The sequence below is a fragment of the Salinivibrio sp. IB574 genome, assembly GCF_001996205.1.
Classification (GTDB): Bacteria; Pseudomonadota; Gammaproteobacteria; order Enterobacterales; family Vibrionaceae; genus Salinivibrio; species Salinivibrio proteolyticus.
In genome coordinates, this window is the sequence record NZ_MUFN01000002.1 from 115,343 (window position 1) to 230,685 (window position 115,343).

Genomic DNA, 115,343 nt, shown 5'->3' on the forward strand with positions numbered 1-115,343 from the left:
ATTTGCTCCGATGAAGAAGTGGTTATCCAGCACAACTGGCACGAGCTGCGTTTGTTCATGTGGGATTATATGGGGATTGTTCGCTCCACCAAGCGTCTGGAGCGCGCACTGCGTCGTATTGAACTGCTCAAGCAAGAAACTCACGAGTACTACGCCAATTTCCGCGTGTCGAATAACTTGCTAGAGCTGCGCAACTTGTTACAAGTGGCGGAACTGATGGTGCGATGTGCCATGCAGCGTAAGGAGAGCCGAGGGCTGCACTACACAATTGATTATCCAGAGCAATTACCCGACTCTGGGCCAACCATTTTGGTGCCCGATCAACCTTGCTAACCATGTGACGGTAATAATAAAGGCCAGCAAACGCTGGCCTTTTCTCATTGAACGAAACAGCACTCAATCTACTGCATTGTTTGCTCAGCTTTTAAACTGGCTCACTGCGCGCTCTAGGTTCGCCGCCTCTTCCGCCACCTGATGGGCTGCATCACGGTTTTGCTGGGCGCGATCGGTACTGGTTTGAGCAATATCCTGAATGGTATGCACGTTTTGGTTCACTTCTTTGGCAACCGAACTTTGCTCTTCAATGGCGGTCGCGATCTGGGTGCTCATGTCCATGATATGTTGCATATCAGCCATGATTTGCGCCAACTCTTGGGAAGCCGCCTCCACTTTAGACACCGACGTTTGCCCATCTTCGCGGCTTTGCTCCATACGCTCCGCGACCGACTGGGTTTGATCCTGCAATGAGCCAATAATACCGGCGATTTCATCGGTCGATTCTCGCGTACGGGTCGCCAGCTGACGTACCTCATCGGCAACCACCGCAAAACCACGCCCTTGTTCACCGGCTCGAGCCGCTTCAATCGCCGCGTTCAGGGCCAGCAAGTTCGTTTGCTCGGAAATGTCTTTGATGACATCAAGCACAGATCCAATTGTCTCGGACAGTTTACTCAGCTCCAACACTTCGTTGCTGGTATTACTGAGCGTTTCAGACAAAGTCATGATCATGGTGCGGGTATCATCCACCACTTGCTGGCCATTTTGCGCGCGTCCCAAACTGGTACGGGCGTTTTCGGCGGCTTGATCGGTATTACTGGCAATATCACGAATGGTGCTTTCCATCTCGTTCATCGCGGTTGCTGCGTGGGTAGTTTCATCTAACTGGGTGGTCAGTGCAGAGCTGGTTTGATGACTACGCGATTCGACTTGCTCGGCACTTTGATGCAGCGCTTGCACCGCAGAGCGTACATCCGTCACCATGGTTTGGATGCCAGCCAGCATCTGATTAACATCTTTGGCCATCGCCGCAATTTCATCACGACCCGCCTCATCGGCCCGCAACGTCAAATCTTTTTGTTGCGTGATCTGGCTCATTTTCTCACTAAAGCTATAAATGCGGCGTTGAATCCCTCGATTCATCCACAAAGAGACCACCGTCATTACCAGCGCCAAGAGAATAACAATCGACGCAGTCAGTACCATGGTTTCTCTTTGCGCCTTGGTAATGGCGCTTTGATATGACTCACTTAGGGTTTCAAACATCTCTTCAACTTGGTGGGTCTTGCCACGGATATTGCCCAGCAGGCCTTGGTCATGCGCCAATCCCAGTTGCTCTTTTTGCGTTACCACCGCCTTTACCGTCGTGTGGTGCGCTTGGAATAACGCTAACAAATCGCCTTTTAGGTAGGCAGTCAGCTCGTTCATTTGCCGTTGATATTGCTCGATGTGACTTATATTGCTGCTATTAACGAACAGCTTCGCCTCCGCCACCAACAGTCGGGCGCTGCTTTCCAGCACAATATCGTTTTGGGTCGCCGCAACCAGCTTCTCACTGGCTTGTTGCATATCACCACGCAAACCTTGTCCGGCCTCTAGGCCGAGACGTTGATAGCCCGCGCCAAGGTCACGAAACCCCTGCGCGTAGCCTTGCATCGCTGTCGACACTTGACCAATAATTTGCGTATCGAGGCCAAGCGCTTGGCTTTCCGTGCGCAATTCACCGAGCAGGCTATTGAAGGCATCAACATTATTATCAAATCGGGAGAGATATTTGGGATCCATGCGAGCAAGAAAATCTTTTTCATTACGTCGCAAATTAAGCAGAATCACTTCAAGGTCAGACACTGTGGTTAACTGACGGTGCATGTTGCCAAGCTTGCTCTCCGCTTTCCATGCCACACCCGCCACGGCCAACAGGGCTACCACCGACATCGCGGTTAGCAGCAATAGTTTTTGCTTTATATTCATAGTCACCCTACAACCAAACTCAGAGTTTCAATAGCCCTACACATTGTGTGCACCTTTTACTATCGGCCAAGTTGGGTAAAAGTAAAGCGACGTAAACACCTCGTCACAATAATGTCACAAACTATCCCCAGTCGCCGTACAGCAGTGACGATAAATTAGACGAAAGTGATAGTCTGGCATCCCGCCTCGCCACAAAAAGATCCGCGACTCCTCTTGTGTATTCTCGAGGACAACCAACCAAGGCGTCGCCCAGACACAGGACATTTTCCCTTTCGGTTGGGTATTCATCTGAACATAAAAATGGCGATCAATGGATAAGGTGCCTTGGCTAGCCAGTAACTGGTGGTAGAACCTTCGACCATCGCGGATTAGGTAAATAATCGCAAGGGCGCGGGCACTCAAAGGAAGGGCAAGGTGAAAAGTGATCAGCCATGCCGCTATCACGCCGAACAGGATCAGGCTAATAGCGACATAGCGAGGACAGCGGAGCTGACTATGTACGAAGCTTGCTTCGGTTATGGGCAACGATCTTATCAACGATAGATTTCATCTTAGGATCGTCAGGTTTACCATGCCCCATCAGCCACGCAAACAAATCAGGGTCGTCACTTTCTAAAAATGCGATGAAGTCTTGCTTGTCACTGTCACTCAAGGTGTCATAGCAAGCTTCAAAGAAAGGCATAATAATTACATCAAGCTCCAACATGCCACGGCGGCATGCCCAACGGATCCGTGGTTTATCGTCGGTATTTACCATGTTTACCTCAATCACTGATGTCAGTAGATGCATAGTATCAGCGCCAACGGAGGGCGACTACTTTTCCTCTCAACTCGGCGATGAAGATGAGAGCTATCCCCTGATGTTTATCGATTCAACGTCGCTTGCCATCAATACCCTTACAATACAAAGGCTGACAAGCTGACAACGCACGATTAGTATACGTGTCATACTCTGTGTTTTTCTCAACTGCGAGCGTGATTTCTATGAGCGAATGGTATCAAACAGTCGCCTTTACCCCAGCCGAGCGCAATGCAAATAGCCCACTGCCTGATTTGGCCTTAGTCGCATTAGATAACTGGTCATTGACGCAAGTGAGCGGCGACGACACTCAAAGCTATCTGCAAGGACAATTGACCTGCGATCTGAGCCAACTCGACAAACATCAATCGACCCTCGCGGCTCATTGCGATCCCAAAGGCAAAGTATGGTCGGTATTACGGCTTTTCCATCACGGCGACGGTCTGGCCATGGTGCAACCAATGTCGATTGCACAAACGCAACTCACTGAGATAAAAAAATACGCCATCTTCTCGAAAATCGACTTTCAGCCTAGTGAAGATGTATTGCTCGGCGTCGTCGGCCAACAGGCGGAACAAGTGATCGGGAAACATTTCGGCGCTCAAGGTGACGTGCGCCACAGCGAACACGGCACAGCGGTGAGGATCGAGCCAACCCGCTGGTTGCTTGCCATCAGTCCTTCTGCGGCGGACCAACTGGTTGCAGCCTATCAGGAAAGTGCCTTATTGGCTGACAGCACGCTATGGGAGCAATGCGACGTCGATGCTGCCTTGCCGCGCATTGAAGATGCCACCAAAAGCGAGTTTATTCCGCAATCCCTCAATCTGCAGGTACTGGATGCGATCAGCTTTACCAAAGGCTGTTATACCGGTCAGGAAACGGTCGCACGCGCGAAATACCGTGGCATCAATAAACGCGCCATGTATAAATTGGTAGGACAGGCCGATAAGGCCCCTAAGCCGGGAGATAAAGTAGAACGAGCGGTAGGAGATAATTGGCGAGCGGGCGGCACCGTCATTGCTGGCGCTACCTACTCAGATGGTCATGCAGCCGCCTTAGTGGTTTTACCCAATAACTTGGACGACGACACCGCCTTTCGATTCGCGGATGCGCCCGACGCCATTTGGCAGCGCGTCGCACTCCCGTATTCACTCGAAGAGGAAAAATAACCCTTGGTCGCTTCTTCTGCCTCTATGCCACTGCAAACCGCCGTCACTGCCACGCTTGATATGGCAGGGGTGACCTATGAGGTTTTATGGCAATCGCAAGCTACCCAATCCATCACTGACACAGCGGCAGCGCGCGGGATCTTACCGGCGCGTATGCTAAAAACGCTGCTTTTACGTGATATGGGTAACCAGTACGCATTAGCCTGTGTGCCCGGTGATTGTCAGGTCGACCCACGGCGCGTGCGCGAGCAGTTAGCATGTCGGCGAATGACACTGGCCGACGCAGACAAGGTGCGAGCAATGACAGGTTATACGCTTGGCACGGTCGCTCCCTTAGGATTACCTCGGCCACTGCCAATTGTGTTTGAAGAGCGTATTTTCGACCACGATAGTGTCACGATCAGCAGTGGCGATCCGCATGCTGGGCTGTGGGTGAAAGTGACCGACCTAGTGGCACTTTGCCAACCTCTGCGCGCCGCCATTTGTCGCGACGATAACCCCTAGGAGTCAAGGCTAAGGATGGCGCAAAAACAGTGGCGTAAATACGACCTTAACCTGCTCGTAACCTTTATCACCTTAATGGAAACGCGCAGCGTCACCCGCGCGGCTGAGCGTTTGGCCTTAGGGCAATCGGCCATGAGCCATAGCCTGTCGCGTTTGCGTGTGATGCTCGATGACCCCTTATTTGAGCGCCGCAGCCATCAAATGGTGCCCACTGCCCGCGCGATAGATATCGCACCTAAGATTCAGGCATTACTCGATACGCTCTCCAGCGAGGTGTTGGTGCCACCTCACTTTGAGCCGCAACACTACGATGGACAGGTGCGCATCGGGCTCACGGATTATGCGGAGCTGATTTTTGCCCCCGCCTTATTTGATAGCTTTACGACTCATCTGCCTCACGCACAATTAAGCCTTCGCCCTGTCGACAAAAAAAGCTGTCAACAGGCGCTTGAGGATGATGAGGTCGATGTCGTGATTGGCGTGCTTCCAGAGGGGATGGAAAACATGGCCAGTCAGCACTTGTATCACGAACAGCACGTCTGTCTGTTTGACCCCAAAAGCACAGGGCTGCAAGCCCCCATTAGTTTGGCCGATTTTGTCGCAACGCCACACGCGCTGGTTTCCACCCAAGGTCAGTTAACGAGCCCTATCGACCAAACCCTGACCAAGTTAGGCTATCACCGTCACGTGGTGATGGGATCGCAGCGATTTCTCACCGTGAGGCAATTGCTAAAACAGCGCCAATTACTTTGCACTGTCCCGGAACTGATGGCACGTATCGATAATTTCGATGATACCGACACCCTTGCTCTGAGTGCACCTCCCATTGATGTGCCAGGGTTTGACATCCATCTGGCATGGCGACAGCAAGTCAGTGCCCACCCACGTACTCAGTGGCTCATTGCCCATATCACCGAGACCGTTTTAACCCGAGTCGATGCCCTAAAAGCCGACCCAAGCTACGATGGAAAGGAGTAAGCGATGCCGTTTTTACCTTTAACCGATGTGAACATCAATGACGTTGCTGAACTGGTCCGTGAGACATTTACTCACAGCGAAGGGCCGGATGAGGGGAACTTGATTGGCCAACTGATTCATCAGCTGCACGACACCACACCAGAGGGTGAATGGCTTGGTTTTGTCGCGGTCGATAACTCAGTGCTGGCTGGGGCAGTGTTTTTTTCTCGGTTAAGCTATCCAACCATGCCCGAGGCGGCACTGCTTTCGCCGATGGCGGTCCACCCAAGCTATCAAAAACAGGGGCTTGGGCAGTCATTAATTCAGCATGGTCTTACCGCATTAAAAATGCAGGGCTATCAGTTGGTGATGACCTATGGCGACCCAGCGTTTTATGGCCGCGTGGGATTCACGCCCATTTCTCCAGAGAATATTCAACCACCGCATCATTTGAGCTATCCACATGGGTGGCTGGGGCAATCATTAACCGATGCACCATTAACAGCACTGAGAGGAAAACCCAGTTGCGTACCCGCATTTAACTGCGCTGATTTGTGGTAAAGATCCCAAACTGAGGATGTACACTAACGCTGTCATCCCCTCGCCATAAACCCTTTGCACAATCTGCGCCGTTGTATGTCGATATTTCTCGACATCACAACTATGGTTACCACCTAGAATAGGGTTACCACGTCAGAGCCACCATGCAAAGTGGTCAGGATTCAAGGTTTATTTCATTATCCAAGAAGGGTTTATGCGCGTTTTTAATCGCTATGTGCCAAGGTTGGTCGCAAAACATGTGGCGCGACTTTTTTCAGGTCGACTTTATATTGCCGGACGAGGACGCTTTGATTTCGAAAACGGTTGGCTAAAAGCGCCTCAAGACGCCACCATCACGCACTATCAAACCGTCAAAGAAGTTAATGCGGTGATACGAGAGACCTATCAGCAAGCGATGTGTGATGAGACTCAACCTCACACGGTCAATACACGCCGCTGATTCACGTTCAGGACGAGCTTAAATCAACAGGCCCCGCCAAAAAGCAGGGCCTGACGATGACGCAAAGACAGCCAACCTTATTCGTCGTAGTCTTCTTCCCCTAGGGTTTCTTCGTAGCTTTGCGCATCCAAGAGATCATCAATTTCAGACTCATCGGTGGCGCGAATTTGGAATAACCAGCCATCACCATAAGGGTCGCTGTTCACCAATTCCGGAGAACCGTCCAGCTCTTCATTCACCGCAACCACTTCCCCAGAAATAGGCGCATAAATATCAGAGGCGGCTTTGACAGACTCTGCCACGGCACAATCGTCTCCCGCATCAAAACTGTCGCCCTCGTCGGGCAAATCAATAAATACCATATCCCCTAACAGGGCTTGCGCATGATCCGAGATACCAATGGTAAACAAGCCATCGCCTTCTGGGCGCACCCACTCATGCGTTGAAGTAAATTTTAATTCTGATGGGATATCACTCATAGTTTTGTTCCTTGTTGCACCCAGTGACACATCGTCGTTTCAACAGACTTCGTGGTTCACTAATACTTGGTTGATTAACTACACAACAACTAGCACACAGATATCGATTCGCCAATAATCTCAGCTAGACGATTCAGAAAATGTTGCACAGGCGAGCTTGGGTAGCTCGCCACTTAGCCCTAGCGCCCGTTTAATAAATGGCAGTTTAGCGCCCGGCAAATGATTCACAGCCTGCATGCCGACACCACGGATCAATTTTTTGATCGGATGAGCGCCGTCAAACAAACTTCTAAAGCCTTGCATGGCGGCGATCATTTGCGCCGCTTCTGCTTTTCGCCAGCGTTCATAATTGCGCAGTGACGCATGCAGGCCAATGTCTTTTTCTTGCTCAGCAAGGTGTATGAGTGTTTCGGCAAGCGCTGCGGCATCTAGTAACCCTAAATTCACCCCTTGGCCGGCCAGTGGATGAATGGTGTGCGCCGCATCCCCCACCAAGGCCACACGGTCAGCGGCAAATTGCTGTGCATAACGCATGGTTAATGGATAACTGGCACGTGGTCCCACAGCTTCGCAAAGCCCCAGAGTCACATCAAATTGTGCCGTTAAGGTCTGATTAAATGCCGCGTCGTCCATATCCATATAGTGCTGCGCCAAGCACGGCGACACCGACCATACAATCGAGCAAAGGTGCGGRTCACTAAGCGGTAAAAAAGCGAGTGGGCCATCCGGCGTGAAAATTTGCCGTGCAACTCCCTGATGAGCAACCTCAGTGCGAACCGTCGCAACAACCGCGTGATGCCCGTAGTCGCGTTGCACCAAAGGTAAACTGGCTTGGCCTCGCACCCAAGAGCGCGCACCATCTGCCCCCACCACCAATTTAGCGGTCACGCCGCCACCAGAGGCAAGCTGTAGCCAGGTTTCTCGCTCACCCATCATCATCGATTGACACTGCTCAGGCATCAGCAGCGTCACATTACTTTGCTGTTTGATTTTATCGAGGAGCGCCAACTGAATGACACGGTTTTCAACAATATGGCCCAGATCACGCTGGCCCAGACTTTGTGCATCAAACGCTATCTCGGCAAAACTGTCTTGCTCCCAAACGTGCATGGCTTGATAACTTGCCATGCGGCGAGATTCAATGCCCGACCAAGCCCCCACGCCGCGCAATATGCGTTCACTGGCGCGGCTTAGAGCTGACACACGGTTATCCGGGATGGTATCCAAGCTGGGCTCAGGGGTTTTCCCTTCAATAACCACCACACGTAAAGCGCTGTGCTCCAACGCTGCCGCCAAGGTGAGCCCCACCATGCCGCCGCCAATGATGGCAATATCTGCATTGATCATCTTCATGTGCGCGCTACCCATCCTATGGTGCGTTGAATAAGAGGTTGTTTAAGACTCGGTAGAGCTGACATCAACCCCAGCCCGAGATTACGAGTGGCCGATAACACCGCATTTTGGTTAGAGAACAGGTGCACTAATCCGGATGTGGTGGCGATGGTAGTCTCTCGGTCCGCTTCTCTACGTTGCGCGTAGCGAGTTAAGACTGGCATTGCCCCCAGATCCTCGCCGTGTGCTGACGCTGCCGTCAGAACCTCGGCTAGCGTGATCACATCTCGTAGACCGAGATTAAACCCTTGCCCCGCGATCGGATGGAGGCTTTGTGCCGCATTGCCGACCACCGCCACACGGTGGCTGACTGGACTCACCACTTGATTAAGCACCAGCGGATAGGCATGCCGAGTGCCAACATGAAGGAGTTTACCCAAGCGCCATCCAAAGGCAGTCTGCAAACCGTCCAAGAAGGTCGCCTCGCCGCACGAGAGCCAATGGTCGACCTCATCCGGTGACACACACCAGACCACTGAGCACCGCCCCTGCGACATCGGCAGTAGCGCCACCGGCCCTGTGCGAGTAAAGCGTTCAAATGCCACCCCTTGATGCGGCAGCGCGGTACTCACGTTGGCAATGATCGCCACCTGATGGAAATCGTGCTGCTGACGCGCGATCTTCAGCTGTTGACAGCATGGCGAGCGTCCGCCATCGGCAGCCACCAGCAATTTTGCCTGCAAGGTCTCTCCTTGCTTGAGCTCAACGGTTACCGACGCTTGCTCTCTATGGATATGTTCGACGTAATCGGGACAATAAAGATCAATAGCGCTGCGATGACTGAGCTGCTGATGAAAGACACGGCCAGCATCCGCAAGCTCAATCACTTGCCCCAAATAAGGAACACCTTGAGCGTTCGCATCAATCTGTGTCTGCCCCGCATGGCCGCGGTCCGAGACATGGATATGCTGAATCGGGGTGCCAAATGGGGCTAACGCCGACCATAAACCCAGCGATTCCAATGCAGCACAGCTTCCCTGTGCCAAAGCAATACTGCGTGCATCATACCCAGGGTGATTGGCATGATCGGGCAACATCGCCTCAACCACGGCAATACGCAGCTGACCGCCACTTAATGTATCCAGCGCAAGTGCGGCCGTGGCACCGGCCATCGCGCCACCGGCAATGATTATATCGTAGGCTTTCATCCCACCTGTCCCTAATCCCATACTGTATGGGGTCATCGCATGTCAGCGATGTTGATTCATTGATTAATGGAGTGTCTTTGGAGTCTCATCCGCATCCGGACGCGCACCCAATTCAGCATGCACTACCATGCAGCACACACGAACATGCTCGCAAACTTGCTCAAGCAGCTCCGCTTGTTCTTGCATATCACCGTCTTCGTCAATGCCAAGCTGGGCAATGGCTTTAAGGTCGCTCAGCGCCTCGGTGACGTCATTGGAGAGTTGACGGCCTTGTTTACCGATCAGCCCCACCCCTGCTAAAAACGCATTGATCCATTCGACAAGGGCTTCTGCTCGAGCGACTACGCCAACCTGCTCGTCGTCAGGGACATAGATATCGAGATCTAAGTCGTCCCCGGTCAATTGTGTTTTCAGCTGGTGATAGCTTTGCATGGCGAGGGTTTTCGCCTCAGTCGGCCATCCCATACCTTGGTTGGTATAGTCGTAAAGCATGGTGAGCCAGCCCCCATCTTCCAGCGCCATACCCCCACTTAACATACCGGCAATTAAGCCATGCATTTCGGCGGGTGTGACGGCAAGGCTATCTGCCGATAAAGTCGTCGCGGCTTGCGCATAAAGAGGTAAACGGGTATCAGTCACAATCTTGCCCTTGGTCGTGCATGTTATAAAACCCACAGTCTACCATTTCACACCGCGTGGCTGAATCGCTCCCGTATCAAAAGCACGCAAACACGCTTTGATACCTCTTCCGATACGAAGGCACGGATAAAATCGTTTCATCGTGCCTGCAGTGTAAATCGACGCGCTACGCAACGGGCATGACAAAGATCAATTCATACTCGGCTTGGCAACTGGCCATAATAAACTGCGGCTTAGCTCTCACCTGCCAACCTGTCAGGGCATGCATCACCCGTTTCCATGTCTAAATTGACAGCAGATACACAGCTTAAGTATTTCAAAGTGGTGTATCACTAAAAATAATTGCTAGAATAGCGGGCATTGTTACTGTGTCGTTGGCCCAAGAAGAAGAGGCCGCACGAGGAGCCAGCCAACCATTATGAGCACACAACCGGTTGAAATTAAGATCCTTGATCGCTTTGTTCGGGTCAATTGTCCACCAGGACAAGAACAAGCGCTTAAAGAAGCAGCAAGTGAGTTCGATCAACGGTTGCAACAACTGGCTGAGCGCACTAAAGTAACCAACACAGAGCAGTTAATTGCCATTGCTGCTTTGAATGTTTGCCACGAGCTAAATGAAGCTAAGCAATCATTGGTCGACGTCCAAGATCAGGTTAAGCAACGGAGCGCCCTGATGGCGTCAAAGTTGGACACAGCAATGGCCACGCAAGGACCGCGTAAGTAACCCGAATTCCCTGGGGTGTTTGTCAGCGGATCTACGTCCCTGAGCCGATAAGCAAACCTAAGGGTGTGTTGTTACAAGCTACTGAGCAAGCTCGGCACGTACCGAGAAGCCTACGGTTTGTACTGCCCGCCCGCCTTGAACCAGCGGGTTCAAGGGCCTTCGATCCCGACGGCATCCCGGGGCCCTCTTCCAGACAGGCTAGCATCAAGGACAGTTATGCAGCCCAGACAGCAAATACGTCAACAAGTCCGACACGCCCGCCGGCAACTGAGCGCTGAACAGCAAGAGCGCGCCGCCCATGCGGTCATGACACGCTTTATGGCCTTGCCGTCTGTGATCGCCTCTCAGCATATTGCCTTATATTTATCGTTTGATGGTGAGCTTGATACCGCGCCGTTGATTAATGCCTGCTGGCAGGCCGGAAAGTCTGTCTATCTCCCTGTTGTCCATCCATTCAGTCTGGGCCACTTACTGTTTTTACATTACACCCCGACCACCCCGATGCAGTCGAACCGCTACGGGATCGCTGAGCCCAAACTGGATATTCGCTATCTCTTACCCACCCATCAATTGGAGGTGATTGCCACACCCTTGGTTGCCTTTGACGATCGCGGTCAACGGCTGGGCATGGGCGGTGGCTACTATGATCGTACCTTGGCGCTCTGTGCACACCCAAGTGCTACGGCGGTCGGCCTTGCTCATGACTGTCAGCATTGGGGCCAATTACCCACCGAGCAATGGGACATGCCCCTTCCCCACATATTAACGCCCAGTCACCATTGGCACTGGTCAGCCACGAATTCGCGACCTCTATCCTGACGGCGTCGACGCGCTTCGCTATAATCGCCGCCAACCCCCCCATTAGGAGTGATCATGAACCAAGACGATAAAAAAAGAGCTGCGGGCGAAGCGGCGGTGGAATATGTCAAACCCGGCAGCATTGTTGGCGTAGGGACAGGCTCGACCGTCAACTACTTCATCGATGCCCTTGAGCCGATTAAATCGCAAATTAAAGGCGCTGTTTCCAGTTCAGAAGCATCCACCGAGCGTTTGAAAGCACTAGGCATTGAGGTGTTTGATGCGAACGACGTCGCAAGTCTTGATGTATACGTGGATGGCGCAGATGAAATCAACGCGCGCAAGCATATGATTAAAGGCGGAGGCGCGGCCCTCACCCGTGAAAAGATTGTCGCGGCGATCGCAGACAAATTCATCTGCATTATCGATGACACCAAACACGTTGATGTTCTTGGCGAGTTTCCGCTTCCTGTGGAAGTGATCCCGATGGCACGCTCTTATGTGGCTCGCGAGTTGGTCAAACTCGGGGGCGATCCTTGCTATCGTCAAGGGGTAGTGACCGATAACGGCAACGTGATCTTGGATGTGCACAATATGAAAATCCAAGATCCAAAAGCGCTCGAAGATACCATTAACGGTATCGCAGGTGTAGTGACTGTCGGCTTATTCGCCAACCGTGGTGCCGATGTCGTCTTGACCGGCACCGAAAACGGCGTGCAAAAAATTGCAGACTAAACGCATAACCCACCATGCATAGTCGGTGAGAAACGTATTATCTCCCGCAAAAACCAAACGTTTGCGCTTAGTGTAATCAATAAGTTAAAAGCTGTCACACTATTCACTGGACAAGAATAAGATCAAAATTCTGCTCCTCGAAGGCGTCCACCCCACGGCGTTAGAGGCCTTCAAGCAAGCTGGTTATACCAATATTGAGTATCACAAAGGCTCCCTCACCGGTGAGGCGCTGGAAGAAGCGATTCAAGATGCTCACTTTGTCGGCTTGCGTTCACGTACCCAGCTGACTGAATCGGTTTTCGCAAAGGCGAAAAAATTGGTCGCAGTCGGCTGCTTTTGTATCGGAACTAACCAAGTTGATCTCGACGCAGCTGCTCAACGTGGTATCCCGGTTTTTAATGCCCCCTTCTCAAATACCCGCAGCGTCGCCGAATTAGTGCTTGGGGAGATCCTGCTGCTGCTGCGTGGTATTCCGGAAAAGAATGCCAAAGCACATCGTGGCGAATGGCAGAAATCCGCCGAACGCTCGTTTGAAGCACGCGGAAAAGTATTAGGGATTATCGGTTATGGCCACATCGGGACGCAGCTGAGTATTTTGGCAGAGAACCTTGGCATGAACGTTTGTTATTACGATATCGATAACAAGCTCTCACTCGGAAATGCCGTGCAAGTCAACTCGCTGACCGAATTATTAAACCGTAGTGATGTGATTTCATTGCACGTTCCAGAAACCGATAGTACTCAAAACATGATCGGCAGTGAAGAATTCGCCCGCATGAAGCCCGGTGCTATCTTTATTAATGCCTCACGCGGTACAGTGGTGGACATTGATGCCCTATGTGGCGCGCTCGAGAGCAACCATTTGTCCGGAGCGGCGATTGATGTATTCCCTGTTGAGCCTAAAACCAATAATGATCCCTTCAGCTCACCGCTGCAGGCCTTTGATAATGCGCTGCTCACCCCACACATTGGTGGCTCGACACAAGAAGCGCAGGAAAACATTGGCCTTGAGGTGGCAGGCAAGTTGATCAAGTACTCTGATAACGGCTCGACACTCTCTTGTGTCAACTTCCCAGAGGTGTCACTGCCAGAGCATCAAGGGCGTTCTCGTTTACTCCACATTCACGCGAACCGTCCCGGTGTGTTGACCAAAATCAACACCACCTTTGCCGATGAAGGCATCAACATCGCCGCACAATATCTGCAAACTTCAGCAAAAATTGGCTATGTGGTCATTGATGTCGAAACCGAACAGGCTGATAAAGCACTGAAAAAGCTGAAAGCGATTGAAGGCACGATTCGCGCCCGCATTCTTCACTAACTGAAAGCGATAAAAAAAGCCCCATTGGGGCTTTTTTTCATTGAAACACAGAGCCGCATCGGCTGATACTTGTCGTAACCTTATTGCCTGTGCGTTACTGTTCTTCACGCAAAAAGACCAACTCATTCCCTTTGGAATGTGCCTCGCTAAAATAGTAGCCGCCAACATCAAATGTCTTGATAGCTTCAATGGATGTCGCACGCTGATCAATCAAATAGCGCGCCATCATGCCACGGGCTTTTTTGGCGTAAAAACTGATCACCTTGTATTGACCGTTTTTACAGTCTTTAAAGACAGGGGTCACAATATCGCCGTCGAGTTTTTTCTTGTTTACCGCTTTGAAATACTCATTGGAGGCCAAGTTCACCAGTAATCGATCACCTTGCTCTGCCAAGGTGCGATTCAATGTCTCAGTGATGATATCACCCCAAAACTGATACAAGTTATCACCGCGCGATGTCGCCAGCTTGGTACCCATTTCAAGGCGATAAGGTTGCATCAAATCCAATGGCCGCAATAGGCCATACAGCCCCGACAGCATTCGGAAATGTGCCTGCGCCCAATCAAAGTCCTCTTCAGACATTGAAGTGGCATCCAGACCCGTATAAACATCCCCTTTAAACGCCAGTACCGCAGGGCGTGCATTATCAGTGGTAAAGGTTGGAGACCATTCGGCAAAACGGACCGCATTCAGACTGGCAATTTTATCACTCACCTTCATTAACGCACCGATATCGGCGGGCGTTAATTGGCGACATACCTCGATCAATGCTTGAGAGTGCTCAGTCAGCATGGGTTGGGTATGACGTTGCGTCGGCAATGGTGACTCATAATCCAATGTTTTTGCGGGGGAGACCACAATCAGCATCTTGCTAACCCTTATGTTATCTGTCTGTTGCCAAGACTATCATTCCAGCATAAAAAAGCCACCGCATCACGGTCACTGCTTGGGCAAAGGCCAAGCCTTTTCGTCCAATTGGCTGTGAAGTTCAGGGAAACGGCGACTATCAAACACAGGCACTCGCCCTAACGAACGTTGGGTGTGGTAATCAGCGGCCAAGCGCTTAACAATGCCAGACAGCAATAAGATAGCAATCATGTTCACCAAGGCCATCATGCCCATTGATGCATCCGCTAGCGTCCACACTAAGGGGAGCTCGGCCAGCGCACCAAACATCACCATGCCCAATACCAATGCTCGAAAATAAGGCAGTGCCGGGCGCAAGCGACCATTGATAAACAACAAATTGGTTTCTGCATACGAGTAATTGGCAATGATGGAGGTAAACGCAAAGAAGAAAATGGCCACCGCCACAAATTGCTCGCCCCAATCGCCGACCTGTGCACTCAAGGCACGCTGTGTCAGTTCCACCCCCGTGACTTCGCCACCGGGAATATACTCCCCCGATAGCAGAATAATCGCGACGGTTGCGGTGCATATCACCAGAGTATCGACAAAGACTCCCAGCATTTGCACATAGCCTTGAGAAACTGGATGAGGCGGATAGGGTGTGGCGGAGGCGGCGGCATTCGGCGCCGAGCCCATGCCCGCCTCATTCGAGAAAAGGCCACGTTTAATCCCCTGAATCATCCCTTGCGCCAAGGTGTAACCCAACGCGCCGGAAGCGGCTTCATGAAGACCAAAAGCACTTTTAACCACCAGCGATATCACGGCGGGCACTTGCTCGAGATGGGTCAACATTACATAACACGCCAGAGATAAATAGAGCAGCGCCATCACAGGGACTAAGACCTCAGCTGTGCGCGCAATTTGACGTAAGCCACCATAAATAATCAACCCACTAACCAGTGCTAGTCCTGCACCGACATAGGCGGGAGGCCAGCCAAAAGCCACTTGGGCAGCCTGTGAAATCGAATTCGCTTGAACTGAGTTAAACACCAAACCAAAGGCAAGGATCAGCAGCAACGAGAACAATATCCCCATCCAGCGCATCCCCAAGCCATGTTCCATGTAGTAAGCCGGGCCGCCTCGGAAGTAGCCATCCGGATCGCGGACTTTATAGACCTGTGCCAAGGTGCTTTCCGCAAAGGCAGTCGCCATTCCCAGAAAGGCCATTAGCCACATCCAAAAAATCGCCCCTGGTCCGCCAAGAGAGAGTGCAACCGCCACACCAGCCATATTGCCTGTCCCGACGCGTGCAGCCAGCCCAGTACACAAGGCTTGAAACGACGAAATTCCCGAACTGTCGCGGCGGCGACTATGACGCATTACAGAAAACATATGGGAGAAGTGACGGAACTGAATGCCACCGAGTTTTAGCGAAAAGAAGACGCCACCGCCGATCAGCACATAAATGAGCACCGAGCCCCATATCAGGTCGTTAATAAAGGTTAAAAGGCTCAAATGACTGTCCCTCGTCGTGTCGTGATTGCTGTCTGCGGCGCAATCTTCGCTTGTCTGACCGGTAAGATCAATTGATGGCCGCTCTTGGCTGTGCTGGTCATCACTGTTTTTAAAAATTCAGTGATTACGTTCTCATAAAAAGTTCATCAATCTGCCACAAATGAGAAATACTTCAATTTTACGGTAGGGCGAGCTGTGGTATTTAAAACCTAACCGCAAGGTGAACAAGGGGTGACTATGGATAACTTTGCCTTTAACGACATGTTCGAGCAAGACAAGCCACAACGCAGCGGACGCGCAAAACCAGTCAAACGTAAATGGAGAGAAATTGAAGCGCTGAAGGACAAACAGCGACTGAGAAAAGAATTGGAAGAAATCGATATGTATGGCGATTTCTCTCAACTGGACCTTGATTAACTCACCGATAAAAGGATGCGAAAAAGGTGCTCACTGAGCACCTTTTTTATTGGTCAGGTTTTATCTGACCAAGACGGCTTTGCCCCTCAATCACTTGGCTTTCTATGCATCATCCAGTGTGGGTTGCCAATCAATGGGCGCTTTACCTTGCTCGCGCAATAATGCGTTAGTTTGTGAGAAATGGCGGCAGCCCAAGAAGCCTCGATGTGCTGACAGTGGAGAGGGATGTGGCGCAGTTAAAACATGATGGCGCGTACGATCAATCGCTTTACCTTTTTTCTGAGCATGCGCGCCCCAAAGCAAGAACACCACACCGTCACCATGCTGATTAACAGCCTCAATCACTCGGTCAGTAAAGGTCTCCCACCCCAGCTTGGCATGAGAGTGCGCCTTTCCTTGTTCCACAGTCAGTACCGTGTTTAACAATAACACGCCCTGCTCTGCCCAGCTTTTCAAGTAGCCATGTGAAGGGATCTGAAATCCCTCGATATCCGTCGCTAGCTCTTTATAAATATTGACCAACGAAGGTGGCGTTTTTACCCCGGGTAATACGGAAAAGCAGAGCCCATGGGCCTGATTGGGCCCATGGTAAGGGTCTTGGCCTAAAATCACGACTTTCACATCACCAAGTTCAGTAAAACGAAAGGCGTTGAATACATCCTCTTTGGGAGGAAAAACCGTGACGCCACTGGCCCGGACCTTTTCCACATAGGCTAGCGTACCGCGAAAATACGCTTGCTCCTTCTCGTTGGCTAGCACCTGCTGCCACGTTTGCGCCTGAGTCATGGTTGCTCCTTATCATCACACTGGCGCCATTTTAACGAGACAAACAGATGAAATCAGTGTGTGGCGCGATCTTTTGTTCTTTCTGTATGAGCATGGTAATGACGCTGGCAGCGCCCTTGTACCGCTCGATTCGGGGTCGGTAAGCTCGCGTGTGAACGTGGCGATAATGTTCTAGTCATGGGTCGCTCCTTATCTGTGCGTGTGCCTAGAACATCATGAAAAATCAATGCCAAGTTTAAATAATCACATATTTCAAACAGTTAAAAAAATCAGGAAAGAATACTCCGCCAGACATGTACCAATATGGTGCAAAACTGCCTACCCATCGATCAATCTCGCCCTTACTTTTGTAGTAAATTTACAACAAATTAGCACTATAAATACGAATGCTTGTCGCTGCGCGTTGTGCTCTTATCATCAAATTGATTTTGTTCACAATAATATTGATATCAAATAACTATCTTCACGATAAAGGCGATTGAATATTGACCTAAATCAAAATAACCCTACAGACAAAAAGGTATATATGAACGTCGAAAGTGATGAAATCTTACATCACTAAAGTCACTATCAGAAAAAGGGGATAGGCCATGATCACCGGCATTCAAGTAACCTCAGCGGCCAATGATGACCTCATCAATTCTATTTGGTTGATTGATAAAGAAACCGACCAAGCACGCTGTGTCTGTGCAAAACAAGGCTTTGAGGCGGATCAAGAAGTCGCGCTGTCTTCTTTGGGTGAGTTTGACTACCGTGAAGTCAATATCGAAACCCAAGCGGTTAATGAAGGGGGTCAACACCTGAACGTTAACGTGCTGAAGCGTGAAACCTTGGAGGATGCAGCCAAGCACCCAGAAAAATACCCGCAACTGACCATCCGTGTCTCGGGCTATGCGGTTCGCTTTAATTCACTGACCCCTGAACAACAGCGTGACGTGATCACCCGTACGTTTACAAGCTCACTGTAAACACACAGGTTATAAAGAAACAGCCCGCTTTGGCGGGCTGTTTTTGGTTAAGCGCTCAAATTAAGCAGGTACGCTCTTAAGACCGAGAAATCGGCCTCTTGCTCACTCGACAATAAATCCATCTGCGCATGTTTTGCCAATGGCCCTGGCAGCGGAATATCCTTGTGTAAAATCGCATCGACCGACTCTTTAAACTTGGCCGGATGCGCGGTACACAAGAAAATCCCCTCTTCTTCCTCGCTAAGCTGTTGCGCTAACAAGCGATAGGCAATGGCTCCATGCGGTTCGCATAAATAGTCTTGCTCAGCAAGCTGCGTCAAACTCTCTGCGGTTTGCGCATCGTCTGCACGTCCTGATGCCAATTCGCTCAGCGCCCACCCTTCACGGCGGAAAAGCTCTTCGATACGCGGCCAGTTGTTCGGCTGACTGACATCCATCGCATTCGATAAAGTTGCGACTGTGGTTTGCGGCTGCCACTGCCCGGAGGCTAAATAGCGTGGCACCGTATCATTGGCATTGGTGGCAGCGATAAAGCGTTTAATCGGCAGCCCCATCGCCTTGGCCAGCAAGCCCGCAGTCAGGTTGCCAAAATTACCACTGGGTACCGCGACAACCACTTGGTCTCGCTTGTGCTGAGGGATCTGCGCAAGCGCTTCAAAATAGTAGCAAATTTGCGCCATCAGCCGGCTGATATTGATTGAGTTTGCCGAGTTTAAGCCAATGGTTTGACGCAGCTCTTGATCATCAAAGGCTTGCTTCACCATCGTCTGGCAGTCGTCAAATGTGCCGTTCACTGCCACGGTGTGAATATTGCCGCCGAGGGTACAAAACAGCTTTTCTTGCAGTGGGCTAATTTTGCCTTTCGGATACAAAATCACCACGTTGATGTTTTCAATGCCATAAAACGCATGAGCAACGGCGGCACCGGTATCGCCTGATGTGGCGGTGAGAATCGTGATCTTGTTGCCGTCTGACACTGCCGCGAGAGATTGCGCCATAAAACGACCACCAAAATCTTTGAAGGCGAGCGTTGGCCCATGGAAAAGTTCTAACGCATGAATGCGCTCAGTAACAGATTTGAGTGGTGCCTGAAAGGTAAACGCCTGCGCCACCAGCTCATGGATTTGGCTTTTTGGCAGTTCGTCGCCAATCAAGGCCGAGAGGATCTCAGTGCTACGCTCTACCAGTGGCATCGACAGCAAGGCATCGATATCCTCAAATTGCGGTATGTGCTCGGGGAAAAATAGCCCTTGTCCACGCCCCAATCCTTGTTTGACCGCTTGCGCGAACGACACGGTTTCACTGTGATCTTTGATGTTGTAAAGCTTCATGCCTGACTTCCTATTTCTTTTGCGCCCTGTCCATCAATGCGACATACATGAACAAAGCCATCATTATTTTGTACGTAGTGCTCGCGCAGCCATTGTGCGAGTCGCTCGGCAACCTGTAAATCATCACAGATGCTAAACAAGGTCGGCCCAGAGCCTGAAATCCCTGTCGCAAGTGCGCCACAGCTGTCCGCATACGCTCGCGCTTCAACAAAGCCCGGCAACAGTTTTTGCCGATAGGGCTCTGCAATCACATCACAAATCAAGCTCGCAGCCAGAGCAGGTTGTTGAGTGTGACACGCGTGAATAAAGCCGCCTAAATATCGCCCGTGGGCAATGACATCTTGACGGCGATACTGTGCGGGCAAGATAGTGCGTGCTTCTGCAGTCGAGACTTTAATCCCGGGGTAAGCCATCACCCAATACCAGTTGTCAAAATGTGGTACGGCTTGGCTGATCACACCTTGGCTTTCCAGCATCAGTTGCAAGCCACCTAAGTAGCAAGGCGCCACGTTGTCATAGTGTAAGCTGCCCGAAATACTTGCTTCCATCTTCCCCATTAGCGCTAGCATGGTGGTTTCATCCAGTGGGTTACCGTGAAAGCGGTTTAACGCATCAAGTGCTGCAACAATCGAACACGCACTGGATCCCAATCCGGAGCCGATGGGCATATTCTTTTCCAGCAACATCGCCACCGGCTTTACCGCGATCCCTTGACCCTGCAGCGCATGTGCATACGCTTGGTAGGCCTGATAGACAATATTGTCCTTTTCATCAGCAGGAAGCTTGTCGGTAAATCGCCCTTCACAGCGCAGCGAAAAGGGGCGGTCGCTGTCCGCCTTCACTTCAACCACATCCCCCAGCAAACTGCCATCGATAGGGCTGACCGCTGCACCTAACACATCAAAACCCACACTCACATTACCAATTGAAGCGGGTGCGTAAACGCGTACTGTCATCACTACACTCCTAGCTTCCAACCCAAGGTGCGCATCAAATCAGCGAACACCCCTGCCGCCGTCACGGCGGTGCCTGCTCCATATCCGCGCAAGACCAATGGAATCGGCTGATAATAGCGGCTGTAAAAGGCGAGTGCATTTTCGCCGTCTTTAATTTTGTGCATCGGATCGTCACTGTCTACGGCTTGAATTTTCACGAAGCATTGACCGTCTTCAATACCGCCGATATAGCGCAGCACCTTGCCCTCTTGAGCCGCTTGCTCTGACCATTGCTTAAAGTAAGCATCCGCCTCCGGCAAGCGTGCCATAAAGGACTCCACATCACCCGATTGATCAAAGCCTGGCGACAACGCGGGCTCAACTTCGACATCTTCCAGCTCTAAATGCATGCCAGCTTCTCGTGCCAAAATTAACAATTTACGCGCCACATCCATGCCAGATAGATCATCACGTGGATCGGGCTCGGTGAAGCCACTGTCACGCGCAACCTTGGTGGCATCACTAAAGCTTACGCCTTCATCTAACTTGCCAAAAATATGTGATAGCGACCCCGACAAGATCCCAGAAAATCGTGATAGCTCGTCCCCCGCAGCAATCAGGTTTTGCAGGTTTTCAATGACGGGCAGGCCAGCCCCCACCGTGGTTTCATACATAAACTTACGATGTGTCGCGCGCGCCGCCTGACGCAGCTGTTGGTAGTAAGCCATGCTACTGGTATTGGCTTTTTTGTTAGGCGTGATCACATGGAAGCCCGCACGTAAGAAGTCCGCATACTGATCCGCGACTTGTTGCTCTGCTGTGCAGTCAATCAACACTGGGTTGATGATATGATTACGCTGCACCAACTGAATCATACCGGCAAGGCTAAACGGTGAAAGGTGATTAGGCAGCTCATCACGCCAGCTATCTAGGTTAATGCCTTGGCTGTTCAGCCACATGCCTTTACTATTTGCCAGTCCACAGACACGCATCACAATGCCTTGCTGCTGCAGCTTCGCTTGTTGACGACGAATTTGCTCAATCAGCTCGCCACCGACACCGCCCACACCGACGATAAACACATCGAGGTGATGTTGGCTGTTAAACAAGTTTTCATGGCAGGCTTTCACCGCTTCCGAGACACGCTCTGAGGGGACAACCGCCGAGATAGCACGCTCTGATGAACCTTGAGCAATGGCGACGATATTGACATTCACTTCCGCTAGCGAGGTGAAAAAGCGCGCCGCAATTCCTTTAGAAGTGCGCATACCATCCCCCACTAAGGAGACAATCGATAGGTGATCGATAAACTCGACAGGCTCAAGCAAACCATCTTTAAGCTCAAGTTCAAAGTGGGTCCGTAACGCCTTCTCAGCTTTCACTTTATCCTGCGCTTGAATACAGAAGCTAATGCTGTACTCCGACGACGATTGGGTGATCAGCACGATGGAAACACCCGCGGATGACATGGCGCCAAACACACGTGAAGCCATACCAACCATTCCCTTCATCCCAGGACCAGAGATATTGACCATACTCAGATCGCTAAGCGTGGTGATCCCTTTAATGGCAAGCTTATCTTCACCAGTATCATCGCCAATCAAGGTACCTGCGCCTTGAGGATTGGCCGTATTTTTAATCAAACAAGGGATATGGAAGCGAGCAATAGGGGCGATGGTTTTAGGGTGGAGCACTTTGGCACCAAAGTACGATAGCTCCATCGCTTCTTGATAACTCAGCGACTTCAGCAAACGCGCGTCTGGCACCAAGCGGGGATCGCAGTTATAGACACCATCGACATCCGTCCAGATTTCGCAGCACTCTGCACGGACACAAGCGGCCAACACCGCAGCGGAATAATCGGAACCATTGCGTCCTAAGGTCACCAGCTCCCCTTGCTCATTGCCGGCCATAAAGCCTGGCATCAAGCCAACATGATTAGCGGGAATGGGAGACTGTTTAAAGCGTTGCGAGGAGGTTTCAATGTCGACTTCAGCACTCAGGTAACTGCCAGAAGCGGCAAAATAACTGACCGGATCAATCTCAAAGACTTGATAGCCACGCGCCACTAACAGTGCTTGCATGGCCGCTACGGACAAACGTTCCCCCTTGCTCACCACGCGCGCATAGGTGCTGTCCGGACAAAGCCCTAGCAGGTTCATACCGTGTACGTATTGGCGTAGTTGTCCGAGACTGCGAGAAAGTTTATCGAACAAAGGTTGGGTATCGAGATTGGGCTGGCGTTCGGCAAGGCCTTGGAACAGCGCGGTGAAAATGGTTTCTAGCTCTTTGAGTGGCAGCTCAGCCTCTCCATGTTTAACCGTATTATCCACCACGGACACCAGAATATTGGTAACACACGCTGGGGCGGACAAAACAGCAGAGACGTCACTCTGACCCTGATTGCTAACAATGATGTCAGCGGCACGACTGAATCGCTCTGCATCAGCAAGCGATGTGCCACCAAATTTTAAAACTCGCATCCGTTTGGGACCTCTCTCTTAAGATAAAAAAAAGCCCGTACCGGTGAGGGTACGGGCTTTTTTTGGAAATTCTGTGCGTATCAGCCCGCACCAACACACATTGTGCCAGTAATAATGGTGGTTGTTGTGGTGGTAAGGGTGCTGATCGTCAGTTGCATGTGTGTTGCGTTTATCGTTTGTTTTGTTGAGTTCTATTTAGGTGTATCGAATCATGCCGCCGAGGTCAACAAAAAAGTGACACTGATTGCTTTTTCGCCAAAACTCTGAGAGGTTGAAGAGAACAAAAACGGCATGGAAGCAGGGAACGCGAATGACACAGGACGCCATGGCGCAATTAGTCGCAAATACGATATTACAAGGCTCGGATGCCATGTATGGTCGCTTCTTAGATGTGACGTCAGGCGCTCAAGAGCGCTTTGAGCAGCAAGATTGGAAAAGCGTGCAGCAAGCACTGAAAACGCGTATTCAATTTTACGATCACCATGTCGGCTTAGTGAGTCAGCAACTGCGCGCTATGCTGGGCAAAGAACACGCCACACGCTCCTTTTTGATGGCAGTGAAAGCAGCCTACATCAAACTCCTTGATGATTACCCGCGCTACGATATCGCTGAGAGTTTTTTCAATTCGGTGTATTGCCGTATTTTCGAACACCGAAATATTCGTCGTGACAAACTGTTTGTACAAAGTTCGCAAGGCGGACGCATTCCCAAGTATCCAACGCCCTTGTTGCGACGCTTTCAATCGCAAGCTGGGATTTATGCCACGCTAGAGCGCATGCTAGACAGCACCCCCTTTACCCTGCCTTGGCGAGATAAAAGTGGCGATCTTAAGCGCATTACGCAAATCCTTCAGCAACGCTTTGGCCCGCAGTTAACCATGAGCTTCACCATTGAAATGGTGCGTCAGCCGTTCTTTCGCAACAAAGGAGCGTACTTAATTGGCCGTCTGGATATGGCGAACCAACGTCGCCCCCTCGTGCTGCCCTTGCTTATCTCAGATGACGGCGAGCTGTATATTGATGCATGTATTACCGATAGCGACGATGTGAGTATCGTATTTGGTTTCGCGCGCTCTTATTTTATGGTGTATGCCCCCGTCCCAGCGGCTTTAGTCGACTTTCTCAATCAATTAATGCCCAATAAAACTCCAGCAGAGCTCTACACCGCGATCGGCTGTCAAAAACATGGTAAAACCGAGCTATACCGCGAATTTCTCTATCATTTGGATAATTCTGATGACTTGTTTGATATCGCGCCGGGGATCAAAGGGATGGTGATGTCGGTGTTCACCCTGCCCTCATACGGCTTTGTGTTTAAGATCATCAAAGACAAATTCGCACCGCAAAAACAAATGACGCACGCCCAAGTGCGCGAGAAATACCGCCTCGTTAAAGAGCACGATCGGGTGGGACGCATGGCCGACACGCAGGAGTATCGGAACTTTATCTTTCCTCGTCACCGTTTCAGCGATGCACTGATTGACGAATTGCTAAACGTGGCGCCTTCATGTGTGTCCGTCACTGACACAGAAGTACGGATCCGCCATTTATATATGGAGCGACGGATGATCCCGCTAAATATTTACCTCGAGCAAGCCAGTCCTGACGCCTTAACCCAAGCGGTGCAAGAGTACGGTGATGCCCTCAAAGAGCTCGCAGCTGCCAATATTTTTGCCGGTGACATGCTGTTTAAAAACTTTGGCGTCAGCCGTCATAATCGGGTGATTTTCTATGATTATGATGAAATCGCCTATCTCACTGAGGTCAATTTCCGTCGTATACCGCCACCGCGTTATCCAGAAGATGAGCTAGCCGCAGAGCCTTGGTACAGCGTGGGAGAAAATGATGTATTTCCCGAAGAGTTTCGTACCTTTTTGTTGGTCAACCCTTCGCTACGTGATGAGTTTGAGCGCCTGCACCCCGAACTTTTTGAGGCCGAATTTTGGCAGCAACTGCAGCATCAGGTTCAAGAGGGCTACTTCCATGATGTGCGCCCCTACAGCGATGCGCTTCAGTTAGTCAAAGCCTAAACACGCTTAACTTGGCGTCAATTTTGCTTGTTGTTTTATCGTCGCCATCACACGCTGGCACCTATCAGGTACGTCAATAGCATGACGTTTTTTTAGACAAAGTTGCGACCGCGCACACTTTTTTGTCTACACTGATCATCAGCGGTGACGAAACCGACAAAAATAACAACGCAAAGGAACCTAGAGTGAAACAATTCGGATTGTTCGCACTCGCCTTGCATATAGTGGCAACCCCTGCATTTGGCGAGCAAATGCTATCGTTCGAGACCGAGACGATAGCAGACTCCAATCGCTTTTTTATCCAGTCGATGCCCTCGGCCGGAGACGGATTTGATAGCTGGACCATAGAGTCAGGCTATCGCTACCCCTTGAGTAATCTCTCCGTTTACCTTGGCACGCAAATGAAAAGCGAAACCCAGACAGCCCCCACGCAACGCGGCTTACTCAGCGGCATCGAGTACCGATTTACCGACAAGTTACATGTTTCAAGCCAACTGAGCCACGGCTACCAACGTGATAAAAGCGTTAACCAATGGGGAGTCAGCAGCCGCTACCAATTAAGTGATTCTTTCGATGTCAATGCCGGGCTAGATGTGGAGTTCGATCCTGAAAAAGACACTGAGTCTATTTACCAACTCGGCGTCGGGTTACGCTTTTAACAACGTGTAACGACGGCGTGAATGCTTAATCCACGTCGCTGACTGTGTTCAAGGGCTGCGCGCAAACCAGCACACCGTTTTTGTCAGCATACAGGTAATCACCTGGGGTCACTAACACGCCTTCCAGCGTTAGCACCACATCTACCTCTCCCCAGTCCCGTTTTTGGGTTTTAATCGGACAGACGCCGAGTGCTTTAATGCCAATAGGCAAGGTGGCGAGAGTTGCCACATCTCTCACTGGCGCGGCAATCACCACCCCTGCCCAACCATTGTCGACCGCACTTTTTCCGATCATATCGCCCAATAGCGCACGATCCATCGCGCCGCCGCCATCAACCACTAAAACCTGACCTTGACCGGGCGTTGCGAGGAGCGCTTTCACTTTGGAGTTATCGTGATAACAGCGGACAGTACGTATCCGTCCTTCAAAGCCGCTCACCGCGCCAAAATCTTGCCACTGAATGGGTAACCAACGCACAGCGTCTGGGTGGTTGTCGCATAAATCAGGTAGTCTATCGTCCATGATGCTCTCCTTAGTCCATTGCTGAGTCTGTCAACTCCAGCAGTGATGAAAACGTCACGCCTAGTGACTGCGGCGTAAAATCTGTCATCAGTGCAGGCAGTAACCATAATGTATCGTCCTCCACCCAATAAATCGCGTTTTGCTGCCATGTTTTCGCCAATGCAATCGCTTCGTCTTGAGTCAGGGCAACGGCAAAGCCCGGCTCAAACCAGCTGCCATCAGGCGCCCCACCATTCATTGCCCAATAGCGAATCCCCGCTTTCTCCATCTCATCCACGAGCTGACGATTACGCAATTGATTCTCTTTCTCAGATAAAGGTTGGCTACGAGGGTTAAATGCGGTAAGAATGGCAAAAGAGCGGACACTGGGTGCTTGGGGTGCCCGAAATGCGATCTGCTGGTAAGTTTTCCACAAATCGCTGGCGTTATTCTGATCACACATTATTTACACCTGTTCGTTACTAACATTATGCTTAATTGCTAATTATGCGCTAGTATTCATAAAGTTAAACGGGAAGTTGACCCTAATCACCAACAAAGATGCTTTTGATTGGGGTCAATAAAGGATGAAAAAAATCATCAACGTTCACCGTAATATATTGTTAGCGCGCTGTTAAATGAATACAATTAGCGGCAATCAATGGATGTAACAGTGATTGCCTCTGAGGCTTACGAGGGCCGATAACGCCCCGCCTCAACTGGAACACACGGTGCGTTGTCTAGCATCGACACACACCTCTCTATGGATGGCGTGCCATATGTTGATTGCGAGGTTCGCGGAAGGCATCCTCTCGCAATTTTGTAAATTTTTTTCATGGGCTAGTGGAACTAGACTGTGAAGCGCAACCGGATTCTATTTAGATATTAGGTATCGCCAATGCAAACCCCGCAAATTCTGATTGTAGAAGATGAACAAGTCACACGTAACACGCTGAAAAGTATCTTTGAAGCGGAAGGTTACAATGTCTTTGAAGCCAGCGATGGCGACGAGATGCATCAAGTCCTATCCAATCATCAAGTGCACTTGGTGATCATGGACATCAACTTGCCCGGTAAAAACGGCTTACTGCTCGCGCGTGAATTGCGCGAACAAGGCGACATGGCATTGATGTTCTTGACGGGCCGTGACAACGAGGTCGACAAAATCCTAGGGCTGGAAATTGGTGCCGATGACTACATTACCAAGCCATTTAACCCTCGTGAACTGACCATTCGTGCACGTAACTTGTTAACCCGTGCGATGAGTAGCGTGAACGGTGGTGAAGAAAAACGCAACGTTGAACAGTATGTGTTTAATGGTTGGGTTCTTGATATCAACAGTCGCTCTTTGATTAACCCTGAAGGCGAGTCGTTCAAATTGCCACGTTCAGAGTTTCGTGCCCTACTTCACTTCTGTGAAAACCCAGGCAAAATCCAGACCCGTGCTGAGCTGTTGAAAAAAATGACAGGTCGCGAGCTAAAGCCGCATGACCGTACTGTGGATGTCACAATTCGTCGTATTCGTAAGCACTTCGAATCACACAGCGACACCCCAGAGATCATTGCCACCATTCATGGTGAAGGCTATCGCTTCTGCGGTGAGCTCGAAGATCAATAAGCTGCACACCCAATATGAATAAGGCGCCTGATGGCGCCTTTTTTGTTTGGCTTGTGGGTTGCGTTTAGGAGGATTGCTCATCTAACCATGCTTTTAACACCGTCAGATCGTGCTGATAGCCTACTTTAATTTCATCAACCCAATCGGCAATATTCTCCCACCACGCAGGTAACTCGGGAGACTGCGCTTTTTGAGCCACTTTTTGCACATGCTTTAAGCCCACTGAGCCTGCCGCACCTTTAATTTTATGCGCTTCCGACACAATGCCATCTTGGTCGCGTGCGGTCATATTCGAGTCAAGAATCGCGATGTATTCCGGCATCAATTGTTCAAACATCTCAATGCTTTTTCGCACAGGCTCGGTGCCAACCAGCTCGACATAGCCGGTGAGCATGTCCATATCCAACAGCTTTTCCGCTTGCTCACTTGCGACTGGCCGTGTCGACGCACTCTCGTCAGTCACCGCTTCTTGTCCCTCCGCCAACGCATAACGCTCAATCACTTGACTAAGTGCTGCGACACTGATCGGCTTGCTGATTGCATCATCCATGCCTTTGTCGATGTACTCTCCTTTGTCTTTGATCACATTGGCGGTTAATGCGACAAGTGGTGGTAAGCTCGACTGTGTTTCGCGTAATGTTGCGGCAATATCAAAGCCGGTCATATCCGGTAATTGAATATCTAACAGCAATAAATCAAACGCTCCGGGCATAAAGGTGTTTAGCGCCGACTGACCATCTCGAGCAACGGTCACCTCATGGCCTAGACTTTCCAATAAATTGGTAGCGACCGTGATGTTTAGCTCAATGTCTTCGACGAGCAAAATTCTCAAGCGGCTATCACTGCGCGTGGGCAGTTGGACCTCATCATCCGCAGGCTCACTCAAAGGCACGGAAACCGTGACGGTAAAGGTACTCCCTTCACCTTCTTCGCTATCGACGGTAATGTCGCCTCCCATCATGCGCGCTAACTGGCGAGACACGGCGAGTCCAATTCCTGTTCCCACAGCATGCAAGTTTTCTTCGCCTTGTTTTACCTGATAGTACATGGCAAAAATTTTATCTTGCTCATCTGCAGGGATCCCGACCCCGCTGTCTTCGACTTCAAAGCAAAGATGCGCGTGGTCATCTTCCACATCTGCACTAACGGTGATGATCACACAGCCTTGCTTGGTGAATTTGACGGCATTCCCGACCAGATTCCACAAAATTTGACGTAATCGTGTCGCATCCACGGCGACAAATTCCGGCAAGTCTGTCACCCGTTCAAGTTCAAACCGCAGCCCTTTTTGCTCCGCCATCAGGCCAGAGATGTTTTCAATCTCAGTAACAAATTCACGCAGATCGATGCTGGTGGGGTACAAGGACAGTCGGTTTCGATCGGATTTATCTAAATCGATAATATCATTGAAAATATTACCCAAGGTGATGGCACTGACGTAAATGGTACGTAAGTAATTGCGTTGATCATCATCCAGCGGCGAGTCCAATAGCATGCGGCTCAATCCGACAATCCCATTCAGCGGTGTGCGCAACTCGTGACTGATGGTGGAGATAAAGGCGGTTTTATCTCGGCTCGCTTTCTCCAATGCATCTTGATAACGCTTACGTTCGGTGATTTCACGGCCAAAGCCAAGCAGTCCCAGATGACGCCCGTCTCGCGCAAAGAAAGGGACTTTGCGCAGTTCAAAATAGGCCTTGCGTCCATCTTGATACTCAAGCCATTGCTCGTAGGTAATGGAGACATTGTTATCAAAGACTTGCTGATCGGTCTCTACCACTTTAGCGGCGATATCCTCGCGATAGACATCCCACGGCGTCAGCCCCTTCAGCGCCTTCTCTTTATAGCCGGTCAACTCTTCCATCGCGCGGTTACAGCCGGAGAACTGCCCCTTGGCATTGCGGTAATAAATCAGATCCGGCGACGCATCAATAAACGAGCGCAGCAATGCGGTTTGCTCGGCTAGCTCTAGCTGAGCTTTTTCCCGCTGATACACCTCGTTTTCTAGATCCTTGATCGCCTCTTGGCGCGCACTCTCAGCTTTTTTACGCTCTTCGATTTCTAAATTCAGTTGCTCAATATTTTCGGTCAACTGCCGGTTAAGACGCATGTCTCGCGCACGCATCTCTTCCAATTTAGACACCAGCTTAGATAAGCGCTGCCGCGATTCTTCCAGCTGATCCACCACCACGGACAAAAAATAAACCGCCCAAGGGGTAATCACCAGGCCGAAGAAAATCGAGCGGATAATGTCGATATTTTGCACCGTGCCTTCCAGCACCAAGGTGATGCCCACTTGCACCACCACGGCCAGTGCCACAAGCGCTAGCGCGAGTAACATGCTGAAGCGGACAATGCCCAGCTTGACAAGCAAATCAACATAATACTGCGCTAATACTTTGAGTTGTTTCATAAAGGCTTACTACACGCCAGTTAAGAGTGGAAGTGTTCAGGCTCAGGGCGCGGCGCATCATTCTCTATAGCGCTAGACCTGGGTCCCATTAAGCTGACTTGATTACGCCCAAGTCGCTTCGCCTGGTACATGGCCAAGTCGGCTTGATGGATAAGCTCCCCATAATCCCCTTCGGGTGAGGGGATCATACACGCAACGCCGAGACTCGCAGTCATCACCGCTGCGACCGGCGAATACTGATGCGCGATTTCACGCTCGGCCAACGCAGCTCTTGCCCGCTCGGCAACTAAGGCGGCCCCATCAAGCTCAGTGTGAGGCAATACAATAGCAAATTCTTCTCCCCCATAACGCGCGACCGCATCAAGTGGTCGATTAATCGCCGATTTAAAAGCGTTCGCCACTTGTTGCAAGGCCCAGTCGCCTTGTTGATGGCCGTAATTATCGTTGTAAAGTTTGAAATGGTCGATGTCACAGAGGATCAAGGCAAGCGGCGTTTGTTCACGGGCGTGTGAGCGCCACAACTTGCGCAGTTGCTCATCAAAGCTGCGCCGATTCGCCACTTGGGTCAAACTATCCACGAAGCTCATTTCTTGGAATGACATGATCGCATCCGCCAGCTGTTGTTGGGTGTGCTTACGTTCGGTGATATCGCGTGCCATCACCAGTACTGCAAAGCTGTCAGTCACCGGATCATCAATACGCGATTTAGTCACTTCAAACCAAGTTTGCTCGCCGCTGGGCCGCCAAATCACATCTTCATAGGTCACGGTTTCCCCAGTATCCAGTACATGCTGATCGCGCTGACGGTGCTGATCAAAAATATCTGCATCGACGACCTCTTGCGCTGGAGAGGTTTCAAGCGCTTCAATGGAGACCCCGAGCGCATCGGCATAGGCTTGATTACAGGCAAGGTGGTAATAGTCCTGATCAAAGATCCCAATCGGATCCACACTGGCATTAAAAATCGCGCTCAATAAATTGCTCCGTTGCTGAAGCGCTTGTTCGGCCGATTGGCGATGATGCACCTCACGTTGCAAACTTTGCTGCATTTGGTGCCAGTCGGTCACATCATGACTGATGCTCAAGGTACCCACCACCTGTTGCTGATCATTTTTAAGCGCGGTGATATTGGTTTCGAGCAAACAGCTTTCGCCGTTTAGTTGCGATGCCCACGTACGTACCGTCTTTGAGCCAGACAAAGGCTGATCGGCATGCCACATAATGCCCTCTTGCTCGCGGCCTCGCCAAAAGCGGTCAAAGGCCGCATTGGTTCCCACCACATTGCCATCGACATCTTGAAAGCAAACCAATTCAGCCAACGAATTAATCACGCTAAGCAAAACACCATGTTCTTGATGCTGTAGCTGCCATTGCGCGTGGCGCGCCAGCGGTGCTAGCGACACCAACCATGCTTTTTTACGCCGACAACGAATGGGTAAGCCCGACAAGCGAACGCCAATGCGTACTCGATTCGCTCCGGGTGCTTTGACCTTAGCTTCGACATTAGAGAAAGGACGTGGCCACTGCTGCGCAACAATAAAGGCACGTACCGCTTGTCGCTGGTGCTCATTGGCCGTTTTAAAGTGGCTTTTGCTGTCCACCAATGAAAATGCCTCCACACAGGCAGCATTGGCATACAAGATGTCACCCTCATCGGCAGTAACAATGGCATGGGGAGTATCGAGATCAGCCATATACACACGCCAATGGGTTAACGCGACGGTTTCTTGTCGCGCACGCCACGCGTAGCCAAGCACCGCACCTAAAACAAGAAATGTAAATAAAATGAAAAATGCCATGCGGCTCCTGTGTGATCACAACCATCCTTGATTCGCGACATCTTTTTCCGTTGCGCCGCTTATGTAACCGCTATTTTGCCACAGATTTCTCAAAATACATGGCTACGTGCCTCACAGGTTTTTACTGTCAGTTGTCATTTTTTTACATCAAATCACAGCGCATCTTGCTATGAAACTGAAGACATAAAACGCACCCTGCTTTATTTCTTTAGTTGGTTAGAATTTATGCTCGAATTTGGCCTTAAATTAATAATTATTTAACAAAATAGCATAAACGCGAATAGCTATTATTCCTGAAAAAACTGACACAAAACCTGAAAATATCAGGTGTTTAATTGACATCACACCAAGCTTCATGGTGCATAAAGGCTGCATAATAAAATTTGACCTTTAACTGCTTTGCCGTTAATTTGAAAGGTCGCTGAATAGCGCTTTCTGGATACGGCAGGCTAGGCATCGCGTTGAAAATCAGTAATTTAATTACTTACAAGCACGCGATTTTCCCGTTAAAAAAACACAACATAACGGGTGAGCTGTCACAGTCCTAGACGCTTTCAGAGTGGTCAGGAGGATCACGACAATAAATGCAATCACTGCGAGTGACGCAGTAGCAAGGGAGAATTGCAATGTCGCTGTACAACCCAATGTTGGAAAAGGATAACTGTGGTTTTGGTTTGATCGCCCATCAAGAAGGTGAGCCCAGCCACAAGTTGGTTCGTACCGCCATTTCCGCACTTGATCGCATGACCCACCGCGGAGGGATTAACTCCGATGGCAAAACCGGGGACGGTTGTGGGTTATTGCTCCAAAAGCCCGACCGTTTCTTTCGCCTTATTGCCGAACAAAACCAATGGAACCTAAGCCGTTTGTATGCGGTGGGAATGCTGTTCCTGAGCACGGATCCGGTGAAGGCGCAGCGCGCCCGCGCGGTGTTTGAACAAGAAATTGCTGCCGAAACACTCTCCGTGGTTGGTTGGCGTACGGTACCAACCAACCCTGACGTGCTGGGTGAAATCGCCAAGCAGTCACTCCCCGTTATCGAACAAGTCTTTATTAACGGCCCAGCCGGTTGGCGCGCACGCGATTTAGAGCGTCGCCTGTATATTGCGCGCCGCCGCGCAGAAAAAGCGTTGGCTGACGACACAGACTTCTACATTACCAGTCTGTCGACCCAAACCATCGTCTACAAAGGCTTGTGTATGCCGGCAGATTTGCCGCGCTTTTACACCGATTTGGCCGATTTACGCCTCGAGTCTTCGATCTGTTTATTCCACCAGCGTTTTAGCACTAACACGCAACCACGCTGGCCGCTCGCTCAACCGTTCCGTTACCTTGCACACAATGGTGAAATCAACACTATTGAAGGTAACCGCCAATGGGCACGCACACGGGCATACAAATTTAACTCGCCCTTATTGCCAGACCTCCATCAGGCCGCGCCTTTTGTCAATGAATCAGGGTCGGATTCTTCGAGCCTCGATAACATGCTTGAAGTATTTTTGTCCGGTGGTATGGATCTCTTCCGCGCCATGCGTCTGCTTGTACCACCCGCTTGGCAAAACCATCCGGATATGGATGATGAGCTGCGTGCATTCTATGACTTTAACTCCATGCACATGGAGCCATGGGATGGTCCTGCCGGTATTGTGATGTCTGACGGCCGTTATGCGGCTTGTAATCTCGACCGCAACGGCTTACGCCCTGCGCGTTATGTGGTCACTAAAGATAAATTCATCACCCTCGCCTCTGAAATTGGCATTTGGGATTACGCGCCTGATGAGGTCGCTGAAAAAGGGCGTGTTGGCCCGGGTGAATTGCTGGTGATCGATACCCGAGAAGGCAAAATTTGGCACTCAGCGGAAATCGATAATGAACTGAAAAGTCGCCACCCCTATCGGGAATGGCTCGATGCTCACGTGCGTCGCCTGACCCCGTTTGAAGAACTTGATGATGATGCCAGCGAAGGCAGCCGGAGCTTGCAAGACACCCAACTGAAGGTTTACCAAAAGCTGTTTGGGATGTCGAACGAGGAAGTCGAGCAAGTCGTCAAGGTGCTCGGGGATATCGGTCAAGAGGCGACCGGTTCGATGGGCGATGATACGCCAATGGCAGTATTATCTTCTCGTCCCCGCTGTGTGAGTGACTACTTCCGTCAGAAGTTTGCTCAGGTTACCAACCCACCCATTGATCCCTTGCGTGAAAACCACGTGATGTCACTGGCCACCTGTATCGGCCGGGAAATGAACGTTTTCTGCGAGACTGATGGCCACGCCGAGCGCGTCGCGTTTAAATCGCCCGTGCTCTTATTCTCAGACATGGTGCAGTTACTCGAGCTCGACGATACCTATTATCGCAACAGCATTCTCGATATTAACTACGATCCGAACGAGAAAGATCTGCAGCAGGCCATCTTAGATCTTTGCGATCAAGCCGAGCGCTGCGTGCGCGATGGCACGGTACTGGTAGTCCTGTCTGATCGTAGTATCAACAAAGACAAACTCCCTATCCCTGCCGCTATGGCGGTCGGGGCGGTGCAAAAGCGTCTGGTCCGCGAAAACTTGCGCTGTGATGCCAACATCATCATTGAAACCGGGAGTGCACGCGATCCGCACCAATTTGCTGTATTACTCGGCTTTGGTGCCACGGCTATCTACCCGTATCTCGCCTACGAAACGCTAGCCAATCAAGTCGACATTGGCGCAATCAAAAAGCCCTATCGCGATGTGATGGTGAATTTTAGAAATGGCATCAACAAGGGCCTGTATAAAATCATGTCGAAAATGGGGATATCGACCATTGCCTCTTACCGCTGTTCGCAGCTGTTTGAAGCGGTCGGCCTACATGACGATGTGGTAGAGCTTTGCTTTAAAGGTGTCGCAAGCCGCATTCAAGGGGCGAGCTTTGATGATTTCCAGCAAGACTTAGTCAACCTTTCTCGTCGTGCTTGGATTAAACGTAAGCCGCTAGAGCATGGTGGGCTACTCAAATACGTCCACGATGGCGAGTATCACGCTTACAACCCAGATGTCGTAAAAAATCTGCAAAGTGCAGTGCGCTCTGGGGAAGCGATGGACTACAAAACCTACGCGAAAACGGTGAATGAACGTCCGGTGGCAACCTTGCGCGACCTAATGCGCTTGAAAAAAGCCGATACACCATTGCCACTTGAACGCATTGAACCCGCCACCGAGCTATTTAAACGCTTTGATTCCGCGGCCATGTCTATTGGTGCTTTGAGCCCTGAAGCGCACGAAGCGTTAGCCATTGCGATGAACCGCCTTGGCGGCCACTCGAACTCCGGTGAAGGGGGGGAAGACCCACGCCGTTTCAATAGCGAGCGTAACTCCAAAATCAAGCAAATTGCATCGGGCCGTTTTGGGGTCACTCCCCACTACCTCACCAATGCCGATGTGCTGCAAATCAAAGTTGCACAAGGGGCGAAACCCGGTGAAGGCGGACAATTGCCCGGCCATAAAGTCACGGCAGAGATCGCCAAATTGCGTTTCTCAGTCCCCGGTGTCACCTTGATTTCGCCACCGCCACACCATGATATCTACTCGATTGAAGACTTGGCGCAGCTGATTTTTGATTTAAAGCAGGTCAACCCAAGCGCATTGGTATCGGTCAAACTGGTCTCCGAACCGGGCGTGGGCACCATTGCCACCGGCGTGGCAAAAGCCTATGCCGACCTGATCACTATTTCAGGGTATGACGGCGGCACAGGGGCAAGCCCTTTGACCTCCGTGAAATACGCCGGTAGCCCTTGGGAATTAGGCCTTGCCGAAACCCAGCAAGCCCTCGTGGAAAATGGCTTACGCCACAAAATTCGCTTACAAGTCGATGGCGGCCTCAAAACTGGCCTCGATATTGTAAAGGCCGCCATTTTAGGTGCAGAGAGCTTCGGCTTTGGCACCGCGCCTATGGTGGCGTTGGGCTGTAAATATTTGCGTATTTGCCACCTGAATAACTGTGCAACCGGTGTGGCGACCCAAGATGACACGCTTCGTCGCGACTACTTTAAAGGCTTACCTGAGCAGGTAATGAACTTCTTTAAAGGCTTAGGCGAAGAAGTCCGCGAGCTACTCGCTGAGCTTGGTGTCGAAAAGCTCACCGATCTCATTGGCCGAACGGACTTGCTGGAAGCGGTTGATGGCTTTACCGCCAAGCAACTAAAGCTCGATTTGAGCCATATTCTAGAGGCGCCCACACCCTGGCCGGGCAAAACCTTATATTGCAGTGAGCCTAATACGCCTTTTGATAATGCACCGCTTAACCAAGCCTTGCTCAGTGAGCTAGGGGAGGCGATTGATGCTAACCGACGAGCCAGCATCTACAAATCGGTACGCAATACCGACCGTTCAGTCGGTGCTAGCCTCTCTGGCGCGATTGCAAAACGCTATGGCAACACAGGCATGGCAGCCAATCCTCTGGATATTCAATTACAAGGCACAGCGGGTCAATCTCTCGGGGTGTGGAATGCGGCAGGGGTTAATATCACCCTTGTCGGCGATGCCAATGACTATGTCGGCAAAGGGATGAGTGGCGGTGAGATCGTGATCCGTCCTCCTGTGGGATCCGCCTTTGCCAGTCATGAGTCCACCATCATGGGCAATACCTGCCTGTATGGTGCCACTGGTGGCAAACTGTTTGCGGCAGGGAAAGCAGGCGAACGGTTCGCCGTGCGTAACTCAGGGGCCCATGCGATCGTCGAAGGCGCAGGAGATAACGCCTGTGAGTATATGACGGGCGGTATCGTCGCGATTTTAGGTCGTACTGGCGTCAACTTTGGCGCTGGAATGACCGGCGGCTTTGCCTATGTGCTCGATGAGGAAGGCGATTTTAACGGCCGCATCAATCCAGAGTTGGTTGAAGCGCTGTCGCTAGAATCACTGGCCATTCATCAAGAGCACTTACGCGGACTGATCGCGCAACATTTAGAGCTGACAGGTTCAGATCGTGCGCAACAACTGCTGGCTGATTTTGACCAATGGGTACACCGTTTCTATTTGGTCAAACCTAAAGCCGCTGATGTCAGCACCTTGTTAGGCCACCAGAGTCGCAGCGCTGCCGAGCTGCGAGTTCAGGCGCAGTAAAGGAGGGATCCATGAGCCAGAACGTATATCAGTTTATCGATGTGCAGCGTATCGACCCGCGAAAAAAGCCGATTGATACCCGCAAAATAGAGTTCGTGGAAATCTACGAGCCGTTCACCGAAAAAGAAGCGTCGGCACAAGCCGATCGCTGCTTAGATTGCGGTAACCCCTATTGTGAGTGGAAATGCCCCGTGCATAACTACATTCCACAATGGCTAAAGCTAGCCAATGAGGGACGCATCTTAGAGGCCGTTGAGCTATCGCACCAAACCAATAGTCTGCCTGAGGTCTGTGGCCGCGTGTGTCCTCAAGACCGGCTTTGCGAAGGTGACTGTACGCTCAATGATGACTTTGGCGCTGTGACCATCGGTAATGTCGAAAAGTACATCACCGATAAAGCGTTTGAAATGGGCTGGAAGCCCGACATGTCACATGTTGAGTGGACAGACAAAAAAGTGGCCGTAATCGGTGCCGGCCCAGCAGGGCTTGCGTGTGCCGATGTGTTGGTACGCAATGGCGTCAAACCCGTGGTGTTTGACCGCTATCCGGAAATTGGTGGCTTGCTCACCTTCGGGATCCCGTCATTCAAACTGGAAAAAGAGGTGATGCGCAACCGCCAACGGATTTTCACCGAAATGGGCGTGGAGTTTCGTCTCAACACCGAAGTCGGTAAAGATGTGGCCATGCAAACCTTGATTGATGAGTTTGATGCGGTCTTCCTCGGTGTCGGGACGTACAAGTACATGCGTGCTGGTCTTGCCAACGAGGACGCACCCGGTGTGTTTGATGCACTGCCATTTTTAGTCTCCAACACCTACAAAGTGATGGAACTGAAGAACGCGCCACCCTTCATCGATATGGCAGGTAAGCGAGTGGTGGTCCTCGGGGGAGGCGATACGGCGATGGACTGTGTCCGTACCTCCATTCGTCAACAAGCCGCCAGTGTGACTTGTGCCTACCGTCGTGACGAAGCGAATATGCCCGGCTCGCGCCGCGAGGTGAAAAACGCGCGTGAGGAAGGTGTGAACTTTATGTTCAACCTTCAACCGCTTGGCATTGAAGTCGACGAAAACGGCAACGTGCGCGGGGTTACCGTGGTAAAAACCCAGCTCGGTGAGCCTGATGCTGCAGGTCGTCGTCGCCCAGAGCCGATTGAGGGCAGTGAGCATGTGCTAGAAGCAGACACCGTGATCATGGCGTTCGGTTTCCAACCTCATGCCATGGAGTGGCTGGAGCCCTATGATGTGGCCCTTGACGAGCGTGGTCGCATCAAAGCACCAGCCAAAGGGGACATCTTATATCAAACCACCAACCCGAAAATTTTTGCCGGTGGTGATGCAGTGCGCGGGTCAGATTTAGTGGTCACCGCCATTGATGAAGGGCGGAAAGCGGCCGAAGGGATCATGGACTACCTCGAAGTCTGATCCTCTCCCACCCCGACTGAATAGAAGTGCCTCAAAGGAGGCACTTTTTTATTGCCTCATGTACACTAACCCCATTCTATGTGCTAACAGGATCATCAAGATGAAAATCGGCATTATTGGCGCTATGGAGCAGGAAATTACCCTGCTGCGTGATAAGCTCGCGAACCTTACCACTCATCACGAAGGAGGTTGCACCTTCTACTCTGGCACACTACAGGGTCGTGATGTGGTATTGCTCCAATCAGGCATTGGTAAAGTATCGGCAGCAGTCGGCACCACCTTGTTACTGTCACAGTTTAAGCCAGATTGCGTGATTAACACCGGATCAGCCGGCGCTTTTGAACCCTCATTAAACCTCGGTGACGTCGTTATTTCCTCGCAAGTGTGTTATCACGACGCGGATGCAACCGCATTTGGCTACCAGATGGGTCAAGTTCCTCAGCAACCGGCTCACTTTGACTCCGACGACGCACTGATGGCACTGGCCGAGAAAGCCATTGATGACGAGACACACGTGGTACGCGGGTTAATCTGCACCGCGGATACCTTTGTGCACACAGATGCACACCGTCAACACATTCGCACCCACTTCCCTAAAGCGGTAGCGGCAGAGATGGAAGCGGCGGCGATTGCACAAGTGTGCGCCCAGTTTAAGATCCCATTTGTGGTCGTGCGCGCCATCTCTGATGTGGTGGCAGAAAAAGAATCACCGATGACGTTTGAAGAGTTTTTGCCGCTGGCTGCGAAAAGCTCGTCCGCCATGGTTGAAAAAATGGTTGCGCTTTTCGACTAACCCTTCGAACGCTTATCATGGATGAACCTTGCCATTATGGATGCACTGCTTAACCCGCAATATTGGCTGACTATGGCCGCCAACCACCTAAGCTTCTGGGCGCTGTGGTTGGCGCTATTAATCCATTGGTTACTCCCCTTATCCGCCAATTATTCTCCGTTTCAGTATTGGCAACAGTACGCGCTCATTTTAGCCGACCAAGTCAACCAACCGACCGATCCGAAACGGCAGAGAAAGCTCGCTGGTGGGCTGGCACTGGCACTCATGTGTGGCACACTGGCGATCTTGCTGATTGCCACCCGAGAGCTGGTCTGGTTTCGCCCTTTATTTGATGCGCTACTGCTGTGGCTTGCCCTCGATTGGCGCAATATTGATACGTTTTCCCAAGCATTTGCAGATGCCATTGAACAACACGATAAAGGGACAGCACGCGCGCTTTTAGCCAACCGCGTCAACCGAGAAACTGAGTCTTTGTCGATTGTCGGTCTGGGTAAGGCAGGCGCAGAAACGATATTGCTTGGCACCGCGCGTCATGGCGCCTGTGTGATTTTTTATTTTGTGCTGTTTGGTGGTGTCGGCGCCCTGCTGTATGCCAGCTTAGTCCGTCTTGCGCGCGTGTGGTCGCCAAGCCGTCTCACCTTCTACCCATTTGGGTTAGCGGTCGCACGCCTTCTCAACGGACTCGATTACGTACCTATGCGTCTATTTGCCATCTTGTTCGCACTGGATCGTTCCCCACTCACGCACCTTAAAACGTGTTGGCAACAGGGAAAGCGCTGGCGCACGCCGGGGCCGGGCTGGCTATTGGCCTGCGCCAGTAGCCGCTTTCAGCTCTCCCTCGGAGGCCCTGCCATTTATCAAGGCACCAAAACATTGCGCACAAAAATCGGCAGTGGCGTGACACCGACCTGCTACCACCTTTTGTTATTACGTCAAAAACTCAGAGTGAGCATGCTCATTTGGATCGCCTTTAGCGCGTTATGCTTGCTCATCGTGTAAGGATAAAAAACATGCTCGGTCTCTCTCCTCGCGGCGTCGGACTTTTGGTTGCCGCTTTTCTCTTTACCACGGCCGCTTATGCACACTCTGCCCCACCTCGTGTGATCAGTCTGGCGCCTCATGCCACTGAGCTCGCTTATGCTGCAGGCCTCGGTGAACAACTCGTCGCCGCCAGTGCGTACAGTGATTACCCCGATGAGGCAAAAACGCTTGAGCGCGTATCGAACTATCGGGGCATCAAACTGGAGCGTATTGTGGCGCTTAAGCCCGACTTAATCTTGGCGTGGCGAGGCGGTAACCCACCTAAACCGCTGGAAACATTGGCGCAACTAGGTATCGAGATCCGCTACCTTGATGTCGAAAAACTCGACGACATCAGCAGCTTTATTCGCGAACTGGGCCGTTATGGCCGCCACCCCGAGATAGCACAGAAAAATGCAGCCGCTTTCGACCAAAAACTGCGTGCACTGCGCACCCGCTATCAAGACGCAACGTCAGTACCTTACTTTTATTTATTAAGTGGTGCGCCACTAATGACAGCCAGTGATCATGCCTGGCCAAGCCAGCTTTTTAGGCTATGTGGCGGCGCAAACATTTTTGCCGATAGCCCCGCGGCTTATCCGCAAGTGAATATGGAGCAAGTGATCACCCGCAAACCGCACACTGTGTTTTATACCGGTGGTGAACTGCCTGCTAGCTGGCAAAGTATGAAAGACTTACTCCCCAGCCTTGCTCAGCACTATGCGTTTCAATTAAACCCAGACTGGCTAACGCGAGCAACGCCCCGAGCATTGCAGGCTGCAACCCAAATCTGTGAAGCACTTGATACGGTGCGCCGCGCAACCTAGGACCCATGATGACCCAAACCATGATTTTGTATTTATTTGATTTATTTGGCACGGCAGTATTTGCCATCTCAGGTGTACTCATGGCTGGCCGTTTACGGATGGACCCTTTTGGCGTCGTGGTCCTTGCCTGCGCCACCGCGATTGGAGGCGGAACAGTACGCGATATGGCGATGGGAGCAACACCCGTTTTTTGGATCAGTGACACACTATATATTTGGGTGATCCTCGCCACCTGTGTTGCCACCATGCTGCTTATTCGCCACCCCCGCCGACTCCCTTGGTACGTACTCCCCTGCGCCGATGCCGTCGGTTTAGCCGTCTTCGTCGGTATCGGTGTCGATAAAGCGTTAAGCTATGGGACTTCTCCGCTGGTCGCGGTGATCATGGGTGTGATTACCGCGTGTGGGGGCGGCATTATTCGTGATGTGTTGGCCAGAGAAGTGCCTATGGTGCTGAGAACCGAGGTCTATGCCACCGCATGTATTGCTGGCGGGATCGTTCATACACTCGCAGTTGAAGTAGGGCCAGATGCCGTCACCGCCTCAATCGCAGGCATGATCACCACCTTGCTGATCCGATTGGCGGCGATTCGCTGGCATTTATCCTTGCCCCCTTTTGCCCTTGATCGCTAAGGATAAAAGATTGGGGGTTGAAAGATCGCACCTCTACCCTAAGGACTGTTAGACAGCCACCAGCAAGGAGCCACAATGTTACGTATTGCGATCATTTATCATTCGGTCAGTGACCATACACACGCACTCGCCACCACGATTGCAGAAGGGATCCAAGCTGGCGATGCCGATCCCCTCGTCTATCGTATTGAGCCTGATGTGATTAAACATGGCCGTTTTATCGACGAAAAGGTCTTTACTCAGCTTAAAGATGTGGATGCGATTATTTTTGGTGCACCCACCTACATGGGCGGGCCAAGCGCACAATTTAAAGCGTTTGCCGATGCATCCAGCCCAACGTGGGAGCAGCAAGATTGGCGTGGTAAGCTAGCTGCCGGGTTTACGGTAGGAAGCCACACGGGAGGAGACCAATCAGCCACCCTCAGCTRCTTCCAAACGTTAGCCAGTCAACACGATATGCTATGGCTTAGCTTAGGTCGTGCCAATATCGGGGTCGAAAACATCAACCCAACCGGCACAACACATGGTGTCACCGCCCATGAAACCGGAGAAGGACTGAGTGAAGCCTGCTTACAAACCGCCTTCTATCTGGGCCAACACATGGTTCGCGCCTTGAAAGGGGTGTGGCACATTTAATCGCGCCTCACACCGAGCATGATGCGCATCAGGATCATGCAGGTATAAAAAAAGCCCTCGCATACATGGCGAGGGCTTGTCGATTCAACGGATAATTAACCTAGCGTCACCCGAGCGAACTTACGTTTACCCACTTGGTAAACGGCTTCGCCTGCCGCAGGCACCAGCTTAGTATCTTCGACTTTTTCGCCGTCAATTTTCACCGCGCCTTGACGTATCATACGCAGCGCATCTGATGTTGAGCTAACCAAGCCGGCATCTTTCAAAAGGTTACCAATCGCAATGCCTTGCTCAAAGCTAAAGCTTGGCATCTCGTCAGGCATCGCCCCTTTTTGGAAACGATTGATAAAGGTCTGCTCGGCCGCATCCGCATCCGCGTCTGAATGGAAACGCGCGATGATCTCTTTCGCTAGCAAGATTTTAATGTCACGTGGGTTTTTGCCCGCTTCGACATCTTTCTTGAACTGAGTCACTTCCTCTAAAGGACGGAATGACAACAGCTCGTAGTAATCCCACATCAAATCGTCAGAGATAGACATGATCTTACCGAACATATCATCCGGACGTTCGCTCACACCGATGTAGTTATGGGCGGACTTGGACATTTTCTTCACGCCATCCAGCCCCACCAACAGCGGCATAGTCATAACAACTTGCGGTTTCTGTCCAGCTTGCTTTTGTAGCTCACGTCCCATCAGCAGGTTAAACTTCTGATCCGTACCGCCCAGTTCTACGTCTGCTTCCAACGCGACAGAGTCATGCCCTTGTAGCAGCGGATAGATAAATTCGTGGATCGCAATGGGTTGGTTGCTGCTGTAACGCTTTTTAAAATCATCACGCTCTAGCATACGGGCCACGGTTGAGCTTGCCGCAAGGCGGATCATGCCATCAGTGCCCAACTCACCAAGCCACGTCGAGTTAAACTCAATGCGGGTTTTGGCCGGATCGAGAATTTTAAACACTTGCTCTTTGTAGGTTTCTGCGTTTTGCAGCACTTGCTCACGCGTCAACGGTGGACGGGTCGTGTTTTTACCACTCGGATCACCGACCATGCCGGTATAGTCTCCGATCAAGAAGATGACTTCATGGCCGAGCTCCTGAAACGCGCGCAGCTTATTTAGGATCACTGTGTGCCCAAGGTGGATATCCGGTGCCGTCGGATCTGCACCCAATTTAATACGCAGAGGACGATCTTCTTTAAGCTTGGCAACCAGCTCGTCTTCAGGGATTACTTCATCAACGCCACGTTTTAGTTCTGCTAGCGCGGCTTCCAGGCTCGCCATAGTCTCTCGCTCCTACAAAATAGGCAAAAATGTGATAAACCGACATACTACTCGAATAGCGACAGTTTTTGAAACCAGTTAGACTTATAGCCAGTGTGCAAGGTGTGCACAGTGGCTGCCGGCAACAGATGTTTGTGGTCTTTGTGTTAACCGTGTCAAATTATTATCAGGGCATCATCCCCAATAAACCGATTGGGAATCTGACTGTCATATTTTGTATTCGCAGTGATTCAACATAGTTTTCATGCCGTTAAAAAAACTCGCAGCTTTACCTAAATTACATAAACTCACGATAGGTGCACTAAGCGCGTTCGTGGTATTACTCATCCTTGTCCCTGATGGCGCAAGCACGCCACGCCCTGAGCCAAACTTCGAACTTGGCAAACATTACCCCTTACCCGTCGATGCCGTCTCTCTGCTGCCGCCTGAAGGTGAAATGCCAGCGCAGTTTAAACGCCATATCAACTGGCAAAGTTATGAAGTCCAGCATGGTGAAAGCATGGCCTTGCTGTTTAATCGCGCCGGTTTGAGTCCAACCACACTCTATCGTCTGGTTAACGCGGATGAAGGTACCAAAAGCTTGGCCTATCTCAAGCCAGGAGATGAAGTGCGTTTGGGCGTTGATGAAAGCGGTGAACTGGTGCAACTCATTCAGCCACGCGGCACCAATGAAACCCTGATCGTGAGCAAGGTCGATGATAAATATCAGTCACGCATCGAGACAAAAAACATTGATACACAACTGAACTTCGCCCGCGCTACCATCAAATCAAATTTCTGGCAGGCCGCTACCGATGCGGGGTTAGATCCGAATCAGATTATGCAGCTTGCCGGGATTTTTGGCTGGGACGTAGACTTTGCACTCGATATTCGAGAGGGCGATAGCTTCTCTGTGCTTTATGAAGAAGAGTTTGTTGAAGGTGAACATATTGGGAGTGGCAACATCTTGGCTGCCACCTTTACCAACCGAGGGGATACGTTCACCGCAGTACGTGCCAAGAATGGCAAATATTATACCCCCACGGGCAAAGCGATGAAAAAAGCCTTCTTACGCTCTCCTGTGAACTTCCGTTATGTCAGTTCGAACTTTAATCCGCGTCGCTTACACCCAGTGACAGGACGCGTAAAGCCCCACCGAGGGACAGATTATGTCGCTCCGGTTGGCACCCCTATCAAAGCCGCGGGGGATGGCGTGGTCATGAAAGCCTCATACAACCGCTTTAATGGTAATTATGTGTTTATTCGCCACAGCTCAACCTACATCACCAAGTATTTGCATTTGACCAAACGCAAAGTGAAAACGGGTCAGCGAGTCAAACAAGGGGATATCATTGGTACCTTGGGAGCTACAGGCCGGGTAACAGGGGCGCACCTGCACTATGAGTTTTTGGTGAATGGTGTCCATAAAAACCCGCGCACGGTGCAATTACCCGAAGCTAAATCACTGCAAGGGCAAGAAAAACAAGCCTTTGTACGCCTCGCTGAGTCACGCATGGCGCAGCTAAGTAAGTTTAATCAACTGCTTGCCTCAGTCGGACCGCTCAGCTATCACGCCAATAACGGCGGATAACCGAGCTGCACACACACAAACGGCGCCTGTCGGCGCCGTTTGTGTTTGATAGCCAAAACTATCCGCTATAGACGTCTCGTGAACCCATTATACGCTAAAGGATGCGCCACACCCACACGTCGTGGTCGCATTCGGGTTATTAACAAAGAAACGTGAGCCTTCGAGCCCTTCGGTATAGTCCACCACACCGCCCATTAGGTATTGCAAGCTCATGGGGTCAACCACTAACTTCACGCCGCTTTTTTCGATTTCCATATCGCCTTCATTCACGTTTTCGTCGAAGGTAAAGCCATATTGAAAGCCGCTGCAGCCACCACCTGTAATGTAAACACGCAGTTTCAGATTTGGGTTTTCTTCTTCCTGAATCAGCGTTTTAACCTTAGTCGCCGCTGCTTCTGAGAACTCTAACGGCAAAGGTGCATCGCTCATTGTTACCTCACATGCTCATCGTGCTTAGCGTTGAATTATCTAATACCTGAGTAAAGTGTTCAAGTATTACCCGATTGATCGAGGGTGTGATCAGTACGTATAAATTGCCACTCAGGGGTCAATCAAATCATACTCCATCTCGCCAGTGATCCGTATCTTTGGTTAAAATGCCCCAACGCAATTTAGGCTTACGCCTTACATAACAGGATATGTCATGACCAAATCAGCACAACTTTTCCAACAAGCAAGACGCACCATTCCAGGTGGCGTGAATTCTCCCGTACGTGCTTTTGCCGGCGTCGGCGGCGACCCTGTCTTTATGGAGCGCGCCGATGGCGCTTATATTTTCGATGCCGACGGTAAAGCCTACATTGATTTCGTCGGCTCATGGGGCCCGATGATCTTGGGTCATAACCATGCTGCTATTCGTGAGGCTGTGATTGATGCCGCTCATCGTGGCCTAAGTTTTGGCGCCCCGACAGAAAGTGAAATCACATTATCAGAATTAGTGGCAGAGCTGGTGCCGTCGATGGAAATGGTCCGCATGGTCAACTCAGGCACAGAGGCGACCATGAGTGCGATTCGTTTGGCGCGCGGCTTTACCAAGCGGGATAAGTTCATCAAGTTTGAAGGAAACTATCACGGTCATGGCGACTGCCTGTTGGTTAAAGCGGGCTCTGGCGCTCTCACCTTGGGTGAGCCTAACTCACCGGGGGTGCCTGCTGACTTTGCGAAACACACGCTGACATGTACCTATAACGACCTCGACTCTGTCCGTCAGACCTTTGAAACCTATCCAGACGATATCGCCTGTATCATCGTTGAGCCTGTATCAGGGAACATGAACTGCGTCCCGCCACAGCCAGGCTTTTTGGAAGGACTACGCGCCCTTTGCGACGAGTTCGGCGCTCTGCTGATCTTTGATGAAGTGATGACCGGCTTTCGCGTGGCACTCGGCGGCGCTCAAGCTTACTATGGGGTGAAACCCGATCTCACCACACTGGGTAAAATCATCGGGGGTGGTATGCCTGTGGGAGCGTTTGGTGGTCGTCGCGATGTAATGGAGTATATCGCGCCGACTGGCCCAGTCTATCAAGCCGGTACCCTCGCGGGTAACCCTGTGGCTATGGCAGCGGGCCTCGCCTGTCTCAGCGCATTGCGTCAGCCAGGCAACCATGATTATCTGGACAGTATCACCAAGCAACTGGCCGATGGTTTTAAAGCCCTTGCGGACAAACACGACATTGCACTGACCACCAACCAAGCCGGTGCAATGTTCGGTTTCTTCTTCACCGATAACGACACGGTCACATGTTTCAAAGACGTACAGCAATGTGATACAGAACGCTTTAAGCGCTTCTTCCACTTAATGCTAGAGCAAGGTGTCTATCTTGCACCGTCCGCTTATGAAGCCTGCTTCACGTGCTTAGCGCACGGGCAAAAAGAGATCGACGCCACCTTGTCGGCGGCCGACCATGCCTTTGCTACCCTAGCCGCTGAGGCATAAGCACGCGCAACCTTGGATGACATCTGTGCTTGAGTCACAAGCAAAAAGCCCCGCGAGATCTCGCGGGGCTTTTTTTCACTTGCGCTGATGGTGTTAGGCCTCATCACCGCCAAAAACTAGAATATCGAGCGCCCAATTCGTGCTGATAGGAGCTCAAGGGCAGCCGTTCCTGCCAACGAGTTGCCGGAAGGGTCAAGCTCAGGCGACCATACTGCAATCGACATTTCACCGGGAACGACCGCAATAATGCCGCCGCCCACGCCGGATTTGCCCGGCATCCCAACACGGTAGGCGAATTCACCCGCACCATCATACAAGCCACACGTAGCCAGTAGCGCATTCAATTGTTTGCTCTGGGTTTTGGTGAGGATCGCGCGCGCGCGCCCCAACGGCTTACCCTGATTGGCAAGATAGAAAAACGCTTTCGCCAAGTCCACACAACTCATTTTCAGCGCACAATAATGAAAATAATTGGTCAGTACCGGCACGACCTCGTTTTCAAAATTACCAAATGCTCGCATCAAATAGGCGATTGCGGCATTGCGGTCACTGTGCTGCATTTCCGAGTCCGCGACCACTTTGTCATAGCAAATATGAGGGTTTGCCGCCAGCGCGCGAACAAACTCCAACATCCGCTGGCGCGGTGCCGATTGACGCGTATGCAGCATGTCACTGACCACCAGTGCCCCTGCATTGATAAATGGATTACGCGGGATACCTTGTTCCATCTCAAGCTGAATAAGCGAGTTAAAGGCTTGTCCAGAGGGCTCTTTGCCAACACGTGCCCAAATCTCATCCGCTTTGTAGTTTTGCATCGCAAGGGTTAGGCTCAACACCTTGGAGATCGATTGAATCGAAAAGGCTTCATCTGCATCCCCGGCGCGAATGATCTCACCGTCGTTGTAACATACCGCGATGCCTAACTTATGATTCGGCACGTCGGCCAGTGCGGGAATATAGTCGGCAACTTTGCCTTTGCCGATCAGCGGACGCACATCATCCAGGATGTCAGATAATAATTGAGAACTGGGTTTCACTTGCTTGCTCCCTTTACAGCTTGGGACAAAAAAGCCAACCCAAGGTTGGCTTTCAGTGCACATCGAAAAGTGGCGCCCACAAGGCGTCAGTCAATCACGCCGTGCGTGTGTATTTAATATCCCACACACCATGACCGAGTCGATGACCGCGTTGCTCAAATTTGGTAAGCGGACGATCATCAGGGCGCGGAACATAATACCCCTCTTGGGCGATGTTTTGATAGTGTGGCGCAGCGTCCATTACTTCAATCATATGCTCGGCGTAGTTTTCCCAGTCCGTTGCCATATGGAATACACCACCGACTTTAAGCTTATCTCGGACCATTTCAGCAAACGGGAGCTGAACAATGCGGCGTTTGTGGTGGCGCTTTTTATGCCACGGGTCGGGGAAGAAGAGTTGCACCGTATCCAAGCTTTCTTTCGGCAGCATTTGTTCAAACACTTCCACCGCATCATGGCACATCACACGCAGGTTAGTCACACCGGCCTCACGCGCTGCCATCAGGCATGCACCCACACCCGGGGTGTGTACTTCAATGCCAATAAAGTTTTTCTCTGGCGCGTTTTTCGCCATTTCAACCAAGGAAGCCCCCATACCAAAGCCAATCTCTAACACCACAGGATTGCCATTGCCAAACACCTGCTGCCAATCCAATTCAGTGGCCTCAAAATCAATGCCCATGGTTGGCCAGCATTCATTCAGCGCTTGTTCTTGGCCTTTGGTTAACCGGCCTTCGCGACGCACAAAGCTGCGAATTTTGCGAATGACTTTTCCATCCTCGGTCAGTTCGGTTTTAGTGACTTCAGTCATGATTGTATGCCTGTGATGCAGTGATTGGGACTCAATGGTTCGCGCAAGACCCAAGATTGTTGGAAATCTAAACGGACTGCGCATTATGCAAAGTTTTCACGCCAGCGCAAGTTGGGATCAAGTGATCCTATTGGTGATCCCTGTCGTTAGTGTACCCTGTGCCCTGCATCCGTGCACGTGTGAGCAAAACAATAAGAGAGATCGCAGTGAGTCAATCCTTTTCAGACGCCATCTTGGCATGGTACGACCAATATGGACGTAAAACCTTGCCGTGGCAGCAAAACAAGACGCCTTATAAAGTCTGGCTAAGTGAAATCATGCTTCAGCAGACACAAGTCAGTACGGTTATTCCTTATTTTGAGCGCTTTATGGCGCGCTTCCCAACTGTGACGGACTTGGCGAACGCGGATCAAGACGAGGTTCTCCATTTGTGGACAGGGCTTGGCTACTACGCGCGGGCACGCAACTTACACAAGGCCGCAAAGGTGATTGCCGAGCAATACGACGGCGTTTTTCCTACCACATTAGAGGCCGTGATGGCCTTACCCGGGGTGGGACGTTCCACCGCAGGTGCGGTACTTTCCCTATCGCTTAAACAGCCACATCCCATACTCGACGGCAATGTAAAACGCACACTCGCGCGTTGCTTTGCCGTCGAAGGATGGCCGGGGAAAAAACCGGTTGAAAACAAGCTCTGGGCGTTGGCAGAAACACTGACACCCACAACAGACACGGATAAGTACAATCAAGCCATGATGGATATGGGCGCTATGATCTGTACCCGCAGCAAGCCGAAGTGCGAGCTTTGCCCCGTCGCGGAGCGGTGTGAAGCGCGTGCGCAAGGACGCCAACTCGATTTTCCCGGAAAAAAACCGAAAAAAACGCTACCGGTCAAACAGACCAGTTTTTTACTGATTCAGTATCAAGACGAAATCTGGCTAGAGCAGCGCCCACCCAGTGGCCTTTGGGGGGGACTATGGTGTTTACCCCAAGCTGAAGAGCAACACGCCGAGCAAGCAATTCAAGAGAAGCTACAAGGCCTCGTCCCGCTACGCACCGAAGTATTAACTGCGTTTCGCCATACCTTTAGCCACTTTCACTTAGATATCGTGCCGATCAGCGTCACGGTATCGCAACGCCCTCAAATCGTCATGGAAGCCAATCAAGGGCTTTGGTATAACTTGTCACAACCCGCAAAAGTTGGATTGGCGGCCCCAGTAAAAAAGCTGTTAACCTTGCTTAATCACGAACGCCAACGCCCCCAAACAGGCGATAATGAGGAACCTAGATTATGAGCCGTACCGTATTTTGCCAACGCCTCCAGAAAGAAGCTGATGGCCTTGATTTTCAACTCTATCCCGGTGAGCTGGGTAAGCGTATTTACGATAACATCTCAAAAGAAGCGTGGGCTGACTGGCAGAAAAAGCAAACCATGCTCATCAATGAGAAAAAGCTCAACATGATGGATCCCGAGCACCGTAAATTGATCGAGGCTGAGATGGTGAAATTCCTTTTCGAAGGCCAAGACGTGCAGATCGATGGTTACGTGCCACCGGAAGATAACCAATAACGCGCGCTGCGCCACAAGCAGATTGCGTTATCACTGCAAATCACCCGCATTGTGTTAGGCTAAATGCGGGTGTTTTTTATGCTAACGCGATGAAAGATGACGCGATTACTCTGTTTACTGATTTGCTGTCTGAGTTTACTGATCACAGGTTGTAGCCGCGAAAGCGTCGAGCAGTACGTGGGCGTCAGCTATAAAACGACCAACCGATTTGCGAAAAACCTCGCCCCTCTCCCCGGTCAATTTGAAAAAGACATTGACGCGCTCAACCAATTAATCGGTCAGTTTACTGGCAACATTGAAGTGCGCTGGGGTGAGAATCAAGTCTTTGTGTCGGGCAAACGCGACTACGTTAAATACACAGATAACTATAAAAGTCGGGCTCGGATTGATTTTGAACGCGGTGTTATTCAAGTTGAAACCGTCGCCACAGACAATCCAAAATCACATTTAAAACAGGCAATTATCACCACCCTACTCACACCTCAAGACCCTGCCTCTGTCGATCTTTACTCGGCGGCTGAGGTGCCGCTCGAAGGTCGCCCCTTTTTGGAAGGACAAGTGGTGGACCACGAAGGTAAAGCCATTAGCTGGCAGTGGCGCGCGAATCGCTTTGCCGAGTACTTACTCGACCACCGTCTGAAGAAAAAACAAGTCCGTTTTCAGAATATGTATTACGTCACCATCCCTATGGTAAGTGATCACGTCGCGAAGCGAAGTTATCAGTATGCTGATATCGTCCGCCGTGCCGCCAAGCGCTATGATATTTCAGAACAGCTTATCTATGCGATTATCAAAACGGAAAGCAGCTTCAACCCCTATGCGGTAAGCTGGGCGAATGCTTACGGGTTAATGCAAGTTGTCCCTAAAACCGCAGGACGCGATGTGTTTAAATTGGTGAAAAAGCGTCCTGGCCAGCCCACTCCGAAATACCTTTTTGATCCAGAGAAAAATATTGATACTGGCACTGCGTACTTCTACATCCTTAAAAACCGGTATCTTAAAGCCGTACGCGATCCACTCTCTTTGCACTACAGTATGATTTCCGCCTACAACGGTGGAACGGGAAATGTGCTACGAACCTTTGATCGCAATCGCGATCGCGCCATGCGAGACTTAAATAGTCTAAAACCTAATCAGGTGTTTTGGGCGCTTACCCACCTCCACCCTTCTTCGGAGTCTCGGCGCTACCTACAAAAGGTAACGCGTTACCAAAAAGAGTTTGCGAATTTACTCCAATAAGCCCTGATGAAACCCTGAAAATTGTGCACTTTTATGGCATTTCGCTGCCTTTTTATCCAAACAACACGATTAGCGCACTTTTTTCAAAAAAACAGTTGACGGTGAGACGGAAAATCCGTTTAATAGCGCCCCGTTGGCCCGGATAGCTCAGTCGGTAGAGCAGGGGATTGAAAATCCCCGTGTCGGTGGTTCGATTCCGCCTCCGGGCACCATATAATGAAATAATGGTGTGACACACAGTATTTCGCAATTTGTGTGCCGGCTTAGCTCAGTTGGTAGAGCAACTGACTTGTAATCAGTAGGTCGCCAGTTCGACTCCGGCAGCCGGCACCATTGCCTCGATAGCTCAGTTGGTAGAGCAGGGGATTGAAAATCCCCGTGTCGGTGGTTCGATTCCGCCTCGAGGCACCATTATTCCCCCATAGTTCAGTTGGTAGAACGGCGGACTGTTAATCCGTATGTCACTGGTTCGAGTCCAGTTGGGGGAGCCACATTTAAAGAAAGCGTTAACCGAAAGGTTGGCGCTTTTTTTGTTTGGCTATCGCCAAATATGTCACTGGGCTAGGCGCCCCCGTTGAGTCCAGTTGGGGGAGCCACATTTAAAGAAAGCGTTAACCGAAAGGTTGGTGCTTTTTTTATTTGGCTATCGCCAAATATGTCACTGGGCTAGGCGCTCCCGACTAGGCGTCCCTCCCCAGTTACAGGCCTATCCGTTACGCTTGGCCATTGTTAAGCTTAAAAACCGCTTCAACGGCTCGACCTTGATCACTGTAGCTAAACTGCTCGCATATCGATTTAATCAACGTAATCCCTCGCCCAGACAAGCTCTCCACATCATGGTTGGTTTCTCGGATTTGACGTTCATAATCAAAGCCCTTCCCTGAGTGCGCCATCTTCAAAATAAAACGCTGTACCTTGGGCTGAAAAGCTAACTCCAACTCAATGTAATGCTCACCACTTAGCGCATCGAGTTTTTCTTGCCGTGATAGATAGTAATTAAAGAAACCATCCACATCGTTTTTCGATACGGACTCGAGGCCCAAAATACCATAATCGAGCGCATTATTGAGAAGCTCTGATATCACAGTGCAAATTAAATCAAGATCAGTACTTTCTCCCACGATGCCTTTTACTCGCTCCCTTAAATCAGCGATTAAATCGGCTTTTTTCAGTAACTCGGTATCAAAACGAATTTGAGTACACGATGGGACGACAGAATAAGGTTGCAGTGAAACTGTATTGTCTTGCCTTTCAGGGCAAGCAATCGGAAAAGAAAGCTCTAACATGGAAATGTCATCGGTAACGCCAGCATCCCCTGCGAAGGCTGAAAGTGTACGCTTTACTTGCTCAATTAAGCTGCCTTGGCAACCACTTAGCGCACGAATAAGTCCAATTTCAGACAGCTGCTTATCAGACTGATTTCTCGCTTCAATTACGCCATCTGTGGCTAAGAATAGACGCTGCCCTTCTCTAAACTGTAACCGCGTGATAGTCGCATCAAAGCTCGCCCTGTCTTGCGCCCCTAGTGCCATGTGTCGGCCGTGATGGGTTTCTAACACTTGCCCATATTGATCAAGACTGTAAGCATCCGGCATCCCACCACTCCACATATTTACAGTTAATCCATCTGGCATCACTTCCAAAACCGCACCAGCGAGCATAGTGCCAACGGGCATAAAGTTGCGTAAGTGAGTATTAACTTCACTGGCAATATCGCCCACCGGTAAGCCTCGTTGAGCGGTTGTGATAAAGGTTTTCACTGCGGGAATAGTACTTATTGCCGCAGGAAGTCCATGCCCTGTGGCATCTGCAATCAGGATATATAGCCCACCCAAAGGCCTGGGTAATATCATGGTGACATCGCCATTAAACAAACTGTATGAGCCTGAGTAACTATCAATCCCTGATACACCCGATAAGCTAAATGACATTAAACGTTCAAAAATTTGGCTTGCCATCTCGTGCTCATAGACGGTAGCCTCTTGAAATTGTTTCAACTGGTCGCGTTGGAAAGTGACTTCGCGGAACAGACAGGTATGACGAAAGTGGGTCCGGACTTTAACGATAAGCGTCGCAACATTCACCGGCTTACTCAAAAAGTCATCACCGTATTGCATGCAGCTTGCATAAATATCTTGGTCATCAACACCCGTTAAAAATATGATAGGTAGCAACTTTTGCCAGAAACGCCTACGTATTTCCTGCGCCATTTGATACCCATCAAGCGTCGGCATATTGACATCAGAGATGATCAAGTCTGGAAACATTTCCGGCGAGATAGATCCCAACAGTTGAAGCGCCTCGCTACCATTCATCGCCATGCTGATATTATCAGCTTCGTCCTTTAAGGCTGCTGCAATATAGTGCACCAACGCCGGCTCATCATCGACCACCAACACGTTCATAGGCGACTCACTCTATTTTGAATTTTTTCTCAAATTTGGCGATAAACAACACACGCTTAATCGCATCCGGACAGTTGATTAGCCGAATTGAACCATCAGATTTGTTTAAATAGTCCTGCATGTTCAAAAGAATGCCGAGCCCCGCACTGTCCATATAGGTCGCTTCTCGGAGGTCGACAATCACCTCCTGATCAGTAAGATCGGCATAAGCATCTCGGATCTCTTGCACCATCGTAAAGTTGAACTCGCCTTTCACATGCAAGATCACCTGTTTCCTATCCTTTTGTTCGTCCCGTCGAATTCTCATTGGCACCTCTAAAATAATTCAATTTCACCTTCATCAAGGGATTGTTGTTTTGCAGGGGCACGTTTGGCAGAGCCTGCTTTTTCTTCAATGGCATTGACCTTTTCATTTAGCGCATGCCAATCGATATCCTTTTCCGACATGGTTTCAATAATCAGTGCGTTCAATTCTTCCAAAATATGCAGATTGTCGAGTATGTGCCCACCTTGTTGCGTGATAATGTCAGCAAATTGTAGGTTCTTAATACACGAGCCAATTTCTTGCTGGACCTGCTCCCCGAGCATGGAGACCCGTTCTATTTCCTGGCCGACCTGATCGTTGACCGATTTCACCCCTTCGAGTAACGAGTCAATGTATTCTTTGGACCGAATTGACTCAGTCATATCTAAAGAAGCAATTTCCCCTACGGTATCCTTGGTTTTATCGACACTTTCTTGGGCGAGATCGATATGCTTGTGGATTTCAGTATTAAGGTCTGTCGCCTTAATCGCGAGTGAGCGAACTTCTTGGGCAACGACCGCGAAGCTGCGTCCATTTTCGCCGGCGCGCGCCGCTTCAATGGCTGCGTTCAATGCGAGCAAGTTGGTTTGATCAGACATGGCTTGCACATCATCCAACAGTTCAAACACCTCATTGAGTTTGCTCGACATTTCTTCAATGGTATAAATGGACGACACGCTTTTATCACTGACCTTGACCATAATGTCGATGTAAGCATCAATCGCACGTTCAGTTTCGGGTAACACCTTGGTCAGACTGTACTCGCTTTCTTCGTTATGCAGCAGTTCGTTCGCCATACTGGTCGCAGTCGCGACCTGGTCCTGACAGGCACTTTGCATACTAAAAAAGCTCCCATTTAAGCTTTCAACCGATTCATCAATCACCTCACGTTGACGCGCTAACTGCTCACGGATTGGTACCAACTCAATCGATAAAATATGATGAATACGGCGTAGCAGTTGTTCAGGGGCATCCTTTTCCACCATGTCGGCCCCTTCTTCCATACCAACCGAAGCGCGCTTTTTCGATAAATGAAGAAGCTGTCCACCCATTAATACCAAGACCAACACAGCAAACACACCGACTTGCCACGTCATCGACCATAACGCAAAACCAATCGTAAGAAGTAACGTCAATATCGGTGGCCATATTAGGGACTTAGAATCACTTGCCATAGACTGTCTCCACTAAGAAATTTGCCACATTAGAGAGCGGAAGGACTTGTGATGCGCCCCCGAGTTCAATTGCGACACGTGGCATCCCCCACACCACAGAGCTGGCTTGATCCTGCGCCGCCGTTAATGCACCGGCTTGATGCATTTTTAGAAGACCGGATGCTCCGTCTCTCCCCATGCCAGTTAAAATGACCCCCACCGATTTAGCACCGACGGCTTCTGCAACAGAGGAAAACATCACATCAACAGACGGGCGGTGACGCTCAACCGGCGCTTCATCCGTCGGTTGGCAATATAAATGACCTTGTCGATTGACCACCGTAAGATGGCGATCGCCCGGCGCTACATAAACATGCCCTTGAATAAGCGGCATGCGATCAGCCGTTACTTCTTCGACGGATAAACGGCAAGCTCGGTCTAACCGCTGAGCGAAAGGCCCACAAAAAGCCGCCTTGATGTGCTGGGTAACCACGATGGGCGGCATGTGTTCGGGCAGTCTTTCAAGCACGCCCCTTAGCGCCTCCGTACCGCCAGTGGAAGCACCCAGCGCAATAACTTCATACCCTTTGCGATTATAATGATGACGATTGACCTGCACAGGTGCTGCTTGTTTACCCCACAGAGGTTGACCAATGTTGGCTTGGGCCGCCGCTTTCACTTTACTCACCAGCTCATCCCGCTCTTGGGTCATGGCGGTGGCAATGTTGGCAGACGGTTTAGGCACATAGTCGACCGCACCAATCTCCAGCGCCGTTAAAGTGACCTCAGCCCCATGCTGGGTCAAGGTCGATACCATCACCACAGGCATTGGCCGTAAGCGCATCAAATTTTTAAGAAATTGAATACCGTTCATCTTCGGCATTTCAATGTCTAACGTAATCACATCCGGATTTAGCTTCTTAATTTTTTCCCGTGCTTCATAAGGATCTTCCGCCGCCCCTATGACCTCAAGGGCAGGATCACTCTCAAGACACTCCCGAATCAATGTTCGATAGAGCGGTGAGTCATCAACGATCAGTACTTTATAGCGATACTTACTCATCAAAACAGCTCCACATCTTGATCATCAGCGCTGTCATCTCGAGATTCTTGGAGCAAGCGTTGATTGTATTGGGCCTCTTCTGCCACCAGCTCTTTTTGACTGAGAGACTGAATTTTCTTCACCCAAGCTTTTCCAGTTCTAGGATCAAACAACACGCGGCGAGGAAAAGACTGGCCAAGGTCTTCCGAGACTAAGGTCAGATCTTCATTGGCAACATAGCGACGAACAAACTCAATGTTTTTGCGTCCTATAGCAATGTTCTGCCCCATGATATTGCCCCCACCAAAAAGCTTGACGCGTAAACGGTTTTTTATCGCCCCTTGTTGCAACAAGGTATTGATGAGGATCTCCATGGCATAGTTACCGTACCGCGCCGCATGAGACATGTATTGCTCTGCACTCCATTCTTTCGCCGCTTGGTCATCTTTAAGTGGCAACATAAAGTGATTCATGCCGCCAATATTGGCGAGAGGATCCCAGATACATGCAGCAATACACGACCCTAACCCTGTCGCGATAAGCTCGTCGTCCGAGCTGACGTAAATCTCTCCCGGCTTCAATTTCACCATGTGCCTGTCATGCTCTGGACTAAAAAAACGCTTTACGGTTTTTTCTTGGGCATGATGGTGCAGTTCTAGTGCTTGGTGCATATCACTCCCGTTTGCGATACATGGTATGGCCGAGGTTGTCGAATTTATCCGCCATTTTTCCAATGCCTTCTGAGTGGCCGATAAATAAAATGCCGCCCGGCGCTAATTGGCGCCAAAAGCGCTCAATTAACCATTGCTGCGTCTCGCGCTCGAAATAAATCATTACGTTACGACAAAAAATTGCATCCATTGCATGCTTGTGAGGCCAGTCACCTTTTAGATTAAGTTGCTTAAAGCTAATAATGTCGCGTAGCGCTCGTTTGGCTTTAAATAAATCCTGCTTAATCCCTTTTCCTTTTAGAAATCCCGGTTTGAGATACTCCGGTGGGATGGTGTTAACAACATCCAAGCTGTAGGTGCCGTTACTCGCTGTGTTTAGTACTTGGGTGTCGAGATCCGTTGCCAATAAATGAACATCCATTTGACCACCAATCATGCCGTGACCCGCCAATACTGACGCAATGGTGTAAGGCTCTTCACCGGTGGAACACCCTGCCGACCAAATCCTCACCCGCTTTTGCTTACGTTGTTGCCACAGGGGGATCAACTGATGGGCGAGGAAATCAAAGTGATGACGCTCGCGAAAAAATTGCGTTTTATTGGTGGTGAGTGCATTGATAAAAGCCACTCGCTCGTCAGCACTTTTCTCCACCAACGCAAAATAATCATCAAAGGTTGCCACGCCCGTTCGGCGCAAACAGCGCGCCAAACGGCTATACACCATACTTTTCTTTTTGTCCGCCAACGAAATACCGGTTTCATTCAGCATAAATGTCTGCACAAACTTAAATTGCGTTTGGCTGAACGAGTATGCACTCGCAGATGACGAGCTCACCGGCGCACTCACGCTTAAAACTCCTCCCACTCATCACTGACTTCAGACGCCGCGCTTTTTCCCGAATTCACCGCTTTTAGCCGTGCTGCTGGCGCGGCTTCTCCATTGCGATAAGGCGCTGGTTCTTTCTTAGCCGCGACCGATGAACGGGGTGAAGCGGGTTTCGCATTCGATTGTGCAAGTTGCTTATCGACTAACTTTTCGGCATCAATATCGATTTGGAAGAAACCGATTAGATTAATCAATTCAGCACTCTCATCGCGCATTGACTGGCTAGATGCTGCGGCCTCTTCCACCAAAGCTGCGTTTTGCTGCGTCATTTGGTCCATACGCGCCACCGAACGGGTGATCTCGTCGATTCCAGTTGCCTGCTCTTGGCTCGCCGCATTGATCTTGTCGATAAGCTGAGATACTTCCATCACCGAAGAGACAATTTCTTCCAACATCTCCCCAGATTCATCGACCAGTTTCGAACCTTGGGTGACTTTCTCGACACTGTCTTTGATCAGTTCTTTAATTTCTTTGGCGGCACCAGCACTGCGCTGCGCCAAATTACGGACTTCGCCCGCGACAACGGCAAAACCTCGACCTTGCTCGCCCGCTCGCGCCGCCTCAACGGCCGCATTCAGTGCCAATAGGTTGGTTTGGAAGGCAATTTCATCAATCACGCCAATGATGTCAGCAATTTTCTTGCTCGCATCATTGATTTCGGCCATGGCTTCAACGGTTTCTTTGACCACTTCACCGCCTTTGTGTGCTTTTTCACTGGTTTTAGACGCTAGGGTGTTCGCAGAGGCGGCACTTTCCGCATTTTGCTTCACCGTGGCCGTCATCTGCTCCATGCTCGCCGCGGTTTCCTGTAAGTTGGCCGCTTGCTCTTCAGTACGTTCACTCAGATCGTTGTTACCCTCAGCAATTTCAGCGGAAGCAGACGCCACACGTCCTGAAGAATGGGTGATCTTCTCCACCATATTGCGCAAGTTGTTGATTGAAGCATTCACCGCCTGGCTCAGATCTTCAAAGTCCCCTTTGTAATCCTCGGGCATATTGATTTTCAGATCACCTTTCGATACGCCACGCATCACGCGAATACACTCATTCAATGGGTCGACAACACTATCGAGTAATTGGTTAATTCCGTTACCCAGTTTGGCCATCGAACCACTGTAATTACTGGTATCCATTCGATCACTAAGGTTACCATCGGCCGCTTTTTCGATAAGGTCTTCTACCTGACGCAGGCTATCCATTTGTTCGGTAATATCCTCCCATTGCAACCCTGGCCCCATGTATTCACCGTCATCGTCATAAAGAGCAATGCAATTGAGCGCAAATTCGAGCGCTGCGACCTTAATTTCAGCTTTCAATGGCATCCGGTCTGGGTTGGCAATCACAGACTGTTGGTGCGACGGGTTTTTGTGGAATTGATCAATGCTAGTACCAACTAGCTTGTCTACAGAGAAGCCAGGGAAGACCTCGCGCATCTCATCCTCGCGGCTCTTAAGCAGCTCAGTAACTGCAGGATTGAGGTAGCGAATGATGCCATCTTTATCCGCCAGCATCACTTTGGTCGTCATGCCCTCTACCACAGCGGCCAGCCGCGACCGCTCAGCTTCTTTTTTGCGACGTTCTGTCACATCACGCCACTCAATGGTGGTGCTGATATGGCTACCATGCCGGTCGTAACTTGCCGTCGCATGAAACTCAAAGCGAGCTGCTTTAAATCGAATATCACGGTTTATGGGTAAGTTATTCGGCGACAGGAATATGTCACATTGAAGCTGTGGAAACAGATAATCGATTTGCTTACCGATAATATCGTCACGATTCGCGACAAACGCATTGTTTTTACTGCGAAATGTCTGCTCATGCTGCTTACATAAGCGGACGGTTTGCTCATTCACATGCGTGATCTCACCGTGCGTTCCTAAAATAACAAACGCACTGTGGGTATTATCCAATGCGCCTTTTAGCAAGCTATGCTCTTCGCTCTGGTGAGCGCGTGCGGTTATATCACTAAGCTCAACACTAAAGCCTTGCCCATCCGTCACTTTGCTGGCAGACACGCGCAGCTTCCCAGCGCCAATTTCAATGTTTTGTACCGAGGGCTTGTCGTCTAATAGCTGCTGCCATTGCTGATAATCGACCAAGTCTGACGGCAATACTGCACTCATTGGTTTGCCAAAAAGCATGTCACTTTGGGCAGTGAATTCGGTATTACCACGCTCTCGAATCGCCGCTTGATAACATTGCAACAACTGCAATGCCCGTCGGTTAATCAGTGTGATTTGCAGTTGATTGTCGAGCATAATGAGTGCAGCAGGCGCGACATTGAGTGCCGCAAGAAGCTGCACATTCTGCTTTGTTTGTTGGGTTTGTTGCTCTTGCTGTACTTCCCTTTTAAACCACGCCATATTCTAGTCCTCGTTCGCGATCTCGGGTTGTGCTGTTTGCTGTAACTGATCAAAGTCAAATAACTGCTCTAAATTAATCAGAACCACATGCCTATCATTCACCGAGGCGATCCCTTCCATGTACCACTCTTCGCGTCGATGTAGCCCAGGCGGGGCTTTAATTTGCTCTGTACTCAAGTTATGTACCTCTGCAACGGCGTCGACCACGATGCCCAATGAGATACCTTGCTTGTCTCTTACGATGATAATTACGCTCATTGAGGTCAGCGTGGCTGGCGGCATACCAAAACACTGGCGAATATCCATGATGGGGATGTATTCTCCCCGTAACTCCAGCACACCTAACATGTGCGGCAACGAATTAGGAATACGTCGCACCTGTGACCAACCGCGAACCTCTTTCACATCCAAGATGTGCACGCCGTACTCTTCGTCTTCCAGTAAAAAACTCAAATACTCTCGTGATTGCTCCATATTTATTTCACCTATATCCAGTGCTCGATACGCAGCAACTCATCAACATTGATTAATGACATTACCCGCTGGTCAACATTGAGCAGGCCACTTACGTAGGCAATCACTTGGGAATCACCGATAGGTGGCATAATCTGCCCTTCACCTTGATCCACCACATCTGATACCGCATCCACCACAACGCCCATGACCTTGTGGTTCGCGGCTTCACTGGCGCGTAAAATCAGCACGACCGTTTCACGGTGGTAGTCCGCTTTTTTGGTGTTAAACCGCACACGTAGATCCATGACAGGCACAATCATGCCGCGCAGGTTAATGACGCCGAGAATAAATTCCGGAGAACGCGGCAATAGTGTTGGCGGCTCCCAAACTCGGATCTCTTCGACGGTTTGGATATCCACGCCATAAAGCTCACCCGCTAAATCGAAGCTCAGGTAATCGCTGCCTTGTAAACGATCGACGCGGTCGTCAATGTCCACCACGTCTTCCGACTGCATCAGATTCTGCATGGCCTCTCCTTATGCCGCGGCGATATGACCGCTAGCGTCACTGACGCGCGACAAGAATTGCGTAATGAGTCCTTGGATATCGAGGATGAGTGATACCGAGCCGTCACCCAAAATAGTGGCACCGGAAATACCTGCCACGCGGGTATAATTAGACTCTAAGCTTTTGATCACGACTTGCTGCTGACCCAGTAATTCATCGAGCAACAGCCCGACTTTCTTATCGCCCGCTTCAACCAAGCAAAGCAATTGCTTATCGAGATCCTCGCCACAGTGCCCTAACCCAAATTCTTCTTTTAAGCGCAAAATAGGGATGTTTTCATCGCGTAGGCGATAAAGCTGTACGCCAGACGCGGTTTTAATTTGTTGGCTATCAATTTGAATGGATTCGATAATAGAAATAAGTGGCACCACATAAACTTGGCCCGCCACCTTGACGAGTTGTCCGTCCAAAATCGCCAGCGTTAATGGCAAACTGATTTTGAATGTGCTGCCTTTTTCGGGTGCTGAGTGCACATCGATATTACCGCCCAACTGCTCGATATTACGGCGTACGACGTCCATCCCCACACCACGCCCTGATACGTCTGATACCTGATCAGCGGTTGAAAAGCCCGGTGCGAACACAAGATTGAACACTTGCGTGTCCGTCAACTCATCAATCGGTAAGTCATCTGAGATGAGGCCCTTATCCAGCGCTTTTTGCCAGATTTTTTCTTTGTTCAGTCCGGCACCATCATCGCTAACTTCAATCACAATAGAGCCGCCTTGATGATAGGCATTCAAATGCACTAACCCGATTTCGGGTTTGCCTTTTCCTTTTCGCTCTTCGGGGGACTCTAAGCCATGGTCGACCGCATTTCTTACCAAGTGCACCAGCGGGTCGGAGATACGCTCTAAAACCGTTTTATCCAGTTCAGTGCTTTCCCCTTCAATCATCAGCTCTACACGTTTACCTAACTGTGATGACAGGTCGCGAATCAAACGAGGGAAACGGTTAAAGGCAAAACTAATCGGCAACATGCGGATATCGAGCACACTCTCTTGTAGCTCTTTAGTGTTTTGCATCAACTGCTCGAGACCTGACTGGAGTTGCTCAAGTTTTTCTGGAGAAAAGTTACTACTGAGTTCAGCCAGCATAGATTGTGTGATCACTAATTCGCCGACCAAATTGATCAGGTTATCGACTTTGTCGATCTCAACACGAATGGAGGAAACGCTAGCATCACTTTTCGCTGCAGGTTTGGGCGCCGTTTTTTTGCCACTGGATTTGCTGGCTGTCTGAGCCTTGTCCGATGTTTGTTCCTCAGCAGGTTGCGCTGATGCCACAAGCGCACTATCAGAAGCCACTGTATTCTCTGAAGCTGAAGCAGTCGCCGCAGAAGAAGATCCTGCCGATGCTTCCTCATTGCGCGTAATACTCAGCTCACACTCATCTTCGACCCAATCAAAAATCGCTTCGATATCTTCACGGGGAATATGCCCATCAACGCGCACTTGCCATTTTAAAAACAATTGCTCGGGATCGAGTTCGGTAAAATCTGGCAGAGCAGAGGGATCACACACAATATCCGCCCCACCGGGGAGTGCTTCAAGCTCTCGAAGAATACGTACCGGATCATTGCCGGAAAACAACATATCTGGGTGAGGCTCAAAACCAACCAACCATTCGCCCGCTACCGAGACAGCCGGGACATCAGCGACGTCAGGTGCTTGCGCTTCGGAGGGCGCTGCGGCCTCATTTCCCATGATGGCGTTTAGCGCTTCGGTCACCGCATCACGTTCAGAGCTGTCGTAGTCAGTGTCGTTTTCATACGACTCCAACATAGACAAAATGCAGTCCCCACCACGCAGCAGCACATCAATAGTGTGACTATCTAGCTGCCGCTTCTCTTCACGCGCTTCATCAAGCAGCGTTTCCATGTCATGGGTGAAATGACTGATATCATCGAGATTAAATGTCGCGGCCCCCCCTTTAATCGAGTGGGCTGCGCGGAATATGGTGTTAATTGATTCTAGGTCAGTGGCTTCAGGGTCAAGAGCCAATAACTCTCGCTCCAGCACTTCCAGATTCTCGCGGCATTCTTCATAAAAAATACGCCGTAGCTGGTCCATGTCCATGGCCATAGAATCCTCCGTCGATGCGCCTTACAACACGCGCTGTAGTGTTTTCAGTAAGGTGTCTGGATTAAACGGCTTAACGATCCAGCCCGTCGCTCCGGCAGCTTTACCGGCCGACTTTTTCTCTGCTGATGTTTCGGTGGTCAGCATCAAGATGGGAGTAAATTTGTACTGCGGCACGCCGCGCACTTGTCGCACAAACTCCAACCCATCCATCACTGGCATATTGACGTCTGAAATAATGAGGTCGAATTTTTTAGTCTTCGCTTTGCGCAATGCGTCTGCGCCATCGTTTGCCGTTTCAACTTGGTAACCGGCTTCTTTCAAGGTATGACTCACCATTTGCCGAATGGATACTGAATCATCTGCTGCAAGTATATTTGCCATCCTCTTACCCCAACTCCATGTATTAACGATTGAGCTTTAGTAGCTCGACCATGCCTGCGGTTTGCGCGGCGCTATACAGGCTTTCAGACACATTTTGCCACTGCAGTTCCTCTTGGGTTCGAACCAAACAAAGTAATAACTGCAAGCCCGCCCCATCAATCCGATTGACACTGCCCGCGTCTAGGGTGCACTGCTTTTCGTCGCCGATTTTGTTTGCGATTTCTTCTTTAATTGATTGAATCTGGGTGATATCTAATGACTCTCCAAGGGTAATTTCCATCACAAAGCTGCTCTAACTGTTTGTTTAAAAAAACATGTTTTTTGTTTCGCGTTATAAGTGTAGCAACTATCTACCAAGTGATGATTTTTTAGCCATAGCAAAAAAAGAGGATGTTCAGGAAGATGTTCATTTAAAACAAGAAAGCTGGACAGCAAAGACAAAAAATACAGTCGCTTAAACATTGGATGGGACGACGAAAGAAAGGCGTATGAAGAAATGCATGCCGCATGCCGGATTTGAAATTAGCGAGAATGCTCACACTTCGTACAAAACAGGGTGTAATCAGTAATGAATATTGTTTGTTAGGCGTTTAAGCTGAAATTTACTTTGACATTATGCAGTTAATRCTATTAAATAGMGCWCCTTAGCCCGGATAGCTCAGTCGGTAGAGCAGGGGATTGAAAATCCCCGTGTCGGTGGTTCGATTCCGCCTCCGGGCACCATGTTTATGAAAATCCCTGCTCTCTCGAGTGGGGATTTTTTTATGCCGACACCGTGTCGGTGGCCTTGCAGGCCGCACCTTACAGGCCGTAATCGATTCCGCCTCCGGGCACCATGTTTATGAGAATCCCTGCTCTCACGAGTGGGGATTTTTTTATCTGTTTTTTATCTCGTTATCTCCACACTCACGTTTATCATCTGTCCATCACGCTTCATGTTGGTTTTCCTATCTAGCTAGGGAAAAGCGCCCGCCGAATCAATTAAAGTCGGCTATCTTTGTAATACATCAGTGGCAACATGATTGAGTGGGGATATCAGAGATATCAATAGTCTGTGTGGCACCCCGCATTAAACCACATACTGTACTGGTAGTATGGCGTAACACCACATTCATTCACGGACCAAACAGGCGCAAATCTCCCAGAGTGAGCATRGCAGCAGGTAGCATTAAGCTTTCGACCGAACGGCTACAAGCCGGTTTATATATAAAACTCCCACTGAAGTGGCGTGATCACCCTTTTATGCTGAATCGTTTTCAAATTGAGAGCGATGCACAAGCCAAGGTGATTCGCTCGCTCCCGATTAGTTTCGTGTATTACTACCCAGATAAAAGCATTTCGACGCCTCTCCCTGCACTTGCTGAGAAAACGGAAAATCCTGACGAGGTGGATCCCAACGCCGTGCACCGTGAAAAAGCAGCCATGGAGCAAGAAAAGCAGAAACGGATAGAAGAGCAGCGCCGTTTTCGCGCCCGTATTCAGAAAGTACAGCAACACTATCAACGTTCTATGGCACAGCTTCGCGCTATCAATATGAAGGTGTCACAGCGCCCCCAAGCCGCCAATGAGGATGTCCGCATGCTGGTGGATAGTCTGATGGTTGTTGGCGGCGAAGCAAACGTCACTCTTCATTTGATGGACGACCCTTCTCTTGCGGAAGATATGTATGCGCACTCATTGAATGTGGCAGTATTGGCCCTGATGCTGGCCAGAAGCCATGGTTACGACAATGATAAAATCCGCGCTCTTTTAACCGGCGCCGTTCTTCATGATATTGGGACTAAAAAAGTCCCGTCGGCGATTATTCGTAAAAAAGAGCGTTTGACTGAACCGGAGATGAATTACTATCGCTTGCATGTCGCTTACGGCTCGGAGCTGATTACTGAAATGGATGAGTGTACGTCGAGCGTGGAGAAGATCCTTGCCCAGCACCATGAATACGCCGATGGCAGTGGTTTTCCTGAGGGCCTTCAAGGGGATAATATCGACGAGATGGCGCAAATCGTCAGCATGATGAACTTTTACGATCGGTTATGCCGCCCTCAATTTGGTGCGCCGGCACGCATGCCATTTGCCGCCCTATCTCATCTTTTTAAAGACAACAAAGATAAATTTAACCCGCGGTTGCTAGCACTGTTTGTCAAAATGATGGGCGTGTATCCACCCGGTACCGTGGTAAGACTGTCAAGTGGTGAGACGGGAATGATCATATCGGTCAATAGTAGTGCTCTGCTGAAACCCAACGTCATGCTTTACGACCCAGAAATTCCAGCGGATCAAGCGACCATTATTGATATGCGAGAGAGTGATCTAGAGATAGACACCGCCGTGCCTATCTCTAAGTTACCGCAAGAAATCAAAGATTATTTAAAACCGAGGACACGGATTTCCTACTTTATGGATGGGGATGGCTAGTGACTGGCCGACTCGACTTTTTCAGCCTTGTCCGCGGCACGCTGTAACTCAACCACCAGATTGTCAATCAAACGGGTTTGTCCCAAGTAAGCCGCCACTAAGATAACAGCTTGACGACTATCTTCAGTGACTTGGCCGAGTGTTGACGCATCACGGATATAAAACTCATCCGGTAGCAGGCCAGCGGCACGAAGTTGATCGTGTGCATCTTCAATGAGATCGTCCAGATCACGACGACCATTACGCATTTGTGCACTCATCCAGCGCATCGTTTTCGCGAGCACAGGCGCACGCTGGCGCTCATCGACAGTCAGGTTGTTGTTGCGAGAGCTCATCGCCAAGCCATCACTCTCACGCACGGTTGGCACACCGACAATCTCAATCGGCATCGCCATATCTGTGACCATTTTGCGGATCACAGCAAGTTGCTGAAAGTCTTTCTCGCCAAAGCACGCCACACTGGGCTGTACTAAGTTAAAGAGCTTAGTGACGACGGTCGCCACCCCACGAAAATGTCCGGGGCGCGATGCGCCTTCCAGCATGGTGGCGAGCCCTGGGACGTCCACCGTGGTGTGTGTCTCAAGCCCTTGAGGATAAAGCACCTCAGCACTCGGGGTGAAGACGAGATCGACGCCCTCTTCACGCAATTGGGCTAAATCGTCTTCCAAAGTGCGTGGATAATTGGCCAGATCGTCTGCACGGTCAAACTGCATCGGGTTCACAAAGATGCTTACCGCCACCACTTCACCAAGCTCACGCGCCTTACGCACCAGCGTTAAATGCCCTTGGTGTAAATTGCCCATTGTGGGTACAAACGCAATGCGTTTATCGGCTTTTCGCCACTGGCTAATCTGATCGCGCAGCGGCGCAACCTCAGAAATCACCTGCATACTCGGCCTCTCTATTTAAACGTATGTGCGGGACCCGGAAACTCGCCGCTTGCTACTTCTTTGACGTACTTGGCCACCGCTTCACGCGCGTCGCCAGTTTCAGCCAAATAGTTTTTTGAGAATTTAGGCATGTAATTAGCAGAGACACCGAGCATATCATGCATGACCAAAATTTGACCATCGGTGTCACCGCCCGCACCGATTCCAATCACGGGTACCGACACAGTGTCAGTAATACGCTTAGCCAGTGAGGCGGGAACGCATTCCAGCAAGATGATCTGCGCGCCGGCTTTTTCTAGCGCGACCGCATCAGCCACCATCTGCTCGGCTTTATCTTCCTCGCGGCCTTGTACTTTAAAGCCACCGAAAATATTGACCGACTGCGGGGTGAGACCCAAGTGCGCACAAACAGGTACGGCGCGCTCGGTCAGCATTTTCACCGCGTCCACCAGCCATGATCCGCCTTCAATCTTTACCATATTGGCGCCAGCTTTGATCAGCTCAGCAGCATTAGCACAGGCTTGCTCCGGTGTGGCACAGCTCATAAATGGCATATCTGCCATCAGCAAGCTATTTGGGCTACCCGCACGCACGCAACGGGTGTGATAAGCCAATTCTTCAACCGACACCGATAAGGTATCGCTCTTTCCTTGCAGAACCATTCCAAGCGAATCGCCCACAAGTAAAACAGGCACTTCCTGTTGCTCGAATAATTGGGCAAAACTCGCATCATAAGCCGTCAGTGATGCAAACTTTTGGCCCTGCTGCTTCCATGTCATCAGATCAGTGATTGTGATTTTTTTCATTATGTCTCCCAAAGCCTGAAACTGGGGCCCACCGATTAAGCGTGATCGCTAATACGGGTTAAACCATTACGATCGACGCGCGTCAGGCTCGCGGCGAGGGTGCTGCCGTCGGGCAAGCACAAGTCGGGGGCAATGTCGGCAAGTGGATAAAGCACGAACTCGCGCACTTTCATGCCGTAGTGTGGCACCGTCAGTCGCGGATGATCGATGACGCGATTGCCATAGAGCAAAATGTCGAGGTCCAAGGATCTTGGCCCCCAGCGTTCTGCTTTGCGTTCCCTGCCATAATCAAGCTCAATCGCTTGCGTTGCATCCAATAGTGTCAAAGGGTCAAGGTGGGTGTCCAGCGCAATCACCGCGTTAATATAATCCGGCTGATCAGCTGGCCCCATAGGTTTACTCGTGTAAAGCGGAGATGCCGCAACAAACTGACTTTGCGGCAATTGCTTTAAGGCAGCAATCGCTTGGTTCGCCTTTTCTATCGGGTTCCCCAAGTTACTACCAATGGCGATATACACACGATTCATGAAGATGAATTCGATTGTGGTTTACGTCGTCGTGGCGCTTGCTTACGACGACGAGGCTTACGTGTATTACTGACTTTATTAATGGCGCGGACCATTTTCTGTCGGCCACCTTGGTCGGCACGTTGGAAATCACGCCACCATGCACCTAGCACCTCGGTATCTCCACCTTCAACCGCACCACGCATTTCTAACAAATCAAACGCCGCACGGAATTTGGATTCGTCGAGCAATTTGAAAGCGCGAGCCCCTGTGCGACGCGTCATGCGCATTTGCAATTGCCAGATTTCTCGTACCATTGCCGTGAAACGGCGTGGAATTGCCACCGTTTTCACTTGCTCGTCCAGGATGTCGTTAGCGGCTACCATAAAGGCATCGTAATAACTCAAGCCACTTTCGAACGTCATCTCCTCAGCACGTGTTACCACTGGATACCAAAGCATGGCAGCAAACAAAAAGGCTGGATTAATCCGTTGACTGTTGGCGATCCGTTTATCCGTGGAGCTTAAGACCTGCTCAAGCATTTGTTCGGTTTGACTGGTGTGCTCTTCGGTAAAGTGCGCCGCAACCGCAGGGAAAAGCTGTTCGAAGAGATGATACTCTCGCAACATTTTATAGGTTGCCAAGCCTTGACCTGCTTGCAGCAGTTTCAGACTTTCTTCAAACATGCGCGCCGACGGGATTTCTTGTAGCAACGGGGCCAAGGTTTCAATCGGTGCGGCCGTGGCCGGATTGATGGTCATGTCGAGTTTGACGGCAAAGCGTACCGCACGCAACATCCGCACCGGATCTTCGCGATAGCGCGTTTCAGGATCACCAATCAAACGAATAATGCGGTTGTTCAGGTCGTCCACACCACCGGCGTAATCTCGAATCGAAAAATCAGCGATGTTGTAATACAGCGCGTTAACGGTGAAATCGCGACGTTGTGCATCTTCATCAATGCTGCCATAGACATTGTCTCTTAGCAGCATGCCGTCTTCTGAACGCGCCGTGTGCTTACTTTTCTTTGGATCAGTGTGATGACCTCGGAAGGTCGCCACTTCAATCACATCACGGCCGAACAGAATATGGGCAAGACGAAATCGCCGTCCGACAAGGCGGCAGTTTCGGAATAGCTTACGCACTTCATCTGGCGTGGCATTGGTGGCGATATCAAAGTCTTTGGGGTCACGCCCCAAGAGTAAATCACGCACACCGCCACCGACGAGGTACGCCTCATAGCCCGCTTTATGCAGGCGATAGAGCACTTTCAGCGCATTTTCGCTGATACCTTTTCGCGAAATGCCATGTGCTTTGCGGGGGATAACTTCCAACTTAAGATCCTCTATTGCTCGTGATTTATTATCACGATTCAGAACCTTACGGCAAAAGCTGGTCACTCGATTAAAGATAGCTCACCTCGTCATTTACAGTTCGGGCCATGAAACAGCGGCATATAATATATCAGGGTGGGAAATTTTAGAATGCTGTCTTTACCTCTGTTTCCCGTGGCAGGGTGGCTATTGACCATCTTTTTACCGCTTCTGCCAATAATTCTCCCGGTTTCGCCGAGCGCCAATCCGGATAAAATGGCATTCCCAAAAACGCTAATGCGGCTAGCAACGCTGGCATTGGGTCGGCGCGATTAATCGCGGGAGCATGATTCTGCTTAGATAATTTGTTCCCATCGGCATTGACTGCCAAGGGCAAGTGTAGATAGCGTGGCGCCACCTTACCCAGCTTTTGATATAAGGCAATGTGACGCCCTGTGGGCATAATTAAATCCGCGCCGCGCACCACATCCGTAATGCCTTGGTCAATGTCATCCAAGACCACCGCGAGATTATAGGCATACAGACCATCACGCCGTTTGATAATAAAGTCTTCACGGGCAAGTGCCGCATCCATGTCTAGCGTACCGTGAAGCCGGTCCTCAAAGGCGAGGATTGCTGCCGGGCTTTTTAAACGTACCGCCGCTTGCTCTGGCCCGTGATGCTTCTCTCGGCATGTCCCTAAATAGATGCCACCTGCCGCTTTAATTTGTTTACGTGTGCACGTGCAATAGTACGCCTCGCCCGAGGCTAACCACGCATCAATCTGCGCTTGATAATCAAGCAAGTGATCACTTTGATACCGCACCGCACCGTCCCAATGCAGCCCATAGGCTTCGAGTGTTTGCAAAATATCACTCGCCGCCCCTGCAACCTCTCGCGGCGGATCAATATCTTCGATTCTCACCAGCCATTGTCCATCGTGAGCGCGTGCATCTAAGTAGGAGCCTAGCGCAGCGACCAAGGAACCAAAATGCAAAGGGCCGGACGGTGAAGGCGCAAAGCGGCCAATATAGTGCGTGTGCGAGGTCATGATAAGCGGGCAATCAAGGGCATAAGCCTGGTGGCAACAAGGAATAGCGCAAATTGTACGGGGATATAGCCTGAACACAAGCATACCAAGACACAAAAAGGGAGCCGAAGCTCCCTTTTATCCAATTGGGTATACCGCCAATTCACTGCATTGGCTGTCGGGGCAATTAGCCCGCCATTTGCTTTTCTTTAAGCTCAGCAAGCGTTTTGCAGTCGATACATAGCTCGGCGGTCGGACGCGCTTCAAGGCGACGAATACCGATTTCCACACCGCACGAGTCACAAAAACCGAAGTCATCGTCTTCAATGCGTTGTAGGGTTTTGTCGATTTTTTTGATCAACTTGCGCTCACGATCGCGGTTACGCAGCTCCAAACTGAACTCCTCTTCCTGCGCCGCTCGGTCAACAGGATCGGGAAAGTTTGCCGCTTCGTCTTTCATATGGTTAACCGTACGATCGACTTCTTCCCTGAGCTGATTACGCCACGCGTTGAGGATTTTACGGAAATGCTCGAGCTGTGGCTCGCCCATATATTCCTCACCAGGCTTCTCCTGGTATGGCTCTAATCCGGCAATGGCCAGGATGCCCAGCGATTTCTTTTCTTTGCTTTCTGGCATTCAGCTTCTCCTAAAAACACCTTGACATGACCCGTGTCAGTCAAATGAGGGCGCTATCTATATCAGAAAGCCTATAGGGTGGCAATCTTTGATTTACGCCCTGCTACGCCCAGTGTGAACATGTCTACACTTTTGCTGTATTCGCAACAAAAGGTACGGAATTAACCAGTATTAGCTCACTTGGCGACAACTCAGCTTGGTAACAAATTACTTCCACACCCGCCGCCACCGCGTCATTTAATAACTGATTATAGTCCGCGTCGATATGGGGGGCACCGGTGACTTTTTCAATCCCTGAATGCAAAACAGCAAACAGTAATACGGCACGATGGCCTTGTTCGACCATTGAAATCAGTTCACGCAGATGCTTTTGCCCTCGGGTTGACACCGCATCTGGGAAGGCTCCCCAGCCGTCCTCCTCTAATAGGGTGACACTCTTTACTTCTATATAGCAGTCCGTTTTGTCATCGTCACGTAACAGAAGGTCTATGCGACTGTTTTCGCTGCCATAGCGTACTTCTGTCTGTAATTGTGCATAGCCGGCTAGTTCAGGAATACGCCCCGCCTCAATCGCCTCGACCACTAAGGTGTTGGCGCGGGCCGTATTGACACAAATCCAGTGACCTTGCTGAGTGTAATTGAGCTCCCAGCTATGCGGATATTTACGCTTTGCATTGTCCGACGTGGAATACCACACGGTATCGCCGGGAGTTGCACACCCCGTCATAGCGCCTGTATTGGCACAATGCATTGTCAAGGTATCGCCATTGGCCAACGTGACATCGGTTAAAAAGCGTTTATAGCGGCGCACTAAGGTCGCCGACTGGAGTGGTGGTGAAAACAGCATGCTCAATTCCTGCTAGTAAGATCAAACGCGTGTAAGCATTGGTATAAGGCTCTCCCCTCACTATCACGCTGGCCATGTGTGGCTTGATGAGAAGGCGAAGCGTAGAGACCAAAGCGTTGGCAAGTAAATGTTAGCGGTGGTAGCGCCGGTCCGTCCAAACCTTGAACGGTTTTAACCCCTCGACGTAACGTGATGTGAGGAGTAAACGCATGACTATCACGCTGTGCTGGCCAAGCTGCTAACTGGCTTAAGCGATGGGCCAGATCGCACAACATAGCGGGCGGCGTCGCGACGGTGGCACAAGCGATGTTTGGCCCTGACCAGATGGCTAATTGTGATAATGTCAGGGAGAATGAGGAGAGACGAATAGCGTTGGCCTCTTCACACAACGCTGGTAACACCGCCTCCGGCACGTCCCCTAAAAACGCTAGCGTGAGGTGCAAGTTGGCGTCAGGCACGGCGCGCCCTTCCCCCGATAGCTGATTTTTATAGTCAGCCAGCGCCTTTCTGGCAGCAAGATTCACGCTCTCATTCAAGCCCAGCGCGAAAAATACTCGCATGGGGTCTCCTTTTGCGTCTGGTTCGTTAAAATAACTGCTTTGATTCTGACACAAAGGGCAAACGCTTGTCTCAGCTTCCGATTGATGCCGTGATTCCGCCGTTAATTGACGGCTTGCGCCAGTACCCACAAATCATTCTATCGGCACCACCGGGCGCCGGTAAGTCAACGCGCCTGCCACTCGCCCTGCTCGAACGCACCGCGTTAACCGGCAAAATCCTACTCCTTGAACCAAGACGTTTAGCTGCGCGAAACATCGCTGCTTTTTTAGCGCAACAGTTAAATGAACCAGTTGGACAGACCGTGGGACTGAGAATGCGTGGCCACACACAAGTCAGTGCCAACACCCGCTTAGAAGTAGTTACCGAAGGTGTCCTGACGCGCTTACTGCAACAAGACCCCATGCTGGAAGACGTAAGCCTGATCCTGTTCGATGAGTTTCACGAGCGCAGTTTACACGCCGATCTAGCGCTGGCCCTAAGTCTCGACAGCCAAGCGGGCCTGCGCGACGACTTACGTTTAATTGTGATGTCAGCGACCTTAGACAATCACGCCTTATGTCAATGTCTGCCTGACGCATTGGTACTCGCCACCGAAGGGCGCAGCTTTCCAATTCACTATCACTATCAGCCAATCGCTCGCCGTGACCAGTGGGAAAGTGCGGTGGCACGCGCTAGTCTCGACTTTATCCGACAACACTCAGGCTCGGCACTGATGTTTTTGCCCGGGATGCAGGCAATACGCCGCGTCCATCAAGCGCTACAAAACACGCTTCCCGACGACATGGATTTACACCTGCTTCACGGTAGCCTCGACTTTTCAGCGCAGCAAGCGGCTATCGCACCTGCACCCAAGGGAAGGAGAAAGTGGGTACTGACCACCAATATTGCAGAAACCAGTTTGACGATTGATGGGGTCCAGCTGGTCATTGATACGGGTCTTGAACGTTTGGTGACCCACCACGCGCAGACGGGTATCGATAAGCTCGTCACTCGGCATATTGCGCGCAGCTCTGCAGTACAGCGCGCAGGACGGGCCGGACGACTCAGCGAGGGACATTGCTTACGTCTTTATAGTGAGGAGCAATTCCAGCGCCTGCCAGCGGCCCCTGATGCACCGATTCTGCGTGAAGACTTAACCGACTTGGCCCTGAATGTGATCCAATGGGGCTGTGACGTCCAAGATTTACACTGGCTTGACGCGCCCCCCGCGAAACATTGGCAAGCTGCCTGCCAAAGACTGACACAATTAGGCCTGACGGATACACGACAGACATTCACCGCGCTCGGGCAACGGGCTAGCCAATTGGCCGCCCAACCTCGCGCTGCAGCAATGCTCGCACGCGTGGAAACGGCCGCCACATCAGTGCAATCGACCGCTTGCTGGTTAGCCGCTTGGGTGGATAAACCGGTCAGAGGAAACGGATCATTATCGCTTATCGATCAGGTACGCGCCGCGATGTCATCGCGAGAGCACCAGTCACGGGCCAAGTCGCTGGCTCACGCACTTGGCATCCGTTTGACCCGCACACTCGATGAGCAGGCATTGCCGTTATTGGCCGCTTTCGTTTGGCCCGATCGCATTGCGCAATCGCGTGGGCAATCGGGGCGCTTTGTGATGGCAAATGGTCACGGCGTCACACTCGACAGCCAGGATCCCCTGAGCCATGCGGACACGCTGGTGATCTGTGATGTGATGGCCAGTGAGCGCAGCGATAGCCGGGCCTACTGCGCCATTGCGTTATCCCTAACGTCCTTGAATGAGGCTCGTCCCGATCTGTTTACACACCGAGAAGTGATCGCGTGGGATGAACAGCGTGGCACGCTACGCGCAGAAAAACAGCAGTGTTTGGGAGAGCTGGTGCTTAGTCGTCAACCGCTTGATACGCTCACCGCGGAGCAGCAAGTGCAAGGGTTGCTTGATGCGGTTCATCAAAAAGGCCTTCAGGCATTGAATTGGCAGCCAGAAAGTCAGTCCTTACTCACACGGGCGCGCTGCGCACAGGCGTGGGGGCTCGACATTGCGCTACCGCCTTTAAGCGATGCGGACTTGCTAAACACCCTTGATACATGGCTTGCGCCGTTTATGCACGGCCTGTCGCGTTGGCAAGCACTTAAACAGTTGGATCTAAAACCAGTACTCGAAGCTTGGTTTGGGTATGAGACGATGCAACAACTTAACGCCGCCCTACCCACTCACCTAACGGTGCCGACAGGCTCTCGCTATCGATTACGCTACGAGCCTAACAAGGCACCGGTTTTGGCGGTGAAGATGCAAGAGATGTACGGACAAGCGCAAACACCGACGCTTGCCAATGGTAAGGTAGCGGTCCAGCTTGAGCTGTTGTCCCCTGCTGGGCGACCGTTACAAATAACCCAAGACTTAGCGGGCTTTTGGCAAGGGGCCTATAAAGAGGTGCAAAAAGAAATGAAGGGACGCTACCCTAAACATCTTTGGCCGGATGACCCAGCCAATCATGTGCCCACACGCAAAACGAAACGCCATTTTAACCAGAGTTAACCGATTGTATGGCTAATAAAAAAACACGCACAAGCACTAAGAAACGCACTGCGCCGACCCGTCGCACTAAAAAAGCGACCGCCAAGCCAAGCTGGACCAAGCGCTTACTTGCCTTCGGCTTTAAATGCAGTTTGGTCGGTATAGCGGCTATCGTTATCCTCGGTATTTACTTAGATGGCAAAATCCAAGACAAATTTAGTGGTCAAATTTGGCAGCTCCCGGGCGTTGTCTATGGCCGTGTGATTAGCCTGTCACCGGGAAGCGATTTTTCCTTGGTTCAGTTGCGCCAGCAGCTAGATGCACTCAACTACCAAAAAGTGCGTACCCCCAAGCGCCCCGGTGAATACTCAGCGTCGCAGACACGGTTAGAAATCATCCGCCGTCCGTTCGACTTTGAAGACGGTCCGGCCACCGCTCGGCACGCCATGCTAAGCTTTAACGGCAACCAAGTGACCAAAATCACCGAGGTAAGCAGCAACCAACCGCTTGGACTGTTGCGTATCGAACCCAAGTTATTGGGGATGATGGAGTCTGGGATCCACGAACAGCGTTTATTTTTACCCCGAGAGCGCTTTCCTGAATTTCTGGTAGAAGCCCTGATCACAACCGAAGACCGCGACTTTTACCACCACGAGGGGGTCTCTCCAACGGGGATATTGCGAGCCTTGGTGGCCAATATTCGTGCAGGTCGCACTGTACAAGGTGGCTCAACCCTCACCCAACAGCTCGCCAAAAACCTGTTCCTAACCCGTGACCGCACCTTGTGGCGAAAAGTCCAAGAAGCCTACATGGCACTGTTGCTCGATTTTCGGTACAGCAAAGACAAAATCCTCGAGGCTTACCTCAATGAAGTGTATCTCGGTCAAAACCGCGGTGAACCTGTGCATGGATTTCCATTGGGCGCCAGACTCTACTTTGGACGTCCCATCAACGAGCTGCGCGTTGACCAACTTGCGTTGTTGGTTGGCATGGTCAAGGGGCCGTCTTATTACAACCCGTTCCGTCATCCCGAGCGCGCGAAAACTCGTCGCGATCTCGTTTTACGGTTAATGATGGAGCAAAACCTACTCACCAGCGCAGACTATGATGCGGCCGCCAGCCGCCCGCTAGATATTCAAAGCACACCTTCGCTGGCAAGCCCCCAACCGGCTTACTTTGATCAGCTCAAAGAAGAAATTCGTCAAAAGGTCGGCGACAAATACGCTGCTGGTGCTGGCCTGCGCATATTCACCACCCTCGATCCTGTCTCTCAACAGGCCATCGAACGAGCGGTGACCACTAAGGTCAAAGCATTAAAAGGACGGGCCGGTAACCAATTAGAAGCCGCAGCAGTGATTGCCGACCGTCGCAGTGGAGAAGTTCGCGCCATGGTTGGCGGCGCCAAGCCCGGTTTCGCCGGATTTAACCGCGCCCTGAACGCAAAACGCCCGATCGGATCATTGGCCAAACCGGCGGTGTATCTCGCGGCATTAAGCCATCCGACCCGCTTTCAGCTTACCAGCGACATTGACGACAAACCCATTCGTCTTGAGGGCAGTCAAGGCAGCAGTTGGCAACCGCGAAACTATGACCGCCAATACCGAGGCAGTGTGTCTTTGCTCACGGCACTGGCCAAGTCGTATAACGTGCCCACGGTGAATCTCGGCATGCAACTGGGCTTAGGTGAAGTGATTGACACCTTCGGCAAGCTGGGTGCCAATACTGATGCTATTCCACGCGTGCCATCCGTGCTGCTTGGTACATTTAGCATGAGTCCGTTTGACGTTACTCAGATGTATCAAACCCTCGGCAGTGCTGGTCAGCGCGCGCCTCTCACCGCACTGCGGGCTGTGACCACCAAAGAAGGCCATAGTCTTTATCGCAACTGGCCCAAAGCAGAGCGTGTCGTACCAGAGCAAGCCGGTTGGTTAACCTTATATGCGATGAAACAAGTCGTTCAACAAGGAACGGGCCGCTACTTACGGCAACATCATGGCCAGTTTGCACTCGCCGGTAAAACAGGTACAACCGACGATAACCGTGATAGCTGGTTTGTTGGCATCGATGATAAGGAAGTCACCACTATTTGGTTGGGCCGTGATGACAACCAATCAACGGGACTGACCGGTGCATCAGGGGCGTTGCGTGTCTATGACGATTACCTCACGCGCCGCGGTGCGAGCAACCTCAGCGTCGCGTGGCCTGCACAAGTCACTACGGTCACGGTGCAGCATAACGCGAGTCGCTATCAACTGGACTGTTACGGTAACCAAAAACTCCCTATGTGGGATCCGAGTGGTGAGTTAGCGAAACGGTGTGATAAACCAGACCCAGTCGGATGGCTGAAAGGCTTGTTTAACTAAACCAAAAAGCCCCAGTTTGGATAGCTGGGGCTTTTTTAACGATCAATTAGATAGCGTCATCTTAGCGATGAATTAACCCTCGCTTAGCTGCGCAATCCGGTGCCTCGAGAAATTAATCCCCATGCCAAGGCATACAGCCCCGCAATAAACAGCAGTAAGACGCCAAACGAGGTGGTAATCCCCACATCCGAGACACCCAAAAAGCCGTAACGGAAGGCGTTAACCATATACACAATCGGGTTCAGTTTTGACACGCCCTGCCAAAACTCTGGCAACAGTGATAGCGAGTAAAAGACCCCGCCTAAATAGGTCAATGGCGTGAGGACAAAGGTTGGGATCAAGCTTATATCGTCGAAGGTTTTGGCGAAGATAGCATTGATTAATCCCCCCAGCGCAAACACCGCCGACGTCAGTACCACGGTCGTAATAACAATCAGAGGGTGCGCGATTTGCAAGTCGACAAAAAAGAGCGACGTCATGGTCACCAAGGCACCCACAGCCAAGCCGCGACACATCCCACCACCAATGTAGCCAGCAATGATCACGTAGTTTGGAATGGGCGCGACCAACAACTCCTCAATATTATGTTGGAACTTGGCACTAAAGAAGGACGATGCCACATTCGAGTAAGAGTTGGTGATCACCGACATCATGATAAGCCCGGGCACGATGTACTCCATGTAAGTGAAGCCTTCCATTTCACCAATTCGAGAGCCAATCAGGTTACCGAAAATAATAAAATAGAGGCTCATGGTAATCGCTGGTGGCACCAAGGTCTGTACCCAAATACGCGTAAAGCGGACCACTTCTTTGTGGATCAGGGTACGAAAAGCGACCCAATACAAGGCATTCATGCGTGGCCCTCCCCGTTTTGCTGAATCAAGGTGACAAACAACTCCTCAAGACGATTCGCCTTGTTTCGCATCGACAGCACTTGTACACCTTGTTGCGACAATTGTTCAAATACCGGCGTCAGCCCGACTGATTTATTCACCTCCACTTCAAGGGTGTTAGTGTCGGTTTTTTGCCAATTCACGCCCTCTAAGGTGCTGAGCTTATGTCCGGGCTGCAAATCAAGAATGAAGGTTTCCGCGTCCAACTTGGCAAGCAGTGCTTTCATGGACGTGTCTTCCACCAGCTCACCCCGATTGATGATACCGATATTTCGACACAGCATCTCTGCTTCTTCGAGATAGTGGGTGGTCAAAATAATGGTGATCCCTTGGCGGTTTATCTCACTGAGAAAATCCCACATCGAGCGACGCAGTTCGATATCCACCCCAGCTGTCGGCTCGTCCAAGATCAATAAGCGAGGCTCGTGCATTAACGCGCGGGCAATCATCAAACGACGCTTCATCCCGCCCGATAAGTTCCGTGCCGGCTCATGGCGTTTATCCCACAAGTCGAGCTGAGAGAGGTATTTTTTCGCACGCTCTTTGGCCTGAGCACGCGGCACACCGTAGTATCCAGCTTGGTTCACCACAATCTGCTGCACTTTTTCAAACTGGTTAAAGTTAAACTCTTGCGGCACAAGGCCAATTTGCTTTTTGGCTTCCACCTTTTGCGTGTCCAAGTCGTAGCCAAAAATGCTCACCTGACCTTGGGTCTTGTTGACCAGTGAGCTCAAGATGCCAATGGTGGTCGATTTTCCCGCCCCATTAGGCCCCAATAGCGCATAAAAATCGCCCTCCTCCACGGAGAGCGATACCCCTTTAAGCGCCTTGACATTGGACCCGTACGTTTTCACCAGGTCCTTAATTTCGATTGCTTTCATAAGCTCCCGTTACGTTTAAGCCATGACTTCGGTCACTTTGTGCGCGGCGCGTAATGCGTCATAACGGCTATCAAAGGTGTGGTCGTCAGTGAGCCAATTTTTTACATGCAAGCGCTCTAATTGGTCCCGCGTTTTTTGGTGGGGACAGAGCAAAAAGACTTGGCAATTCACGTCTAACGCATCTTTGATGGCATTTTCCAGCGCTAGACCGACAGTCATATCAATCATGGGCACGTCGCTAAGGTCGAGGATCATGACATCAAATTCCTCAATTTTGCTGTGTTGACGTGCAATCGCTTTTGAGACACTGAATATCATTGGGCCTGAGAGGTAGAAAAACAACACTTTTCCGTTCGCGCTGTCTAATAAGGCACGCTCCATATCGTTAAGCGGTACATCGTCCTCATCAGCATCACTGATCGCTTTCACCTGCTTTTCTTGCTCTCGGCTCAGGTGTTCAATCGCGATAATATTGGCGATAAACACCCCAACGCCGACTGCGACAATCAAGTCCACCAGTACGGTCAGCACCATCACACCATACATGATCACGGTTTGATGCAAACTGACTTTATGCGCACGTTGGATGAAGGTGCGGTCAAGAATATTAAAACCGACATAAATCGCGATACCCGCCAATACCGCCATCGGAATGGGCTCGGTCAGAAAACCGGCGACTAAGATGACCGCCGCGAGCAAGAGTGCACGGATAATGGCCGACAACGGAGAGCGTCCCCCCACCTGCACATTGACGACCGTCCCCATGGTACCGCCAGCCCCTGGTAACGCGCCGAATAACCCAGCAACCATATTCGCTAACCCTTGGCCGCGTAACTCTTTGTCCGAGTCATGTTCCTCGCGAGTGAGTGAATCGGCAATCACCGCTGACAATAAGGTATCAATACAGCCTAAGGTCCCGAGTACCAGAGCATCGACCATCATGGTGGTGAGCATTTCACTGTTAAATTGAGGCAACACCAAGGTTGGCAGTCCGGTTGGGATCTCACCAATCCGGCGAATCGCCGCCAAATCAAACCATGCAATCGACAGTAAGGTGACCACAACGAGCGCAACCAGCTGCACCGGCATATAGCGCCGGTAACGCTGTGGAAAGGAGAACAAAATACCCAGTGTCACCAGCCCCAACAGTAATTCGCTTTGCTGAGTGTGAGCAATCAGATCGGGAAGACTTTTAAGTGTGCCTAACACCCCGCCATCAGGCGTGGCTTGGCCCAGTAAGGGTGGCAGTTGGAGAATAATCAGGATAACGCCAATCCCCGACATAAAACCGGAGATCACGCTGTAGGGCATTAAGGTCACGTATTTGCCCAGTTTGAGCGTCCCCAATATCACTTGGAACAGGCCGGCCATCATCACTACGGTAAAGCCCATTGCCATGCCGCCCTCAGGATAGCGCGACACCATGGTAGTGAGCACCGCGGTCATAATTACCGTCATAGGCCCAGTTGGCTCAGAGATAAGCGTTGAAGAGCCACCAAATAAAGCAGCAAACAAGCCCACTAAAATGGCGCCCCACATTCCGGCTTCCGCCCCCGCCCCTGACGCTACTCCGAACGCCAGCGAGAGGGGCAAAGAGATAACCGCCGTGGTGACGCCCCCAAACAGGTCCCCTTTGAGGGTCCAGTTTTTGAATCGTTCGAATTTCAAAACCTTTGATCCTTTCAAGTCGTATGCAGTTTCACGGCCATGACGGCTTTACTCACTGGCACGGGACTCACCCGGTGCGCGGGCGCCAGTATATAGGAATGTGTGTAAGATCAAATCAGGTAGGAAAACACGTGGTCAAGTTTCAAGCAAATGATTCGAAATGCGTAGAAATGTGGCAAATTTAAAATAAAAGCATTGTAAAATAAGGTTTGCCAAAAACTTAGCATCGCTAAAAAATCGCGAAAAGCGCGACATCACCGTCAAGGCCACGTCGCGCTATGAGGTTATGGCATTACTTCAACTAACCGGTTAGCCGCTTCGAGCGCCGGCTTACGTGTGGTGAAAATGTGCGCATCGCGAACCCAATCACCTATGTGTAAGCGCTGCAATTGCTCACGCGTTTCGTCATGTGGGCACAGTAAAAACACCGTACAATTCGCTTCTCGTGCATCTTTGATCGCGTTTTCGAGCGCCAGCCCAACGGTCATATCCAGCATAGGCACATCACTTAAGTCCAAAATCATCACACGGAACTCATTGATATGCGCATGCTGACGCGCAATGGCTTTAGAGACGCTGAAAATCATGGGGCCGGATAGATAGAAGAACAGTACTTGTCCATTACTGGCATCTAAAAGGGCACGCTCCTCATCATTAAGCGGTACCTCGTCATCCTCGGCATCACTGATTGCGCGCACTTGTTTCGCTTGCTCGCGACTGAGTCGTTCTATTACCAGTAAGTTAGCGATAAAGACCCCTAATCCCACCGCCACGATTAAGTCAACGAACACAGTCAGTGCCATTACGCCATACATGATCCCCGTCTGCTGCAAACTGATTTTGTGGGCGCGATGCAAAAAGCTCCAATCTAAAATATTAAAGCCGACATACAAGGCGATGCCCGCCAACACTGCCATCGGGATGGGCGCAGTCAGCGCGCCGGCCACCAACACCACCGCAGCCAGAATAAGCGCCCGCAAAATGCCCGACAGCGGCGAACGCGCCCCCACTTGGACATTGACCACAGTGCCCATGGTAGCCCCCGCGCCGGGCAAGGCGCCAAATAGCCCTGCGATCATATTGGCAATGCCTTGTCCGCGCAGCTCACGGTCCGAGTCATGCTCTTGTCTGGTCAGCGAGTCCGCAATCACGGCGGTTAACAGGGTATCAATACAGCCGAGCGTCCCGAGCACCAGTGCATCTATGACCATGGCGGTAAAATGCTCGGGGGTGATATGGGGGATCACGAGCGACGGCAGGCCAGTTGGGATCTCACCAATTCGACGAATGCTGTCCGAATCAAAGAGTACCACCGACACCAAGGTAATACTGACAAGCGCCACGAGTTGCGCGGGAATGAAACGACGGTATTTGGCGGGAAAGTAAAACAAAATTCCTAGCGTGAGCGCGCCGAGAAAGACTTCTTTGATGTCGGCATTGACCAGTAAATCTGGCAAGGCTTTTAAGGTACCGAGGACACCGCCCGATGGCGCAGCTTGCCCTAATAGCGGCGCAAGTTGGAGCAGAATCAATATCACGCCAATACCCGACATAAACCCAGAAACGACACTGTAGGGCATTAAAGTCACGTACTTGCCTAAGCGCAGACTGCCAATCAGTACTTGGAATGCGCCAGCCATCATCACCACGGTAAAGCCCATTGCCAAGCCGCCTTCCGGGTAGCGTGCCATCATGGCAGTTAATACCGCCGTCATGATCACCGTCATGGGGCCGGTCGGCTCTGAGATCAGGGTCGACGAGCCACCAAAAAGCGATGCAAAAAGCCCAACTAAGATGGCTCCCCAGAGTCCAGCTTCTGCACCGGCGCCTGAGGCGACACCAAAGGCTAACGCCAAAGGCAATGAAATAATGGCAGTCGTCACGCCGCCGAACAGATCGCCCTTTAATGACAGTTGTGCAAATCGTCCTTTATCAAACACGCACTACCTCTACTGCGGTTAAGATCATGATGGAGCGAACAGTATACGAATTTTCTCGCATTAACCTATCCGAGCAGTGGCCCGCGCCGTTAACAGCGTGATCCCTCGGGCGCCATAAATGTAAAAACATGTGAATATTGATCTCAGTATATTTCACGGCGTAACAGTGAGGTATAGTGGCAATTGATATGTTTGCCAAAAGACACGTTGCCCATGGCCAAAATCAAAGCTTTATTTGCTAACAACAAAGCATGGTCGCAAGATATTCGCGACAGTAACCCCCAGTTTTTTGCCAACTTGGCCCAAGAACAACATCCTGAATATCTCTGGATTGGCTGTGCTGATAGCCGCGTGCCCGCCGAGCGCCTTACAGGATTAGATTCGGGTGAGTTGTTTGTTCACCGCAATGTCGCCAATCAAGTGATTCACACCGATCTCAATTGTTTATCTGTGGTGCAGTACGCCGTCGATGTTCTGCAAATCAAGCACATTATTGTCTGTGGTCATTATGGGTGTGGTGGTGTCCACGCGGCCATTGATAACCCAGAGCTTGGTTTGATCAATAACTGGTTGCTTCACATTCGCGATTTGTATCTCAAACACAAACATTATCTCGGCTGCCTCCCCCCACAAGAGCGCGGTAATCGCCTGTGCGAAATCAATGTGGCTGAGCAAGTGTATCATCTGGGTAATTCCACCATTTTGCGTGCAGCGTGGGAGCGCGGCCAAGACGTGAAAGTACATGGTTGGTTCTACAACACCACCGACGGTATTTTGCGCGATTTAGGCATGACCGCAGATAGCCGCGAGTCGCTGGAAGTGAACTACCAAGCGGCGATGAGTCATTTAGTGCCAGACTCTGCCGCGCCGGTTTCTTGTGAGAATTGACACAGTGCTGACACAGTCACACTTGTGATCGCGACTTAATCGTCGTACAACACCGCCATGACTCCGATCGCGCACGCTTCATCATCAACAACGCACCGCTCTCCGCTCACCATGTGGCTGATGGCGGGCATGATGCTGTTTGCGGTGCTGGTCAATGTGGCAGCGCAAGCGCAGGTTTCACCGTTCCGCTCCAGCAGCCAAGTCCATGCCCTTCAGCAAACACCGGCGCTCGTTTCTACCGCGAGAGCCAGTGTTGCCTTGCCTGCGGCCTTGCCTGACGACGATACCCAACCGCCACATTTAGTCGCGGTTCTTCCTCCCCCGCACATTCACCTTGCTTGGCACCTGATTGCCTTTTTGTGCGCACTTGGGGTGTGTCTGCCCCGCCAGTATCTTACCTTTTCGCTCCCCCGTCTCGGCGGCTGGCGAGAACACAACCTGCAATATCGCTTTATTCATTCGCGTTAATCGTTCGCTTTCCTAAAGGCCGTTGCGCCTTTCCCCCCAATCACAATATCGAGCCGACGCTCGGTATTAGGTTTTGCTGTGCGTGACGCACAGCCAAGGAGAACGAATGAATAAATTATCCCCCGTTAATCGCTATTCTTTATGGCACTACGCCGCATTAGTCCTGATGCTGATCGTCCTGACCGTGCAGGCGTTACCAAGCTTTTTTGGCGACCACCCAGTGGTGAGCGTGTCGCATCACTCGCATCAGGGACTGCAAAACTGGCTGAAAACCCATCCAGATGCCGTGAGTGAAGTGCGTTATGACTCGCAAGGGACGGTTACCTTAATCACGCCCGATATTAGCCAGCAACAGAACGTACAACAGCAATTAAAAGGCACTCTAGGGCCCGACGCGGAAATCACCCTCGATTATTTATCCGCAGCACCCACATGGCTGTCGCGCCTCGGCGCCGAGCCGGTAAAACTAGGGCTCGATCTGCGTGGCGGTGTACAGTTGTTACTTTGGGTTGATACCGACCAAGCACTCGCCCATCAAGCCGAGGCGTTAGTGCAAGGGCTCAACCTTTGGTTAGACAGTCAGCACTTACCCGCTAACGCCACGGTCAACACCAAAGATAACACTACGGTGCAATTGCCGATGCTCAGTGCCAGCGATCGCAGCAAAGCCAGCGCTTGGTTTACCGAGCATTATCCGCAATGGCGATTCAATAGCACCGCAAATGGCTGGCAGATGGCCGATACCGAGCAAGACGCGATGAGTCATCAAGCTGTACGTCAGAATATCGATATTCTTCGCAAACGTATCGACGCCTTAGGCGTGGCTGAGGCGAGTGTGCAACGTCAGGGTAAAGACTATATTCGTATCGAACTGCCCGGGGTGCATGATCCCAAACAAGCCAAAAATGTTATTGGCGCGACAGCCTCACTCGCGTTCTATGCCCTCGATGCCACAAGCCCGAAACGCCTGTATGACGCGCAGCACAATGTGGTGCCGTTAGCACGTCATGCCATTTTGGGTGGAGAACACATTATTGATGCGCGCACCAGCGTTGATGAAATGCGTCGTCCGCAAGTTGATATTCGCTTGGATGGCCCCGGAGGTGAAACCATGTTGGCCTTTACCCGACGTCACTTGGGCGATCCCATGGCTACTGTGTACCGTGAGTATCAAGCCAATGAGCAAGGTGAGCTGGTTGCCAATGAACGGGTGATCAACGTCGCGACAATTCAAAGTGCGCTTAGCGATCGATTCCGGATCACAGGCCTGTCGAGCCCAGAAGAAGCCCGTAACCTCTCGATGTTGCTGCGCGCTGGCGCCCTCACCGCACCGATTAAAATCGTTGAAGAACGCGCGATTGGCCCGACCTTGGGCGCCGATAATATCAAGGCAGGATTTTCTGCACTGGCCGTTGGCATGATAGGTATGGCTATCTTTATGATGCTTTGGTATCGCCGCTTCGGATGGGTTGCGATTGTCTCGCTGGTTGCCAACTTGATGATGCAAGTCGGCCTACTCGCGATGCTGCCCGGCGCAGTGCTGACCCTACCGGGCATCGCCGGTTTGGTGTTAACCGTGGGGATGGCGGTCGATACCAATGTGCTTATCTTTGAGCGTATTCGCGATCGCTTACGTGCCGGCGCAAGCCTAGCCAATGCGATTGATACGGGTTATCGAGCGGCCTTTAGCACGATTTTTGACGCCAATATCACCACCTTAATTTCTGCGGTCTGCTTGTATGCGGTCGGCTCAGGCCCATTACAAGGATTTGCCACCACACTGATCCTGGGACTGTGCGCCAGCATGATAAGTGGCATTGTCGGCACGCGAGCCATCATCAACCCAATTTGGGGACGCGACCGCCGCCGCGCCGTGACTATTTAAGGAGCCTGTTTATGAAACTGACACAAGTCCGCTATGCCAGCTTGGCACTCTCAGGGGTACTCACCCTGATCAGCCTCTGGGCGATCGCTTATTATGGCCTAAACTTGGGCATCGATTTTACCGGTGGCATCGTGATTGATTTCGCCTTACCCAGCCTAGCGGGCAGTGATACGCTGATCGCCGCCCTGCACAGTCAGTTCGGCGAACTGGCGACACTCACGCCAAGTACCACTCAGGGCCAGTGGCAGCTTATTTTACCTCATGCGCCCCAATGGCAAGATCCGCAACAGGTCATCGCCCACATCAGCAGCGCACTCGCCATGCCTGTCACCATGGCTCAAGCGAACGTCGTCGGCCCTCAAGTGGGTCAGGTACTGTTTGAGCAAGGGGGATTGGCACTGCTGGTTGCCTCGTTGGCCATCATGCTTTATTTGGCAATTCGCTTTGAATGGCGCCTTGCTTTAGCGGCGATAGGGGCGCTGGTGCACGATGTGACTCTCACCTTAGGCCTATTGGCGATACTTGCGGTGCCGATGGATCTCAATGTCATTGCCGGCCTTCTCGCCGTTATCGGTTACTCGCTCAATGACTCGATTGTGATCGGCGATCGGTTGCGCGATGTGCTCAGAGCCAAACCGAATCAATGTGTATATGTCAGCACCAATATTGCGGTCTGTGAGACTTTTTCGCGCACCATGATCACCGCCGGCACGACGCTATTTACCATCGGATGCTTGTTGGTATTAGGTGGCGATGCCTTGTACGGCTTTGCGCTGACACTTTTTGTAGGCGTGCTCACTGGCACCTGGTCATCGGTCGCGGTGGCATCTTGTCTACAAGAAATGCTGGGATTGTCTCCCGCGCATTATCAGCGCGCGCCGGCTCCCGAACGAGAAGGCGCCTACTAACTTCACTATGGAGACAAAAAAACCGAGCATCTGCTCGGTTTTTTTATGGCTTATCATCATCTGACAGCCAAAAAGGCTCAGCGCTCAGAGAATACCGTCACGATTAATCGAGCGGCACCACTTTACCGATAAATGGCAAGTGGCGGTATTTCTGCGCGTAATCAATCCCTACGCCAACCACAAACTCGTCTGGGATAGTAAAGCCAAGCCAATCGACTTTTACATCCACTTCACGACGTTCTGGTTTATCAAGTAGGGTACAAATACGCACGGAATTGGGCTCTCTTAGCGATAGAATTTCGCATACTTTGCTAAGCGTATTGCCGGTATCAATGATGTCTTCGACCAAAAGAATGTCTTTCCCTTTGATATCATCATCTAAGTCTTTGAGGATGCGCACGTCACGTGTGCTTTCCATGCTATTGCCATAGCTTGATGCGGTCATAAAATCGACCGAGTGTGGCAAGTCAATGGCACGACATAAGTCAGCCATAAAGACGAACGAGCCTCGTAACAATCCAACCAATACTAGGTCTTTTGAGTCTTTATAGTGCTCGTTGATCTCGGCGCCCAGGGCTTTTACTCGCGCCTGTACGTCCTGTTCTGAAATCATCACTTCAACGGTGTGTTTCATATCTGCCCCGATGGTTTGTCCCCACGTTTGCGGGGGTCAATAACAAAGGTGGCATAGTCTAGCACTAAATCGATTGCGGATCCCAATTCCACCGATTGACCTTAGCTTGTACCCTTACACTAGTTAACTATCACACTGATTGATAAGAAAAAATAATCCCTGCCTGTGTTTTTATTAATAGGTGACTTTTTTTGCAGACAAAATTACCGATTTACGGCCCAGATCGGCCTTCCAGCCGTTGTCACGCCACGGAGAGCTGGTATAAACTCAACCCGCTAATTAAGAAAATTATTAGCACAAACAATAATTAATTTGTACAAACTAAATATAAGTTGGCAGGTTTTAGGATGGCTCAATCAAATGAAAGAACAAGGACGCGACTGTCGCCTGAGAGACGCAAAGAGCAGTTGTTAACTTGTGGTTTGGATGTGTTTGCAAAACGGGGAATTGGTCGTGCCGGTCACGCTGATATTGCTGATATGGCGAATGTCTCTGTGGCAACCGTCTTCAATTACTTCCCGACCCGTGAAGATCTGGTCGAGGAAATTTTGGCCCAAACAGAAAAGCATTTCATTGCGTTAATCAATGATTGCACCCGCGATAGTCAATCGATGCGTGCATCGCTTAACTGCATTACCTCGCAGATTATCGATACCGCATTGGAAGACAAAGCATGGATGAAAGTCTGGTTTGAATGGAGTACATCGATTCGCGAAGACATTTGGCCACGCTTTGTAAAAGGCAGCCGCGATGCCGTCGAGCAATTTGTGCACGTGTTTGAGCGAGGCATGGCGCAAGGTGAACTCACTCACCGTCACCAACCTCGCGAGCTGGCAAGCATGCTTGCAGGGATTTGCTATGTGTTGTTTTTACAAGCGCACCAGCAACCCGATAAAGCAGCATTAAGCGAAATGGCACAAAAGTACATCGATGTACTGTGCCAGCAAGGCGCTTAAATTGTGCGCTAATGACGAAAAGCCAACCTCGCGGTTGGCTTTTTTCGTTTAAGCATCAATAAAGCTGGGCCCATCGTTAAATAACACCGGCTCATGAGGGCGAATGGTTAGACTTACCGTATCCCCCACCGATAATGGTTCACGGGCATGCACCGACAATTTTTGACCGTGAATATCAATGGTGTACCGGCTGCTATCCCCCATAAATTGCTGCGACAATACCTGCCCCTCGCCTTGCGAGTCCGCACGGATACTCAAAAATTGTGGGCGAAGCAACCACCAATGTGGACCGGGATGACAATGCACTGGCCGTGGCCAAGGTCCCAGCGGCGTCTGCATTTGTTCTTGCGCCGACACAGTCACTGGTACATAAGAGCCTTGCCCTAAGAAATCAGCCACAAATCGGCTTTTCGGCTGGTAATACACCTCAGTCGTATCCCCGAATTGCTCGATAATCCCTTGATTCATCACCGCCAATTTGTCCGCAAAAGCAAAGGCTTCCTCCCGGCTATGCGTGACCAAAATCGCCGTCACTCCCTGTGATTTAAAGATCCGGCGGATCTCTTCAATCAAGTCATGGCGCACTTGGGTATCAATATTGGAAAACGGCTCGTCCAACAGCAGCAGATCAGGCTCATAAGCCAGCGCACGCGCAATCGCAACCCGTTGTTGTTGACCACCGGATAACTGGTGCGGATAGCGCTCCCCCAGTCCCTCAAGGCGCACGAGCTTGAGCATATCAGTCACTTTTTCATGACGCACAGACGCGGCCAGTGACGTAAGACCAAAGCCGATATTCTCGGCAACGGTCAAGTGCGGAAACAGCGCATAGTCTTGAAAAATCATACCAATATTGCGCTGCTCAGGTGGCACCGAATGCTGACCATCTTCCATGATGTTGCACCCAATCGACAGCATGCCCGYGCTAAGAGGGATTAACCCAGCCATGGCTTTCAACAAGGTAGTCTTGCCACAGCCGCTGGCGCCGAGCAAACACACAATCTCACCCGGCGCGACTTGCAAAGACAAATCTTTGAGCACTGGCGTGCCGTTGTAACTGCAGGTCAGGTTTTCTATCGACAGGGCGCACTTCATTGGTATTTCTGCTCCAGCGAACGGTTAATCAAAATAAGCGGTATCAGCCCCACCGCCACTAGCAAAATGGCAGGTAAGGCCGCATATTCGAGGTGCTCATCCGAGGTAAAGTTGTACACGTAGGTGGCAAGGGTTTCGAAGTTAAACGGACGCAGTAAAATCGCCGCATTCAACTCTTTCATCGACTCGATAAAGACCAGCAGCATCGCAATTAAAGTCCCCCGACGAATTAAGGGGAGGTGAACACGACGAATAACGCCGCTGGTCGTGCATCCCATAGTACGCGCCGCCATGTCGAGTGATGGCGGTATTTTTGCCATGCTGGACTCAATACTGCCGATCGCGACCGCACTGAAACGCACCACAAAGGCAGTGAGCAAGGCAAACATGGTGCCAGAAAGCACCAAACCGGGGCGTCCCCAGTCATACGCCTTGGCGATGTCATTGATCAGGTGATCGCCTCGAGTTAATACCAGCATCACCCCAATCGCTAATACCGTTCCTGGCACCGCATACCCCATAGAGGCGAGACGCATGGGCGCGACACTCAAACCATGACCGCATAAGCGGCGATACACATTGACGGTCCATGCAATGCCGACCGCAACCACAGCCGCAAGGCTGGAGGTATAAAAGCTGTTGTAGCTAAAGGTGAGAAAATCGTCGATGGCATTTTGCGCATAGTAGTGCCACGCATAAATGATCAGTTGAAGCAGCGGCAATATAAACGCCAGCGATAGCAAGCCCCAACACCAGACAACCACGCCCACTTTTTTCCAACCGGACAGGGGGGTCTTCTCTATCGCATCACTGCTTGATGACGGCGTAAATTGCGCTTGCTTACGTCGTCCATAGCGCTCGGCACTGATCAATACAAAAATGGCCACCAGCATAATGGCAGAAATTTTAGCTGCTGCCGTTAAGCTTGAGTAACCCAACCAAGTATCATATACCGCGGTGGTTAATGTACTCACGGCAAAATAGTTAACCGTACCAAAATCCCCCAGCGCTTCCATTGCCACCAGCGATGCCCCGACGGCAACGGCGGGACGGGCCAAAGGCAGGGAGATACGGCGAAAACTTTGCAGTGGCGAGCATCCCAATAGACGCGCAGAATGCGTCAAGGTGACACTTTGCTCCATAAACGCGGCGCGAGTCAGCAGGTAGATATACGGGTACAGCACCAATGCCAGCACAAAACACGCCCCCGGTAAGGTACGCATATCTGGAAACCAGTAATCATTGACACTTTGCCATTCAAACCAATGGCGCAGCAGGCGCTGTAACGGCCCCGCGTAATCAAACCAATCGGTGTAGATGTAACCGATGATATAACCCGGCATGGCTAATGGCAGTACCATCGCCCATTGCAAATGTCGGCTGCCCGGCACTTGATACATGGCAAGCATCCAAGCCGTCGGCACGCCTAATGCAATCGCAATGACCACGACCCCCACCACCAATAAACTGGTATTGAGCGTATACGTCGGCAAAACGGTCTCAAACAGATGGGAGAAAATATCATCTGTATCACCGATTGCGGTGTAGAAGATTGCCAAGATCGGCAAAACCAGCAGCAGGGCTAGGCCCCAACTGCTGGTTTTAATAACGGGTAATCTGTCTTGCATAGCCTACAACATTCAGGCGTCAGAGAAAGACAACCGGGGTGCCACGCACCCCGTGTAGAGGCTTACAGATCGAACTGGACTTCATCCAGTAGCTTCACTGATTTGCTGTAGTTATCAGCAATGGCCTCTAGCGGCATAGGATCGTGCTTATACTCGCCCCACGATGCCACTAGCTCAGACTTTTCTACGCCAGGTTTCACTGGCTCTTCAAAGTTCACTTCAGCATACATGTGCTGCGCTTTGTCTGACGTTAGGAATTCCATGAGTTTAAGAGCGTTTTCTTTATTCGGCGCATACTTCGCCATCGCCATGCCGCTCACATTCACTTGGGTGCCGTGCGCATTTTGGCCAGGATAGTTAATGTATACCGCTTCCGCCCACGCTTTTTGTTCTTCGTCGTTCAGCATCTTACCAAGGTAGTAGCTGTTCCCCAAAGAAACGTCACACAAGCCTTCTTTAATCGCTTTGACTTGTGCACGATCATTCCCTTGAGGTTTACGCGCCAAGTTCGCTTTCACCCCTTTCAGCCATTCTTTAGCGGTGGCTTCACCGTGATTTTCGATGATGGCAGACACCAAAGATACATTGTAAGGGTGTTTGCCTGAACGGGTGCAAATCTTGCCTTTCCACTCGGGTTTTGCCAAGTCGAGATAATCAAAATCATCACCCAGTTTACCGACACGCTCACGCGATGAGTAAACGGCGCGAGCACGAGTGGTTAACGCAACCCACTTATCTTCACTGTCACGGAACTGCTCAGGAACGTTTTGATCGATCACATCGCTTTGCACTGGCTGAACCACATCGTGATTAACCAAATCTTTAAGGCGAGAAATATCGACTGTTAGCAACACGTCAGCAGGGCTGTATTCGCCTTCCTGCTTAACCTTCTCCGCCATGCCTTTTTTAGCAAACTTCACGTTGACTTTGATGCCTGTCTCTTCAGTAAACGCATCGAACATAGGCTCAATCAAAAAAGGTTGACGATACGAGTAGACGTTCACTTCTTCAGCGGCAAAGGCGGCGCTCGTTCCTAATAAGCTAGCCGTAACAGCAGAGGCGATTAGCAGTTTTTTCATCGTAACAGTCCTTAAATTAGACGATAAATGATAACGTTTCTCAGTTTCGTTAGTATACAGCTAATGATTTTGGGCTCAATATTCTGCCACGCAAAAAAAAACGAAACCCAGCATCAAAAATGTAAGGTTTCGTTTCAGAGTTTAACGAAGTGTCGTACGAGTGACTATTTCACGCTAACGAATTCGGGATATGCATCAATACCGCAGTCATGCAAATCCATGCCTGACATTTCTTCTTCTTCGGTAACACGAATGCCCATGGTTTTCTTCAGTACCAACCACACCACAAAGCTCGCACCAAAGACCCAAGCGAAGATCACGGCTGCACCCAACAATTGTGCGCCAAAGCTTGCGTCTGCGTTGCTCAGCGGCACGACCATCAAGCCAAAGAAACCACACACACCGTGCACCGAAATCGCACCCACGGGATCGTCGATTTTAATTTTATCGAAGCCGACGATGCTAAACACCACAATGGCACCTGATACCGCACCGATAATAAGCGAAGCGACTGGCGTGGGCGATAAGGGATCAGCGGTAATGGCGACCAAACCGGCCAATGCACCGTTTAAGATCATGGTCAAATCGGCTTTACCCCATAGTGTTTTACACACCAGTAAGGCAGCAATCGCACCGGCTGCCGCCGCCGCATTGGTGTTCAAGAAAATTTGCCCTACCGCCGTGGCGTTTTCAAAGTCTGACACCATCAGCTGCGAACCGCCGTTAAAGCCGAACCAACCGAACCATAGGATAAAGGTGCCCAAAGTCGCTAGAGGTAGGTTCGAGCCAGGAATCGGATTCACTTGACCATTCTTGCCGTATTTACCTTTACGTGCCCCCAGCAAGATCACACCCGCTAATGCAGCTGACGCGCCCGCCATATGCACAATGCCTGAGCCGGCGAAATCGCTAAAGCCTGCTTCGGATAAGAAACCACCACCCCATGTCCAGTAGCCTTCTACCGGATAGATGACTGCGGTGAGTACCACAGAACACAGCAAGAACACCCATAACTTCATACGCTCTGCCACGGCCCCAGAAACCACCGACATGGCGGTAGCAACAAACACCACTTGGAAAAAGAAGTCCGACTCGAGAGAGTGATCCGCGTCGGCCGCTTGCGTTCCAATGAGTGAGCCAAACGAGGGCATAAAGCCACCCGCACTGTTATCGACATACATGATGTTGTAGCCCACCAACAGATACATGGTACAGGCGATCGCATACAAGCAAATATTTTTGGTGAGGATCTCGGTGGTGTTTTTCGAGCGAACTAGCCCTGCCTCTAACATGGCAAACCCAGCCGCCATCCACATCACCAACGCACCGGATAAAAGGAAAAAGAAGGTGTCTAGTGCGTAACGTAACTCAGTAACCGTATTGACCAATTCCATTGTGATTACTCCCTGTGATTAAATTGCTTCCAGATCCATTTCGCCAGTGCGGATCCGCACGGCTTGCTGGAGGTCAAAGACAAAAATCTTACCGTCGCCGATTTTGCCGGTTTGTGCCGCCTTGGAAATCGCTTCCACCACGGCATCAACACTATCGCTCTGGACGGCGATTTCGAGTTTTACCTTCGGCAAAAAATCGACTTGATATTCGGCACCGCGATACAGTTCGGTGTGCCCTTTTTGGCGGCCAAACCCTTTCACTTCTGACACTGTCATGCCGTCAATGCCGACGTCGGATAGTGCTTCACGGACGTCATCAAGCTTAAAAGGCTTGATAATGGCGCTAATCAGTTTCATATCCTTCTCCTGAGTCCTTATGTTTGCATCAGTCAATAAGTATCAAGAGACATGCCAACTATTAACTACATAAAAATCAGCACATTACAGAAATCAACTAGGGAAAGGCGCACATTTGCACTTTTTTAGTGCAAGCTATTCACCATCTCGACGCATAGATTCATCGCGAGGAGGACGATGCACCAAAGCGAGCCACGTGCAGATGTCTGATAGGAAGGAGGCGAGTGTCAGCGTCACTCGCCGGCAGGTTAGCGCGTACGGCGTCCGTAGCGAGCAATAAAATCACGATACGCTTCGAGCATGGCCAGAAAGTCTTCATAACCACAAGCGGCACTGCTTTCTTGATCGTAAAACTGTAGGTCTTGTGCGCTCAACGTATCCGTTGCCTCGTCAGAGGGCGTTTGCAACATCGCATTGGCCATCACCACCACTTCTTCAGGATTGGCCGTCAGCGTGAAGGTGTGTCCTCGCCATTGCTGCTCTTGGCGCAATTGGGTAAAGGTGGCTAACCACGCATCCACCTCACTCAGCTCGGTACCCAACTCATCAAGCAACCAACGCCCCATGGCCTCATGCCCCATTGAGAACACAATGCGATAGCTGTCATCAAAACTATTGCGGGAAAATTCGTAATCCACATCCACCTCCAAAATGAGAGGCTATTGTCCGAGTTTTTCTTTCAATTGCCAACTCGAGACTGTCATCAAACTGTCACCTTCGCCATACTTAAATACGATACCCAAACAACTTGGCGTTGTAGGTAGGCTGTGAGTGAATCCCCATGAGCATAGATAGATTATGTGATTGAGATGAACGAACGTAGCCAACACCGCTGCAGCTTCAAGTAGGAAGGGTATATCAGCCTCATCAACGTGGTCGCGTCTGGAAAGGAGTAGCCGATGCATATAGTGATAGCCCCTGATTCGTTCAAAGAAAGCCTTTCAGCTGGCGAGGCGGCGCAAGCCATCCATGACGGCATGGCGCGTATACTACCCAAGGCGCATTTTACTTTGCTCCCCATGGCCGATGGCGGCGAAGGGACAGCGCAAAGTTTTGCCCAGCAGTTAGACGGCGATTTTCACACTTGCCAAGTGACTGGTCCCGATTTTTCATCGATCACCGCCAGCTATGTTATCGTCCCTTCGCAGCGACTCGCGATCATCGACGTGGCCAGCGCCTCTGGCTTGCCCCTGCTCGCTCACCATCAACGCAACCCGCTACACACCACCAGTTTAGGGACTGGAGAGCTGATTCGTGCCGCCCTCGCACATGATGTCGATGAAATCATTATCGGCTTAGGCGGCAGCGCCACCACAGATGCCGGCGCAGGTATCTTGGTGGCCTTGGGGGCAAAGTTGCTTGATAGCCAGGATGCGCCCATTTCACCAACCGGTGATGGCTTAGGTAGGCTCGCACAACTTGATCTGAGCCAGCTCGATCCTCGACTTAAACGCGTCCAATTAACGGCTGCATGTGATGTGGATAATCCGCTATGTGGTCCGCAAGGTGCGGCAACCGTATTTGCGCCCCAAAAAGGCGCGTCACCGGAGCAGGTTCGTCAACTGGAGCAACACCTGCATCGTTTTGCCAGCCTCTGTCGCTATCAGCTCGGCAAATCGATTGCACAATTTGCGGGCGCCGGCGCGGCCGGTGGAATTGGTGCCACCTTGGGTGGCTTGCTGGACGCGCAATTGGTCCCCGGTGTGGCGCTCTTACTAGAACGCAGCCAAGCCACCCCTTATATAGCAAAAGCCAATTGGTTGGTGACAGGCGAAGGAAAAGTCGATGGTCAAACGCTGCATGGTAAGGTGCCCGCCGCCTTGGCACAGGTCGCGAAGCAGTTTGATGTTCCTGTGGTAGTACTAGCGGGCCGCGTTGGCGACGATTGCGAAGCCTTATACGAACGCGGAGTCACCACTATCTTGCCGATTCAATCAGGTCCCTGTGATTTACAACATGCTTTTGAACACACTGCGGAGAATCTGCGCCGCACTGCAGAGAATGTCGCCCGCCTGATTGTCGCGCAAAGTGAACAATAAGCCATTCAGACCGACAGCATCACCAGGATAAAAAAAACGCCCTCCGAAGAGGGCGTTGGATAAAGCCGGCTAGACCGCGGCTTTGATAATGACGTTATCCGCTTTTTGCGTGTATTCGTCCATACGGTGGAAGTTCAGATAGCGATAGGTATCTGCTGCAGTCGCATTAATGTGCCTCTTTAGTAGGAATACGTCCTAGGATCGCACCTACCGCCGAAAGCTCAGCTGAGGCAAGGTACACGTTGGCGCCGGTTCCCAAACGGTTCGGGAAGTTACGGGTCGAGGTCGACAATACGGTCGATTTCTCTGCCACACGTGCTTGGTTCCCCATACACAATGAACACCCTGGCGTTTCAATCCGCACCCCAGCACGGCCATAAATGCCGTAATAGCCTTCTGCTGTTAGCTGATCTCTATCCATCTTCGTCGGTGGTGCTACCCACATACGGGTCGATAAACTGCCACCGAATTTATCCAACAGTTTACCGGCTGCACGGAAGTGACCGATGTTAGTCATACAGCTACCGATAAAGACTTCATCGACGCTATCGCCAGCAACATCCGACAAGGTGCGGGCATCATCTGGGTCGTTCGGCGCACACAAAATAGGTTCTTTGATGTCTGCCAGATCGATTTCGAGCACATGCGCGTACTCGGCATCTTTATCGGCTTCCATCAGACTTGGATTAGCCAGCCATTGCTCCATTGCTTGGATACGACGCTCGATAGTACGACGGTCGCCATACCCTTCGGCGATCATCCACTTCAACATCACAATGTTCGACTCAAGGTACTCTGCCACTGAGTCTTGTGACAGCTTGACCGTACAGCCAGCCGCTGAACGCTCTGCGGATGCATCCGACAGCTCAAAGGCTTGCTCAACGGTCAGGTGCTCCACCCCTTCAATTTCCAAGACACGGCCTGAGAATTCGTTGATTTTGCCGGATTTCTCAACCGTCAGGAGACCTTGCTTAATACCAAAATATGGAATGGCATGCACCAAGTCACGTAAGGTGACCCCAGGCTGCATTTCGCCTTTAAAGCGCACCAGAACTGACTCTGGCATATCCAGTGGCATCACGCCGGTCGCGGCCGCAAAGGCGACCAGACCTGAACCGGCAGGGAACGAAATACCCAACGGGAAACGCGTGTGTGAATCACCGCCAGTCCCCACGGTATCGGGCAGTAGCATTCGGTTTAGCCATGAATGGATAACACCATCACCCGGACGCAATGACACACCGCCACGGTTCATAATGAAGTCCGGCAGTGTGTGGTGGGTTTCGACATCCACAGGCTTTGGATAAGCGGATGTGTGGCAGAATGACTGCATAGTGAGATCGGCGGTGAAGCCAAGACACGCTAAATCTTTTAACTCATCACGCGTCATCGGACCCGTGGTATCTTGTGAACCCACGGTGGTCATTTTTGGCTCGCAATAGGTACCAGGGCGGACACCCTCGACACCACAGGCTTTACCGACCATTTTCTGTGCCAACGTAAACCCTTTGGTAGAGTCCGCAACAGGACGCGGACGACGGAATACGTCCGAAGGCTCAAGGCCTAAACTCTCACGCGCTTTATCGGTTAGACCACGACCGATGATGAGAGGGATACGCCCTCCGGCACGCACTTCATCGTATAAGATATCGGTTTTCAGTTGGAAGGTAGACAGAACCTCATCGGTCGTGGTCTAACCGATAAAGCGCGTGAGAGTTTAGGCCTTGAGCCTTCGGACGTATTCCGTCGTCCGCGTCCTGTTGCGGACTCTACCAAAGGGTTTTCGTTGGCACAGAAAATGGTCGGTAAAGCCTGTGGTGTCGAGGGTGTCCGCCCTGGTACCTCACAGCACAGAGTTGGTCGCTGATTTACGTGACGAACCCGTACCGACCACATCACCCACGTAAACCAGTGGATGACCTTTTTCTTCCAGCGCTTTCATTTGCGAAATCGGACCAATCTCACCGGGCTTATCCGGCTGAATGCCCTCGCGCTCGTTCTTTAACATGGCCAGTGCGTGGAGAGGAATATCAGGGCGCGACCAAGCATCGGGGGCTGGCGATAAGTCATCGGTGTTGGTTTCACCCGATACTTTGAACACCGTCAGCGTCACTTTTTCAGGGATTTGCGGCTTGTTTAAGAACCACTCGGCGTTAGCCCAAGATTCCATCACTTGCTTGGCGTAGGTATTCCCTGCTTTCATTTTATCTTCAACGTCATAAAACGCGTCGAACATCAGCAGAGTATGAGACAAGGCCTTTGCCGCAATCGGTGCCAACGTGGCATCATCAAGCAGTGCAATCAGCGGTTCGATGTTATAACCGCCTTGCATGGTCCCTAACAGCTCAGTCGCGCGTTCACGACTAATGAGCGGAGAGCTTGCTTCTCCCTTCGCAAGCGCGGCAAGAAAGCCAGCTTTTACATAAGCCGCTTCATCCACGCCGGGCGGAATTCGATTTTCAAGTAGGTAGACCAGTGTTTCTTCTTCGCCAGCGGGCGGGTTTTTCAACAGTTCTATCAGACTGGCGGTTTGCTCAGCGTTCAGCGGTTTAGGCACAATGCCCTGAGCGGCACGTTCTTCGACGTGTTTACGGTAGGCTTCAAGCACGACTATTTCCTCTTTTCTCGGTCAGATCGTGTGATCCAACATCCTTGGAAAGTGTTAGTACTCGTATCACGCTTATCCGGCGAAGTTTATTAAAATTTTCCAGCAAGGCGAGGGTTCGAGCACGTAACCGCTGCGTGAGGATAGCATTTTTAACTTAAAATTAAAATCTACCCCTTTTATGAAACATACGACTTAGGTCTTAGTGACGCAGCGCGCTAATCCCTATTCTTCTCACACTACTCACAGCATGTGTCGCGGTTGTGACTGATTCTACACCGCTTTTTTCCACGACGCAGTAATCAGTCTGTTATCAAGTTCACAGCTTCACATCCGCGGTAGAGAGGTATTATTCCCCTTTGCTGTTGAAACTGCGCACTAGGTGTTATTTTTATCAATAAAACCGACGTGTTCCGTTAAGTTTGTGGGGTTCTCGCCGATACGTCGTTAACCATTCACACACTTCTGCTAACTTAGACATTAGTACCATAAAAATATCTCAGTCTTTGTCACCCTATTGCGTGGCAGACTCTGTATTCATTGACTTGTAGAGAGAAGGGCATGAAGCTAAACCAACTCACTATTAAACAAAAACTCATCTTGGCTTTTGTGTCAGCCGTTATCGCCTCCACAGCGATTATCAGCTACATGAGCTTAAGCCAAGCTCGAGATATTATGGAAAAGCGGCTGTTGGAGAACGAGCTGCCAACCACCCTCACCCAATTTCGCGATACGATTGATAGTGAAGTCAACCAGCTACAATCCGCCGCACGCCAGTTAGCCTCAAACCCTGTGATGCTCGATATGATTAGTAGCGACATGAGTGCCAGTGAAGAAGCGCGTGTCATCGAGCAACTCAATATTTTACGAGCACAATATGGCCTGAATGACGCCAGTATTGCGAACCGTAAGACGGGGCAGTACTGGAATCAGAATGGCTTCTTGCGGGTCCTGACCCGCGATAAAGACGGGTGGTTCTATAACTTCCTAGACAGTGGCAATGCCACCATGGCGCAAGTGTTCCAAGAGGATAACGGGGATCTCAAACTGTTCGTGAACTTCCAGCAACTTAATGGGACAGGCCTCGCTGGGTTTTCACGCTCACTGGATGACATGACGCAATTTCTGAATCAATTCAAGATTGAGCAATCCGGCTTTGTTTTTCTCGTCAATGCGCAGGGCGAAGTGCAGCTCCATCGCGACACCGGCCTAATGGGAGAGAAGAACCTCACCGACTTGTATGGTGCCCAAGCACGTAGCCTTCTCAATAAGGGTGACTTCAATTTACTCGACACCCAAGTCAATGGTGATGAACTTTTACTCGCCTCTAGCTATGTGCCTTCCATGGATTGGTTTGTGATCGCAGACGTCCCAGCAGACGAAGTCTATGCCCCGCTGAATCAAACGCGCAACCAAATTTTAATGGTCTCTGTCGTCGTCGGGCTCTTGTTCGTTGTCGTCGCCATCTGGCTTGCCGCAACCATTACCAAGCCTATCCAATATGTCGCCAATGTATTCCGTGAAATAGGTGAAGGCGAAGGCGATCTGCGCCAACGTGTGGACATCAACAGCCAAGATGAAATTGGCCAACTCGCATCTGGTTTCAATAGCTTTGTGGAAAAAATCCACCGCTTAGTCTCAGATGTAGCCGCCACGGGTGGTGAGCTAAGAAGCGCCGCCGAACAGGTCTCAGCACAAGCCAGCGCCACGCAATCGCAAAGTGAACATCAGCGAGATCGTACCGTTCAGGTAGTCACCGCGATCAACGAGATGGGCGCTACCGTCAATGAGATTGCTGGGAATGCGGCCAATGCTGCCAGCGCTGCGAATCAAGCCTCTGATGGTGCAGCCAGTGGCCAACAAGTCGTCACCCAAGCGCGAGATACCATTGCACGCCTAGCCGATGACATGGAGAACATGTCCAAGGTCGTCAGTGCACTAGCAGAGAATACTGACTCGATTGGCGGCATTTTGGATGTGATCCGCGGTATCTCCGAGCAAACGAATTTACTGGCACTCAATGCGGCGATTGAAGCGGCACGAGCGGGCGAACAAGGACGCGGATTTGCGGTTGTTGCCGACGAGGTGCGCAGCTTGGCAAGTCGTACCTCTGATTCCACCGACGAAATCCAGACCATGATTGACCGTCTTCAGCAAGAAGCGAGCAATGCCGTGCAAGCCATGGAGCAAAGCCGAGCGATGACGGCCGAAGGGGTCAATGCTTCCGACGAGGCGTCACAAGCACTCAATTTGATCAACGAGCAAATTGTCCAGATCTCGGATATGAACACCCAAGTGGCAACGGCTACCGAGGAGCAGTCCACCGTGGTGAATGACATTAATCAAAATATTGAAGAGATTAATCACAGCTCGCAGCAAACCGCTGATACCGCCAACACCATGGCAGAAGCCAGTGAGTCACTACGTGATCTTTCTAAACGTCTTGATACCTTGGTTGGGAGCTTTAAGCTTTAAGCTTTAAGCTTTAAGATTTAAACGCTATCTTCTGACGTACGAAGCGGGCTTTGGCCCGCTTTTTTATTGTGCTGAACGAGGCCGCGCACTAGCAACGTCTTTTCCATCTTGCCATAGCTGACGCCATAAGGGTTTAACGCCCTCCTCAACCCCTAAAATAACGCACAAAAAGCCAACTCCCCCCACTAATAATAACGGTGCCAATGTCAAACTCAGCAAACCTGAGTAAAGAAACAAAAATGGCACAAAGCATACATAGCCAAACACGGTTTTTGCCATTTCCAATAATGTGTTCATTACCTCTCCTTACCTAAAGCCAAAATTGAGCGCGCTCATTAACAATAAATTGAGCGCGCTCAATTTACAATATTTTTTAGGCTAAAAAAAGGACAAACAGTCTTAAGATCGAGGAAAGGATCATGGCGAGCACCACACCAAGCCAGTATCATGAAACAAAAAAGGAGTGAATGTGGATACACCCAAAAAACAGGCGACACGCCAGAAGATCCTCGACAGTGCATGGGCATTATTTGTGGAACAAGGGTTTGCGGATACCACTACACGTCAAATTGCACATAAGGCGGAGGTCGCGACAGGAACTGTCTTCTCACACTTTCCGTTGAAAATTGACTTGCTAAAAGTTGGGCTGATGACACGTATTGATACCGTGCTCGAAAACGCTGCTAAATTGGATCACTCAGACACGCCAACGCAACGACTTCTCCATTATGCCGATCACCTCTATGCGTTTTATCTCGCGCATCCAGACTTCAGCCGAGAGCTCTTTCGCGCACTCTTGTGGCAGCAAAAAGCCTTGGCGCATCACATCGCGCCTTTTCAAGCTCACCTTTCTGTTGAGCATAGTCCAAATCATCAGGCGAAAACTGCGTTAATGATGGATGCCTATTTCATGACCTTGTTTCAAGGCTTAAGTGAGCCTATCTCCACCAAAGAGGCCATGCTTAGCCGCCTAGCTGATAAGCTTGCGACCATCGCGTAACCGTATCGCAGCTGTTGTAAATGACAGATATAAAAAAGCCCCGCATGGCGGGGCTTAATCAGAAAACGATAAACGCGCGGTTTATTTCTTTTTCTTTGCTTTTGGATTTGGCAGGTCAGTGATTGAGCCTTCAAACACTTCTGCGGCAAGACCAACAGACTCATGCAAGGTTGGGTGAGCGTGTACTGTCAATGCGACATCTTCGGCATCACAACCCATCTCGATAGCAAGGCCAATCTCGCCTAACAGTTCACCACCGTTAGTACCAACAACCGCACCACCGATCACGCGATGAGTGTCTTTATCGAAGATCATCTTAGTCATACCGTCGGCACAATCAGACGCGATCGCACGACCAGACGCTGCCCAAGGGAAGGTAGCCACTTCGTAGTTAATGCCCTCTTCCTTACACTCTTTCTCGGTCTTACCGACCCATGCCACTTCTGGCTCAGTGTAAGCGATTGATGGGATCACTTTAGGATCGAAGTAGTGCTTCTTACCAGCAATGACTTCTGCGGCAACGTGACCTTCATGCACACCTTTATGCGCAAGCATTGGCTGACCAACGATATCGCCAATCGCATAGATATGTGGCACGTTAGTACGCATTTGCTTATCAACACGGATAAAGCCACGGTCATCAACTTCAACGCCCGCTTGGCCTGCGTCAAGTAGCTTACCGTTTGGTGTACGGCCGATAGCAACGAGAACGGCATCATAGCGTACAGGCTCTGCTGGCGCTTTTTTGCCTTCCATGGTGACGTAGATGCCGTCTTCTTTGGCTTCTACCGCGGTCACCTTGGTTTCTAGCATCAGGTTAAATTTCTTGCTGATACGCTTGGTGAAGACCTTCACCACGTCTTTATCCGCAGCAGGGATCACTTGATCGAACATTTCAACAACGTCGATTTGTGAACCTAGCGAGTGATAAACCGTACCCATCTCTAGACCGATGATACCACCGCCCATTACCAGCAGTTTCTCTGGTACTTCTTTGAGCTCAAGCGCGTCCGTTGAGTCCCAGATACGTGGGTCTTCATGCGGGATAAATGGCAGTTCGATTGGACGAGAGCCCGCAGCAATAATGGCATTATCAAAATTGATAGTGGTGCTTTCATCACCTTCAACCACTAGGGTGTTCGCGCCAGTGAAACGGCCTTTACCGTTAACAACAGTCACTTTACGCTGCTTGGCCATGCCACCCAGACCACCGGTCAGTTGACCGATAACCTTATCTTTCCAAGTGCGAATTTTATCGATATCGGTTTGTGGCTCGCCGAAAACCACACCGTGATCCGCCATTGCTTTGGCTTCTTCGATCACTTTGGCAACGTGAAGTAGGGCTTTAGAAGGGATACAACCAACGTTTAGACATACACCACCTAGGGTGTTGTAACGTTCAACCAATACTGTTTCCAAACCTAGGTCGGCACAGCGGAAGGCGGCGGAGTATCCAGCAGGACCAGCGCCAAGGACGACGACTTGCGCTTTGATTTCTTTACTCATTCTGACCTCGTTGTAGTCTTATTCCCTGACAGGCTAAGAGCGGTAATTTTTTATTGTTGTGGGAGTTTGGAAGCCACAGTTTACAGCCATGTTAATGGGCTGAAAAATAAAAACCCATAGCCTGTGAGCTGCACAACAATTCCCAACCGGCCCATAACGGGCCGGAGGGTGTTGTCGGTGACGCGATTACAGTACCAAACGGCGGATGTCTGATAACAAGCCGTTGAGGTAAGTAATAAAGCGCGCGCCTTCGGCACCGTCAATCACACGGTGATCGTAAGACAGAGACAATGGCAGCATTAGGCGAGGTTCAAAGTCCTTACCGTTCCATACTGGTTTCATTTCTGACTTAGACACACCCAAGATAGACACTTCTGGTGCATTGACGATTGGCGTAAATGCCGTACCGCCTAGGCCACCTAGGCTCGAGATGGTAAAGCAACCACCCTGCATATCAGAGGCAGTGAGTTTGCCTGCACGAGCTTTCTTAGAAACCGCCATCAGCTCTTCAGATAACTCGTAGATGCCTTTTTTGTTCACGTCTTTGAACACAGGCACAACCAGACCGTTTGGCGTGTCAACCGCGATACCGATGTTGACATACTTCTTCAGGATCAGGCTTTCACCGTCTTCAGATAGCGACGAGTTGAAAGAAGGGAAAGCTTCTAGCGCTTTCGCAGCCGCTTTCATGATGAACACCAATGGAGTGATCTTCATGCCAGACTCTTTCTTCTTCTCGATCGCATTTTGTTCTTTACGGAACGCTTCCACTTCAGTGATATCAGCGTTGTCCCACTGCGTCACGTGCGGGATCATCACCCAGTTACGTGCTAGGTTCGCACCAGAGATTTTCTTAATGCGAGACAGTGGTTTGACTTCAGTTTCACCGAATTTGCTGAAGTCCACTTTTGGCCAAGGGAGCAGACCCAGTGCGCTACCGTCGCCTGAACCCGATGCTGCACCCGATTCAAGGCGTTTCAGCGCTTCTTTCACAAAGCTCTGAACGTCTTCTTTCAGTACGCGTCCTTTACGGCCGCTACCTTTTACCTTCGCAAGGTTCACGCCAAATTCACGGGCCAGACGACGAACAACAGGAGACGCATGCGCGTATTCTTTGTTCTCTACAAACTCGTCTTTGCCAGCGTCAGCTTTAGCCGCTGGGGCGTCAGCTTTGGCTGCAGGCGCGGGTGCCGCCTTTTCAGCAGCAGGTGCCGCTGCAGGTGCAGGCGCTGCTGGTGCGCTACCGGCAACTTCGAAGACCATGATCAACGAGCCCGTCGAGACTTTATCGCCCGCGGCCACTTTGATTTCTTTCACTGTACCCGCAAACGGTGCAGGGACTTCCATTGACGCTTTGTCGCCTTCAACGGTGATCAGTGACTGTGCTGCTGCAGGCGCTGCTGGTGCCTCGGCAGCTGCAGGCGCTTGCGCTGGCGCGCTACCACCCACTTCGAACATCATGATCAGTGAGCCAGTTGACACCTTGTCACCCGCCGCGATCTTGATTTCTTTAACGGTACCCGCAAACGGTGCAGGCACTTCCATTGAGGCTTTATCGCCTTCAACAGTGATCAGTGACTGCTCTTCTTCAATGGTATCGCCAACCGCAACCATGATCTCGGTAACTTCRACTTCRTCRCCACCGATATCAGGMACGTGTACTTCTTTGATTTCTGACGCAGCCGCTGGTGCAGCAGGAGCGGCTGGCGCCGCCTCTTGAGCTGGTGCGCTTTGCGCTGGCGCATCGGCTTCGAAGATCATAATCAAAGAGCCAGTGGTAACTTTGTCACCCTCAGCAATTTTGATTTCCTTGACCACGCCCGCTTGTGATGCAGGCACTTCCATGGATGCTTTATCACCTTCAACGGTGATTAACGACTGTTCTTCTTCGACCTTGTCGCCAACGCTAACAAGGATCTCAGTCACTTCTACTTCATCAGCACCGATGTCAGGTACATTAATCTCGATTGACATTATTTCAGCCTCTTACGCGAACAGCGGGTTTACTTTGTTGGTATCGATGTCGAATTTCTTGATAGCGTCCGCTACCAGTTTCTTGTCAACATCGCCGCGCTTAGCCAGCTCGTTAAGCGCCGCAACAACCACATAGCCTGCGTTCACTTCGAAGTGACGACGTAGGTTTTCGCGGCTGTCAGAACGACCAAAGCCGTCAGTACCCAGAACTTTGTAAGATTCCGCTGGGATAAACGCGCGAACTTGGTCAGCGTAGTTCTTCATATAGTCAGTCGCAGCAATCGCAGGCTCAGTTCCCATTACAGTTTGGATGTAAGGAACTTGTGCGTCTGCATCTGGGTGCAACATGTTGAAGCGCTCTGCATCTTGGCCGTCACGTGCCAGCTCGTTGAACGAGGTCACGCTGTATACGTCAGACGCTACACCGTACTCATCGCTAAGCAGTTTCGCCGCTTTGCGCACTTCAGTCATGATGGTGCCAGAGCCCATTAGCTGAACTTTCGCTTTGTCGCCCGTATAGGTTTCTAGCTTGTAGATACCTTTACGGATACCTTCTTCCGCACCCTCAGGCATGGCCGGCTGATGATAGTTTTCGTTCATCAGCGTCAGGTAGTAGTAGATGTTTTCTTGGTCAGGACCGTACATGCGACGGATACCGTCTTGCATGATCACCGCCACTTCGTACGCGAAGGTTGGGTCGTAAGAAACACAGTTAGGTACAGTGCTCGCCAGAATATGGCTGTGACCGTCTTCGTGCTGCAGACCTTCACCGTTCAGGGTAGTACGACCGGCAGTTGCACCCAATAGGAAACCACGTGCTTGTTGGTCACCTGCCATCCACGCCATGTCGCCAACACGTTGGAAGCCGAACATTGAGTAGTAGATGTAGAATGGGATCATTGGCAGATCGTTGGTGCTGTAAGAGGTCGCCGCCGCTACCCACGAAGACATCGCGCCTAGCTCGTTGATCCCTTCTTGCAGTACTTGACCGCCTTGGTCTTCTTTGTAGTAAGACACTACACCACGGTCTTCAGGGGTATAAGTCTGACCATGTGGGTTGTAGATACCGACTTGACGGAACAGACCTTCCATACCGAAAGTACGCGCTTCGTCAGCAATGATAGGTACAATGTTTTTGCCGATGTTTTTGTCTTTCAGCAATACATTCAAAGAGCGTACAAAGGCCATGGTGGTGGAGATATCACGCTTCTGCTCAGACAGCAGGGCTGAGAAATCATCCAGTTTTGGTAGTGTTAGCTCTTTAGTAAAGTTAGGCAGACGTTGCGGGGTGTAACCGTGCAGCGCTTTACGGCGCGCGTGCAGGTACTCATACTCCGCTGAACCTTCTTCCAACTGTAGGTAAGGCAGGTTTTGTACGTCTTCATCAGACAGCAAGTCTTGCAGGCCAAGACGATCACGCATGGCAATGACGTGCGTCATGTCCATTTTCTTCACTTGGTGCGCGATGTTCTTACCTTCTGCCGCTTCACCCATGCCGTAACCTTTAACGGTTTTCGCTAGGATCACGGTTGGACGATCATTGCACTCTTGTGCCGCTTTGAACGCAGCAAACAGTTTTGATGGCTCATGACCACCACGCTTCAGTGCAAAGATTTCTTCGTCGGTCATATCAGCAACCAAAGCAGCTGTTTCTGGATACTTACCGAAGAAGTGTTCACGCACGTAGGCGCCATCTTTTGATTTGAAGGTTTGGTAATCGCCGTCGATGGTTTCGTTCATCAACTGCAGCAGTTTACCTGAGGTATCTTTCGCCAGCAGTTTATCCCAGCCAGAACCCCAAACCACTTTGATCACGTTCCAGCCAGCACCTTTGAATAGGCCTTCTAGCTCTTGGATGATCTTACCGTTACCCATTACAGGGCCATCAAGGCGCTGCAGGTTACAGTTGATCAGGAAGCATAGGTTATCCAGTTTTTCACGGGCCGCAAACGACAGCGCACCACGTGATTCTGGCTCATCCATCTCACCATCACCCAGGAACGCATAAACGCGTTGCTCTGAGGTGTCTTTCAGACCGCGACCGTTCAGATACTTGAGGAAACGCGCTTGGTAGATAGACGCAATAGGACCCAGACCCATAGAAACGGTAGGGAATTGCCAGAATTCAGGCATCAGCTTCGGGTGTGGGTAAGAAGAAATACCTTTACCGTCTACTTCTTGGCGGAAGTTGTCGAGCTGCTCAGCAGTGAGACGACCTTCAACAAACGCACGCGCGTAGATACCTGGAGAGATGTGACCTTGATAATACACCAAATCGCCGCCGTCTTTTTCATTCGGCGCACGGAAGAAGTGGTTGAAACAGGTCTCGTAGAAAGCAGCCGATGACTGGAATGATGCCATGTGGCCACCCAGCTCTAAATCTTTCTTGGACGCACGCAACACGATCATGATTGCGTTCCAACGAATGATAGAACGGATACGACGTTCCAGATTCACATCACCTGGGTAAGCAGGTTCTTGATCGGCAGGAATGGTATTTACATAGTTGGTGGTCACGCCAGTTGGCATGTCAACACCGTCTAAACGTGCTTGTCCCAGTACTTGCTCCAGAAGGAACTGGGCACGTTCTACACCTTCTTCACGAACGACTGACTCGAGGGCTTGTAGCCACTCTTGAGTCTCAAGTGCGTCCACGTCATGTTTCATGACTTCAGACATGGCGATCTATCCTTTCGTTGATTGACTCATACAAAACAAACGTTGTCGCAGCTGGAGACACCGCTTGCCCTTTCTTTTGGGCGAATCCGGTATTACTCCAACTCGTCCTTGCGTTGTTGAATTCGACGCAGAGACCGTTCTCGACGGCTTTCTTCACGGCCAAGATCCAACAGAGTTTCCTCAATGTAAGCTAAGTGTGCATGTGACGCCTGTCTGGCTTTTTCTGGTTCGCCAGCAGTAATCGCATCCACGATCTCAGCCCGGTGTCGGCTGACGTTTTCCACCGTTTCTTGGCGGCGGTAAAGTAGCTCAAAGTTTTGCAGAATATTCTGCTCCAGCAGCGGCGCAAGACTGCGCATAATATAAAGCAGCACCACATTGTGTGCCGCTTCCGTTACTGCAACTAAATACTGCATGACAGCCGAGGCTTCTGCCTCTAAATCCCCTTGTTGCTGCGCATGACGAATCGCATCATGGCAGTCACATATCCGCTTGAAGTCTTCTTTCGTACCGCGGAGGGCGGCAAAGTAAGAAGAGATGCCTTCCAGCGCATGACGTGACTCCAGCAAATCAAGTTGGGTTTCAGGATGGTCCGCCAATAACTCTAGCAGGGGTTCAGAGAATCGCTGCCACAGTCGTTCACTGACAAAAGTGCCGCCACCTTGTTTACGCGTCAGCAACTTTTTAGCTTCAAGTCGCTGGATCGCTTCGCGCACTGACGGACGCGACACATCAAATTGTTTTGCCAACTCCCGCTCAGGCGGTAACTTCTGGCCCGGCGATAAAGTGCCTTCCAGAATTAAACCTTCGAGCTCTTTCTCGATAACATCTGAGAGTTTGGGTTGACGAATTCTTTGATATGCCATTGTTTTTGTTGACCATCCGTCTTAGCAGCTTTCACTGCCTTCGACAGAAACTGACTAGTTGTCAATTGGTAATACCAATTTTTTATAATCCTTTAAAGTTACCAGACAGCAGATATTGTGTCCACCAGAAGTTTGATTGACATCATGGAAACGACTGTATCTTTAAGGTGACAGTCGGCACACTCTGGCTCGCAAAAATTGGTCTGACCAATAAACACTTTATTAACAAGTCGCCTTTTTACAGCCCCACGAGCCTAAACAAGCGCGTGATGCCGCCACACTATTTGGCGATCAGCGAATTATAATAGGGCCAATCAAATGCAGGGCCCGGATCGGTTTTTCTCCCCGGCGCAATATGTTCATGGCCGGTAATGCGATCACAGGTAATGGCTGGATAATACTGCATCAGCGTACGGGTGATCGTCGCTAAAGCTTGGTACTGCGGATCGGTATAAGGTAGGTCATCCGTGCCCTCGAGCTCGATACCGATCGAAAAGTCATTGCATTGCTCGCGTCCATTAAAACACGAAGCGCCAGCATGCCACGCACGCTCGTTGAATGGTACAAACTGGATCACACTTCCATCTCGTCGGATCAGTAGGTGCGCGGAGACGCGAAGATCGGCGATCTCAGCAAAATAAGGGTGCTCACTCGCGTCGAGCTGACCTTGAAAAAACTGTTCGATATAGGGGCCATCAAACTGCCCTGGTGGGAGGCTAATATTGTGGATGACCAGTAAGGAAACCTCTTCCCCATCGGGTCGTTGGTTGTAGTGGGGAGATGGGCAAGCGCGTGCGCCCACCAGCCAATGATCGTTGATGTTTGAAAAAGACATGCCGCTATCCATGGTTGGACTGGACGATTACTCTATCTCGCGGATGTTCAGATTGGAATAGAAGCAGCAACCCGCGCTTGGGTTCGCTTTGGCGTGATACATGGCCGCATCAGCTTGATTCATCAATTGTTGCAATTCCAGCCCATCGGTTGGGAAACAGCTCACCCCGATACTCAGAGAAAGCTCCAGCTCTGCACCATTGGTCACCATTGGCGCGCGCATTTCTTGAATAATACGCTCAATCACCTCTTGCAGCGCCTGTTTATCCGCCAATAAATCGAGCCAAACAATAAACTCATCGCCTCCTAAACGCCCGACTAAATCCGAACGTCGCACCGCAAGCTTTAACCGCTGGCTAACGACTTTTAGCAATTCATCCCCCACTCCGTGACCATAGGTATCGTTCACTTCTTTAAATCGGTTTACATCGATAAACAGCAACGCGGCTTTGGTTTGCGCGCGTGAAGCACGCATCAAGGCAACCTCCACATGTGACTCAAACGCGCGGCGATTAAACAGTCGAGTGAGTTCATCATGCTCGGCTAAGTACATTAGCTGCTGCTGTTGCTCTCGCAGTTGCTGAGTTTGTTGGGCAATCTCTTCGGCAAGCTGCTCTTTGCGCACCATAGTATTTTTTAACGTGCGCTTCATCTCGTTGACATGTGAGGCAAGGTCAGACATTTCGTCAGAGGTTTCGAGTGAAAGTTGGGTGGTTAAATCCCCTTGCTTTATTTTCGCCACATCGTCATGCAGCTCCTCTAGCCGCTGGAAGAAACGTCGCCGTGTGTTGGTAGCCAAGACTGTCACCAACAGCGCCAATAAGATCAGCACCCCACCGTGTAAAATGAGTAATGCTTTTTGTTGTTGCCCAGCGGAGTGCATCGCTTCTTGACGCATGGAGAAGGCCGCCTCACTCATGGTTTGCAATAGCATGTTATAGCGAGAAAACACCATCATTTGCGAGGTGTCGTTGGCATTTGTATCACTATGGCGCCGAGCCGATAACACTAATAAAGTATCAATACTCTGCGCCGCTTGACGAATCGCTTGGAGCGACTGGATCGGCAATTCACGATTTTGTTCACGAAGGCGTTGCAGCAAAGTTTGGTTGGCATGATACGCATCTTGGCGTGTTTCCGCGCTATGGTACTGCTGATATAACCAAAGCCTTCCCCGCACCGCATCAATTTGTGAATGTAAAGAGACAATGGCATCGAGACGATGTTGGACCTGAGTTTGTTTATAAAACAACTCAACGGTGATAAGTAAGGTGATCATAGTGAGCGCAGCACACGCATACACCACGACACTTAACTGTTGTCCTATCTTCATTTTAATAAGCTCGCCTTATGCGTCGCCTCCGTTAAAGGACCAGGATTTAGCAAACGACGAAAGCCCGGTTCCGTCCCTGCCACTAGCCCGGCTTCTCGTGCCCACATAGCTTGATTTTTTAAGCTCAGGAGTAAAGCGTCGCTCAAGGAAAGCCGAAAAAGATAGTCTTGCCAAAGCCATGCCAGCTGGTTGTCGGGCATTGACAAGTAGTCGGCCACGACTGTCTTTGATTCATCGGGATGGAGATGAATATAGTCAATCGCATCATTCAGCCCTGCAATTACCTGACGCATACGCTGGTGTTGATGAATGTTTAACGGGCTTCGGCTCGCCAGTAAAAAAGAGAGGTTGTGCAGCCCCTTACTGTTAAATTGCGATACGCGCTGCTGCGCCTCTTGCATGATTTGATAGCCGTAAGGCTCCCAAATCGAAATCGCATCGACTTCCCCACGTAATAACGCGCCTGGAAGTTGGTCCGGAGAATAGTAAGCTTTTTTTATCGGTAACTCAGACAGGCCATGCAAGTTCAACATCAAGTCTAAGAAGAACTCACTAGCACTCGATTGCACCACGCCAACACGTGCATCGACCAGCACGTCTAACGATTGGTGAATCGGCAACGTCAATGACCAGAGCTTGACGTCGTTATTGGACTCCACAAAGCTGGCTAGGATATTAAAGTCATCGCGCTGAAAGCTATTAAACATCGCCACGGTTTCCGATACCGTCGCAAGATCGGCGTCTCCCGCCATCAGCGTACTGAAGCTTTTTACCCCACCATGAACCGGTAAAAGGCTAACATTCACGCCGTGGTCAGCAAAAAAGCCTTGTTTATCTGCGATAATAATGGGCGCGGCAAGCGGTGTGAGCGATACTGCAATCGTCACGGTCGGACTGCTGTTGTTGACAGGCGCACGCACACTTTGCCATGCCCAATACCCAAGTATTGCGATGGCTAACGTGGCACATAATGCAAATAGTCGTTTCATTGTTGCGCCTCATAAGTGTGTGCTGACACCAAGTATAGTCAAGGTTTAGACAGGCCATGCATAAAAAACAAGACGAGAAAAAAGTTTACGGCGGCAGTGGCTGCATTTCATCACCAGTGAGGTTATCATTTCGGCAACTTTTGACTGCACCAGTGAGCCAAGATGACGTCGACAACTTCTCCATTTCGCGCGGTACACGATAGCGATAGCCGCTTTGCTTATCTCACCTCGCACCTTGATGCGGACGTAAAACGTCTAGTTTATGAGACACTACGAGAAGACTTGGGAGGGGAGATTGATCCCAGTCAGGACATTACCGCTAGCTTAATCCCTGCCGACTCGGTCTCCACCGCTATTTTGATCACCCGAGAGGCTGGAGTATTTTGTGGGCAGGCGTTTGCCGATGAGGTATTTCGTCAACTCGGCGGGGCCGTGTCGCTCACTTGGCATGTCAAAGATGGCGACACAGTGACACCAAATCAAACTTTGTGTACCCTGCACGGCCCCTCGCGGATTATTTTAACCGGCGAGCGCAATGCGATGAATTTTATTCAAACGCTATCTGGTTGTGCGAGCAAGGTGGCGACTTATGTGGCGGCGCTTAATGGCACGCACACCCAATTACTCGACACCCGCAAAACCATTCCGGGAATGCGGAGTGCGTTGAAGTACGCGGTCGCGTGTGGTGGCGGCCATAATCATCGGATTGGGGTGTTCGATGCATATTTGATTAAAGAAAATCATATTCTTGCCTGTGGGGGCATTGCCAATGCCGTGCAAGAAGCCCGTCGCCTTAACCCCGACAAGCCTGTGGAAGTAGAAACAGAAACCTTGGCCGAGCTGCAACAAGCCATTGATGCGGGGGCCGATGTGGTGATGCTGGATAACTTTACCATTCCCATGATGCGTGAAGCAGTTGAGCTCAACCAAGGCCGTGTCGCCCTCGAAGTGTCTGGAAACGTCACCTTGGACACCCTCGCCGACTATGCCGCCACAGGCGTCGATTATATTTCCGTGGGCGCGCTGACCAAGCATGTTACCGCACTCGATTTATCCATGCGCTTTCAGTAATCCACCTGTTCGCAAGATAATGAGGCCGCCTCTTACCAGCGGCCTTTTTTATAACAATTCTGTGACAAAAAATTTGTCGTCTGTCGAACACTGCAACAGAAAAAACCCACTGTTACACCAAGGTTTTATCCTTGACTCTCAAACTCATGTTTCCCCTCTTTTTTGCGCCACACACGAGCGTAAAGTGCTGGCACTGATTGTTGCCTACTCACTTTGTGGCAACTCATGATTACGAGGAGAGAAATAGGATGAAAAAGCAACAAGGGTTTAGCTTGATTGAGTTACTGGTGGTATTAGGCATTATTGGCGCCCTGACTGCCATCGCCATTCCGCAATACCAAAAGTATCAAGATAAAGCCAAAGTCACTGCCGCGATTGCCACGCTGACCAATATGCGCTCCGTGGTAGAAGCAAAAATTATGGAAGATGGCGCGTTCCCAAAAGACGCGGACAAAAAAACTCTCGGAATTCCTTCAGAGGTAACACTCAGTACGACTAAAGGTGTTGAAGGTAACATGTCTCTAACCGTGAAGGGGTTACCGGGAGGTGGAGACGTAAAGCTCTCGCGTACTGCTGYAGGCCACTGGAAGTGCGAGCAACCATCGACAACCATAGAAGTCAATGGTTGCAAGCAAGCGAGTAAAAACCAGCCAACACCTTAAGCGAATATAAAACAGGGACTCACGATGATCCCAACCGCTCAGTTGTATCAAGCCGGTTTATTGACTGATGCCCAGCGCGATATGCTGGGCATTGGCGACAATACTTCGCTCAGTCTTGCGCATATACTCGATGCTGGGGTTGACCCCACCGCGCTCGCTAACACCCTCGCCACGCTGTACCATCTTCCGTTCGCAGAGAGTCATCAGTACCCATTTAAAGACACCTGCTATGCCCTCGACCGGCGTGATTTAATTCAGCGTCACCAAGTGCTACCGCTTGCTCAGCAAGGCCAAGAGCTATTACTGGGGGTCAGTGATCCAGATAACGCAGACGCTGTCGCCGACTTTCGCTTTTCTACTGGGCTCAATG

Annotated in this window: 103 protein-coding genes, 5 tRNA genes, 1 other RNA gene, 2 pseudogenes and 1 other annotated feature (2 of these 112 running past the window's edge); of the genes and pseudogenes, 48 read left to right on the plus strand and 63 right to left on the minus strand. The window is 50.8% G+C overall.

Going from position 1 to position 115,343, the window contains the following annotated elements; all coding sequences use genetic code 11:
• Positions 1-333, plus strand: the 3' portion of a protein-coding gene (gene nadB / locus BZJ17_RS01225; protein ID WP_069591283.1) for an L-aspartate oxidase. The gene continues 1,284 nt to the left of window position 1, outside the view; the window shows 333 of its 1,617 coding nt (coding positions 1,285-1,617); its start codon lies beyond the left edge, outside the window; its stop codon occupies positions 331-333.
• A gap of 84 nt (positions 334-417) precedes the next feature.
• Here nadB and BZJ17_RS01230 read toward each other — a convergent pair whose 3' ends face one another.
• From BZJ17_RS01230 to BZJ17_RS01235, 3 genes are all read right to left on the minus strand, one after another.
• Positions 418-2,247, minus strand: a complete 1,830-nt coding sequence (locus tag BZJ17_RS01230) for a methyl-accepting chemotaxis protein (protein WP_077639523.1) — start codon at positions 2,245-2,247, stop codon at positions 418-420.
• Between the two features lie 114 nt (positions 2,248-2,361).
• Positions 2,362-2,772 carry a protein YgfX gene (locus tag BZJ17_RS17130; RefSeq protein WP_131826788.1) on the minus strand — a complete coding sequence of 137 codons (411 nt, stop codon included), beginning with the start codon at positions 2,770-2,772 and terminating at the stop codon, positions 2,362-2,364.
• Entirely contained in the window at positions 2,741-3,004 is a 264-nt protein-coding gene (locus BZJ17_RS01235) for a succinate dehydrogenase assembly factor 2 (RefSeq protein ID WP_069589792.1), read from the minus strand. The genes BZJ17_RS17130 and BZJ17_RS01235 overlap by 32 nt, the downstream gene beginning before the upstream one ends.
• 227 nt (positions 3,005-3,231) lie before the next feature.
• Here BZJ17_RS01235 and ygfZ point away from each other — a divergent pair, with 227 nt between their 5' ends.
• From ygfZ to BZJ17_RS01260, 5 genes are all read left to right on the plus strand, one after another.
• A complete protein-coding gene (gene ygfZ, locus BZJ17_RS01240) occupies positions 3,232-4,215 on the plus strand; it encodes a tRNA-modifying protein YgfZ (RefSeq protein WP_077639524.1) in 984 nt (327 codons plus the stop codon).
• A gap of 3 nt (positions 4,216-4,218) precedes the next feature.
• Positions 4,219-4,719 carry a YbaK/EbsC family protein gene (locus BZJ17_RS01245; protein ID WP_241836735.1) on the plus strand — a complete coding sequence of 167 codons (501 nt, stop codon included), beginning with the start codon at positions 4,219-4,221 and terminating at the stop codon, positions 4,717-4,719.
• A 15-nt stretch (positions 4,720-4,734) separates the two neighbouring features.
• Positions 4,735-5,697, plus strand: coding sequence for a LysR family transcriptional regulator (locus BZJ17_RS01250; protein WP_077639526.1), 963 nt, complete (start codon positions 4,735-4,737; stop codon positions 5,695-5,697).
• A 3-nt stretch (positions 5,698-5,700) separates the two neighbouring features.
• Positions 5,701-6,237 (plus strand): N-acetyltransferase, encoded by a 537-nt coding sequence (locus tag BZJ17_RS01255; protein ID WP_077639527.1) that lies wholly within the window; start codon positions 5,701-5,703, stop codon positions 6,235-6,237.
• A 193-nt stretch (positions 6,238-6,430) separates the two neighbouring features.
• Positions 6,431-6,676 carry a DUF1107 domain-containing protein gene (locus BZJ17_RS01260; RefSeq protein ID WP_069589755.1) on the plus strand — a complete coding sequence of 82 codons (246 nt, stop codon included), beginning with the start codon at positions 6,431-6,433 and terminating at the stop codon, positions 6,674-6,676.
• A gap of 77 nt (positions 6,677-6,753) precedes the next feature.
• Here the strand turns inward: BZJ17_RS01260 and gcvH are convergent, their stop codons facing one another.
• From gcvH to BZJ17_RS01280, 4 genes are all read right to left on the minus strand, one after another.
• A complete protein-coding gene (gene gcvH, locus BZJ17_RS01265; protein ID WP_077639528.1) occupies positions 6,754-7,155 on the minus strand; it encodes a glycine cleavage system protein GcvH in 402 nt (133 codons plus the stop codon).
• Between the two features lie 120 nt (positions 7,156-7,275).
• On the minus strand, positions 7,276-8,508 hold the full coding sequence (locus tag BZJ17_RS01270) for an FAD-dependent 2-octaprenylphenol hydroxylase (protein ID WP_077639529.1): 1,233 nt from the start codon (positions 8,506-8,508) through the stop codon (positions 7,276-7,278).
• On the minus strand, positions 8,505-9,695 hold the full coding sequence (gene ubiH, locus BZJ17_RS01275) for a 2-octaprenyl-6-methoxyphenyl hydroxylase (protein WP_077639530.1): 1,191 nt from the start codon (positions 9,693-9,695) through the stop codon (positions 8,505-8,507). The genes BZJ17_RS01270 and ubiH overlap by 4 nt, the downstream gene beginning before the upstream one ends.
• A gap of 63 nt (positions 9,696-9,758) precedes the next feature.
• Positions 9,759-10,334, minus strand: coding sequence for a UPF0149 family protein (locus BZJ17_RS01280; RefSeq protein ID WP_069589761.1), 576 nt, complete (start codon positions 10,332-10,334; stop codon positions 9,759-9,761).
• Positions 10,335-10,752: 418 nt separating this feature from the next.
• Here BZJ17_RS01280 and zapA point away from each other — a divergent pair, with 418 nt between their 5' ends.
• The 5 genes from zapA to serA all read left to right on the plus strand — a co-directional run bounded on the left by zapA (position 10,753) and on the right by serA (position 13,912).
• Positions 10,753-11,058: a cell division protein ZapA gene (zapA, locus tag BZJ17_RS01285; RefSeq protein ID WP_069589763.1), complete on the plus strand. Its 306-nt coding sequence runs from the start codon at positions 10,753-10,755 to the stop codon at positions 11,056-11,058.
• Between the two features lie 4 nt (positions 11,059-11,062).
• Positions 11,063-11,245: non-coding RNA, 6S RNA (gene ssrS, locus BZJ17_RS01290), on the plus strand.
• A gap of 29 nt (positions 11,246-11,274) precedes the next feature.
• Entirely contained in the window at positions 11,275-11,877 is a 603-nt protein-coding gene (locus BZJ17_RS01295; RefSeq protein WP_077639531.1) for a 5-formyltetrahydrofolate cyclo-ligase, read from the plus strand.
• 54 nt (positions 11,878-11,931) lie between these two features.
• Positions 11,932-12,591: a ribose-5-phosphate isomerase RpiA gene (rpiA, locus tag BZJ17_RS01300; RefSeq protein ID WP_069589765.1), complete on the plus strand. Its 660-nt coding sequence runs from the start codon at positions 11,932-11,934 to the stop codon at positions 12,589-12,591.
• Between the two features lie 91 nt (positions 12,592-12,682).
• On the plus strand, positions 12,683-13,912 hold the full coding sequence (serA, locus tag BZJ17_RS01305) for a phosphoglycerate dehydrogenase (RefSeq protein ID WP_077639532.1): 1,230 nt from the start codon (positions 12,683-12,685) through the stop codon (positions 13,910-13,912).
• A 94-nt stretch (positions 13,913-14,006) separates the two neighbouring features.
• On the opposite strand, the gene yaaA is transcribed toward serA, so the two are convergent.
• Complete coding sequence (gene yaaA, locus BZJ17_RS01310) at positions 14,007-14,780, minus strand: peroxide stress protein YaaA (protein ID WP_077455289.1); 774 nt, start codon at positions 14,778-14,780, stop codon at positions 14,007-14,009.
• A 72-nt stretch (positions 14,781-14,852) separates the two neighbouring features.
• Positions 14,853-16,277, minus strand: a complete 1,425-nt coding sequence (locus tag BZJ17_RS01315; protein ID WP_069589768.1) for a sodium:alanine symporter family protein — start codon at positions 16,275-16,277, stop codon at positions 14,853-14,855.
• 237 nt (positions 16,278-16,514) lie between these two features.
• On the opposite strand from BZJ17_RS01315, the gene BZJ17_RS01320 reads away from it, so the two are divergent.
• Positions 16,515-16,694 carry a DUF3545 family protein gene (locus BZJ17_RS01320; protein ID WP_069589769.1) on the plus strand — a complete coding sequence of 60 codons (180 nt, stop codon included), beginning with the start codon at positions 16,515-16,517 and terminating at the stop codon, positions 16,692-16,694.
• A gap of 102 nt (positions 16,695-16,796) precedes the next feature.
• Here the strand turns inward: BZJ17_RS01320 and ung are convergent, their stop codons facing one another.
• Together ung and BZJ17_RS17560 are read right to left on the minus strand one after the other, a co-directional pair.
• On the minus strand, positions 16,797-17,480 hold the full coding sequence (gene ung, locus BZJ17_RS01325) for a uracil-DNA glycosylase (RefSeq protein ID WP_077639533.1): 684 nt from the start codon (positions 17,478-17,480) through the stop codon (positions 16,797-16,799).
• Positions 17,481-17,533: 53 nt separating this feature from the next.
• Complete coding sequence (locus tag BZJ17_RS17560; RefSeq protein ID WP_268794307.1) at positions 17,534-17,659, minus strand: hypothetical protein; 126 nt, start codon at positions 17,657-17,659, stop codon at positions 17,534-17,536.
• Positions 17,660-18,070: 411 nt separating this feature from the next.
• On the opposite strand from BZJ17_RS17560, the gene grcA reads away from it, so the two are divergent.
• Positions 18,071-18,448, plus strand: a complete 378-nt coding sequence (gene grcA, locus BZJ17_RS01330; RefSeq protein ID WP_069589774.1) for an autonomous glycyl radical cofactor GrcA — start codon at positions 18,071-18,073, stop codon at positions 18,446-18,448.
• A 47-nt stretch (positions 18,449-18,495) separates the two neighbouring features.
• Here grcA and thrC read toward each other — a convergent pair whose 3' ends face one another.
• Genes thrC through thrA form a run of 3 tightly spaced genes read right to left on the minus strand, consistent with a single transcriptional unit; the run spans position 18,496 to position 23,197 of the window.
• Entirely contained in the window at positions 18,496-19,779 is a 1,284-nt protein-coding gene (gene thrC, locus BZJ17_RS01335; RefSeq protein ID WP_077639534.1) for a threonine synthase, read from the minus strand.
• Entirely contained in the window at positions 19,776-20,735 is a 960-nt protein-coding gene (gene thrB / locus BZJ17_RS01340) for a homoserine kinase (RefSeq protein ID WP_077639535.1), read from the minus strand. Before thrB ends, thrC begins: the two co-directional genes overlap by 4 nt.
• A 2-nt stretch (positions 20,736-20,737) precedes the next feature.
• On the minus strand, positions 20,738-23,197 hold the full coding sequence (gene thrA, locus BZJ17_RS01345; RefSeq protein ID WP_077639536.1) for a bifunctional aspartate kinase/homoserine dehydrogenase I: 2,460 nt from the start codon (positions 23,195-23,197) through the stop codon (positions 20,738-20,740).
• A 24-nt stretch (positions 23,198-23,221) separates the two neighbouring features.
• Positions 23,222-23,339, minus strand: a sequence feature (Thr leader region).
• Positions 23,340-23,507: 168 nt separating this feature from the next.
• On the opposite strand from thrA, the gene aceK reads away from it, so the two are divergent.
• The gene (gene aceK, locus BZJ17_RS01350; protein ID WP_069589779.1) at positions 23,508-25,226 is read left to right on the plus strand and encodes a bifunctional isocitrate dehydrogenase kinase/phosphatase; all 1,719 of its coding nucleotides are present in this window, start codon (positions 23,508-23,510) and stop codon (positions 25,224-25,226) included.
• A gap of 185 nt (positions 25,227-25,411) precedes the next feature.
• Positions 25,412-25,885, plus strand: a complete 474-nt coding sequence (locus BZJ17_RS01355) for a hypothetical protein (protein ID WP_077639537.1) — start codon at positions 25,412-25,414, stop codon at positions 25,883-25,885.
• 25 nt (positions 25,886-25,910) lie between these two features.
• On the opposite strand, the gene BZJ17_RS01360 is transcribed toward BZJ17_RS01355, so the two are convergent.
• Together BZJ17_RS01360 and BZJ17_RS01365 are read right to left on the minus strand one after the other, a co-directional pair.
• The gene (locus BZJ17_RS01360) at positions 25,911-26,408 is read right to left on the minus strand and encodes a putative 4-hydroxy-4-methyl-2-oxoglutarate aldolase (RefSeq protein WP_069589782.1); all 498 of its coding nucleotides are present in this window, start codon (positions 26,406-26,408) and stop codon (positions 25,911-25,913) included.
• 10 nt (positions 26,409-26,418) lie between these two features.
• A complete protein-coding gene (locus BZJ17_RS01365; protein ID WP_077639538.1) occupies positions 26,419-26,850 on the minus strand; it encodes a DUF3293 domain-containing protein in 432 nt (143 codons plus the stop codon).
• Positions 26,851-27,285: 435 nt separating this feature from the next.
• Between BZJ17_RS01365 and arcA the strand changes: the two genes are divergently transcribed.
• Positions 27,286-28,005 (plus strand): two-component system response regulator ArcA, encoded by a 720-nt coding sequence (arcA, locus tag BZJ17_RS01370; protein WP_069589785.1) that lies wholly within the window; start codon positions 27,286-27,288, stop codon positions 28,003-28,005.
• A 64-nt stretch (positions 28,006-28,069) separates the two neighbouring features.
• Here the strand turns inward: arcA and arcB are convergent, their stop codons facing one another.
• A complete protein-coding gene (arcB, locus tag BZJ17_RS01375; RefSeq protein WP_069589786.1) occupies positions 28,070-30,418 on the minus strand; it encodes an aerobic respiration two-component sensor histidine kinase ArcB in 2,349 nt (782 codons plus the stop codon).
• A 20-nt stretch (positions 30,419-30,438) separates the two neighbouring features.
• Positions 30,439-32,217: a diguanylate cyclase gene (locus BZJ17_RS01380; protein WP_077639539.1), complete on the minus strand. Its 1,779-nt coding sequence runs from the start codon at positions 32,215-32,217 to the stop codon at positions 30,439-30,441.
• Between the two features lie 626 nt (positions 32,218-32,843).
• On the opposite strand from BZJ17_RS01380, the gene gltB reads away from it, so the two are divergent.
• From gltB to BZJ17_RS01415, 7 genes are all read left to right on the plus strand, one after another.
• A complete protein-coding gene (gene gltB, locus BZJ17_RS01385; RefSeq protein ID WP_077639540.1) occupies positions 32,844-37,310 on the plus strand; it encodes a glutamate synthase large subunit in 4,467 nt (1,488 codons plus the stop codon).
• 11 nt (positions 37,311-37,321) lie between these two features.
• Positions 37,322-38,734: an FAD-dependent oxidoreductase gene (locus tag BZJ17_RS01390; protein WP_077639541.1), complete on the plus strand. Its 1,413-nt coding sequence runs from the start codon at positions 37,322-37,324 to the stop codon at positions 38,732-38,734.
• Positions 38,735-38,834: 100 nt separating this feature from the next.
• Positions 38,835-39,527: a 5'-methylthioadenosine/S-adenosylhomocysteine nucleosidase gene (gene mtnN, locus BZJ17_RS01395; protein ID WP_069588469.1), complete on the plus strand. Its 693-nt coding sequence runs from the start codon at positions 38,835-38,837 to the stop codon at positions 39,525-39,527.
• Between the two features lie 21 nt (positions 39,528-39,548).
• Entirely contained in the window at positions 39,549-40,526 is a 978-nt protein-coding gene (locus BZJ17_RS01400; protein ID WP_077639542.1) for a cobalamin biosynthesis protein, read from the plus strand.
• Positions 40,527-40,537: 11 nt separating this feature from the next.
• On the plus strand, positions 40,538-41,374 hold the full coding sequence (btuF, locus tag BZJ17_RS01405) for a vitamin B12 ABC transporter substrate-binding protein BtuF (RefSeq protein WP_077455303.1): 837 nt from the start codon (positions 40,538-40,540) through the stop codon (positions 41,372-41,374).
• 20 nt (positions 41,375-41,394) lie between these two features.
• A complete protein-coding gene (locus tag BZJ17_RS01410; RefSeq protein WP_069588476.1) occupies positions 41,395-42,006 on the plus strand; it encodes a TRIC cation channel family protein in 612 nt (203 codons plus the stop codon).
• A 75-nt stretch (positions 42,007-42,081) separates the two neighbouring features.
• Positions 42,082-42,642, plus strand: coding sequence for a flavodoxin family protein (locus BZJ17_RS01415; RefSeq protein WP_077639543.1), 561 nt, complete (start codon positions 42,082-42,084; stop codon positions 42,640-42,642).
• Between the two features lie 95 nt (positions 42,643-42,737).
• Here the strand turns inward: BZJ17_RS01415 and tyrS are convergent, their stop codons facing one another.
• Positions 42,738-43,925, minus strand: a complete 1,188-nt coding sequence (gene tyrS, locus BZJ17_RS01420) for a tyrosine--tRNA ligase (RefSeq protein ID WP_077455305.1) — start codon at positions 43,923-43,925, stop codon at positions 42,738-42,740.
• 244 nt (positions 43,926-44,169) lie between these two features.
• Between tyrS and BZJ17_RS01425 the strand changes: the two genes are divergently transcribed.
• A complete protein-coding gene (locus BZJ17_RS01425) occupies positions 44,170-45,495 on the plus strand; it encodes a peptidoglycan DD-metalloendopeptidase family protein (protein WP_077455306.1) in 1,326 nt (441 codons plus the stop codon).
• A gap of 87 nt (positions 45,496-45,582) precedes the next feature.
• Here the strand turns inward: BZJ17_RS01425 and erpA are convergent, their stop codons facing one another.
• Positions 45,583-45,924, minus strand: coding sequence for an iron-sulfur cluster insertion protein ErpA (erpA, locus tag BZJ17_RS01430; protein ID WP_069588460.1), 342 nt, complete (start codon positions 45,922-45,924; stop codon positions 45,583-45,585).
• A gap of 214 nt (positions 45,925-46,138) precedes the next feature.
• On the opposite strand from erpA, the gene hemL reads away from it, so the two are divergent.
• Positions 46,139-47,431: a glutamate-1-semialdehyde 2,1-aminomutase gene (gene hemL / locus BZJ17_RS01435; RefSeq protein WP_077455307.1), complete on the plus strand. Its 1,293-nt coding sequence runs from the start codon at positions 46,139-46,141 to the stop codon at positions 47,429-47,431.
• A 116-nt stretch (positions 47,432-47,547) separates the two neighbouring features.
• On the opposite strand, the gene glsB is transcribed toward hemL, so the two are convergent.
• On the minus strand, positions 47,548-48,468 hold the full coding sequence (glsB, locus tag BZJ17_RS01440; protein WP_069588473.1) for a glutaminase B: 921 nt from the start codon (positions 48,466-48,468) through the stop codon (positions 47,548-47,550).
• Positions 48,469-48,562: 94 nt separating this feature from the next.
• Positions 48,563-49,279, minus strand: a complete 717-nt coding sequence (gene trmB / locus BZJ17_RS01445; RefSeq protein ID WP_077455308.1) for a tRNA (guanosine(46)-N7)-methyltransferase TrmB — start codon at positions 49,277-49,279, stop codon at positions 48,563-48,565.
• Between the two features lie 206 nt (positions 49,280-49,485).
• On the opposite strand from trmB, the gene mutY reads away from it, so the two are divergent.
• The 7 genes from mutY (at position 49,486) to BZJ17_RS01480 (ending at position 52,579) form a co-directional block, all read left to right on the plus strand.
• Entirely contained in the window at positions 49,486-50,574 is a 1,089-nt protein-coding gene (mutY, locus tag BZJ17_RS01450) for an A/G-specific adenine glycosylase (protein WP_077455309.1), read from the plus strand.
• Positions 50,571-50,849, plus strand: a complete 279-nt coding sequence (locus BZJ17_RS01455; RefSeq protein WP_069588452.1) for an oxidative damage protection protein — start codon at positions 50,571-50,573, stop codon at positions 50,847-50,849. Before mutY ends, BZJ17_RS01455 begins: the two co-directional genes overlap by 4 nt.
• 96 nt (positions 50,850-50,945) lie before the next feature.
• Entirely contained in the window at positions 50,946-52,088 is a 1,143-nt protein-coding gene (gene mltC, locus BZJ17_RS01460; RefSeq protein ID WP_077639544.1) for a membrane-bound lytic murein transglycosylase MltC, read from the plus strand.
• 136 nt (positions 52,089-52,224) lie between these two features.
• A tRNA-Phe gene (locus BZJ17_RS01465) sits at positions 52,225-52,300 on the plus strand.
• 45 nt (positions 52,301-52,345) lie between these two features.
• Positions 52,346-52,421: transfer RNA gene (locus BZJ17_RS01470), tRNA-Thr, on the plus strand.
• A gap of 2 nt (positions 52,422-52,423) precedes the next feature.
• Positions 52,424-52,499, plus strand: a tRNA-Phe gene (locus BZJ17_RS01475).
• Between the two features lie 4 nt (positions 52,500-52,503).
• Positions 52,504-52,579, plus strand: a tRNA-Asn gene (locus tag BZJ17_RS01480).
• A gap of 222 nt (positions 52,580-52,801) precedes the next feature.
• On the opposite strand, the gene BZJ17_RS01485 is transcribed toward BZJ17_RS01480, so the two are convergent.
• Genes BZJ17_RS01485 through BZJ17_RS01540 form a run of 12 tightly spaced genes read right to left on the minus strand, consistent with a single transcriptional unit; the run spans position 52,802 to position 64,681 of the window.
• Positions 52,802-54,493: a SpoIIE family protein phosphatase gene (locus BZJ17_RS01485; RefSeq protein WP_077639545.1), complete on the minus strand. Its 1,692-nt coding sequence runs from the start codon at positions 54,491-54,493 to the stop codon at positions 52,802-52,804.
• Between the two features lie 7 nt (positions 54,494-54,500).
• The gene (locus BZJ17_RS01490; RefSeq protein ID WP_077639546.1) at positions 54,501-54,800 is read right to left on the minus strand and encodes an STAS domain-containing protein; all 300 of its coding nucleotides are present in this window, start codon (positions 54,798-54,800) and stop codon (positions 54,501-54,503) included.
• Between the two features lie 8 nt (positions 54,801-54,808).
• Positions 54,809-55,972 carry a methyl-accepting chemotaxis protein gene (locus BZJ17_RS01495; RefSeq protein ID WP_077639547.1) on the minus strand — a complete coding sequence of 388 codons (1,164 nt, stop codon included), beginning with the start codon at positions 55,970-55,972 and terminating at the stop codon, positions 54,809-54,811.
• A complete protein-coding gene (locus BZJ17_RS01500; RefSeq protein WP_077455314.1) occupies positions 55,962-57,014 on the minus strand; it encodes a chemotaxis response regulator protein-glutamate methylesterase in 1,053 nt (350 codons plus the stop codon). Before BZJ17_RS01500 ends, BZJ17_RS01495 begins: the two co-directional genes overlap by 11 nt.
• Positions 57,014-57,664 (minus strand): chemotaxis protein CheD, encoded by a 651-nt coding sequence (locus BZJ17_RS01505; RefSeq protein WP_077639548.1) that lies wholly within the window; start codon positions 57,662-57,664, stop codon positions 57,014-57,016. The genes BZJ17_RS01500 and BZJ17_RS01505 overlap by 1 nt, the downstream gene beginning before the upstream one ends.
• Before the next feature lies 1 nt (position 57,665).
• Positions 57,666-58,511 carry a protein-glutamate O-methyltransferase CheR gene (locus BZJ17_RS01510; protein ID WP_241824905.1) on the minus strand — a complete coding sequence of 282 codons (846 nt, stop codon included), beginning with the start codon at positions 58,509-58,511 and terminating at the stop codon, positions 57,666-57,668.
• 2 nt (positions 58,512-58,513) lie between these two features.
• Positions 58,514-60,913 carry a methyl-accepting chemotaxis protein gene (locus tag BZJ17_RS17565; protein WP_077639549.1) on the minus strand — a complete coding sequence of 800 codons (2,400 nt, stop codon included), beginning with the start codon at positions 60,911-60,913 and terminating at the stop codon, positions 58,514-58,516.
• Between the two features lie 3 nt (positions 60,914-60,916).
• Positions 60,917-61,387 carry a chemotaxis protein CheW gene (locus tag BZJ17_RS01520; RefSeq protein WP_069588433.1) on the minus strand — a complete coding sequence of 157 codons (471 nt, stop codon included), beginning with the start codon at positions 61,385-61,387 and terminating at the stop codon, positions 60,917-60,919.
• Between the two features lie 11 nt (positions 61,388-61,398).
• A complete protein-coding gene (locus tag BZJ17_RS01525; protein WP_077455317.1) occupies positions 61,399-61,896 on the minus strand; it encodes a chemotaxis protein CheW in 498 nt (165 codons plus the stop codon).
• 9 nt (positions 61,897-61,905) lie between these two features.
• Complete coding sequence (locus tag BZJ17_RS01530; protein WP_077639550.1) at positions 61,906-64,020, minus strand: chemotaxis protein CheA; 2,115 nt, start codon at positions 64,018-64,020, stop codon at positions 61,906-61,908.
• A gap of 21 nt (positions 64,021-64,041) precedes the next feature.
• Positions 64,042-64,401 (minus strand): response regulator, encoded by a 360-nt coding sequence (locus BZJ17_RS01535; protein ID WP_069588426.1) that lies wholly within the window; start codon positions 64,399-64,401, stop codon positions 64,042-64,044.
• A gap of 22 nt (positions 64,402-64,423) precedes the next feature.
• Positions 64,424-64,681: an STAS domain-containing protein gene (locus BZJ17_RS01540; RefSeq protein WP_077455320.1), complete on the minus strand. Its 258-nt coding sequence runs from the start codon at positions 64,679-64,681 to the stop codon at positions 64,424-64,426.
• A gap of 367 nt (positions 64,682-65,048) precedes the next feature.
• Here BZJ17_RS01540 and BZJ17_RS01545 point away from each other — a divergent pair.
• Together BZJ17_RS01545 and BZJ17_RS01550 are read left to right on the plus strand one after the other, a co-directional pair.
• Positions 65,049-65,124, plus strand: a tRNA-Phe gene (locus BZJ17_RS01545).
• A 423-nt stretch (positions 65,125-65,547) separates the two neighbouring features.
• Positions 65,548-66,816 carry an HD-GYP domain-containing protein gene (locus BZJ17_RS01550; protein ID WP_198534058.1) on the plus strand — a complete coding sequence of 423 codons (1,269 nt, stop codon included), beginning with the start codon at positions 65,548-65,550 and terminating at the stop codon, positions 66,814-66,816.
• Here BZJ17_RS01550 and panC read toward each other — a convergent pair.
• The 8 genes from panC to thpR form a co-directional block, all read right to left on the minus strand.
• On the minus strand, positions 66,813-67,706 hold the full coding sequence (gene panC, locus BZJ17_RS01555; protein WP_077639552.1) for a pantoate--beta-alanine ligase: 894 nt from the start codon (positions 67,704-67,706) through the stop codon (positions 66,813-66,815). The genes BZJ17_RS01550 and panC overlap by 4 nt on opposite strands.
• A gap of 11 nt (positions 67,707-67,717) precedes the next feature.
• Positions 67,718-68,512: a 3-methyl-2-oxobutanoate hydroxymethyltransferase gene (gene panB, locus BZJ17_RS01560; protein WP_077455323.1), complete on the minus strand. Its 795-nt coding sequence runs from the start codon at positions 68,510-68,512 to the stop codon at positions 67,718-67,720.
• A 35-nt stretch (positions 68,513-68,547) separates the two neighbouring features.
• Positions 68,548-69,039 carry a 2-amino-4-hydroxy-6-hydroxymethyldihydropteridine diphosphokinase gene (gene folK / locus BZJ17_RS01565; RefSeq protein WP_077639553.1) on the minus strand — a complete coding sequence of 164 codons (492 nt, stop codon included), beginning with the start codon at positions 69,037-69,039 and terminating at the stop codon, positions 68,548-68,550.
• Positions 69,036-70,394: a polynucleotide adenylyltransferase PcnB gene (pcnB, locus tag BZJ17_RS01570; RefSeq protein WP_069588471.1), complete on the minus strand. Its 1,359-nt coding sequence runs from the start codon at positions 70,392-70,394 to the stop codon at positions 69,036-69,038. The genes folK and pcnB overlap by 4 nt, the downstream gene beginning before the upstream one ends.
• Before the next feature lie 103 nt (positions 70,395-70,497).
• Positions 70,498-71,382: a tRNA glutamyl-Q(34) synthetase GluQRS gene (gene gluQRS / locus BZJ17_RS01575; protein WP_077455325.1), complete on the minus strand. Its 885-nt coding sequence runs from the start codon at positions 71,380-71,382 to the stop codon at positions 70,498-70,500.
• Positions 71,383-71,548: 166 nt separating this feature from the next.
• On the minus strand, positions 71,549-71,998 hold the full coding sequence (gene dksA, locus BZJ17_RS01580; protein WP_069586438.1) for an RNA polymerase-binding protein DksA: 450 nt from the start codon (positions 71,996-71,998) through the stop codon (positions 71,549-71,551).
• A gap of 124 nt (positions 71,999-72,122) precedes the next feature.
• Positions 72,123-72,845, minus strand: a complete 723-nt coding sequence (sfsA, locus tag BZJ17_RS01585; protein ID WP_077639554.1) for a DNA/RNA nuclease SfsA — start codon at positions 72,843-72,845, stop codon at positions 72,123-72,125.
• A gap of 2 nt (positions 72,846-72,847) precedes the next feature.
• Positions 72,848-73,405, minus strand: coding sequence for an RNA 2',3'-cyclic phosphodiesterase (gene thpR / locus BZJ17_RS01590; protein WP_077639555.1), 558 nt, complete (start codon positions 73,403-73,405; stop codon positions 72,848-72,850).
• 65 nt (positions 73,406-73,470) lie between these two features.
• Between thpR and hrpB the strand changes: the two genes are divergently transcribed.
• Complete coding sequence (gene hrpB / locus BZJ17_RS01595) at positions 73,471-75,924, plus strand: ATP-dependent helicase HrpB (protein WP_077639556.1); 2,454 nt, start codon at positions 73,471-73,473, stop codon at positions 75,922-75,924.
• An 8-nt stretch (positions 75,925-75,932) separates the two neighbouring features.
• Positions 75,933-78,266: a penicillin-binding protein 1B gene (gene mrcB / locus BZJ17_RS01600; RefSeq protein ID WP_077639557.1), complete on the plus strand. Its 2,334-nt coding sequence runs from the start codon at positions 75,933-75,935 to the stop codon at positions 78,264-78,266.
• An 83-nt stretch (positions 78,267-78,349) separates the two neighbouring features.
• Here mrcB and BZJ17_RS01605 read toward each other — a convergent pair whose 3' ends face one another.
• The 4 genes from BZJ17_RS01605 to BZJ17_RS01620 form a co-directional block, all read right to left on the minus strand.
• On the minus strand, positions 78,350-79,120 hold the full coding sequence (locus BZJ17_RS01605) for an ABC transporter permease (RefSeq protein ID WP_069586433.1): 771 nt from the start codon (positions 79,118-79,120) through the stop codon (positions 78,350-78,352).
• The gene (locus tag BZJ17_RS01610; RefSeq protein ID WP_069586432.1) at positions 79,117-80,040 is read right to left on the minus strand and encodes an ABC transporter ATP-binding protein; all 924 of its coding nucleotides are present in this window, start codon (positions 80,038-80,040) and stop codon (positions 79,117-79,119) included. The genes BZJ17_RS01605 and BZJ17_RS01610 overlap by 4 nt, the downstream gene beginning before the upstream one ends.
• A 15-nt stretch (positions 80,041-80,055) precedes the next feature.
• Positions 80,056-81,708: a SulP family inorganic anion transporter gene (locus tag BZJ17_RS01615; RefSeq protein ID WP_069586431.1), complete on the minus strand. Its 1,653-nt coding sequence runs from the start codon at positions 81,706-81,708 to the stop codon at positions 80,056-80,058.
• Positions 81,709-81,992: 284 nt separating this feature from the next.
• Positions 81,993-83,648, minus strand: a complete 1,656-nt coding sequence (locus BZJ17_RS01620) for a SulP family inorganic anion transporter (RefSeq protein ID WP_069586430.1) — start codon at positions 83,646-83,648, stop codon at positions 81,993-81,995.
• Positions 83,649-83,861: 213 nt separating this feature from the next.
• On the opposite strand from BZJ17_RS01620, the gene can reads away from it, so the two are divergent.
• From can to secF, 4 genes are all read left to right on the plus strand, one after another.
• Positions 83,862-84,536 carry a carbonate dehydratase gene (gene can / locus BZJ17_RS01625; RefSeq protein ID WP_069586429.1) on the plus strand — a complete coding sequence of 225 codons (675 nt, stop codon included), beginning with the start codon at positions 83,862-83,864 and terminating at the stop codon, positions 84,534-84,536.
• A gap of 57 nt (positions 84,537-84,593) precedes the next feature.
• Entirely contained in the window at positions 84,594-85,004 is a 411-nt protein-coding gene (locus BZJ17_RS01630) for a hypothetical protein (RefSeq protein WP_131826789.1), read from the plus strand.
• Positions 85,005-85,110: 106 nt separating this feature from the next.
• On the plus strand, positions 85,111-86,889 hold the full coding sequence (secD, locus tag BZJ17_RS01635; RefSeq protein ID WP_077639559.1) for a protein translocase subunit SecD: 1,779 nt from the start codon (positions 85,111-85,113) through the stop codon (positions 86,887-86,889).
• A gap of 11 nt (positions 86,890-86,900) precedes the next feature.
• The gene (secF, locus tag BZJ17_RS01640; RefSeq protein WP_077639560.1) at positions 86,901-87,797 is read left to right on the plus strand and encodes a protein translocase subunit SecF; all 897 of its coding nucleotides are present in this window, start codon (positions 86,901-86,903) and stop codon (positions 87,795-87,797) included.
• A gap of 103 nt (positions 87,798-87,900) precedes the next feature.
• On the opposite strand, the gene hpt is transcribed toward secF, so the two are convergent.
• Positions 87,901-88,431: a hypoxanthine phosphoribosyltransferase gene (hpt, locus tag BZJ17_RS01645; protein WP_069586425.1), complete on the minus strand. Its 531-nt coding sequence runs from the start codon at positions 88,429-88,431 to the stop codon at positions 87,901-87,903.
• Positions 88,432-88,778: 347 nt separating this feature from the next.
• Between hpt and BZJ17_RS01650 the strand changes: the two genes are divergently transcribed.
• Positions 88,779-89,387 (plus strand): TetR/AcrR family transcriptional regulator, encoded by a 609-nt coding sequence (locus tag BZJ17_RS01650; RefSeq protein ID WP_069586424.1) that lies wholly within the window; start codon positions 88,779-88,781, stop codon positions 89,385-89,387.
• A 48-nt stretch (positions 89,388-89,435) separates the two neighbouring features.
• Here the strand turns inward: BZJ17_RS01650 and BZJ17_RS01655 are convergent, their stop codons facing one another.
• The 6 genes from BZJ17_RS01655 to BZJ17_RS01680 all read right to left on the minus strand — a co-directional run bounded on the left by BZJ17_RS01655 (position 89,436) and on the right by BZJ17_RS01680 (position 95,578).
• Positions 89,436-90,482 (minus strand): ABC transporter ATP-binding protein, encoded by a 1,047-nt coding sequence (locus BZJ17_RS01655; RefSeq protein ID WP_077639561.1) that lies wholly within the window; start codon positions 90,480-90,482, stop codon positions 89,436-89,438.
• On the minus strand, positions 90,479-92,110 hold the full coding sequence (locus BZJ17_RS01660; protein ID WP_077639562.1) for an iron ABC transporter permease: 1,632 nt from the start codon (positions 92,108-92,110) through the stop codon (positions 90,479-90,481). Before BZJ17_RS01660 ends, BZJ17_RS01655 begins: the two co-directional genes overlap by 4 nt.
• A gap of 62 nt (positions 92,111-92,172) precedes the next feature.
• Positions 92,173-93,189, minus strand: coding sequence for a Fe(3+) ABC transporter substrate-binding protein (locus BZJ17_RS01665; protein WP_069586421.1), 1,017 nt, complete (start codon positions 93,187-93,189; stop codon positions 92,173-92,175).
• Positions 93,190-93,353: 164 nt separating this feature from the next.
• A complete protein-coding gene (locus BZJ17_RS01670; protein WP_077639563.1) occupies positions 93,354-94,583 on the minus strand; it encodes an ammonium transporter in 1,230 nt (409 codons plus the stop codon).
• Positions 94,584-94,601: 18 nt separating this feature from the next.
• Positions 94,602-94,940, minus strand: a complete 339-nt coding sequence (gene glnK, locus BZJ17_RS01675) for a P-II family nitrogen regulator (protein ID WP_069586419.1) — start codon at positions 94,938-94,940, stop codon at positions 94,602-94,604.
• Positions 94,941-95,188: 248 nt separating this feature from the next.
• Entirely contained in the window at positions 95,189-95,578 is a 390-nt protein-coding gene (locus BZJ17_RS01680) for a YacL family protein (RefSeq protein ID WP_069586418.1), read from the minus strand.
• 261 nt (positions 95,579-95,839) lie between these two features.
• On the opposite strand from BZJ17_RS01680, the gene BZJ17_RS01690 reads away from it, so the two are divergent.
• Complete coding sequence (locus tag BZJ17_RS01690; RefSeq protein WP_077639565.1) at positions 95,840-96,979, plus strand: glycerate kinase; 1,140 nt, start codon at positions 95,840-95,842, stop codon at positions 96,977-96,979.
• A gap of 69 nt (positions 96,980-97,048) precedes the next feature.
• Here the strand turns inward: BZJ17_RS01690 and BZJ17_RS01695 are convergent.
• Positions 97,049-98,660 (minus strand): annotated as a pseudogene (locus BZJ17_RS01695) (bifunctional aconitate hydratase 2/2-methylisocitrate dehydratase); the annotation flags it as partial.
• Between BZJ17_RS01695 and BZJ17_RS01700 the strand changes: the two are divergent.
• Entirely contained in the window at positions 98,640-98,846 is a 207-nt protein-coding gene (locus BZJ17_RS01700; protein ID WP_347230973.1) for a hypothetical protein, read from the plus strand. The pseudogene BZJ17_RS01695 and the gene BZJ17_RS01700 sit on opposite strands and share 21 nt — an antisense overlap.
• Here BZJ17_RS01700 and BZJ17_RS01705 read toward each other — a convergent pair.
• A pseudogene (locus BZJ17_RS01705) lies at positions 98,826-99,587 on the minus strand (aconitate hydratase B); the annotation flags it as partial. The gene BZJ17_RS01700 and the pseudogene BZJ17_RS01705 sit on opposite strands and share 21 nt — an antisense overlap.
• A 558-nt stretch (positions 99,588-100,145) precedes the next feature.
• Between BZJ17_RS01705 and BZJ17_RS01710 the strand changes: the two are divergent.
• Positions 100,146-102,059, plus strand: coding sequence for a methyl-accepting chemotaxis protein (locus BZJ17_RS01710; protein WP_077639566.1), 1,914 nt, complete (start codon positions 100,146-100,148; stop codon positions 102,057-102,059).
• A 63-nt stretch (positions 102,060-102,122) separates the two neighbouring features.
• Here BZJ17_RS01710 and BZJ17_RS01715 read toward each other — a convergent pair whose 3' ends face one another.
• Positions 102,123-102,356, minus strand: coding sequence for a hypothetical protein (locus BZJ17_RS01715; RefSeq protein WP_077639567.1), 234 nt, complete (start codon positions 102,354-102,356; stop codon positions 102,123-102,125).
• A 172-nt stretch (positions 102,357-102,528) separates the two neighbouring features.
• On the opposite strand from BZJ17_RS01715, the gene BZJ17_RS01720 reads away from it, so the two are divergent.
• Positions 102,529-103,059 carry a TetR/AcrR family transcriptional regulator gene (locus BZJ17_RS01720; protein WP_157893148.1) on the plus strand — a complete coding sequence of 177 codons (531 nt, stop codon included), beginning with the start codon at positions 102,529-102,531 and terminating at the stop codon, positions 103,057-103,059.
• Positions 103,060-103,140: 81 nt separating this feature from the next.
• Here the strand turns inward: BZJ17_RS01720 and lpdA are convergent, their stop codons facing one another.
• The 7 genes from lpdA to BZJ17_RS01755 all read right to left on the minus strand — a co-directional run bounded on the left by lpdA (position 103,141) and on the right by BZJ17_RS01755 (position 113,240).
• Positions 103,141-104,565 carry a dihydrolipoyl dehydrogenase gene (lpdA, locus tag BZJ17_RS01725; RefSeq protein WP_077639569.1) on the minus strand — a complete coding sequence of 475 codons (1,425 nt, stop codon included), beginning with the start codon at positions 104,563-104,565 and terminating at the stop codon, positions 103,141-103,143.
• Positions 104,566-104,751: 186 nt separating this feature from the next.
• Positions 104,752-106,539, minus strand: a complete 1,788-nt coding sequence (gene aceF, locus BZJ17_RS01730) for a dihydrolipoyllysine-residue acetyltransferase (RefSeq protein WP_077639570.1) — start codon at positions 106,537-106,539, stop codon at positions 104,752-104,754.
• A 12-nt stretch (positions 106,540-106,551) separates the two neighbouring features.
• Positions 106,552-109,218 (minus strand): pyruvate dehydrogenase (acetyl-transferring), homodimeric type, encoded by a 2,667-nt coding sequence (gene aceE, locus BZJ17_RS01735; protein ID WP_077639571.1) that lies wholly within the window; start codon positions 109,216-109,218, stop codon positions 106,552-106,554.
• Positions 109,219-109,310: 92 nt separating this feature from the next.
• Entirely contained in the window at positions 109,311-110,084 is a 774-nt protein-coding gene (gene pdhR / locus BZJ17_RS01740; protein WP_069586617.1) for a pyruvate dehydrogenase complex transcriptional repressor PdhR, read from the minus strand.
• A 280-nt stretch (positions 110,085-110,364) separates the two neighbouring features.
• Entirely contained in the window at positions 110,365-110,919 is a 555-nt protein-coding gene (gene ampD, locus BZJ17_RS01745) for a 1,6-anhydro-N-acetylmuramyl-L-alanine amidase AmpD (RefSeq protein WP_077639572.1), read from the minus strand.
• A 27-nt stretch (positions 110,920-110,946) separates the two neighbouring features.
• Entirely contained in the window at positions 110,947-112,251 is a 1,305-nt protein-coding gene (locus tag BZJ17_RS01750) for a diguanylate cyclase (RefSeq protein ID WP_077639573.1), read from the minus strand.
• Positions 112,248-113,240: an ABC transporter substrate-binding protein gene (locus tag BZJ17_RS01755; RefSeq protein WP_077639574.1), complete on the minus strand. Its 993-nt coding sequence runs from the start codon at positions 113,238-113,240 to the stop codon at positions 112,248-112,250. The genes BZJ17_RS01750 and BZJ17_RS01755 overlap by 4 nt, the downstream gene beginning before the upstream one ends.
• A gap of 162 nt (positions 113,241-113,402) precedes the next feature.
• Here BZJ17_RS01755 and nadC point away from each other — a divergent pair, with 162 nt between their 5' ends.
• The 3 genes from nadC to pilB form a co-directional block, all read left to right on the plus strand.
• Complete coding sequence (gene nadC, locus BZJ17_RS01760) at positions 113,403-114,311, plus strand: carboxylating nicotinate-nucleotide diphosphorylase (protein WP_077639575.1); 909 nt, start codon at positions 113,403-113,405, stop codon at positions 114,309-114,311.
• A 248-nt stretch (positions 114,312-114,559) separates the two neighbouring features.
• The gene (locus BZJ17_RS01765; protein ID WP_077639612.1) at positions 114,560-114,973 is read left to right on the plus strand and encodes a pilin; all 414 of its coding nucleotides are present in this window, start codon (positions 114,560-114,562) and stop codon (positions 114,971-114,973) included.
• Between the two features lie 24 nt (positions 114,974-114,997).
• On the plus strand, positions 114,998-115,343 hold the beginning of the coding sequence (gene pilB, locus BZJ17_RS01770; RefSeq protein ID WP_077639576.1) for a type IV-A pilus assembly ATPase PilB. 1,337 nt of this gene lie beyond the right edge of the window; the window shows 346 of its 1,683 coding nt (coding positions 1-346); the start codon lies at positions 114,998-115,000; its stop codon lies off the right edge, out of view.

Bases quoted from the DNA above. Each gene is read 5' to 3' on its own strand.
- BZJ17_RS01230 (WP_077639523.1), bottom strand. From the start codon at position 2,247: ATGAATATAAAGCAAAAACTATTGCTGCTAACCGCGATGTCGGTGGTA.
- BZJ17_RS01235 (WP_069589792.1), bottom strand. From the start codon at position 3,004: ATGGTAAATACCGACGATAAACCACGGATCCGTTGGGCATGCCGCCGT.
- ygfZ (WP_077639524.1), top strand. From the start codon at position 3,232: ATGAGCGAATGGTATCAAACAGTCGCCTTTACCCCAGCCGAGCGCAAT.
- BZJ17_RS01250 (WP_077639526.1), top strand. From the start codon at position 4,735: ATGGCGCAAAAACAGTGGCGTAAATACGACCTTAACCTGCTCGTAACC.
- BZJ17_RS01255 (WP_077639527.1), top strand. From the start codon at position 5,701: ATGCCGTTTTTACCTTTAACCGATGTGAACATCAATGACGTTGCTGAA.
- BZJ17_RS01260 (WP_069589755.1), top strand. From the start codon at position 6,431: ATGCGCGTTTTTAATCGCTATGTGCCAAGGTTGGTCGCAAAACATGTG.
- gcvH (WP_077639528.1), bottom strand. From the start codon at position 7,155: ATGAGTGATATCCCATCAGAATTAAAATTTACTTCAACGCATGAGTGG.
- ubiH (WP_077639530.1), bottom strand. From the start codon at position 9,695: ATGAAAGCCTACGATATAATCATTGCCGGTGGCGCGATGGCCGGTGCC.
- zapA (WP_069589763.1), top strand. From the start codon at position 10,753: ATGAGCACACAACCGGTTGAAATTAAGATCCTTGATCGCTTTGTTCGG.
- BZJ17_RS01295 (WP_077639531.1), top strand. From the start codon at position 11,275: ATGCAGCCCAGACAGCAAATACGTCAACAAGTCCGACACGCCCGCCGG.
- rpiA (WP_069589765.1), top strand. From the start codon at position 11,932: ATGAACCAAGACGATAAAAAAAGAGCTGCGGGCGAAGCGGCGGTGGAA.
- yaaA (WP_077455289.1), bottom strand. From the start codon at position 14,780: ATGCTGATTGTGGTCTCCCCCGCAAAAACATTGGATTATGAGTCACCA.
- BZJ17_RS01320 (WP_069589769.1), top strand. From the start codon at position 16,515: ATGGATAACTTTGCCTTTAACGACATGTTCGAGCAAGACAAGCCACAA.
- ung (WP_077639533.1), bottom strand. From the start codon at position 17,480: ATGACTCAGGCGCAAACGTGGCAGCAGGTGCTAGCCAACGAGAAGGAG.
- BZJ17_RS17560 (WP_268794307.1), bottom strand. From the start codon at position 17,659: ATGACTAGAACATTATCGCCACGTTCACACGCGAGCTTACCGACCCCG.
- grcA (WP_069589774.1), top strand. From the start codon at position 18,071: ATGATCACCGGCATTCAAGTAACCTCAGCGGCCAATGATGACCTCATC.
- thrC (WP_077639534.1), bottom strand. From the start codon at position 19,779: ATGAAGCTTTACAACATCAAAGATCACAGTGAAACCGTGTCGTTCGCG.
- thrB (WP_077639535.1), bottom strand. From the start codon at position 20,735: ATGACAGTACGCGTTTACGCACCCGCTTCAATTGGTAATGTGAGTGTG.
- thrA (WP_077639536.1), bottom strand. From the start codon at position 23,197: ATGCGAGTTTTAAAATTTGGTGGCACATCGCTTGCTGATGCAGAGCGA.
- aceK (WP_069589779.1), top strand. From the start codon at position 23,508: ATGACACAGGACGCCATGGCGCAATTAGTCGCAAATACGATATTACAA.
- BZJ17_RS01360 (WP_069589782.1), bottom strand. From the start codon at position 26,408: ATGGACGATAGACTACCTGATTTATGCGACAACCACCCAGACGCTGTG.
- BZJ17_RS01365 (WP_077639538.1), bottom strand. From the start codon at position 26,850: ATGTGTGATCAGAATAACGCCAGCGATTTGTGGAAAACTTACCAGCAG.
- arcA (WP_069589785.1), top strand. From the start codon at position 27,286: ATGCAAACCCCGCAAATTCTGATTGTAGAAGATGAACAAGTCACACGT.
- arcB (WP_069589786.1), bottom strand. From the start codon at position 30,418: ATGAAACAACTCAAAGTATTAGCGCAGTATTATGTTGATTTGCTTGTC.
- BZJ17_RS01380 (WP_077639539.1), bottom strand. From the start codon at position 32,217: ATGGCATTTTTCATTTTATTTACATTTCTTGTTTTAGGTGCGGTGCTT.
- gltB (WP_077639540.1), top strand. From the start codon at position 32,844: ATGTCGCTGTACAACCCAATGTTGGAAAAGGATAACTGTGGTTTTGGT.
- BZJ17_RS01390 (WP_077639541.1), top strand. From the start codon at position 37,322: ATGAGCCAGAACGTATATCAGTTTATCGATGTGCAGCGTATCGACCCG.
- mtnN (WP_069588469.1), top strand. From the start codon at position 38,835: ATGAAAATCGGCATTATTGGCGCTATGGAGCAGGAAATTACCCTGCTG.
- BZJ17_RS01400 (WP_077639542.1), top strand. From the start codon at position 39,549: ATGAACCTTGCCATTATGGATGCACTGCTTAACCCGCAATATTGGCTG.
- btuF (WP_077455303.1), top strand. From the start codon at position 40,538: ATGCTCGGTCTCTCTCCTCGCGGCGTCGGACTTTTGGTTGCCGCTTTT.
- BZJ17_RS01410 (WP_069588476.1), top strand. From the start codon at position 41,395: ATGATTTTGTATTTATTTGATTTATTTGGCACGGCAGTATTTGCCATC.
- tyrS (WP_077455305.1), bottom strand. From the start codon at position 43,925: ATGGCGAGCCTGGAAGCCGCGCTAGCAGAACTAAAACGTGGCGTTGAT.
- BZJ17_RS01425 (WP_077455306.1), top strand. From the start codon at position 44,170: ATGCCGTTAAAAAAACTCGCAGCTTTACCTAAATTACATAAACTCACG.
- erpA (WP_069588460.1), bottom strand. From the start codon at position 45,924: ATGAGCGATGCACCTTTGCCGTTAGAGTTCTCAGAAGCAGCGGCGACT.
- hemL (WP_077455307.1), top strand. From the start codon at position 46,139: ATGACCAAATCAGCACAACTTTTCCAACAAGCAAGACGCACCATTCCA.
- trmB (WP_077455308.1), bottom strand. From the start codon at position 49,279: ATGACTGAAGTCACTAAAACCGAACTGACCGAGGATGGAAAAGTCATT.
- BZJ17_RS01455 (WP_069588452.1), top strand. From the start codon at position 50,571: ATGAGCCGTACCGTATTTTGCCAACGCCTCCAGAAAGAAGCTGATGGC.
- mltC (WP_077639544.1), top strand. From the start codon at position 50,946: ATGACGCGATTACTCTGTTTACTGATTTGCTGTCTGAGTTTACTGATC.
- BZJ17_RS01485 (WP_077639545.1), bottom strand. From the start codon at position 54,493: ATGAACGTGTTGGTGGTCGATGATGAGCCGGCGTTGGTGCACTATATT.
- BZJ17_RS01490 (WP_077639546.1), bottom strand. From the start codon at position 54,800: ATGAGAATTCGACGGGACGAACAAAAGGATAGGAAACAGGTGATCTTG.
- BZJ17_RS01495 (WP_077639547.1), bottom strand. From the start codon at position 55,972: ATGGCAAGTGATTCTAAGTCCCTAATATGGCCACCGATATTGACGTTA.
- BZJ17_RS01500 (WP_077455314.1), bottom strand. From the start codon at position 57,014: ATGAGTAAGTATCGCTATAAAGTACTGATCGTTGATGACTCACCGCTC.
- BZJ17_RS01505 (WP_077639548.1), bottom strand. From the start codon at position 57,664: ATGCACCAAGCACTAGAACTGCACCATCATGCCCAAGAAAAAACCGTA.
- BZJ17_RS17565 (WP_077639549.1), bottom strand. From the start codon at position 60,913: ATGGCGTGGTTTAAAAGGGAAGTACAGCAAGAGCAACAAACCCAACAA.
- BZJ17_RS01520 (WP_069588433.1), bottom strand. From the start codon at position 61,387: ATGGAGCAATCACGAGAGTATTTGAGTTTTTTACTGGAAGACGAAGAG.
- BZJ17_RS01525 (WP_077455317.1), bottom strand. From the start codon at position 61,896: ATGCAGAATCTGATGCAGTCGGAAGACGTGGTGGACATTGACGACCGC.
- BZJ17_RS01530 (WP_077639550.1), bottom strand. From the start codon at position 64,020: ATGGCCATGGACATGGACCAGCTACGGCGTATTTTTTATGAAGAATGC.
- BZJ17_RS01535 (WP_069588426.1), bottom strand. From the start codon at position 64,401: ATGGCAAATATACTTGCAGCAGATGATTCAGTATCCATTCGGCAAATG.
- BZJ17_RS01540 (WP_077455320.1), bottom strand. From the start codon at position 64,681: ATGGAAATTACCCTTGGAGAGTCATTAGATATCACCCAGATTCAATCA.
- panC (WP_077639552.1), bottom strand. From the start codon at position 67,706: ATGCAGGTGATTTCTGAGGTTGCGCCGCTGCGCGATCAGATTAGCCAG.
- panB (WP_077455323.1), bottom strand. From the start codon at position 68,512: ATGAAAAAAATCACAATCACTGATCTGATGACATGGAAGCAGCAGGGC.
- folK (WP_077639553.1), bottom strand. From the start codon at position 69,039: ATGAATCGTGTGTATATCGCCATTGGTAGTAACTTGGGGAACCCGATA.
- gluQRS (WP_077455325.1), bottom strand. From the start codon at position 71,382: ATGACCTCGCACACGCACTATATTGGCCGCTTTGCGCCTTCACCGTCC.
- dksA (WP_069586438.1), bottom strand. From the start codon at position 71,998: ATGCCAGAAAGCAAAGAAAAGAAATCGCTGGGCATCCTGGCCATTGCC.
- sfsA (WP_077639554.1), bottom strand. From the start codon at position 72,845: ATGCTGTTTTCACCACCACTCCAGTCGGCGACCTTAGTGCGCCGCTAT.
- thpR (WP_077639555.1), bottom strand. From the start codon at position 73,405: ATGCGAGTATTTTTCGCGCTGGGCTTGAATGAGAGCGTGAATCTTGCT.
- mrcB (WP_077639557.1), top strand. From the start codon at position 75,933: ATGGCTAATAAAAAAACACGCACAAGCACTAAGAAACGCACTGCGCCG.
- BZJ17_RS01605 (WP_069586433.1), bottom strand. From the start codon at position 79,120: ATGAATGCCTTGTATTGGGTCGCTTTTCGTACCCTGATCCACAAAGAA.
- BZJ17_RS01610 (WP_069586432.1), bottom strand. From the start codon at position 80,040: ATGAAAGCAATCGAAATTAAGGACCTGGTGAAAACGTACGGGTCCAAT.
- can (WP_069586429.1), top strand. From the start codon at position 83,862: ATGGCCAAAATCAAAGCTTTATTTGCTAACAACAAAGCATGGTCGCAA.
- BZJ17_RS01630 (WP_131826789.1), top strand. From the start codon at position 84,594: ATGACTCCGATCGCGCACGCTTCATCATCAACAACGCACCGCTCTCCG.
- secD (WP_077639559.1), top strand. From the start codon at position 85,111: ATGAATAAATTATCCCCCGTTAATCGCTATTCTTTATGGCACTACGCC.
- secF (WP_077639560.1), top strand. From the start codon at position 86,901: ATGAAACTGACACAAGTCCGCTATGCCAGCTTGGCACTCTCAGGGGTA.
- hpt (WP_069586425.1), bottom strand. From the start codon at position 88,431: ATGAAACACACCGTTGAAGTGATGATTTCAGAACAGGACGTACAGGCG.
- BZJ17_RS01650 (WP_069586424.1), top strand. From the start codon at position 88,779: ATGGCTCAATCAAATGAAAGAACAAGGACGCGACTGTCGCCTGAGAGA.
- BZJ17_RS01660 (WP_077639562.1), bottom strand. From the start codon at position 92,110: ATGCAAGACAGATTACCCGTTATTAAAACCAGCAGTTGGGGCCTAGCC.
- BZJ17_RS01665 (WP_069586421.1), bottom strand. From the start codon at position 93,189: ATGAAAAAACTGCTAATCGCCTCTGCTGTTACGGCTAGCTTATTAGGA.
- BZJ17_RS01670 (WP_077639563.1), bottom strand. From the start codon at position 94,583: ATGGAATTGGTCAATACGGTTACTGAGTTACGTTACGCACTAGACACC.
- glnK (WP_069586419.1), bottom strand. From the start codon at position 94,940: ATGAAACTGATTAGCGCCATTATCAAGCCTTTTAAGCTTGATGACGTC.
- BZJ17_RS01690 (WP_077639565.1), top strand. From the start codon at position 95,840: ATGCATATAGTGATAGCCCCTGATTCGTTCAAAGAAAGCCTTTCAGCT.
- BZJ17_RS01710 (WP_077639566.1), top strand. From the start codon at position 100,146: ATGAAGCTAAACCAACTCACTATTAAACAAAAACTCATCTTGGCTTTT.
- BZJ17_RS01715 (WP_077639567.1), bottom strand. From the start codon at position 102,356: ATGAACACATTATTGGAAATGGCAAAAACCGTGTTTGGCTATGTATGC.
- lpdA (WP_077639569.1), bottom strand. From the start codon at position 104,565: ATGAGTAAAGAAATCAAAGCGCAAGTCGTCGTCCTTGGCGCTGGTCCT.
- aceE (WP_077639571.1), bottom strand. From the start codon at position 109,218: ATGTCTGAAGTCATGAAACATGACGTGGACGCACTTGAGACTCAAGAG.
- pdhR (WP_069586617.1), bottom strand. From the start codon at position 110,084: ATGGCATATCAAAGAATTCGTCAACCCAAACTCTCAGATGTTATCGAG.
- ampD (WP_077639572.1), bottom strand. From the start codon at position 110,919: ATGTCTTTTTCAAACATCAACGATCATTGGCTGGTGGGCGCACGCGCT.
- BZJ17_RS01750 (WP_077639573.1), bottom strand. From the start codon at position 112,251: ATGAAGATAGGACAACAGTTAAGTGTCGTGGTGTATGCGTGTGCTGCG.
- BZJ17_RS01755 (WP_077639574.1), bottom strand. From the start codon at position 113,240: ATGAAACGACTATTTGCATTATGTGCCACGTTAGCCATCGCAATACTT.
- nadC (WP_077639575.1), top strand. From the start codon at position 113,403: ATGACGTCGACAACTTCTCCATTTCGCGCGGTACACGATAGCGATAGC.